The organism is Flavobacterium bizetiae, from assembly GCF_902804475.1.
GTDB classification, from domain to species: Bacteria; Bacteroidota; Bacteroidia; order Flavobacteriales; family Flavobacteriaceae; genus Flavobacterium; species Flavobacterium bizetiae.
In genome coordinates, this window is sequence record NZ_CADCSU010000040.1 from 1 (window position 1) to 102,327 (window position 102,327).

Here is a 102,327-nt window from a genome sequence, read left to right on the forward strand (position 1 = left end):
GCAAAATGGAATCTTGTCGGAAATCCGTATCCTTCTGCTCTGGATGCAGTTAAATTTATTCAGGAAAACACAAAAGGACCTAACCCAACTATTTTGGGGACATTGTATTTCTGGACACATAACACTTCACCTGACAATACAGATCCTACTAAACCTAATATTTATTATTATACCAGTAATGATTATGCTGTTTTTAATTTATCGGGAAGCGTAACAACGCGTGAGGCATTATCAGACCCAACAGCAGATCCAAACGACAATAAACCAACAGGAAGTATTGCCTCAGGTCAGGGATTTTTCTTAAGAACATTGACAAATACTCCCATTAAGTTTACCAATGAAATGAGAATAGCCGGAACGAATAATTCACAATTTTTCAAAACCAACAACACTACCGCGGTAAGAGATCGTTTATGGCTAGACTTTAAAAATGCCAAAGGAGCCTTCAAACAAATTTTAATTGGTTATTTTGATGAGGCCACCAACAGCTTCGATAATAATTATGATGCTACTACTTTAAATGGTAATCCTTATGTAGATTTTTATAGCATAAACGAATCCAAAAAGTTAACGATTCAGGGACGTGCTTTACCTTTTGAGAATAGTGATTTGATTCCGTTAGGATATAAATCAACCATCGATGGTGAGTTTACTATAGCCATAGACCGTGCAGAAGGAGCATTAAGCAAGCAAGCCATTTATCTTGAAGATAAGAAAACAGGTGCGATTCATAATTTAAATACCAGCGATTATAATTTTATTGCCGAAATAGGAACTTTTGCAGAACGTTTTGTATTACGTTACACCAACAAAACACTAGGAACCGGAGATTTTGAAAACATCGAAGACGGCATTTTAGTTTCGGTAAAAAACAAAACTATAGACGTTTTATCATCATTAGAAAACATTAAAGACGTTACCATTTTTGATATTACAGGAAAAACGCTTTACAGTAAAAATAAAGTTTCGAATACTGAATTACAAATTCAAAACCTGCCATTTAGCAATCAGGTTTTATTGGTAAAAGTGACTTTAGATAATGATTTTATAACAACCAGAAAGATCATATTTCAATAATATATAAAACATAAATTCAAAAAAAATCCATCAGCTTCGGTTGATGGATTTTTTGTTTTATAGAATGTTATTCTAAAAATACTAATTGGGTTTTTCGATTAAAACACTAACCGCATTTCCGCCAAAACCTACGGCATTTATTAAAATTCTATTGATCGATTTTGTCTGATTTTGTTTTGTCCCAAAGGGCACTTCAACGAAAGTGTCATGCTGAAACATTAACAATGCCAATTCTAAACTTAAAATTCCAGATGCTCCAAAGGTATGTCCAACTTTCCATTTATTAGTCGTTAATAAAGGTAGTTCTGATCCAAAAACTTTTTCGATGGCACGTAGTTCTGTTAAGTCTCCTTTTATAGTTCCGGGCGCATGCATTACTATGGCATCAACACTTTCAAAAGGAATATCTTTTAAAGCCATTTTCATCGATTTCTGAAAACAAGTTGCTTCTGCAGAAATAGAAATATTGTGCTCTAAAATCTCAGTGGCATATCCAATACCTATTACATATGCAATGGCATTTTCCTTCTCCCCTGCCTCTAGACAACAAACCCCTGCACCTTCGCCTAAAATCATAGTATTTTGAGTTTTCTCAAAATCAAATGCTAAGTTTGGCCACAAGTCTTCATCCTGATTAATTCTTGAATAGATCTTTAAAGCCCGCATTTGAGCAATCGTAAAATCAGTTAAAGGTGCTTCACTTCCTCCCACCAAAAACTTATCTGCCATTCCGGACTTCAGCCACGCAACCCCATTTAATAAAGCATGAAGCGCTGTAGAACACGTTATAGAATGCGAGATTTCGGGACCATTATTTTGCAAATCATGTGCAATCCACGAAGAGATGTTTCCTAAAGTAGTCGTTGGCGACGCTAAAGTTTGTGCTTTACCAGTATCTAGATATTCTTTGTAATGTTTTTCGAATAAATCTGTTGCACCGCGAGAGGAACCAATATTGATTCCGAAAATAGCATCTGAATTCCATCCTGCTTGTTCAACTGCTTTTCGTGATGCTGCTATCGCAAACAAAACCGAATCGTCAAGAAATTTATATTTAATGTCTGACTCTCTTAATTCCGCTATTATTTGTTTCGATTCAGGATCAAGAGAAGCCACCGAAGTTTCTTGCTGATCTAAAAACTGCTTAGAAAAACAATGCTGATTGTCAAGATATTTTTCCCAAACTCCTTCAGAAGTATTTCCTAAAGGCGAAATAGAAGAGAAAGCCGTTATAGATATTTTATTATTCAATGTTGTGGATTTTTAATCGCAAAGTTCGTAAAAAAACTAGAATATGAATTAAACCATATAAGCTATATAAGTTAACATAAACGTACGTTTATTAAATGAACTTATATAGCTTATATGGTTTACAAAAACTTATACCATTTCTATCGCTTCCTCGATTGTTTGATATACTTTACCAAGTTGTTCATCTGTCATAATATATGGAGGCAAGATGTACACAATATTTCCAACCGGACGCAAAACAACTCCTTTATCAATAAAGAAATTATAAAGCTTCGTTCGCATAGATCCGTAATAACTTTCTTCAGAATCTGATTTTATTTCAACCGCAAAAATAACGCCCAATGTTCTGGCAATAATTACTTTTGAATGCTTTTCGATTTTCTTCTGAAAGTTTAAATGACTAGCATTGATTCTTTCAATATTAGCCTGCATTTCATCGGTTTCTAGTAGATCAATACTTGCGAGAGCCGCAGCACAACCTGTTGGGTTTGCTGTAAAAGTATGTCCGTGAAATAGTGCTTTATTGATATCGTCATCATAAAAAGCATCAAAAACTTCTTGTGTAAAAGTGGTAATCGCCATTGGGATTGTCCCTCCGGTTAAAGCTTTAGAAAGACAAATCATATCTGGTTGTTCCGAAACATAATCCATCGCAAAGGTTTTTCCTGTTTTACCAAAACCTGTCATGACTTCATCGGCAATGGTCAACACTTTATTTTCTGAGCAAATCTGAATGAGTTTTGCCAAAGCTTCCGGTTCATACATTACCATTCCAGCTGCACCTTGTACCAAAGGTTCAAAAATAAATCCGGCACAATTATGGTTTTCAATTACATTTTTTAAGGCATCAAAACTTTCCTCTTCTTTTCCTTTTACCGGAACCGGAATGCGAACGACATCTATAAACATTCCCTGAAAAGCTTGCGTATAAAATGAGATTCCGCTTGCGGCCATTGCTGCAAAAGTATCTCCGTGAAAGGCATTTTCGAAAGCAATTATAGTGGTTCGCCTTTCATTTTTATTAAAGAAATATTGCAACGCCACTTTTATCGCTACTTCAACCGCCGTTGAGCCATTATCAGAAAAAAAGATTTTCTGCTGATTTTTAGGTAATATCTCAATCAGTTTTTCAGCTACTTTTATAGCGGGTTCGTGCGTAAAACCTCCAAACAAAACATGTTCTAAAGTGGTTAATTGTTTGTAAATCGCATCGGCAATAAATTTATTACTGTGCCCAAACGGATTCACCCACCAAGATGCAATCGCATCAATATATTCCTTTCCATTTTCGTCCCATAGCAAAGCGCCTTCACCTCTTGAAATTGCAATTGGAGCCTGAGCCGTTTTGTGTTGCGTATAAGGATGCCAAAGGTATTGGCTGTCTTTTTCTGTTAATGTCATCTGAATTTTAGATTTTAGATTCCTATAAAGCCAACAAATTCTCTTTAAATAGTTCCGCGTATTCTCTAATTACATTTTGGTCGAAATATGGTTCTTCATCAATTCTGCCAATGTATTTTATTCCGGTTTTATTTAGAATTATACTTTCGGTCGATTTATTTTCGCTTCCGCTAAAGATAATTCCCGCAACTTTAAAACCTCCGTTTTGTATTGCTTCAATGGTCAATAAAGTATGATTGATACTTCCTAAATAATGTCTTGAAACAACAATTATTTTATAATCAGGCTGAATTAAATCGATAATAGTTTCACTTTCATTTAACGGAACAAAAATCCCTCCGGCACCTTCAATCACCAAATGATTATCGGTTTTTGGTTCTTCAATTTTATTTAAATCAATTTTGATTCCGTCAATTTCTGCTGCTAAATGCGGACTTGCCGGCGTATTTAGTTTATATGCATTTTCGAAGATTTTAGATTTTAGATTGGAGATTTTAGATTTGATTTTATGACTATCTGAATTATCTAAATCTCCGGCCTGAATAGGTTTCCAATAATCCGCTTCTAAAGATTCAACAATAATAGAAGAAGCAATCGTTTTTCCAACATCGGTTGAAATTCCTGTTACAAATATTTTCATAATAAATAGACCACAGATAACACTGATTGAACACGTTAAAGCGGATTTTTTTAAATTAATTGCCAACAATCAAAAAGTAAACAATGGGTGTAAATCTGTTACATCGTTTTATCCATGAGCAATGATACAAAAATACCATTAAAAACAAAACCCATCATTACGATGGGTTTGATTGTTTTTATTCTTCTCTTAATTCGTCAATAACTTTTTTGATTTCTTTCGCATATTTTCCATAATAAAAACTCACCCACCACTCTGTCAAAACACCAATAAGCAACATAGTTATCATGAAAATTACCACTTTTAATACTAATTTTTCATTTTCAAAATTTCCATTTAAAATTTCGGTTGAGCCAGGAGTTCCAAAAATCAAATAACCAGCCAGATAAATCATGAAAAAAGGAGCTAGTGCAAACGTAAAAGTTTTATAAAGCTGCATATTAAGCCTAATATCATAATAGGTTTCATATAAACTGTCTTTCGTTGTTAATGCTGCTTTATCCAATCTCTTATAAAATAGAAAAAGCTTAGACAAATAGTAAATACTTATTGCCGCCACTATTCCGTATATAAAATAGTAAGGGCCTACGAATTTTGACGGAAATTCATGATATAGTGGCAAAAAACCTATAATAATCAAAGCCGCAATTTGTCCAAAAAGTTCTTTACGTAAATTTCTTCTAATTTTATCCAAGGGCATATTTGCCGATTGTATTTTTTCTAAATTATTCGGAACAACAACATTATCTGTCTTTTCGTTATTCCATGCGTTTTGTATATCGTTAAAATCCATATCCTTGATTTTTTATTATTTCTTTTAATTTTTCTTTTGCTCTGTTTAATTTCACTCTGGCATTCCCTTCAGATATTCCCAGATTTTCGCCTATTTCTTTATGAGAGAATCCTTCGAGCTGATAGAAAATAATGGCTTTGTCGATTTTCTCCAGTTTCTGAACAGCTTTATAAAAATGATCGATCTGACTTTCTTTTATATGTGAATCTCCTTCATCGTCTTTGATGTTTTCTGAGGCGATTTCGTATCTATCCACCTTTCGTTTTTCTTTCTTTAAGAAAACAATAGCCGTATTTACTGCGACGCGATACATCCAGGTCGAAAACTGACTTTCGTTTCTAAAAGAATCATACGATTTCCAGAGCTGACAAACAATCTCCTGAAACAAATCTTGCTGATCGTCGTGATTGTCCATGTACATTTTAGAAACCTTGTAAAGTATTCCTTTATGACTTTCAATCCTTTTTAAAAATTCTTGTTCTTTCTCTTTCAAAACGATTTTATTTCGTTACTGGTTTTACTTTATATCCCGCTTTTCTCAATAAATTAATTACTCCTTCTTCACCTGCTAAATGTCCTACGCCAACTGCCACAAACAAACTTTCCTTTTTCATCATCTCTGGCATTGCCTCAGCCCAATCTTTATTTCTATCATCAAGTATCCATTTTTTAGCATTTTTGCTCATCACCTTTTCGTTTGCAAGATCATTAAAAACATCCATTAGATTTTCAGCCTTATAATCTTCTACCATTTTCTTAGTTTCGGCTTTACTAAAATCTTCAACAGTTTCAATTAATTCTGAATCTGTGTAGGCATTTGCCAACATATTGACTTGCTTTTTTACCGTTTCGAAACCTCCAATACTCTTATTTTCTTTTTTAGACAAATCTATAAAATCTGATTCATATGATTTTATAGTTTCGCAATCAAATGTTTTCATAGAGATAAAACCCATAACAGCAGCTAACGTAAAACCGTCTAATTGCTTAATTTTTAAACCGGTATTTTTTTGTAAAACTGCATCTAGTTTCGATAATTGTTCCGATGTTAATTGCTTACTCAACGGTTCTGATGCAATACCGGATTTCTGCATTTCTGCCATTTCAATTGGATCAGACAAATTGATTTCCAGAATTAATTTATCAGATTTCTGAAATGCTTTTTTCGTTTTTTCTGCCATAAAATAATCGGTTGGGCAAATACCATGAATTGTTCCGTAAACATAAGTTGGTTTTGATAATCCGTTTCCTGACACTTCCCATAAAAGAGAATTTTCATGTTTTGGAGATTTTGTTTGTGCCTGAATTGTACCACTAAACATTAAAGCTATTGCTGCTACTGATGTAAATATTTTTTTCATTTTGTTGATTGATTAATTGATTGATGATTATTTGATTGACTCTTTTGATTTTGTTTGATTGATGATTGATTAATTATGATTTACTATATTTTTTTCTTTGCCATGAAGCCAATGAAGCAAAAAAGAGACAGATCATAATAAGCAGAAAGTCTTTGTTTGGATGATTAAGCATAAATTGATTCACTAATGCATAACCAAGTCCCGCTGAAGCCAAAAAGACAAATACATAATTGAATATTTTTTCGATAACTGAAGTTGAAGTTGCTTTCATAATAATTTGATTTTTAAGATTGTTGTTATTGATTGATTTGATGATTAAAACTCCTTTTAATATTTATTCCTTTTATTTTTATCCCACCAAATTACCATTGCCACAATAATTGCGACGATTAAAATGATACTTAATATTTTAATTAAAAAGTAACTTACTAAACCTAAAAAGAATCCTATTGAAGCTAAACGGATATTATTAAGAATATTTCCTGTTGAAGAATTTGATTTTGATTTCATAATTATTTTGGTTTATTTGATTACGACTCGTAAGTAATCAAACAATCAAAACGTTACAAAAAAAATTAAAGTTTTTCAGGAAATGAGCAAACACAGGTATTAAGAGCCGTGTTTTTTTTTAAAATAGACTTATAAAATTGCCCACAGATTAAAACGGATCAAACTGATTCTCACAGATTTTTTATATTAGATTTTCTATTATTTGTGTAAACTAATCTTTTAAAATCCGGAGTTTCTCCAAAATTCAGAATTAATCCTACTTCGATTTGAGTTGCTTTTAAATAATTCATTAACTGAGCAACATGCGAATTTATAAGATGTTCGCATGCTTTTAGTTCAACAATTATGGTATCTTCAACTAGCAGATCAGCATAAAACTCTCCAACTAATTGATTTTTAAAATATACTTTTATTTGTTTCTGAGCTTCAACTTTATATCCTTGTGCTATTAATTCAAAATACATTGAATTTTGATATACTTTCTCAAGAAACCCATAACCCAGCTGATTGTAAACATCATAAAATACCTGAAGAATTGGTTTAGATATTTCTTTGTGTAACAAATCAGCCATAATAATCTGTGTAAACCCGTAAAATCGGTTTATCTGTGGACTAAAATACGAAATTTCCTAACAATTCTAAAACCTGATTAATTTCTTCTTCTGAGTTATAGCTATGAATACAAAAACGAAGACGCTCCTGCCCTTCCGGAACGGTTGGCGAAAGTATAGCTTTTATATCAAAACCTTTATCTTGTAATTGTTGTGCTAATCGTTTTACGTTTTCGTTACCCGGAACAATGGCTGATTGTATGGCAGATTTGCTTCGCACAAACATTGGCTTTAAGCCTAATAAATTCTTTTGCTGATTGAATACTACAATATTCTGACGTAATTTTTCGATTATTGCTTTTTCAATTTCTAATTGCTGATAAGCGACTAAAATTGTCGCAACTGAATGTGGAGATAATCCGGTTGTATAAATAAAACTTCGGGCAAAGTTTATTAAATATTCTTTAAGTTCTGTACTTCCTAAAATTACTGAACCGTGGCAACCCAAACCTTTTCCGAAAGTCATAATTCGGGCAAAAATTCTATTATGTAAATTAAGATACTGGATCAAACCTTCGCCTTTTTCACCAAAAACGCCTAAAGTATGCGCTTCATCAACTATTAAATAACATTTGTACTTTTCTGAAAGTTCAACCAATTCCTCTAAATTCGGACTATCGCCATCCATAGAGAAAACTGTTTCAGTAACAATATAGATATTGGTATCAGGAAATTTTTGAATTAATCGTTCTAAATCTTCAAAATCATTATGGTTGAATTTATAAGATTTAGCATTCGACATTATAATTCCGTCGCGAATAGAAGCATGACTTAATTCATCATACAAAATAACATCATTTCGCTGCGGTACAGCGCTAAAAAAACCAACATTGGCATCGTAACCCGAATTAAAGATTAAAGCCGATTCAACGTCATGAAATTGAGCAATAAACTTTTCTGCTATTTGATATAACGAATGATTACCAGAAATTAATCGGGATCCCGTTGCGCCGTTTTGAATCATTTCATTTTCGACTAAATAATGATGCGCTAATTTGAAAATCGTTTCAGATCTGGAAAATCCGATATAATCATTAGAAGAAAAATCGACACGATTATTAAAACCAGGCAATTGTCGCAAAGAATTATTTTGCTTACGATCGTCTAACTTTTGAATCAGGTTTGCTGGTAATTTCATAAAAGCAAAGTTATGAAATTGAAGTTGATATTATATAACAGCGGGAGTTTGATCGCCCGCTGTTATTAATCTAATTTTTAAACTGCACTTATAAAAGGCGATTGTTGACTAAATTTTGATTCTGTCATTTCCCGAATCATAAATTGCGCAATAGCTATTGCACTAATTTTATCTCCCAAACAATCTTCAACATTTACTACAATCTCAGAACTTAGATCTGTAAACTCTATAAACGGAACACGAACCTGAGTCCAATTAATATCACTTTCAACCAACAAATCATAAGCCTTTTGGCGGTCTTCCTGAATAATCGAGAAATTAGCTTTCATCCAATCTGTTGCCATTTGGGTTTTCTCGCTTTTTTTATCGAATGGAGTATCGATATTAAGTCCCGCCAATAACAAATAGCGTTCAATTCCGTAATTACTCATTACCTGCAAAATGTTTTGAGTAGCTGCACTTGCAACCAAAGGCTCATCTTTACGTTGCCCAATTGTACTTAGAACTGCATCGCAATCTTTTAGCAATGATTGTATAGATTTCAACTCAAGCGCATCGCCTTTGATTATTTCGATTTGACTACTTTGAATAGAAAAGCTTTCCGGATTTCTTAACAAAAGTTTTATGCTAAATCCTTCTTTTAATAACTGGTTTACAAGATAATTTCCAGTTCTTCCACCACCGCCCAACACGGCAACTTTTTTTATATTTTTCATATATTCTTTATAAAATTTGACATAAATAAATGCGTCTTATCAGGTTGATAAAACGAAATAATAAAAGCTTACTGAGCCTTTATAACTGATCAATATTTTATAAAGAGATTCTAATAGTACAAATATAACACAAAAAAAGCCATTCAGTTGAGTGAATGACTTTTTCATTTATTTCGCAATTGTTAAGTATACTGTTCTTATGTAATAGAACAAAAACACTATTTATTGCAAATTTCTATTTGCACTAGAAAATTGTATAAGTAACAGTAGTAGTTGTGGTACTTTTAATAGTGTAATTTGTACCAGCTGGTAATCCACGCTTAACAATATCACGTTCTATAGGAATAAGTGGCGACTCGCAACAACTATTCCACGGAATTGTATATGTAGCACCAAATACAGCATTTACTACTTTAGCTTGTTTTTGATTATTTTTTAAAGGCTTAATAACAGCATTAGAAGCTGAAGTCAATGACATTGTACCAAAACCTAACGCTACTAAAAGCATTACTGAAAAGACTTTTTTCATAATTTTAAACAGATTAATTGATTTTATAAGTTACAGTAGTACTGGTAGTACTTAAAACAGTGTAATTAGTTGGCGGAAGTCCACGTTTAATAAGATCTCGTTCAACCGCACTAAGTGGCGACTCACAGCAAATTCCTAACCACGGTGCCGTGTAAGTTGCACCAAATACAACATTTGCAACTTCAACTTTTTGTTGATTTTTTATTGAAGAATTAGCAACATCATTAGAACTTGTGCTTAATGACATTGTTCCAAAACCTAATGCTATTACTAGCATTCCTAAAAAAGCTTTTTTCATAATAAAATGTTTAAGTGTTAATATACTTACAAATATATCAGGTATATGAAAAAATCCTTACACATTTTTCGCTCTTTTTTTGTTTATTTTGTTAATTTTCTGACATTTAAATTAAATTGGCTTCGAAAAAATTAAAGAATAATAGAAAATTAACTTAAAGAAAAGCACTTTCGCAAACCTATTCTTGCTGCAAAAAGCGCATAAAAAAAGCCAGACATCACTGTCTGGCTTTTTTTCAATTATTTTGAAATTGTCTTAGTCAACTAAAACAATTACTTTATTGTCTTTCATCTCGATTGTTCCTGATTCAATCTCTAATGTATAAGTCTGGTCGTTTACTCTCGTAAATTTACCTGCTACTTCTTTAGAAAAATTAAAACTTGGTGCTGCAATCTTTACAGTTCCTTTTTCAAGAATAGAAACAATAGGAGCGTGATTATTCAATATTTGAAAGCTTCCATCAACTCCAGGCAATGTAACAGATGTTACTTCTCCTGAAAATAATTTTGCCTCTGGTGATACTATTTCTAAAATCATCTTTTTTTAGTTATGAGTTATAAGTTATGAGTTATAAGTGAGTTGGTACTCATAATTTATAACTCATAATTCATAATTATATTAAGCTTCAGCCAACATTTTTTCTCCAGCTTCGATAGCATCCTGGATAGAACCTTTCAAGTTGAAAGCTGCTTCTGGAAGATGATCTAACTCACCGTCGATAATCATGTTGAATCCTTTGATAGTATCTTTAATATCTACCAATACTCCAGGAATACCAGTAAATTGTTCTGCTACGTGGAAAGGCTGAGATAAGAAACGTTGAACACGACGTGCTCTTGATACTGATAATTTATCTTCTTCAGATAATTCTTCCATACCTAAGATCGCAATAATATCTTGCAATTGTTTGTATTTTTGAAGAATTTCTTTTACTCTTTGTGCACAATCGTAGTGCTCATTTCCTAAGATTTGAGGAGTTAAAATTCTTGAAGTAGAATCTAACGGGTCAACCGCTGGATAAATACCTAACTCAGCAATTTTACGAGACAATACAGTTGTTGCATCTAAGTGAGCAAATGTTGTTGCCGGTGCCGGGTCAGTTAAGTCATCCGCAGGAACGTAAACCGCTTGTACAGATGTAATAGATCCTTTGTTTGTAGATGTAATACGCTCTTGCATAGCTCCCATCTCTGTTGCCAGAGTTGGTTGGTATCCTACTGCAGAAGGCATACGTCCTAAAAGTGCTGATACCTCAGAACCTGCTTGTGTAAAACGGAAGATGTTATCAACGAAAAACAATACGTCTTTACCTTGATCAGTTCCAGCTCCATCACGGAAATACTCAGCGATAGATAATCCTGAAAGTGCTACACGAGCACGAGCTCCAGGAGGCTCATTCATTTGTCCGAAAACGAAAGTAGCTTTAGACTCTCTCATTCCTGGCATATCTACTTTAGATAAATCCCATCCTCCATTTTCCATAGAGTGCATGAAATCATCACCGTATTTAATAATTCCTGACTCTAACATCTCACGAAGTAAGTCATTTCCTTCACGTGTTCTTTCTCCTACTCCTGCGAATACTGAAAGTCCACCGTGACCTTTTGCGATATTGTTGATCAACTCCTGAATCAATACGGTTTTACCAACACCTGCACCACCAAACAATCCAATTTTACCTCCTTTTGCGTAAGGTTCGATCAAATCGATTACTTTGATACCTGTGAATAAAACTTCAGATGAAGTTGACAGATCTTCAAATTTAGGAGCTTGTCTGTGAATAGACAAACCGTTTTCTCCTGTTTTTGGCAAGTTTCCTAAACCATCAATTGCATCTCCAATTACATTGAATAATCTTCCATATACGTCTGGACCGATTGGCATTTGGATTGGATTTCCAGTTCCAACTACCTCATATCCTCTTGACAAACCATCTGTAGAGTCCATAGAAATGGTACGCACAGTGTTTTCACCGATGTGAGATTGTACTTCTAGAACTAACAATGTTCCGTCTTTTTTAGTGATTTCTAGTGAATCATAAATTTTTGGAAGTTCAACATCCTTACCGTTGAAAACTACGTCAACTACTGGTCCAATGATTTGAGCAACTTTTCCTATTACTTTTGACATTACTTATGTATTTATTAAATAGCTATTTAGGTTTATCGAAAATACCCTCTTTTTCAAAGCGCAAAGATAATTTTTTAAAATATAAAATCAATATTTTTTTTATAAAAAATACCATGATTTTGTTTGATTCATAAATCTAAGGCTTCAAATATCTAAAAAAGCATTTTTTAACAAAATAAAAAAAGCCACTACATCTTGACAATGAGTGGCTTTTTAGTTAAAATTTAATCTTATTGAATCGTTAACGGATATTGAATTGGATACGTTCCTAAATCTACATGACGCAATGTCGAACCATATTTTGCATTAATGGCATCTATAAAAATATTAGCAATCAAACCGTAACCTCTTGGACTAGGATGTACACCATCCAGAGAGAAGGCGCCTCCAACTGCATATGAAGAAGTCATTGTAAAGTTCCCGAAGCGAATTCCTCCACTAGACAACTTTGTCATCACACCTCTTGTATCTACCAATGCTAATCCTTTTGCATCTGCAGCAGCAGCAATTATTGTATTATAAGTATCTGTAGCCACTCTAATTTCAGCAATTTCAGTCGGAATTAATATATGCTTATCTTGTAATGGAAATGAGATTCCAAATGCATTTAATGGATAAGGAGGAGCAATTCCTAAACCAGACTCATCTGCTTTTGGCGCTTTACCAATAGCATTCTTTGTAGTTAACAATATCAGATCTGTAGATTTGGCCTGTCTGGCTTGCCCAAAGATCGCTCCGTAAAAAGCAGCTGTTTGCGCCCCTAATGATGGTGTAAATATTGTTGCCAACTGAGTAGCCAGATTAGGCAACGTCTCATCTTTCATCAGTAGTGGACTTGTAGAAGTTTCAGACAACAAATTAATTCTGTCTCCTGCACCAAGAGCCGTTAAAGCGGCTTTTAGCGGACCATATAATTGCGCATTAAGCAATTTAATCGTGGCCAGACCAGCTACCTCATTTTCTAAACCAATTGATTTCGCTGTAAGCGGATTGTAAGGTACTGTTGTAAAGTGTGGCAACGTTGTAATGTATGGCAAATTAGCCACTACTCCTTTTGCACCATTAGAAGTCAAAGTGTTAACGAGCGTATTGTAGGCAAAATTAAAAGTTGCAGTTGGTGTAATATCATCTCCTAAAACCGGATCCTGAGAAGTAGGCACACCACCATTTGTAGCATAACCTAAAACATCGTTACCCCCTATAAACAAAGAGAAGAACGTAGGAGCCTGAGCCATGGCATCAGCCAGAATACTTGTAGTAGGTGAAGAAGAAAAACGCGCAAAATAAGGATTTGCTGTAGCCGGAGTTGCAAAAACACCTGCAAGATTTCCGTATCCAGGCGCTAACAAATGAAAACTTTTTGCCCCAGGAACTCCCATATTATTAAAAGTTCCTGTTAAACGTGCTGTTATAGCCGTTCCGGAGACTCCAGGAATATTTACAGGACTTCTTGTAACTGGATCAAAAACAAACCTTGTTGGAAATTTAGGAATTTGCACACCACCAGAAGAAAATCCGCCAGTATTGTCTAACATAAAAGGAGTTGTAAAAGCACCACCACCAGCGGCCGCAAATTGTTGCGACAATATATTAGTATAAGCATTACTCTGCCCTTTTGCAAACAACGCTCCATCACTGTAACCCGCAGCAAAAGAATCTCCAAGTGCTACATATTTAGTAAAAACCGCTGTTCCCGGAACAACAGGAACTTCTGCCGGCTCATCATTACTATCATCATTATTACACGCTACAACGATTAAAGAAACCAGTAGTAGCCATTTTATATTTTTTTTCATGTTGTTAACTTTTAAAATTATTAGCTCTTTCTTAATTCATAAGTCTTAAAAAGAAAGAAAAACATTTCGACCGAATCATCATTTTCATTTAAGGATTAATCACCCATGAAGCAAACCACATTTGACCAATCATACCCGCACCCACTACCTGAAGATAATCTTTTCCAAAAAGATTCGTTGCCCCAACCTTGATAACAGATTTCAATTTTGGAATACCATAATTAATCTGAGCATCAAGAACTGTATTTTCCGGAATCATACCGTCTCCAAAAGAAGATTGCCATAAGTATTCTGTGTTCCATCTTACATTAATATTAAAACCTAGATTTTTAGCGACTTTAGCATTACCAAAAGATCCTTTAATTCTATGTTTTGGCGTATTAAATCCAGCAACAAAACTTGGATCTTCTTTCTGATCAAAATTAAATTGAGCATAATTATAATTAACTCCTAATTCAAAATCTTTATATACTTTTTTAGACAAACCAATTCCAGCACCAAATGATGTGATCTGAGCAGTAGTATTAGTATAAATTTGATAAACTCTTCTGTCTCCAAAAGCAAGGGCAGCATATCCTAACTGAACATTAGGATCTGCAGAATTAGTTCCCACTACCCCATAGTAAGGTGTAATAACTCTTGAAGTATTCATAAAGTCATTATAAATATTGTAATATGCATTGATATCAATAGACAAATCATTTTGTACTACTGTACGATATCCTACCTCAAAAGCATGCACTTGTTCCGGTTTTACCAAACTAGGATTGGCAACTTTAAGATCAGCAGGATTTGCAGAAGCAGCAAATGCCTGAACAGAAGTTAATGTATATGAATTTTCATAAGCACTACGTCCTGACAAATTAACCGTTGGCCCTACGTTAGCACCCGGTATAGCCTGACCAGCAAGACTCACAGGTTGTGTTTCCTGAAAACGATCTAAGTTATCCGGTGCAGACCCAACTAATGCAAAAGGACCTAAATCTAAACCAATATATTGATCCTGAGTTGTTGGATTACGGAAACCTGTTTGATAAGATGCTCTGAAATTATGTCTTTTTGATTCTCCCGCAGCATATACAAAAGATACTCTTGGCGAAACATTTCCATCAAAATTCTGACTTTTGTCATAACGAACAGATCCTGTAAATTTCAATCTGTCATCCAGCCATTTTTTTTGCAATTGAACATAAGCTCCATATTCTTTATATTCTATTGGACCATCATAATCCGTAAATATGGTTCCTTCTGAATCCATGATATATTTTCTCCAAGAACCTCCTACCTGAATTTCAGCAAATTTAACAACATCTCTCAAGTTGTAGTTTAAATCTGAATGATATAATTTTGAGTGATCAATAAATTTAGCCCCCTGAGTTAAATCAGGATTAGAAATAACCGTTGCAAGTGCACTATTGAATTGCGCAGAACCCGGCTCAAATCTTGCTGATCTTGGCGCGCTTGGATTTTGCGGATCAATATTTGGTACTAATGGTAAATTTGGAGAAACATTATAGTCAGCAAAATTTCTCGCATAGTTAGAAGCGTCAGTTGCATTAAGACCAAGTACTGCCGAAGACAATTGATAAGCAGTTCCGTAATCTGTAAACCAGTTTTTATCTGATTTTGCTAATCTGTTAACATTCCATCCGGCAAATCTCATATCATAAGAATTTCCAGCATCCTCACTTGTAAAATAAACCCTTCCAAAAAAGTTTTTCCCTTTTATTTCAAATTTCCCTTGTTGCATCAAGAAATCTTTCAAAGCATATCTGTTTGCTCCCTGATAAATTGTACTTCCTGTACCAATTTTATATTGTAATATAATTTCAGTATCGTCCGCCCAAGGCTTAATATGAGCACTAAAGTCAGCTTTCATACTCTTAACCTTATTATCAGTCAAATCCTGTTCACGATATCCAGTTCTACTCACCTGCCCAACATTTGGAATAAAGGTTGTAATCTCATCTCCATAGATATTTAAACCATCATAATTAGGATTATTAGCATGCCCAACAGAGCCGCCAGTCATACTTCTTGTATCAGCCGCGATCCACTCCGAAGCTTCCATATAAGTGAAATTCGCTTTCATCGCAAAATGCTTGGTAAATGCTTTGGCTGCCCTGATTCCAAAATCATTATAATCATTAGTTCCGGCAGCATTTTGATTTGTTTGCCCGTATTTGTAGTAAACGCTTATTCCTTCATTAGTAAAAGGACTTTTACTACTCATAAACATAATACCGTTAAAAGCATTCGCACCATACAATGCAGAAGATGCCCCAGGCAAAAGCTCAACACTAGCCACATCAATATCAGAAATACCAATTAAGTTACCTAGCACAAAATTCAACGCTGGTGACGAATTATCCATCCCGTCAACTAACTGCATAAAACGCGTATTTGCCACCGTAGCAAAACCACGCGTATTTATCGATTTAAAAGAAATACTACTGGTATTAAAGTTAACCTCTTTTAAATTTTCTAAACCATCATAAAAAGTAGGTGCTGTTGTATTTTTAATTTCCTGAAGCCCCATTCTTTCAATAGTAACCGGAGATTCAATTACACGCTCAGGAGTTCTTGAAGCCGAAACCACAATTTCATCTAATTTTGTTTCTTCATCTCTTAAAACCACATTGATTTTTTGGCTTAACGAAGTAACATTAATTGTTTTACTCTCGAATCCAACTGCCGAAACCTTAATGGTAAAAGGCAGCTTAGCGGAAGTATTTAATTTAAATGAGCCATCAAAATCGGTAGATGTTCCTGTAGAACTTCCTACTAAATTGATATTGGCACCAGGAATAGATTGTTTGTTACTATCAGTAACAGAACCAGTAATTGTATTCTGCGCAAAGGATATTCCGCTGAAAAACAACATAATTAGCAAATACACTCTCATTTGGATTTGTTTTTGGTTAGTTTATATAGCCAAAATACAAATATTTTTGATATTAATAAAAAAATGTTAAAAAAAATAAATATTCTATATAAATTTCGTTACAATTTTAACTATTTATCAATTACATTTCTTCAATTAAAATCAAAAATTAAACTCAATAAACGCAAAATACTATGCATACATATTATTTTTAATTAAAAAAATAAGGATTTAATAAAAATTAAGCATAAAGAAAAAACATATGGCAATAAAAAAAAGCGAGATATAAATCTCGCTTTTTTAACATATAAATATTTTAATCTAATTACTCTACAGTAACTGATTTTGCTAAGTTACGTGGCTGATCTACATTACAACCTCTCATTACAGCAATGTAGTATGAAAGCAACTGCAAAGGTATTGTTGTAATTAACGGAGATAGCGCATCTGAAGTCTCAGGAATCTCAATAACATAATCAGCTAACTCACGAACCTGAGTATCACCTTTAGTTACTACAGCGATAATTTTACCGCTTCTTGATTTAATCTCCTGAATATTACTCACAATTTTATCATAGTGACCTTGTTTTGGCGCAATCACGATAACCGGCATATGCTCATCAATCAAAGCAATAGGACCGTGTTTCATCTCTGCAGCAGGATAACCTTCTGCATGAATATAAGAGATCTCTTTAAGTTTAAGAGCTCCTTCTAATGCAACCGGGAAATTATATCCACGACCTAAATACAAACAATTTGGTGCATCTTTAAAAGCTGCAGCAATCTCTTTTGCTCTGTCGTTCGTTTCTAATGCCTCAGCTACTTTTTCAGGGATTATCTCTAATTCTTGTAAGTAGGTATGGAAATCAGTATTTGATAAAGTTCCTTTAGCTTTACCTAATCGCAATGCGATCATAGTTAAAACTGTAATTTGAGTTGTAAAAGCTTTTGTTGAAGCTACTCCAATTTCAGGACCTGCGTGTGTATAAGCACCAGCATGACTTTCTCTTGAAATAGAAGATCCAACTACATTACAAACTCCAAAAACAAAAGCGCCGTTTTCTTTTGCTAATTTAATAGCCGCCATTGTATCTGCCGTTTCTCCAGATTGAGAAATCGCAATCACAACGTCGTTTTTGTTTATAATAGGATTTCTATATCTGAATTCAGAAGCATATTCTACTTCAACAGGAATACGCGTAAATTCCTCAAAGATATATTCAGCGACTAAACCCGCATGCCATGAAGTACCACAAGCAACAATAATTATTCTGTCGGCATTAAGAAATTTTTCCAAATTATCTTCAACACCAGCCATTTGAACAATTCCTTCATTCGCATGAAGTCTTCCTCTGTAAGTATCTTTTATAACACTTGGCTGCTCGTAGATTTCTTTAAGCATGAAGTGATCATAACCTCCTTTTTCGATCTGCTCCAAATTCATTTGAAGTTCCTGAATATAAGGATCTACCAAAGAGTCATCTTTAATTTTTCTAACTTTAAGAGGCTTATGCAATCTAATGTTTGCCATTTCACCATCTTCAAGATAAATTGCATTCGAAGTATATTCGATAAAAGGCGAAGCATCAGAAGCAATAAAATATTCTCCTTCACCAACACCAATTGCCAAAGGACTACCTAATCTTGCTGCAACAATTTCGTTTGGATTTTTTTTATCAAAAACAGCAATCGCATACGCTCCTACCACTTGATTTAAAGCAATCTGAACTGCTTTACCCAACTTAATTCCTTCTTTTTTCTGAACTTCTTCAATTAAATTAACTAAAACTTCAGTATCTGTATCAGACTTAAATGTATACCCTCTTTTGATTAATTCTTCTTTAAGCGGCGCATAATTCTCAATGATTCCATTGTGAATAATCACCAACTCTCCTGAATTAGAAAGGTGAGGATGTGAGTTTACATCGTTTGGTACACCATGTGTAGCCCAACGTGTATGCCCAATTCCTATAGTTCCGTTTGTAGTAAAATTATCTTTTGCTTTAGCTTCAAGATCTAAAACTTTACCTTTTGTTTTACAAACTTTTATACCTGTTTCAGCATCATATAGCATGACACCCGCACTATCATATCCTCTGTACTCGAGCCGCTTTAATCCTTTTATAACAATAGGATAGGCATCTCTATGACCGATATATCCAACAATTCCACACATATATATTTATTAATTTGGTTTCGTGTAGTAAATTTGCAGCTGAAGTCTTTTTGCATAGTTAGGATCTGTTGATGGAATATTTCCTCCAAACAATACCGTTCCTAACGGACTCATAATCGAAGCTCTTGGAACTTCAGAGAAATAGTCATTTGGATTAGCCGGATCAATTAAAATTCTATTTTTTAATTTACCTGAAGTTATTGTGTTTATATCTCCTGTAACTACCAAACCTAATTTCACATTTTTTACAGCTGCATCTTTTATTAAATTACGAACATGGCTCGTTAATCTAATTTTGTACGTTGTACCTCTCTTTGTAGTAGCATCTAAATTAATTATACCACTATACACCGTTTTATTATAAGTACCATCAGTAGACCCATCTGTAGCATAATCTACAATTGGTATATTATTCACCAAATCATACAAATAGATTCTTTTTGGCTCCCAAATTCCCGCCATTTTATCAGAATCAATAGAGAAAACAAGATTAGCCTCATTAGCTAGCCAGTTTTTATACTTCACATTATATCTGATTTCATCTAACTGATCTGAAACACCATTAGGCTTATTCTGCAAATTGCCCTGATCATCATAACTTATTAAATCGGTCTTACTAAACAATTCAATTACAGCAAGCGAACCCTGACCTCCTCTTAAATAAAGTCTTTCATCTCCAACAGTTTTATTAGGATTAGTTACTGCAGTAGTATAAGCAGGATTTTTAACATCATTATACAAATTTGCAGCAGCCCCGCTTAGATTAATAATCAAGGTTTTATCCTCCATTGTATCTTCAGGATCTGTAGTTATAGCTGTTTTTGCTTTATACCTGATCGTGATTTTAGCATTATCATTTGCTTTGAAGAAATTCAACAAAGCCAAATTAGTCGGAAGACTACCAGATTTTTCTACTTTAAAATACAAACCTCTAAAATACTCCTGAAAAATAGTCGGAGAAGAAAGTTTTGATGCCGGAGCGTTAAGAATTTTATCCTGGAAAAACTGTTTATTTAATTTTAAACGCATTTCCGGAGCAGTGTACGTATAAGTATATGTTTTTACAGTAGCATTAGCATCTACTACAGTTGAATCTTTTTTCTGTTGAAGATTACTAAAAAAGAACGCCTCATTTTGTGATACATCAGCAGCATCATTTAGTGGCTTACCTGTACTTGGATTAGGTATTTTATGCGAAAAAAAATCAGCATCCTGATCTGTATAATACAATTGAGCAAATTGAGAACCACTATCAAAATACGAAGAACGCATCTGAACACCAGACTCATAAACACTCAACTTAAGTTTACCATTTGCCTTATCTCCATATATAGAGTCTAACGCATAAAAACTTCCCCCTTTAGGATCTGCTCCAGTTGCATGACTAAAATAAGGAACACTTAAAACCACACTTTGTATTACAGGAGACTCACCAATAGTTGGTGCATTTGATTCTAAAGCAACCTGGCTAACAAAATTTGCCGTAGTGGTTCCAAAAACTCCGTTATCATAAATACCCAAACCATTAAGTGGCAATCCGTTTGACTGAACTGGAGTTACTTCCTGATTATACGCTACAACGGGATATTCTGTATGTTCAAGACCAAAATGGTCATCACCAATTAACCCCTCACCAATCGCATTAAAATCTTTATCGCAAGAATATAAAAGGACAACAGTTGCTACTAATAGAATTTTCTTAATAAAAGAAGTATTATACATGTTTAATAATAATGTTAAAATTTAAAGACCCATTGTTTTATAGAAATTTGTATACGCTTCAGCGAATGCATCTTTCGTGGCGAAAGGTAAAAAAGGTTTTCCTGAAGATTCTATAAATTTTGTTAAACTTGGGGATACGTTTTCAGATGCTATAATTACAGCATCAGAGTGTAATATACTAGCCTTTAAGACATTTTCGTAATTAGGCGTTTCTAAATCAGAGATTGCCTCATGCGGCACACCATCAAATTTCACCTTATTAATCATTTCTAAATCCAGATTTTCATCAAAAGACTGGCCGTAAACAGAAGTGACAATTTTGGTTTCAGAAAATAAAGCTTCATTTTTATAATAGTGCTTCATATAAATAGGTAGCATCGCTGCCAACCAACCGTGCACGTGAATGATATCCGGAACCCAATTTAGCTTTTTCACCGTTTCAACAACTCCTTTAGCAAAAAATATTGCTCTTTCGTCATTATCAGGATACAAAACGCCTTCTTCGTCAGCAAAGGTTGCTTTACGTTTAAAATATTCATCGTTGTCAATAAAATAAACATGAATTCTCTCTTTTGGAATCGAAGCCACCTTGATAATCAATGGCATATCTAAGTCATTCACTACCAAATTCATTCCTGAAAGTCTAATAACTTCATGTAACTGGTGTCTTCTTTCGTTGATATTTCCATATCTTGGCATGAAAATTCTTATCTGACCTCCTTGATCGTTGATCATTTTTGGAACGTCATAAGACATTAAAGAAACCTCATTTTCAGCCAAATAAGGCACGACTTCAGATGATACATATAATATCCTCTTATCTTTCATAATAGTATTTTACTTAATTTTTGGTAATAAAAACGTTGCAAAATTACAAAAATTTATGCAGTTTATAACTAATATATTATGTTTGCACTAAATTTTAATAATACTGCCATGCATATTTTCTACGGTAAAGTAGCTTTGATAGCCTATTTAAAAACTATCAAAACCGCAAATTCAACCATCGGATTTGTACCAACAATGGGCGCTTTACACCAAGGTCATCTGGCGTTAATGCAAAGATCAATAAAAGAAAACGACGACACCGTTGTAAGTATTTTCGTTAACCCAACGCAATTTAACAATCCTGAAGATCTTGAAAAATATCCAAGAACACTTGAAGAAGACGTAAAAAAAATGCGAAATTTAAGTGACAAAATGATTCTTTATGCTCCATCTGTAGATGATATTTACGAAGGACACACCATATCGCAATCTTTTGACTTTGACGGATTAGAAAATCAAATGGAAGGCAAGTTCAGACCAGGACATTTTAATGGTGTTGGAACGATAGTAAAACGTTTGTTCGAAATTGTAACTCCAACCAATGCTTATTTTGGAGAAAAAGACTTTCAGCAATTGCAGATTGTTAAAAAAATGGTCGAAAAAACGCATTTACCTGTAAATGTTGTGGGTTGTCCTATTTTCAGAGAAGACAATCAACTGGCGATGAGCTCAAGAAACGAGCGATTAACTCCTGAAGAAAGAAAAGAAGCTTCTATAATTTATAAAGTTCTGACAGAAGCCAGAGAAATATTTCAAACCGGTACTCCGGAAGAAACCATTCAATTTGTCGAAAATTCTTTCAAAGACAATGAGCGTTTTGAATTAGAATATTTCGTAATTGCTGACGAATCTACATTATTACCTATCGATCATAAAAGTAAAGACAAAAACTACCGTGCATTTATAGCGGTATTTGTTAATTCTATAAGGTTGATTGACACCATTTCATTAAATTAATTTACCTTTGCAGCATGCAAATTCAAGTTATAAAATCAAAAATTCATCGAGTTAAAGTAACCGGTGCCGATTTAAATTATATTGGCAGTATTACTATTGATGAAACCTTACTCGAGGCTTCAAACATTATTGAAGGTGAGAAAGTATCTATTGTAAATATCAATAATGGCGAACGCTTTGAAACTTACGCTATAAAGGGAGAGAAAAATTCAGGCGAAATTACCCTGAACGGACCTGCTGCCAGAAAAGTTCAAAAAGACGACATCATTATCATTATATCCTATGCAACCTTGGAATTTGAAGAGGCAAAAACCTTCAAACCATGGATCATTTTCCCTAATGAAAACGATAATTCGCTAACTTAAGCTTTCCTTTTACACCTTAATAATACCACTGTTTGTCAAAATTATTTTTGAACAAAGAAGATTTCTTTTGCTTAAATCAAAAAGATTTAAGCCCGTAAGTTCATTGCTTTATTTTAAATTCCTACAGTAACAAAAAAGCAAATAAAGTATTATATTGCTACACTATTTCAATACTTTTTAATTCACTGAAATGCCCCAAATCATGAAAAAAGTTTACTTACTGCTTACCTTAATTTCCTTTTCTGTCTTTTCGCAGAAAACATTCGACAACATCAAATCTGCAAAACTTGGTGCAGAAAGAAGAATCACCATTGGACTTCCTGAATCGTACGAAGCCAATCCCGACAAAAAATATCCTGTTTTATACTTATTAGATGGCGATTATTTGTTTGATCCTTTTTCAGGAGCTTTAAGTTATGGTTCTTATTGGGGAGATTTACCTGAAGTTATTATTATTGGTGTTCATCAAAATAAAAATGACGAACGCGAAGACGACACAACTGTCGATCAAAGCACCGGGCTTCCATTTGAAAAAGGAGCCGACTTTTTTGAATTTATCGGAGCTGAGTTAGTACCCTATATCGAAAAAAAATACCGTACATCGCCTTTTAAAATTATTGCAGGACATGATGTAACGGCAAGTTTTATTAATTTCTATTTGTATAAAGAAAAACCTCTTTTTAATGCGTACATTTCTTTTAGCCCTGAATTGGCCAATAAAATGGAAGTTAGAATACCAGAGAAACTTGCTAAACTAACAGAACCTTTATTTTATTATTTATCTGCAGCAGACGGAGACAATAAAAAAATTAAAGAGCCTATAGAAAAATTAGACAGTAATATTAAAATCGCAAATAATCCGTTAGTAAATTACAAATACGATTTGTTTAAAGGCACAACACATTATACGCAGGTTTTACACGCGATACCAAGTGCTTTATATCAAATATTTGAAGTTTACAGACCAATCAACTCTGCTGAATACAATAATAAAATTGCAATTCTTGAAACCGGTTATGCTGATTATCTGGAAAACAAATACAATGTAATGTCTAAAGTTCTGGGAGTTCAGATTCCGGTAAGAATGAGCGACTTTAAAGTTATCGAAACTTTAATTTTGAAAAAGAATGCTTATGATGAATTAGGCAAAATGGCCGAAATTGGAAATGTAAATTATCCAAAAGCCATGTTAGGAGAATACGAATTAGGATTGATGTATGAAAAAATGGGAGATCCTAAAAGAGCTTCAAAAAAATATCAAAATGCTTCGCAAATGGAGCCAATTGGCGATTTAAACAAAGATTTGATGTACGAGAAAATCGACCAAATGAAAACACTAGAAAAAACAGGAAAATAATGTCTAAAGTTAAAACTTCATTTTTTTGCCAGAATTGCGGCACCCAATATGCCAAATGGCAAGGACAATGCAACGCCTGCAAAGAATGGAATACTATTGCAGAAGAAATTATTCAAAAGCAGGAAAAAGTGGCCTGGAAAAGCGAACCAACACCAACTGGTAAAGCGCCGCGTCCACTTAAAATTAATGAAATTGATTCGACTCAGGAAATCCGTATGGACACTACTGATGGCGAATTGAACCGTGTTTTGGGTGGTGGAATTGTTCCGGGATCTCTAACACTTTTGGGTGGTGAACCGGGAATTGGAAAAAGTACACTTTTACTTCAAATCTCATTAAAATTACCTTATAAAACTTTATATGTTTCCGGTGAAGAAAGCCAGAAACAAATAAAAATGCGTGCCGAAAGAATCACGCCAGCCAGCGAAAATTGTTATATCCTTACGGAAACAAAAACACAGAATATCTTTAAACAAATTGAAGCGATTCAGCCTGAAATTGTCATTATCGACTCGATTCAGACTTTGCATACAGATTATATAGAGTCAACCGCCGGAAGTATTTCTCAGATTAGAGAAACTACCGCTGAATTGATCAAGTTTGCGAAAGAAACTAATATTCCGGTTATTTTAATTGGACATATTACGAAAGATGGAAACATCGCCGGACCAAAAATCCTGGAACATATGGTTGATACCGTTTTGCAGTTTGAAGGCGATCGAAATCACGTATATAGAATTTTACGTTCGCTAAAAAACCGTTTTGGTTCTACGGCTGAATTAGGAATTTACGAAATGTTAGGAAGCGGATTAAGAGAAGTTTCTAATCCGTCAGAAATATTGATTTCGCACAAAGACGAAGAAATGTCAGGAACTGCAATTGCTACAACTATGGAAGGCATGCGTCCGTTAATGATCGAAATACAATCGTTGGTAAGTACTGCAGTTTACGGAACTCCGCAACGAAGCACAACGGGTTACAATGCCAAAAGATTAAATATGATTTTGGCTGTTTTAGAAAAAAGAGCTGGATTTCGTTTAGGCGCAAAAGATGTCTTTTTGAATGTAACAGGAGGGATTTCTGTTGATGATCCTGCAATTGACCTGGCCGTTGTTGCCGCCATTTTATCATCAAACGAAGATATTCCGGTAACAAAAGGTTTCTGTTTTGCCGGTGAAGTTGGACTTTCGGGAGAAATTCGTCCCGTAAATCGTGTAGATCAGAGAATTCAGGAAGCCGAGAAATTAGGGTTTACGACTATCTTTGTGTCTAAATACAATAAAATTGCTTTAAAAAACACCGGAATCAAGATTGAGCTTGTTGCCAAAATTGAAGATGTGGCAGGTATTCTTTTTGGATAAAACCACACTATTATATTAAAAAAATCTCGCTCACGAACATCAATTTAATGAATGTACATGAGCGAGATTTTTTTATAAAGTAACTTCTACTATCTTAAAACTCTAAAACTTCCTTCTGTAACAGTAAATGTCTGTTCTCCTGAAGTTCCCGTAAAAGTAAATGTACCTTCAATTATTTTATCATCAACAGCGGTAATATTTATTTTTCCAGATTTAGCATTCGCATTCTTTATTGCAGGCATAAAACTAAAAGACGCTTGATAAGTAGTCTCCATATTTGATAAATCATATACAATGTCATGACTCCCTTTAGTAACATTCAAAGGCGTCCATAATGAGATTTTTTTGTACGTGTTATCAATTCCCGTACTTCCCATAATATTCATGTTTAACGAAGACATAACGCCAGGCTCAAAATTGTATACTGTCCCATTGTAGGTGAATTTGATAAATTCTTCCTGACTTTCCGGAGTTTCTTCATCATCAGAATCATTACTACTACATGACGCTAACACCATTGCACAAATAGCAAAAGACAAGAACATAATTTTTTTAAAAATTTTCATTGGTTTGATTTTAGTATTATTTAATGAGCAAATATATATTGTGTAAATTGTAAAACTTTACGGCTTTTCTCAATTTGGACGCGAAACCATAAATTTCTTCTATTATTAAAAAAAGCAAAAAACACAATAACAACAGAATCAAATCTTTAGAACATTATAAAAAATTTACAAGTAAAACTTTATAAGCTGATAAATTTAAATTTAAATTTACACTAGATTTGAAAAGCGAAAAATTTCGAATACCAATCTCCATTTATGAAATTTCCAAAACAAAAAATATATAAAGCACTCTTAATACTTGTCATAGTATTAGTAGTGCTTTTTTTAGGCTTTTACTTTTTTCGTGATTCGCTGTTAAAACAAGCTATCGCGAAGGTAAAAACTAAAATGAATACAGAATACAACAGTACATTTTCTGTAAAATCGGCTACGTTTGATGGTTTGTCGGGCATTAAACTAACCGATGTTATTCTTGTTCCTAAAAATGCGGACACACTTTGCCACATTCAAAAAATAGAAACCAGCATCAGCTTATCGAATTTATTAATTGGAGATGTACAAATTGGAACTTTAAAAGTCAATAACGGTTATATTCAATTAGTCAAAAAAGGAAATGTCCGCAATTTTGATGCTTTTTTAAAGAAAGACAAAGCCGATACCGATAAAAACGAAAAACGTAAGTACGCTACTTTTGCCTATCGTATTATTTCAAAATTACTCAATCTGGTTCCGACAGATATGAAATTAGAAAATCTAAATTTCAAGATTGATGATAATGGCAAAAAAACGTCTGTCGCGGTCAATAAACTGGTTTTAGACAACAAACAACTCGAAACCAACCTTCATGTTCAGAGCAAAGATTTTGATCAGCGCTGGAACATAAAAGGATTTGCTGACCCGAGAAATAAAAAAGCCGATATTCGTTTCTTTAATTTAGATACCGGAGCCATTCGCGTTCCGTATTTAGACGAACGTTATAATCTAAAGGCAAGTTTTGATTCGATTCGATTAAACGTTCAAAACATCGAAAAAGACGGTAGCGAATTGCATATTGACGGCTATACTTCTATCACCAACTTAAAAATCAACCATCCAAAAATTGCGAGTAAAGATGTTGTCATTAAAAATGCACGTTTTGATTATCGCTTTTTATTAGGAGATGATTTTATTTCGATCGACAGCACTTCGACCATCCAGCTGAACAAGATAAAAGTAAAGCCTTATATCTCCTACAGCACCGAAAAAGACACAATTTATACTTTGAAAGTTGATATCCCAAAAATGAAAGCGCAGGACTTTATCGTTTCATTGCCTGACGGATTGTTTACGCATTTTCAGGGAATGGAAGCCACGGGAAATTTCGATTATAAATTAGATTTCAAATTCAATAAGAACAAACCAAATACGCTGGTTTTTGATAGTAAACTGAATAAGGAAGATTTAAAAATTACCAAATACGGAGAAGCCGATCTAAACAAATTAAATGGTGAATTTGTCTATCGCGCCATTATTCAGAATGTATTGCAACGCCCGGTTTTAGTAGGAAACGCAAATCCTAATTATACGCCGTTAGATCAGATTTCGCCTTACTTACGCAAATGCGTTTTAACTACGGAAGATCCTTCATTCTTCTCGCATCGCGGATTTATCAATGAAGCTTTTAAACAATCTATTCTAAAGAATATCAGAACCAAAAAATTCTCTCGCGGTGCCAGTACTATTAGCATGCAATTGATTAAGAATGTTTTCTTAACCAGAGAAAAAACGCTTTCGCGTAAGCTTGAAGAAATTCTATTGGTTTATATTTTGGAGAACAATCGAGTGGTAAGCAAAGAAAGAATGTTGGAGGTTTATTTCAACATTATAGAATGGGGACCAAATGTTTACGGAATTGGCGAAGCCAGTCATTTCTATTTCCAAAAAAGTCCTTCGGCTTTAAATGTGGATGAATGCTTGTATCTGGCGACTATTATCCCGAAACCAAGAAAATTCATGTATCAGTTTAATGATCAGGGAAATTTGAAAGACTTTGCAGTACAAAATCAGAAGTTTTTAAAGAATTTAATGTTTCGTCGTGGTCTTTTAATTCCTGAAGATACAATAGGTCAACAGCCAGTTTATATCTCCGGTAATGCACGTTCTTTAATCAGAATAAAAGCTCCGGATTCGACTGCCGTTAAAAATGATTCCTTATCAATGGAAGAGGAATTTGATTTATAGTTCTAACTTAACCGCAAAGTCAATATTGTCCTCCTGACGCAGGAAGGATCACACAAGATGCTCCGCAACGAAAACACAATCTTTGTCGAGTTTCGTGTGTGATCCTTCCTGCGTCAGGATGACATAAAATGAGAAGAAAATCTTTGTGGCTTAAAGTCTTCGTGGTAAAAAAATGGCACGCGGATTTGACGGATTCACTTCGTGAAAGCGCGGATTAGCACGGTTTTTTGTTTCACGCAGATTGGAACAGATTTACTTTTAGATTTTTATTAAAATTAATCTGCGCATATCTGTTTAAATCATTTTAAATCTGCGTTAAAAATAATTCAGTAAATTCGCGACAAAAACCTTATTTAAAATTCTTTAGAAATTCTTCTTTATAAGTAGGCGAAACTTCGATTTCTGCTCCGTCGTTTAGCGTTACGATTCCGCCTTTATTATACGATTTCACGCAATTCATATTAATGATATGCGATTTATGAACCCGCATAAAAGGCAAAGGCAAAATCTCCGAGAAGTGTTTTAAAAATCGGCAAACCATTTTCTTATTTCCGTTATTGAGATACAAATCGGTGAAATTTCCATTTCCGCGCAAGCGAACAATTTCTTCCATTTTTACCACTTCAAAACCTTCCAGCGTTGGTAATATTACCTGTTGTTTTTCCGGTTTTGATTCATGAAAATTCTCGACTATAATTTTATTTCGGTTAAAGATTTCATGATTCATAATTTGATGTTGCACTTTGTTTACCGCAACAATCAATTCCTCGATACTAATGGGTTTTAGTAAATAATAGGCTGCACTTTGGTTTAAAGCTTTTAGCGAATATTCAGAAAAAGCGGTTACAAATATGGTCTCAAACTGCAGATCTTTACACGCTTCAAGAACATCAAAAGCGTTCCCGAAAGGCATTTCGACATCCAGAAAAACCAATTGTGGCTGAATTTCATGCAATAACGGAACGGCTTCTTTTATATTCTGCGCCTCACCTACCACTTCAACCTGCGGACAATATTTACTCAAGTAGTTCTTGAGCACTTCGCGCGCCGCCAATTCGTCCTCGACAATTACACTTTTTATCTTCTGAAATGTCATCATATTTTATCAATTAACGGGAAAACAATCTGAACAATTGTTCCGGATTCCGGCAATGCTTTTTCTTTAATTTCAAAAGTAATATTCTTTTTATACAACTCGTTCAGTAGGCCAATTCGTTCGTTGGTATTATTAAGTCCACGCGATTCATGTACTTTCTGGTTGATTGTTTTCAGTTCCTGACTTTTGGTTAAACCAATTCCGTTATCATCAATAATTACTACAATTTTGTCTGCAATAAGTTTAAAGTGAAGCTTTAAAAAACCTTTCTTATCAAGATAACGCAAACCGTGCCAAATAGCATTTTCTAAGTGTGGCTGAATAATCATATTGGGCACTAAAACACTTTCGGCATCAAGATGATCATCTACCGTAATTTCAAAATCGAATTTATCCTGAAAACGCAAATGCTCGAGATCAAGGTATTTTTTTAATTGTTCTACTTCTTTATCCAGTGAGATAAAATCTTTATTGGAGTTTTCCATCATATCCCGCATCAGGGTCGAATAAGATGTCAGATATTTATTGGCTTCGAGTTCTTTGTTTTCAGAAATAAACTGATTCACACTATTCAGACTATTAAAGATAAAATGCGGATTCATTTCGCGTCGTAACGATTGCAAAGCGATTTCTTTATTCTTGGTTTTAATGGCGTACAAGGCTTTTACAATAAAACCGAATAAAAGCAAAAGCAATAAAATTGATCCTAACAGAAAATAATTGAAGGTGTTTTTCTTTGTAATTAATTCATCTTTTAATGATTTTTCTTTTTCAAGCTGACGAATTTTTCCCTCTGTAACGTGAAAGGTTTTCGCGTTGATCAAAGTCGTATCAGACTGAATTAACTCGTCAAAGTTTTGAAAGAATTGCTCATAAAGCGCCATACTTTCTTTTTCATTTCCATTCGATTTGTAATATTTTGCTAATGCTGCTAAAGTATTTTTGGCTTCCGCCGAATTTCCTTTTTTAGACGCTAAATTATAAGCTTCTTTTAATGAAACTAAGGCTTTATTAGGTTCCTCTTTTTTAAAATAAAGTGTTGCCAGCGATTGCAATTGTTTGATCTGAGTATTAAAATCATTTTTGGTTACGGCTTCTGCCAATAGTTTTTCGTTGATCCCAATTGCTTTTTCAAACTGATTGTCTGAGGCGTACACATTCGCAATTTCATTCTTAATTTTAATTATAGATTCCGGTTTGTCTTTTGCGTAAGCGAGTGCATTTTTATAACTTTCTATTGCAACACTTTTATCTTTTTGCTTTAGTGAGTTTTCTGCTTTCTGTACATAAGCTTCAGCAACCTCTTCGGCTTTATTTTCTTTTTTAAGCAATTCAATATTCGAGTCAACATAAACGGCCTGAGATACCGGAGCTGCTTGTGTTTTTAATCGGTTGGCATCGTTTAAATTGATTTTTTCTTCCCTTACATCTTTTGAAATTGCTCCCGCTGCTTCATAATTTTTAATTGCAGAATTAAAGTTTTTCTGGTTTTCCTGCACTTTTGCAATACTTCTGGTAACTCGGGTTTTATCCTCAACTCGTTTTAGTTTGGTATAACTCGTGAGCGCTTTTTTAAAATATTCCTCGGCTTTTGCATTGTCGCCTTTGTTCAAAAATTCATTGGCCAACTGTTCGTAATTCTCGGCAATTTTTCCTTCATCATTTTTATCCAAAGAATTAGATAAATCTTCGGCTGCTTTACTAATTTTTACCTGTTTGCTTTTTTCGCTTTTCGGCATAGGAATAGCCTGTGCTATTATTCGTTGTGGAAATAATAGCAATAAAAAAAACAGACTAAAAACAATTATCAAATGACGTTTCACAAATACATTATTTTGAAAGTGTAAAGTAACCTAATTTCAAATTCCTATCCTATATCGTTCACCAAGTCAAACGACCTGTTTACCCATTCTGTCAAAAATACGTTTTTTCGATCAATACATTTGATTATCAATTTAAAAAGTATAATCATGAAAAAACTATTCTTTACATTCTTAACGCTATTATTTTCTTCCTTTATAATGGCACAAGCTTCCGGAAATATCAATTATCAGCATCAGCAATCTTATAACAACAATACGATTGATATAAATTTCTCTTCAAACACCGATATTATTGTAAGCGTAAAAGGGCTTGCAAATATTAAGGCAGATGCTTATACGGCAATCTTTAGCATTACTCAAACTGGTAAAACAACTAAAGAGGTAGATGAATTAATGGACCAAAGGATTACACAGTCATTAAACGAAATCAAACTTAAAAAAGGAGTTGAAACTTTTGTTGACATGATTTCTTTTGTTCCGGTTTACGAATACGAAACAGAAAAAAAAGTATTCAATCGAAAGACTTACAATGAAGTTCCCGCAGGATTTGAACTGAAGAAAAACATTCATATAAAATTCGCTGATCCTGCTCAGCTTAATGAATTTATTTCCATTTTATCCAATTATGAAATATACGATTTGGTACGGGTTGATTATTTTTCAACTGAACTGGAAACGGCTAAAAAAGAAATGATGACTAAAGCAAAACTTTTAGTTCAGGAAAAAGTAAAAAACTATCAGGAACTGCTGGGAGAAACATTTATCAATGCTGAGAAAAAAATCACCGACGATTACCTTGTAAGCTTGCCTGTAGAAATGTATAAATCATACGAGGCTTACAATAGTTCTTCTTTAAGCTTAAAAAAGGCAGCAAACATAAATCAGTTGAACAAATCAATTACTCTTTATTATCAACCAATATTCAATAAAGAATTTGATTTTGTAATTAATCCCACTGTACTTGAACCTGTTATTCAAATACAATATCAGGTTAAAATAGCAATTACCAGAGAAAAGAAACCCTTTTCAAAAACAGATAAAGAATTTATTTTGGTTACTCCAAATGGTGATTTAAAAACCCTGAATATGAATACGGTGAGACAAAATTAATCTGACAGAAGTTTCACCAAGTGAAAGTACCGTTTCACCATTTGTCTAAAAAACGTGCTTTTTTAGTTTATAAGTTTGATCTGTAATCAACAATTAAAAACTCGAAATCATGAAATCAAATCTATTTATCTCAGCACTTTTGGCCGCTACAATTTCTTTGATGAGCTGCAATTCTTCGAATGCAAATTCTAAAAAGAATACCGAAATCGAAAAACCAATAGCAGCCGAAAATACCAAAATACAAGTGGCACTTTTACTAGACACATCAAGTAGTATGGATGGTTTGATCGATCAGGCAAAATCAAGACTTTGGAATATTGTAAATACGCTGACCACTCTAAAATATGACGGAAAAACGCCGGATATTGAAATTGCTTTGTATGAATACGGAAATGATGGATTATCGAAAAAATCAAATTATATCAGACAAATTGCACCGCTTTCGACAGATTTAGATCTGATTTCAGAAAAATTCTTTTCTCTAAGCACGAATGGAGGCAATGAATATTGCGGAGCTGTAATTCAGGATGCTACCAAAAAACTGAAATGGGCAAAAGACAATACTAATATGAAGCTCATTTATATTGCCGGAAACGAAGAATTTAATCAGGGCGGTATAAATTATAAAGAAGTGATTAGCGATGCCTTAAAAAACGGTATTTATGTGAATACTATTTATTGCGGAGACAAAACCCAGGGCATAAATGAACTATGGAAAAGTGGCGCTGAGCACGGAAAGGGAAAGTATTTTAATATCGATTCTAATGAATCTGTGCGATATATTGCTACGCCATATGATGCAGAAATTACAAAATGCAATGAAAAAATCAACAAAACCTATATTAGTTACGGAGCCAAAGGTTCAGCAAAAAAAATGAATCAGGAAACACAGGACAAAAATGCTCAAAGAGTTTCTGCTTCTAATTATGCTGAGCGCGCGGTAAGTAAATCAAAAGCGGTTTATAAAAACGAAAGCTGGGATTTGGTCGACAAGGTAAAAGATGATAAAACGGCTATTTCTAAAATTAAAAAAGAAGAATTACCGGCAGAACTTCAGAATAAATCTGAGGCTGAAATCAAAACAATTGTAGAGCAAAAAACGAAAGAAAGAGAAACTATCCAGAAAGAGATTGGCGAATTGGGTAAAAAACGTCAGCAATTTATTGACGCCGAAACTAAAAAAACCAAGAAACAAGATGATTTGGGTAATGCCATCAATACATCGATCGTGGGTTTTGCAAAAGTAAAGGGTTATACGGTTGAGAAATAAAACCAGTTCGTAAACATGAAAAAGAAACTATTCTTTTTGCTTTCGCTAGGGATAATCTGCCTGAGTTTTGCCTGCAGAAATAAAGACGAAAAGCTGGAAATCATTAAAAAATCGAAACCGGTTTACTCCTACGAAGAGAAACTAAAAAGTGAGATAACAGAGATCAGGAGTTTTTTGGGGAAGACTTCTAAATACAATTCTGATGTTGTTTTCTTATTAGATATGAAGATTGAATCTGGAAAAAACCGGTTTTTTATTTATGATTTAAAACAGAAAAAAGTACTTGATAAAGGTTTGGTTGGGCACGGGTCGGGTTCTGAAACCGGAATTTACGGGAAGCTAAAATTTAGCAATGTAAAAAATTCAAATTGTAGTTCTTTGGGCAAATATGCTATTGGCGGTTCCTATTCGGGAAGATTTGGAAAAGCTTATAAGTTATACGGTTTAGACCAAACAAATAGTAATGCTTTCGACCGAAATATTGTACTTCATAAATATGCAGATGTTCCGTTTGAAGAGCAGCTAAACCCAATTTGTAACAGTTTAGGATGTCCGATGGTAAATGAAAAGTTTTTTAAAATCATCGAAAAGAAAATTGATAATTCTAAAAAGAAAATCATTCTGGTAATTTATTATTAAGTCAAACCAACCTTTATGCAATTTTTGTTATCTATACTTTTATAATAACACTTTAAATTATACTCTGATGATTAAAAAACAAGTAACATCGCTATTATTATTGTTAGGCATTTTTGCCTTTGCACAAAAACCAATTTTTACAACTGCAAAAGTAAAAGCGGCAACAGTATATTTTAATGCTGCCGAAATTTCCCAAACAGCAACTGCAAATTTACCCGCAGGAACGAGCGAAATTATAATAAAAAATGTCGCAGTAAATCTAAATGAAAGTTCAATACAAATAGGATCTCCATCTACAGTTACAGTTCTTTCGGTTCAGTTTATCAATAATTATATTTCAGAATATGATGCTGATACAAAATCTCCTGAATTAAAACGAGTTAGAGATAGTATTGTAATCGTACAAAAAGAAATCCAGAAAGTAAATAATACTATCAACTCTGAAAATAAAACAATACAGCTTTTAGATAAAAATCAGCAAATTTCAGGCGTAAATTCAGGTTTGAATGTAACTGAATTAATAAAAATGGTGGACTATTACAAAAACAAGCAAATCGAGATTGCCAATAACATTAACAGTCTTTCAGAAAAACAACAAAAACTGAATGATTTACTTTATAAATTGCAAAGCAAGCTTGAAATCAATACTAATAAGGAAGAAAAAACGTCATCAGGCAAATTAATTATTCAGATTATGAATGATGTTGCAGGGATAGTTCCGTTGGATATTTCTTATTTAACAAATAATGCTTCCTGGACTCCTTTTTATGATTTACGCGCCGAAAATGTTACGTCTCCAATCAATATGATGTACAAAGCACAAGTTGTTCAGAATACCGGAATTGACTGGAAAAAAGTAAAACTTACTTTGTCAAGTGGTACGCCGAACCAAAATAACCAGGCACCAATGTTAAGCTCATGGTTTTTGAGAGATAATGCTATTCAAAATGGCTACGGAATGCAAAGAAATAAAATGAATCAGTTGCAAGGACGAGTTGCGGGACTTACTGTACAAAGCGACGATTTGAAGGAAGTTGTTGTAAGTGCGGCACCTATAATGAAAAAATCATCTGTTTCAGATTATACAACTGTCGAAGAAAACCAATTGAATGTTTCGTTTGATATTGATATTCCTTACGATATTTTATCAAACGGAAAAGTTCATAGCGTTTCTTTAAAAGAAATAAAATTACCTGCATCTTATAAATATTATGCTGCACCAAGAGTAGAAAACGAAGCTTTCCTATTGGCAGAAATTGCAGATTACAGTAAATACAATTTATTAAGAGGCGAGGCTAATATTATTTTTGAAGGCATGTATGTTGGTAAAACTTTTATTGAGCCGAATCAAACTAGTGACACTTTGAATCTGAGTATGGGACGTGATAAAAAGGTTTCGATAAAAAGAGAAAAAGTGGCGGATAAATCAGGAACTAAATTTTTATCGACCAAAAAAGAACAGACTTTTACTTTTGATATTACAGTAAGAAACAATAAAAAGGAAGCAGTTGAATTGCTATTGAAGGATCAGTATCCATTAAGTACCAATAAAGAAATTGAGGTAGAATTACTGCAAAGTGACGGTGCAAAAGTAAATACTGAAACCGGAATATTAACCTGGCAATTACAACTGAAACCAAATGAAAACAAGAAATTCAGAATTAGTTACAGAGTTAAATATCCTAAAGATCAGAATTTAAATTTATAATTAGGAATAGAATTCAAACACAAATTCCACCAATTTTCACGGATTACTCTGTGTTAATTGGTGGAATTTATTTTTATTTAAAACCCTTTTGTCAAGGTTTCACTGAAGTTTATTTTATAATTAAGGCGCAGGATCTGGAATAATCGCCTGAACAGCTGCAATCTCAGTTAAAATTTCTTTTGATAAGAATACATCTACCGTGTCGATATTTTCTTTTAGTTGTTCCATTGTGGTTGCACCAATAATAGCACTTGTTAAAAACGGTTGTTGCAAAACAAATCCCATGGCAAGTTCTGTTAATGTCAGGCCATGCTTTTTAGCAATTTCCTGATACAATCTTGTGGCTTGCGTACATTGATCGCTATTGTAACGTGTATATTGTGGGAAAAGATTGATTCTCGCATTTGGATGTGCTTCTCCGGTTAAAAATTTACCCGTTAAAACTCCAAAAGCTAAAGGCGAATACGCCAATAAACCGACATTTTCATATTTAGAAATTTCGGCAGAACCTACTTCAAAAAGGCGATTTAATAAATTATAGGGATTTTGAACGGTTTTGATTCTTGGCAGGTTTTGATATTTGCTTTCTTCCAGAAAACGCATCATTCCCCAGGCGTTTTCGTTAGAAACACCAATGTGTTTTATTTTCCCTTCTTTGATTAATCCGTCAAAAGTTTCAAGGGTTTCTCTAAAATTATCTTCCCATTCCGCATCATGATTTTTAAAACCGCGTTGTCCGAAATAATTAGTTGGTCGTTCCGGCCAATGCATTTGGTACAAATCGATATAATCTGTCTGAAGACGTTTTAAGCTATTTTCTAAAGCGTATTTTATACTTTCCGGAGAGAAATCGACTTTCTCACGCATGTAGGTAAAATTAGGGTTTGGACCTGCAATTTTAGAGGCCAAAACTACTTTTTCGCGATTTCCGGTTTTTTTAAACCATGTTCCTATAATTTTCTCGGTACTTCCGTAAGTGGCTTCATTTGCTGGAACAGAATACATCTCTGCAGTATCAAAAAAGTTAACGCCTCTTTCAAGTGCATAATCCATTTGTTGATGTCCTTCTGCTTCGGTATTTTGCTGCCCGAAAGTCATTGTTCCGAGATTTATTTTACTAACTTTTATGTCGGTGTTGGGTAGTGTCGTGTATTTCATTTTTTTTGAGTTGCTAAGTTTCTAAGGAACTAAGATTCTAAGTTTACAGCTTTTGAATTATAAAACTCAAAGATACGACGGGATTTTTCAAATGAAAATTGTACAAAAGTTAAAAAAATAATAAGACTTTATACAACTCCACGAGTAATAGATCTCTACAATATAGATGTCACCCCGCTGGGGCTTCTCTGAAAAAAAATGGTTTTTTTCTATAAATATGTTGTCCCGATGGGACTTAAATTGAATTCAATTTAGATTTTAAAATCGTAATTAAATATCCAATATAGCTCCAGAGGAGCGATATATTTATAGCAACCATTAAAACCCGGCAATAAAGCTCCAGCGGAGCGGTATATTTATCTAATATAAATGTTACCCCGATAGGACTTAAATTGAATTCAATTTGGATTTTACAAAAAAAGGCTCAAAGTAAAACTTTGAGCCTTTTAATAAAAAACTTAGAACCTTAGCACCTCAGTGTCTTAGCAACTTAGTTTATACTATTCAACATTTCAGCGATTTCATCTAATCTTGGTGTTAGGATGATTTCGATTCTACGGTTTTTGGCTTTTCCTTCCGGAGTTGCATTGCTTGCAAGTGGAGAAAATTCGCTACGGCCTGCTGCTGTTAGTTTTTGTTTGTTGATTTTAGCGTTTTCGCTTAAGATATTTACAATTGCTGTCGCTCTTTTGGTCGATAAATCCCAGTTGTTTGCAGTTGGTCCTGAACCTGCATACGGATCATCATCTGTGTGACCTTCGATAAGAACTGAAAGATCCGGATTGTCTCCTAATACTTTTCCTAATTCTACAACGGCTTTTCTACCTTCGGTTCCAACGGCCCAGCTTCCTGAGTTAAAAAGTAATTTGTTCTCCATAGAAACATATACTTTTCCGTTTTTTTGTTCTACTGTAAGACCTTTACCTTCGAAACCGTTTAGGGCTTTAGATAAAGTTTCTTTTAGTTTTTTCATTGCCTCTTCTTTGGCTGCAATCATGGCTTCAAGTTCGTTTAATCGGCTTGCTGTTTTATCCAGGCTTGCTTGCTCTTCGGCTAGTTTTTTTGATTTTGCTTCTAGTTGTGCTAACAATTCACGGTTTTTAGCCATGTTTTTCTCTAATGCATCGTTGCTGTTTTTCTCTAATGCATTGTATGAATCCTGCAAAACTTTGAATTTATTTTGTGCAGCTGCAAGATCTGCTTTTTGTTTGGCAAGATCGTCTTTTGTAGCACTAAGATCTTTTGTTAATTTATCGCGTTCTAATTCCAGTTCATTTTTTGCTTTTTGTAAATCGGCGTTTTGATCTGCGATTGAACGGTTTTCTTTTTTAAGATCTGAATATTTTGTTTCAAGATCGTTGTAAATTTTCTTGGATACGCATGAAGTCATAGACATTGCTACAACTAGTAATCCGATGGAGGCCTTTTTAATCATATTACTTTTTGGTTTTTATTTTTGGGGCGCATTAATAATTCAGAATTTCTTGTTTAACGGTGAGCCCTAGCCCTGATGGGAGCGGCATCCTTTTGTGGCGGGGTTCGCCACAAAAGATATAGTGGACAGCAGGAAATAGCTCCTTAAAATTAAATTTTCAATCCCGAAGCCTCAGGATAAAATCCAAATTCCAAAATAGCTAGATAATACTTGTACTAAAACCCGCTATTCTCTCAACAAGAACAATACCAAAGTTTACTCGATTTCGACTAAAACCGGGCAATGATCTGAATGTACGGCATCCGGAAGTATTACGGCGCGTTTTAATCGATGCTGCAAAGAGTCGCTTACCAAATTGTAATCGATACGCCAGCCTTTGTTGTTTCCTCTGGCTCCGGCGCGGTAACTCCACCATGAATAATGATGCGGATCTTTATTGAAATGACGGAAACTGTCGACAAAACCAGATTTCATAAATGCGTCAAGCCAGGCGCGTTCTGCGGGTAAGAATCCTGAAACCGTTTTGTTACGAACAGGATCGTGAATATCTATGGCTTCGTGGCAAATATTATAATCGCCACAAATGATTAAATTAGGTATTGTTAGCTTTAGCTCGTTAACATAGGTTTGAAAGTCATCCATAAACATAAATTTATGGTCTAAACGTTCGATATTGGTTCCTGACGGAAGGTATAAACTCATTACTGAACAATCGTCGAAATCGGCACGAAGGTTACGTCCTTCGAAATCCATATGTTGAATTCCGGTTCCGTACACCACATTATTGGGTTTTATTTTAGATAAAATCGCCACTCCGCTATACCCTTTTTTGGTAGCGGGATAATAATATTGATATGGGTAACCTGCAGCAGTAATATCATTTACAGGAATTTGCTCTTCGGTGGCTTTTATTTCCTGAAGACAAATAACATCCGGATTAGCGTGTTGCAACCATTCGATGAAGCCTTTAGTTATTGCGGCACGTATTCCGTTTACATTATAAGAAATAATTTTCATTAGTGTTTTTTTTTGGATTTCAAATGTAATAAAAAAGTGGAAAGTTTATGTTGGAAACAACGAAAAGTAGACTTTTTTGTTATCTTTGTTCGCTGCTCTAATAAATTAAAAATAGTACATGGGTTTAGTTACCGCGAAAGAAGTTGCAAAGGCAATAAATGTTGAGAAGTACGGAGTTCTTGGTACTTTTTCAGGCTGGATTCTCATGAAGGTCCTTAAAATTTCTACCCTTAATAAAATTTACGATCATAATAAACATTTAGAAGACGTTGCGTTTTTGAACGGAGTATTGGATGAATTGCAAATTAAATTCGAAATTCCGGAAGAAGATTTAAAACGTTTGCCTAAAGATGGCGCTTATATTACCATTTCAAATCATCCGCTTGGAGGAATTGATGGTATTTTGCTATTGAAATTAATGCTCGAAAGAGAACCAAATTTCAAGATCATCGCTAACTTTTTATTACACCGCATTGTTCCGCTAAAAAAATACATCATGCCGGTGAATCCTTTTGAGAATCATAAGGATGCCAAATCGAGCGTAGTTGGAATTAAAGAGACTTTGCGTCATTTAAGTGACGGAAAACCGTTAGGAATTTTCCCTGCCGGGGAAGTTTCGACTTACAGAGACGGAAAATTAGTAGTAGACAAACCATGGGAAGAAGGCGCTCTAAAATTGATTAGAAAGGCTAAAGTTCCGGTTGTACCTATTTATTTTCATGCTAAAAACAGTAGATTGTTTTATTGGTTGTCTAAAATTGATGACACTTTAAGAACTGCAAAATTACCATCGGAATTGCTTACGCAAAAAGACCGTGTAATTAAGGTACGTATTGGTAAACCAATTTCTGTAAACGAGCAAAACGAAATTGAATCGTTTGAAGAATACTCTGAATTTTTAAGAAAGAAGACGTATATGCTGGCCAATCCTTTCGAAAAGGACCATAAATTATTGGACACAGCAAGTTTAAAAATACCAAAAGCGCCTAAAAAAATCGTAACGCCGGCAAGTGAATCAAAAATGATTGACGAAGTTAATGCGTTAAGAAACAGCGATTGCCGTTTATTACAAAGTAAAAATTACGAAGTATTTTTTGCAAGAGCGAAATCTATACCGAATATCCTGCACGAAATTGGCCGTTTGCGCGAAATCACTTTTCGTGAAGTGGGTGAAGGAACCAATGAATCTATCGACTTAGACCAGTTCGACCAGTATTATCACCATATGTTTTTATGGGATGAGGATACTAAGAAAATTGCTGGTGCTTATCGTATGGGATTGGGTTCTGAAATTTACCCTAAATACGGAATTGAAGGTTTCTATTTGAATGATTTATTTAGATTCGAACCTGAATTGCATGATATGATGCACAAATCGATCGAAATGGGTCGTGCGTTTATTATCAAAGAATATCAGCAAAAACCAATGCCTTTGTTCTTGTTGTGGAAAGGTATTATTCATACTACTTTACGTTATCCTGAGCATAAGTATTTGTTGGGTGGAGTAAGTATTAGTAATCAATTCTCTGATTTCTCTAAATCATTGATGATTGAGTTCATGAAGTCGAATTATTACGATCCGTATATCGCGCAATACATTCACCCAAAGAAAGCATATAAAGTAAAACTGAAAGATGCTGATAAAGATTTTATCTTTGATGAGGCGGAATCTGATTTAAACAAATTCGATAAAATTATTGACGAATTAGAACCAGGAAATTTACGTTTGCCTGTTTTAATTAAAAAATACATCAAGCAAAATGCACGTGTTGTCGCTTTTAACGTCGATCCTTTGTTTAACAATGCCGTAGATGGTTTAATGTACATTAGAATCGCAGATATTCCTGAAAGCACTATGAAACCTGTTATCGAAGAGTTTCAAATAGAATTGGAACGTAAATTATCTGAGAAGGAAGATTAGACATAAATCTTATATAAAATAAAAAAACTCATAAGCCTGAAACTTATGAGTTTTTTTTTATGTTTTAAAACCAAATCGATTGGTGTAATATATCATCAAAAGAATTATTTCTAACAAATAGAACTAATCGTATCAAATGATAAAAGGCGAGGAAATAAGCCATATTATAGGCCAATTTTCTATTGTATAAAAGTCCTGTAAAATATTCTTTTTTGGTTATAATTTCTGTGGTCAATATAATAATGGTCAACCAGCAAAATAAAATAACAAACGGTCCTAAAATATGATAACTAACACTTTTATAAATATCTCCCTGATAGAAATACACCAGTGATTTTGTTATACCACAACCAGGACAAGGAAATCCTGTAACCATTTTGAAAGGACAAAACGACTGATCTGTCTCTAAATGGTCGTTGTGATTGTTAAGCATCAAGAAAAACGGAATTATCAGTGTAATTGCTGCACCGATAATTCCGTAAACTTTACGCTTTACTCTGCTATTATTTGTATAATCTGTTGATATCACCTTGTACAATCATTGCTGCTGCCATAGGAAAGAAAAGTCCTAACACAATTAATAAAGTAGATTGATCTTTTTGAAGTTCACCTGTTTTTTCGTAAACTTTTGGCAATGCTTCTTTTCCTGCTAAGTAGTAAAAATAAATATTTACCGGCATACAACACCCTGCAAAAATTGCAATTGGCTGAGAAATAACTTCTTTTTTAGCTACAGCATTAAAAACCTCTGCAACTTTAATATTCCAATAAATTAAATATAAACCACAAGTTAAAAAGCCGAAAACCAATACCATTATTGGATCTACTTTAAATACCGGAATTTGTTCATTAAAATCATTAAACGTTTCTTTAAAATTATTTTCCATTTTTATTATTAAAAATTAATTGGTTAATTCCTACTCTTCGGATTTTCGGCTACTCCTTATTTAGAAACAATATTATTAAAAATTAATATTAAAAACTAATAATCGCCTGGAAATTGTACAGAAAAAACTCGTTATAAAACTCTAAAAATAATACAAGCCGCCTGGGTTCATTTTTACTGCACTTACTTAGAGTACACTGCCTTTATTTTATCGACAATTACCTGCGCCAAACGTTCGTGGCTCTCAAAAGTCCAACCCGCGATATGAGGCGTAAGCAAAACGTTTTTAGCTTCTAAAAGATACTGAAAAGCTTCGGGTGTGTTTTTATCCTGAAACAAGGTTTCAAAAGATAATTTCTCATACTCTAAAACATCCAGACCTGCTCCCAAAATCTTTTTTGACTTCATGGCTTCTACTAAATCTGCTGTAACAATATTTTTACCGCGCGAAGTATTTACAATCCAGAATGACTTTGCAAATGCATTTATAAAACTCGTGTTGACCATTTTGTCCGTTTCAGGAGTCCACGGAAGATGCAAACTCAAAACATCGGCTTTTTGCTGCAATTCCTGTAATGAAACTTGTCTGGCATTTTCGTCGCCAATATTCTCTAAAATATCATGAAAGATCACGTCTACTTCAAAACCACGAAGTTTTTTCGCGAAAGCTTTCCCCATATTTCCGTAACCAATAATCCCTACGGTTTTTCCGTCAAGTTCGTGACCGCGATTGCTTTCACGGTTCCAGTGTCCGGCTTTTATCTCGGCATCAGCCTGGTTTAGATTATTGAATAAAGATAAAATTACCCCCAATGAATGTTCTGCAACAGCGTTGCGATTACCTTCCGGAGCAGCAATTAAATGTATTCCCTTTGTTTCGGCATACTCACAATCGATACTTTCTAAACCCGCGCCAACTCTGGCAATAAACTGTAAATTGACCGCTTTATCTAAAAAAGTTTTATCGATTTTAAAACGGCTTCGAATTACGATTCCGTTATAATCCTGAATTTTATTTTCGATTTCTTCCTTAGAAGATTTAAAATCGGCGTGGTTTTCAAAACCCGCTTCTTCTAGTTGTTGCCAAAGAATTGGGTTATTACTGTCGATATGCAGAATTTTTATGCTCATTGTAGTTGTTTTTTATTGGAACAAAAATACGGCTAATTCTTTATATTTTTCTTCCATTACTGATGGAACAAAAATGTAAATCACCAAATCATATTCAAATCTTTTTTTATTAGTCTAAAAGATAAGTAAAGGAATAAAACGCATATGGTGAATCGTATTTTATCACTCCAGTCGTTAGTTGACCATTTGATTCTGCCATTCTAAACTCAGTAAGAGCAGGATAACCCGGTGTTTGAAACTGACGAATTAGACGTCCTTCTTTACTGATCACGAAAATTGCCACGCTTTGTTTTTCATCTCCATTAGATTTTTCCGTTAAGTACAACCAAAACACAAAATCTCCATTGACGCGCTTAAATCCTTCTGCACTATTGATGTACGGGACTTCGTAATTATCCGGGAATACAAATTGTATTTGCCATAAAGCTGAATTATTTGAATTCGTTTTTTCGAATATTATTTTATTCGAAAACATTCCTTTTTGCTTAAAGTTATACGTTTCCTTTTTTACTTCGTCTTTATAAAATGTAACGGTCGACCATGTTTCTTCTTTTGCAGGTTCAGCAACAGATTCCTGAGTTTCTGTTGCAGAAGTTTCTGTTTCGCTTTCCTCTTCATCACTTTCCTCAGGTGCCGATGGTCCGCGATAAACAGATTCATAAGGTTCTTTATCTGACTTGTCTGTAGTAACTTTTAAATCTGAGTTTACTGTAAATCTTTTATTTGTTGCATAATAGTAACCATCGGCACTGGTATTTTCTGTTCCTTCGATATACAAACCACCATCACTATTCAATTTTATTTTATCGATTTTGGTATCTGCATACTGCTCAAAAACATTCACCTTTATAAGCTTAAGATTAGTGTCCAGTACTGCAACAAAAGGCATTTGCTCTATTTCAGACTTTCCAACCTGACCATAAACAAAGATTTTACCTTTTAGATATTCAACATAAAAATTACCTGTTGGTATATATGAGATACCTTTTTCCTGAAAAGATTTTAGAAATAACGATTCCATTGATTTACTAACCGTTTCATAACCTGAGTAAGTATTATTAAATTTTAGTTTATCGATATGATATTCTTTCAGGTTATAGCGCATTCTTCCTTCGCCACTTTGTTCTTCAACGGACTGAGTTAAAGTTCGATCTTCTTTTTTGATAAATAATGTAAACCCGCCCCCATGATCTGTTTCAACCTGCGTGGTAAAAAGATCATATTTTGTTCTAGGTTTTAATGCCAGTTTTTGCTTTTTTACTTCTTTCCCTTCTTTATCAAGTATTAAAACATAAGCAGCAGTATTGTTACGATTTTCATCGCTTTCTTCGATAACGAAAAGCATATTTCCGTTGGATAACGCATGAACACCTTCAAGATATCCGGTTTTCATATCCCATTTATATTGCCATAATTCGGGCGAATTGTATTTTTTCGAAAAATGAATAACTGATTTAACTTTCAGTTTTTCATTGCCGGCGATCGGTTCATCCTTTTGATAGTTTTTGTCAATACTTACAGGAATGGGCCTTTTTTCAGAGATTTCTCCATCATTTTGAGTGTTTTCTTTTTTACAGGAAATTTGAATTAGAATGAAAAAAAGTATTAAAGCGCGGGAAAGACCTATTTTATAGTTCATTAAGGTGGTTTTGGTTATTAAGAAGCACGAAAATACTATTATTTTTTTTAAGTTTTTTCTTAAATCAACAACGATTATAAAGCTTGTAAAAAGCATCAAAATTTATTGTAAGATGTTGTAAAGTCAAATAGAAACGCGCTGAATTTTTTATTGGTGAGATTTTTTTTAACTTTGAATAAATACAAATAGAGAAAATTTCTCTTTTTTAAATCTTCAGACCCCCTCCACAATGAAACTAACCAAGACTTTTAAAGCCTTTTTTGAAAACGAAAAATCAGGAGGATTACTCTTACTATTTGTTACGATTATATCGCTATACCTTGCAAATTCTTCTTTTCAAGTACCTTATATTACCTTTTGGGAAAAAGATTTAGGCGGACATTCGATCACGCACTGGATCAATGACGGACTAATGACGATTTTCTTTTTATTGATTGGTCTGGAATTAGAGCGCGAAATATACCATGGCGAATTATCAAGCATAAAAAATGCTTCGTTGCCAATTATGGCTGCATTTGGCGGAATGCTGGTTCCTGCCGCTATTTTTCTGGCTTTAAATTTTGGAACTGCAACTCAAAACGGAGCAGGAATTCCTATGGCGACTGATATCGCATTTGCTATTGGGATATTATCTCTTTTAGGGAAAAGAGTTCCGGCATCTTTAAAAGTATTTTTAACAGCTTTAGCTGTGATTGATGACTTGGGCGCTATTATCGTTATTGCGATTTTTTATACTACAACAATTGCTTTTGTAAACCTTGCCATTGCTTTAGGAATATGGGGTTTATTGTTTATTTTGAATCGAATGAAAGTTCAAAATCTGATTCCTTATTTAATTGGAGGAGTTGTCATGTGGTATTTTATGCTTAATTCAGGGGTTCATGCTACCATTACGGGTGTTATTCTGGCATTTGTAATTCCGTTTGGAGATGGCGGAGAAAAATCATCTTCATATAAACTACAGCACTTTTTACACAAACCTGTTGCTTTTGTAATTTTACCGTTATTTGCTATTGCAAATACCTGCATTGCGATCGAGTCTGATTGGCATCAAGGGCTAAATCATCCTAATACATACGGTATTATTTTAGGATTAGTAATAGGAAAACCATTGGGGATTTTACTTTTTTCTTCGATTGGAGTTACTGCCGGATTGTGTGCTTTGCCTAAAAGTTTAAAATGGGCACATATTCTAGGCGCAGGAATGTTAGGCGGAATAGGTTTTACAATGTCTATTTTCATCACACTCTTGGCTTTTAAAGATCCTGAGGTTATTGTATTTTCTAAAATTGCCATTTTGATTGCATCGGTACTTTCCGGAATCTTTGGTTTTGTTTATTTAAAATTTATTCTGACACAAAACAAAAGCTCAAAATGATGAATTATATCGCTAAACTTACGGTTATATTGGTCGCAATTTTGCTCATTTCATCTTGCAAAAAATCAGAAGCTGTTGTTGAGAAAAATAATTCTGAAACAAGAACTCTTAATAAAACCAGCGCGGATAGTGAATCTATTGAAGGACTATACGAAACACAAGCGGAACCGGACAATAGTAACGAGTGTGTGATGTCTATCGAAATTATCAAAGAAAAAAAGGGTTATTCTTATTTTCTTAAAACGAAACTTCGCCAGTTAAAAGGCATCGCCAATCTTACCGCGAACGAATCCGGAGAAAAAATTCTTGTTTTAGAAGGTATCGAATGGGATGAATACGAGGGTGATATTAGCCGTGAAGAAGACAATGATTCTATCGCTGACTCTGAATCCAATTCTCAACAGCCAGATATTCCAGTAGGAATTGGTGCCAGTTATACTAAAGACACGCTTACGATTCAGAATTATGGAAATGCTATGAATTCGTATACTAAGCTTTCAGAATGTGGGAGGAAATATATACAGCTTATTAAGAAATAAATTCCAATTTTTTAAAATTCCAAATTCCAACTGAATCCTTTGGCAAATGAAGAGAATCCGTCATATTTTATTTTTTTTTATATCATTAATTATTCTGCTTATTGGAATCATATTTTATCAAATAAAAACATACGCATCACCCGCCTATTCAATTTGCGCAATTCCAGTGCCTGCATTTTGCGGAAATCCTGATTCAACAGAAAATGAAACAAAGGGAAAAGAGATTTTTAATTCAAATTGTGCAGCGTGTCATAAAAAAAACTCAAGATCTACCGGACCTGCATTGTATCAAGTTGATTCATTAGTAATGAAAAAATGGTTAACAAATAAAAGAAACAAGATTGACAGTACTAAAATTGAACAATTTGGAATTGATTATCATAGAATTAAATTTTCCAAAGTTTTAAATAAAAAAGATATAGGCGATTTAATTGAATATTGTCATAATTAATAAACTCCAATTATTCCACAACTAGATTTCTTTCAATCTTTGATGAGTTACTTGTGTGACTTCTCCTCCGTCGAAGTTACAAACTAAATCAATAACACTTTTAAACAAAAAATCCCAAACCCCAACAAGTTGGAATTTGGAATTTTATCCCGAAGCTTCGGGATTGTAATTTATTAAATTTTATCCTTTGATTTGTTTCAAAGAAGTTTTAATTCCTTTTATTAAAGATGAACTGAAACCATTGTGTTCCATTTCGTTCAAACCAACGATTGTACAGCCCTGAGGCGTCGTTACACGATCGATTAATTGTTCCGGATGTACTTTCTCCTCTAACAACATTTTAGCCGCTCCTTTTACGGTTTGTGCTGCGATGGCTAATGCAGTTTGAGAATCAAAACCTATTTCGATTCCGGCTTGCATCGAAGCGCGAATATATCTTAAAGCATAAGCTGTTCCGCATGCTCCAAGAACTGTTGCTGCATCCATTAACTTTTCGTCGATTACAGGTGCTGTTCCCAAATCCTGAAACAAGTCAACAATTGGCAATGCTTTTTCTCTGTCCTTTTCAGGGAAAGAAATACAGGTTGCCGATTCGCCAAACTGCGCTGCGATATTAGGCATAATACGCACTACCGGAAAAGTACCGTTTGTTTTTTCCTGAAGCACATCCAAAGATAAACCACTCACTGCCGAAGCAATAGTTTTTCCCGGAATTGCTGATAAAATTTCGGCAAAAACAGTATCAACCTGATAAGGCTTTATGGTTAAAATTACGACATCGGCCTCTTGAATATTATGTTTATTATCTGATGAAACCGTGATTCCGTATTCTGATAAATATTGAATACTCGCGATATTTCTTCTGGTAACGGTAACCTGATTATTTTTTGAGAATTTAGCAATTCCCAAGGCTATAGAAACCCCAAGATTTCCTCCTCCTATGATATGTACTTTCATTGCTTATTTATTGGCTGGTTAATAGCGAATTTTTCAGCCACAAATTACACAGATTTTACAGATCTTAAATCACTGCATTCTATTAATTTGTTGCAAAAACTTAGAAACCAAGAATCAATTTGGCTACTCCAAAGTAGAGCATAATTCCAAATACATCATTGGTTGTGGTAATAAACGGACCAGTTGCAATTGCGGGGTCAATTTTATTTTTATGTAAAAACAGCGGTACCAAAGTTCCTAATGTCGCAGCAAATAAGATTACTACAATCATCGAAATAGAAATCGCGATTCCCACTAAATATTGTTGGTACATTACAGAATGATACGCCAATAAAAGCAATGAAATAATAGTTCCTGAAATCATCGAAACGCTTATCTCTTTACTAAAATAACCTCTGCTAAATTCTTTTAATGTTCCGTTTGCCAAACCCTGCACCACAATTGCCGATGCCTGAACTCCAATATTTCCTGCAGTTGCAGAAAGTAACGGAACGAAAATAATTAAGGTTGAATATTTTTGAAAGGTAGCCTCGTTTCCTTTTAGAACAAATGATGCTACAATTTCGATTACCATTCCTATTAAAAGCCACGGCAAACGTGCTTTTGTAAGTTCAAGAACACTATCGTTTGATTCTACGTCTTGCGTAATACCCGCTGCTAATTGGTAATCCTTATCTGCTTCGTCCTTGATTACGTCTACGATATCATCGATGGTAATTCTTCCTACCAATCGTCCTAATTCATCTACCACCGGAATGGCCTCTAAATCGTATTTTTGCATGATACGTGCTACCTCAACATCTTCGGTATCTACGTTTACAAAGTTTAATTTTCGAATATAAATATCAGAGATCTGTGTTTTGGTCGAAGTGGTTAGTAAATCTTTTAATGACAATCTTCCTTTAAGGCGATTTTCATCATCAACTACATAAATAGAATGTACTCTGGAAACGTTTTCTGCCTGAATACGCATTTCTTTCACACAAGTTAATACATTCCAGTTTTCGTTGACTTTCACCAACTCTTTCCCCATCAAACCACCGGCAGAATTTTCGTCGTAACGCAACAAATCGACAATGTCTTTTGCGTGTTCAACGTCATTAAGTTCTGAGATTACCTCCGCTTTTATTTCTTGCGAAAGTTCACCAATAATATCCGCCGCGTCATTGGTTTCAAGCTCATCAAGCTCTTCTGCAATTTCTTTAGGCGAAAGTCGGCTTAAGATATTTTCACGCAAGTCATCCTCTAGTTCCAGAAGAATTTCTGCCGTTTTATCACTATCTAAAACCTTAAAAATATAAGTTGCCTCGTCGAAATCCAGCTCATCCAGGATTTCGGCGATATCAGCGTGGTGCAGGTCATTAAGTAAAACTTCAAGTTCTTTGTCGTTTTTGCTAACGATATGTTCCTCTAACTGGTGGATTAATTCTTTGCTAACTTTGAACTCCATCGGCTTCTATTTTTTGAGTCAGAACAATAAATTCGTCTACGCTAAGCTGCTCAGGACGTTTATCAAAGATAATGTCTAATCGCAATTCATCAGATAAATTTAATGTTTTCAAACTGTTACGTAATGTTTTTCGTCTTTGCTGAAAAGCCGTTTTTACTACTGTAAAAAACAACCTTTCTCCGCACGGAAGGCTATAATCTTCCTTTCGGGTCATTTTCATCACACCCGACTTGACCTTGGGCGGAGGAATAAAGACGTTTTCATCTACGGTAAACAGATACTCTGTATCATAGAAAGCCTGAGCCAGTACGGATAAAATTCCGTATGCTTTTGAGCCTTTTTTCTCGCATATTCTTTCAGCAACTTCTTTTTGAAACATCCCCGAAAATTCCGGAATCTGATGTTTGAATTCTAAAGTCCTGAAAACAATTTGCGTCGAAATATTATAAGGGAAATTTCCAATAATAGCGAATTGTTTATTTTCGTAAACCTCGTTTATATTGTATTTCAGGAAATCCTGAGAGATAATTTTATCTTTTAGTTTTGGATAATTTTCACCCAAATACACCACAGATTCCCCATCGATCTCGATCACGTGCGTGTTAATTGGTTTGTCAAGCAAATACTTAGTCAACACACCCATCCCCGGTCCTATCTCTAAAACCTCATCGTATCCTTTTAAACTTAAAGTATCTGCAATTGCTTTTGCGATGCTTTCGTCTTTCAGGAAATGTTGTCCTAAATGTTTTTTAGCTTTTACTTTTTCCATTTTTTTAGATTCTTAGATCCTTAGACCTCTTAGATTGTTAGATTTTCAAAATATCGAATAATCTATTTCTTATTTATTTCTCGAAGCTGTTGAACATCCAATAAATCTTTTGCTCTATTTGCTTTAATTTTACTTGTAATCAAATCTTCTAAAGACAAAACATTCCACTTTAAAAATGTTTTATCATTAACTGTGGTTTCCTCACTATCTCTATAAGCTTCATCAAAACTTTTATTTACTGAAAACTTGGTAATTAATTCTAAATCCAAATCTACAGGAGAAAATTTGATTGATATATTTTGTTGTTCTTGCTTTACATTTTCAGGAAAATCATCAATTTCATACCCCATTTCATTAAAAACCATCACTAGCTTTTTAAAATTTCCCTCTGTTGTTTCTATCCAAAAATCAACATCAGCTGAATGTCTTTGATATCCATGAAAATTAACAGCTCCTCCGCCAACCATTAACATCCGAACTTTATATTTGTTCGCTAAAGCTATAAACTGATCAATATTCTGATCCCACAATTTTGACATCTTATTTTGTTTTTATTACAATTATAAAATTGTCTTTGTTTTTATCCACTTTATTCTTCACGGGAAACCTGCTCATTCTTTCGCTTAAGCGTAAAAAACTATAAAATCTTTCCGTTTTAGACAACTTCAAAAAATCTTCTTGTTGTTGCTTATTACTTTCTTCTTTAGTTTGAAATCGAACTTCCATAATTTCTTTTTTTAGATTCTTAGATTTCCAGACTAAAAGTCTCTTTAATGATCTGAAATTAATTCTAACTCTGTTCTGAAAGAAAGCAATTTATCAGCAAATAATGCCAAAGCTTCCTGATGAAATTTTGGTTCATCTTCGATATAATATCTTTCTAAAGTTTCTTTGCTATCCGTAACATACTGAACGGAATAAGTGATACCTCCCATTTCTTCTTCAATCATAACTCGTACGATTCTTGCCGAAGAAAATTTTTGCGTTGCCAGAATTTCCGGTATGTGTTTTTCCTGCATCCACTTTAGCCATTGGTCTTTAACGCTTTCGTGTATATTGGTAGTAACGTTGTAAATAATCATTTTTTTCTAAGGTTCTGAGATGCTGAGATTCTAAGGTTCTGAGTTTTATTTACCAGACTCTTAAAAGCAAATCATCGTATTATTAATTCTTTGTTTATTTGTTAATTCGGTTAAACGGTTAAACAAATAACCAGTTAAACCAAACTACAAATTTTTATCTCCTCTTAACTCGCGGTATTTTTTTCTTGCATCAACAAAGTAAATACTATCCTGATGGTTAAAAATTACCTTTTCATATAAAGGTTTTGCCTTTTCTGTATCTTTCAACTCGTCGTTGTAAATTTCTGCCGAAAAAAACAGCGCTTCATCTACATAAATTCCGTCGCCATGATTGTCAATGATCTGTTGATATTGGCTTAAAGCCGAATTAAAATCTTTTTGACTTTCATATATTTTACCTAAACGCAACAATGTTACAGCTTCTATTTCCTGCCCTTTAAAGGTCTTTAGAATACTTTGAAACTGGGCAATTGCTTCCGGTTTCTTATTCTGATAAATCAAAAAGTCGCCTTTTGCAAATTGCTTCAATGCCGTTTGTGTCGAATCAGCAACCGTATTATCATTGATCAACAAAAAATATTCAAGAGCATCATTGGCGATCAATTGTGTATTGGCCGCTTTCAACTCTTTAAACTGTTTTAAAGCCCATTCGAAATCGCCTTTGTAATAACTCGTTTTCGCTGCTTTTAAACTTGCTTCGTGCGCCATAACATCATTCTTTAAATCCAATTGAATTTGCGAATAATAAATCAACGCCTGATTGAACTTTTCTTCTAAAAGCAAGATGTCTGCCAACTCCATCTTTGCATCTGCTTTTTGATAATCGTTCAAATTTAATTCTAACGCTTTTTTTATAATTGTCTTAGCTTCTTCAGTCTTTTTAAGATTAAAAGCCAGGAAATGCGCCTGAATAATTTGCAAAGATAAGGTAAAAGGAGTTATTTCATAGGTTGTAAGCAATTGTTGTAACTCTGCACTAATAATTGGATAATCTTTTTCCTGTGCTCTGTCGATTTTAATTTGCATTAAATACGAATTCGTCTGTACTAATAAATCTAAATCTTTAGTATTAAGCAATATAAAATTCAGGATTTCCTCAGCCGTTTCAGTATCATCTTCATTTAAGGCAAACTGACTTAAATTGACAATACTCGAAAGTGATTCCGGTTCGCGTTTGTAAATGGCTTTTTCCTGAATAAAGGCTTTTCCAAATTCTTTTTGCTGTACATAAAACCAACTTAGGTAATGATTCCAGAAAACGTCCTGATCTTTTTGAGTTCTTAAGATTAAAGCTTTTCGCATGGCATCTTTAAAAGCCGTATTATCCGTTTCACCGTTCATGAAACGCGATAATTGCGTTTGAATTAAATTGGCATTTTGCGGATTTTTATACGATTCTGTCAACAGAAGTTCGATCATCTGATCTGTTTTACCTAATTGCCCATACAACATCCCTATCTGGAAATTGAAATTGTAATTGGGCTGAATCTGCATTGCGGCCTGATACGATTTTAAGGCATATTCGAGCAATACTTTTTTCTCGAAAGAATTCGCAATTCCGTAAACATCATTCGGACTTGTTTTGATTTTTTCGATGGCCTGCTCGTAGTAATCTTTGGCTTTAGACTCGTTTTTCTGTAATTGAAAGTTATAGCCCAATTCTACTAAGAAAACACCTTGTTTGTATCGGTTATAACGTTCCTGAATGATTTTTTGTGCCAGATCAAATTGCTGCAATTGCTGATAACAATCTACCGTTCTTAAAAAATACTGAGTATTAGATGGTGAAGCTTTTAAAAGCTCTTCGTAACTGATTTTAGCTTTCTCGAAATCACCTTTATCGTAGTAATATTGCGCCAATTGCTCATTTTGTGCAAATGCAAAACCAGACCATAATAAAACGATATAAATAAAGATGTTTTTCATATTTCAGTCTTTTTTCAGTATTCAGTTTTCAGTCTCAGTTTTCAGTCCCGGTTTTCAGTATTCAGTCTCTCCCAATAACTATCGGGATCAGCCTCAGTAATCATCGTAATTCACTGTAAACTGTCACTGCGACTGAAAACTGCGACTAAAAACTGCGACTGTAAACTATACTTTCTTAGATTTCCAGATTATCAAAGCTACGCCAATTAATATAAACGGAATACTAAGTATTTGTCCCATATTAATGATCATATTATTCTCGAAGCTTTCCTGATTTTCTTTAAAAAATTCGATTATAAATCGGGCTACAAACATTAAAGTTAGGAAATATCCAAAAATTAATCCATCTGATTTTCTAATATTCTTTGATTTATAAAGATAAAGAACAATTCCGAAAATCAATAAATACGCAAATGCCTCATACAATTGCGTTGGATGCCTTGGGATCATATCGTCTCTTTCGAAAACAACACCCCAATTTCCGTTTGTTGGTTTTCCGTAGATTTCAGAATTCATAAAATTTCCAAATCTGATAAAAGCTCCTGTAACCGGAACTCCAATGGCCATTTTATCTAAAATCCATAAAAATTTAACTTTGTATTTTCTACAGTATAAGATCATTGCGATCAAAACCCCAATTGATCCTCCGTGACTTGCCAATCCCTGATAACCTACAAATTTGTAAACTCCCGCTACTTTCTGAATAGGCAAAAGAATCTCTATTGGGTGTTGCAAAAAATAAGCTGGTTCATAAAAAAAACAATGTCCTAATCTTGCGCCTAAAATGGTCCCAACAATTACATAAACCAGTAAACTATCGAGATTATCCAGCGAAAGATGTTCTTTTTTGTAAATACTTCTTACGATATAATACCCCAGTAAAAGCCCGCAAGCAAAAAGAGCTCCATAATATTTTAAAGGAAAACTATCTGTTATCATGAAAATAACCGGATCTACATTCCAATTTAAAATTCCGTTCATCTTGCTTTATTTTTTTGTTCAAGTTCCTAGCTAAAATTAAGAAACCTAACAGATTTTAAAAACCTGTTAGGTTGACTATAAGAACTATAAAAGTTATTTTAATTTATAATATCAAATCCGCAGTACGGACGTAAAACTTCCGGAATTACAATTCCTTCCGGAGTTTGGTAATTTTCTAATATTCCTGCCAAAACTCTTGGCAAAGCCAATGAACTTCCGTTAAGCGTGTGTGCCAATTGGTTTTTTCCGTCTTTGTCTTTGAAACGCAATTTCAAACGATTTGCCTGAAAAGTTTCGAAGTTAGAAACTGAACTAATCTCTAACCAACGATCCTGCGCTGTAGAAAACACTTCAAAATCATACGTCAAAGCCGATGTGAAACCCATATCGCCACCACATAAACGTAAAACGCGGTAAGGCAATTTCAGTTCTTTCAAAATATCTTTTACGTGTTCTACCATTCCGTCAAGTGCTTCATAAGACTTATCAGGATGTTCAACACGCACGATTTCTACTTTATCAAATTGGTGCAAACGGTTTAATCCGCGTACGTGTGCTCCGTAAGAACCTGCTTCACGACGGAAACATGGCGTATATGCCGTATATAAAACCGGTAATTCAGCTTCAGTTAAAAGAACATCGCGAAATAAATTCGTAACAGGAACCTCAGCCGTTGGAATCAAATATAAATCATCAATTGTTGAATGATACATTTGTCCTTCTTTGTCCGGTAATTGTCCTGTTCCGTAACCTGAAGCTTCGTTTACCAAATGCGGCACCTGAACTTCGTTATATCCTGCAGCAGTATTTTTATCTAAAAAGTAATTGATCAAAGCACGTTGCAAACGAGCCCCTTTTCCTTTATAAACCGGAAATCCTGCACCAGCAATTTTCACACCCAATTCAAAATCGATGATATCATATTTTTTTACCAATTCCCAGTGAGGTTGTGCACCTTCGTGAAGAACCGGAATATCACCTTCTTCAAAAACATTCAAATTGTCGTCCGGAGTTTTTCCTTCAGGAACAATATCAGCCGGAAGATTTGGTAATGTATATAATTTATCAGTCAATTCGGCTGCCAAAGCATCTGCTTTTTCACCTAGTTCTTTACTTTTTTCTTTTAATGAAACCGTTTTTTCTTTTAAGATTGCCGCTTTAGACTTCTCTCCCGCTTTCATTAATTCTCCAATATCTTTGGACAATTTATTAGATTCAGATAAAGTGTTGTCTAATTCTACTTGTGTAGCACGACGGTTTTCGTCTAATTGCACGACTTCTTCAACAACGCTTTTAGCATCGATATTTCGTTTTGCTAAAGCCTTGATTACTTTCTCTTGATTTTCTCTAATAAATGCGATTTGTAACATAGCTTGATTTTTATAACTATTGTATTTTTTTTATAATGGAAGCAAATTTAAGGAAATGTTTTATAAGATCACGACAAAGTTGATTCTAAAGTTATTTCGCGGGTTATTACGAAGAGATACACGAAGAATACACAGAGATTTTAAATATTTCTTCATGAAACTTCACATCTTCGAAAATAAAAAATCAGTAAATTGCCATTAAAAATTATCCTTATGCTTATCGACCATTTTATCGAAGATTTCTCTAAGACTTTCAGCGATCTTTCTACTTCAGAACCATGGAATATTACGAATGACCTTAAAAACACAATCGAAAAAATGATCCTCAATCTGGGTGATGATTACATCATTCAGGACAATATCGCCATTCATAAATCGGCCACGATCGAAAATAATGTTACGATAAAAAAACCGGCAATTATTGGCGAGAACTGCTACATTGGGGCAAATGCTTATTTTAGAGAAGGCGTTTATTTAGATCAATCGGTAAAAATTGGTCCGGGTTGCGAAATAAAAAACAGCATTATTTGTTCAGGCACAGCGATTGCCCATTTTAATTATATCGGAAACAGCATCATTGGCAGAAACATCAATTTTGAAGCAGGTTCGATTGCCGCAAATCATTACAACGAAAGAGCGAATAAAAAAATATCCGTGCTTTATGATAACAAGATTATCGAAACAAATTCAGATAAATTTGGTTCTTTGGTTGGGGATAATTCCAGAATTGGAGCCAATGCCGTATTGTCGCCAGGAACTATATTGGTTAAAAATTCTATTGTAAAAAGATTAGAATTAGTTGAACAAGTGGTTCCGGAATAGTGATATTCCACAGAGATCCAAGGAGATTTGGCAAAGATATTTCAGAATAGAATTAAACCCCAGCGGGGTGAAATTCTTTACGCATTAATATATTGACTATCTGTAGATTGAACACAAAACCAATACAATTTTCTATAAATATTTCGCTCCTCTGGAGCTATATCTTATTTATCTGTCGCTTCTATTCTTTTATCACTCTAAAAATTTCTGTTGAATTTCCTCCAACAACTTTTAGTACATAAAAACCAGATGCTAATGTCGAAACATCGATTTTTCCATCGGTGCTTTTTCCTTTTAAAACCGAAACCGATTCGAAACTAAAAACCTCATAATCAAAATTAAGATCAAAGTTCTCAACTGAAACAATTGTAGAAACAGGATTTGGAGAAATTACAGGCTTTTTAATATCTGGAATTTGAGGCTTAGTATTATTACAAGCACTTTCTATCAACGATGGCAAATCTGTTTCATCATAAACTAGAGAATATTTCAGTTCGTTAGCGCTACGGAACAATTCACACGCTTTTTTGTACTTGTGCTGATCGAGATAAATGATTCCGAGATTTTTCATCGCATACGAATTGTTTTTATCCACTTTCAATGCGTCTTTCAAATCTGTAATTCCTTTATCTGACTCTCCTAATTTATGATAAAGTAAACCTCGGGTCGTTTTTAGATTTCTCCCTCCATAAAATGCATTACGTTCTGTAATGGCTTTTTCGTTTTTAAAAGCAATTGTAATATTATCCATTGCTTTTTGATATTCGCCGGTATCACTATAAAATTCTGCAAGCGCCCATCTCGCATCGGCCATTTCAGGTTTTTGGGTTACAATTTTTTCTAAATAATAACTTGCCAAATCATACGCTTTTCGATCTTGCAAAAGAGTCGCAAAATTGTATAAAATATGCAAATCCTCAGGAGCATTTTTTATGGCTTTAAAATAATAATTAAAAGCAAAACTATCCATATCGAGCGAGGCATAGATACTCGCCAATCTGTCGTAAAGTTTGCCTCTGAATACATCTTTCTTTTCTGCCAAAGAATCTGAAAGCGCTTTGTTTTTAGGATCTTTATCTATAGAATATTCTACTTTTTTTAAATCTTCAAGTGCTAAGGTGGTATTTCCTAAACTAATACTTAAAACCCCGCGATTGTACAAATCATTCACTTTAACCGGATTGTAATTGGTTCTTTTATTAATATCCGTCAATAATTGAAGTGCTTTTTTAACCGATTCTTCCCTGTCTTTACCAAACGGCAATTTATGATCGGTTCTGCTTACTAATTTTCCGTGCGAATAATTCAATGTAACCAATTTTTCACCTTGCTTATTGTACTGATAAGAATCGCCATTTTTTAAACCTTTATCATAATAAAAAATCTCATTGAGTTTTCCGTTAGGATAAAAAGTTTTAGTACTGTCCGGTTTTTGATCTGGTCCGTACCAAATTTCTACAGAAACTGTATGATCATTATAAAAATAGCGGGAAACATCTTCCTTCTTTTCATCGTTTTTTTCCTGAGCGCATAACAAAACAGGCAAAAACAATAAAGCAAAAAATATCTTTTTATAACTAAAAATTGGTCGGGTCAAAGTGATAAGGATTAAATACGAATTCAAATTTCGTGTAAAATTACTTATGTTCAACCAATAATTCTTTCAATTCATTGGTTTTTAAATACGCCGCGAAACGTCCGGAAAGCAATAGAACTTCTCTTTCTTCGGGCGTAATTCTTAGTTTGGTTTCAACGTGCGAGGCATATTCGTATAACATTAAAACCTGTCGTGGCGACAAATCTTTGAACTTTTCTTTATTTAATGTTGCCACGATAACTTCGCCATCTTTATCTTTTGTAAACGAATCTTCACCAAACTTCGAGATTAGATCCAGTTTAAAACTACCATACAACTTTACCCAACTACTCGATTCGTCGTTCGTGTTTTTCAATTCGGTTACCAATTCTTCGTAATTCTCGTCCTTGTTCATCTTGATTAAATAATCCCGAATGGTGGTAAAACCAATAATCTGATAATTCGAAACCGGAATTTTATAACGTTCAAACGTGTTTTCTATATCTTTATCAAAAGTCATATATCTTGTTTGAACCGTATATAAAGAAGCCGTTTCGAACAACGAAATCAATCTTATTTTCGCATCGTTTATGTAGGGCGTTTTCTTTCCTTGTCCCAGGCAATCAATAAAAAGCGCCTTCTTGTTTTTATCATTCACCTTTGTGTCGTTATGAAGTAATTCGACCAAAGTTTTATAGCCCATATTGTCCGAAGCGCCGCCATCGACAATACACAATATCTTCTCTTGATTTTTCACGCCAAATTTCACTTTAGGCAAAACGCCCGGAAAAGCCGAACTTGCCGTTATAGCATACGTAAGCGGAAAATTATAACCATCGTTAACCTCATTTTCGTTTAAGGCAATCGAAGCTTTATTGGGCGCCAAAGACGAATTGAGATTAAGACCTCTAATAATATGCGGCATAAACGGAATCCGTTCGCCATTATTAAAAGCCGTTCCGTTCGCCACAAACATGGGCAAAGACGGAGTTGCGGTGCTATTTTTTGGAACAAAAAAATCCGACAACAACATTTGAGTTCCAAACTTATTTGTGTTATCGGGATTTAGCGCGTCGTATTGCAAAATATCCGAATCTATTCGCTGCGTCATCGATATTTTATCGCCTTTTTCGTTTCGGCTATTGTTTAAAAGAGAGAGAATATTAGCCGATTTATCGACATAATCCTTATAAGCATCGGCTTTAGAAAAGTAGAATTCGTTGAAAGAGCAATTATCATAAAACAATTTATTTTTAAGAATTGTTAAATAATAGCCTGCCGAGAAGCAACCTCCGGAAACCGTTGAGAAATAGTCGATTTCGTTCAAAAAATTACGCTGCGAATTGTCTTCATGAATTTCTTCTAAACCCAAAAGCACGCCCATACTAAAAAATTGCGCTCTCGAACCTCCGCCCGAAATCCCAATTCCCAACGCAATATTAGGATTCTGAAACTTCGTATCCCGTTCCTGAACCGACTTATAATCGTCTAATGCAACCGCGGGAATCGAACTATAATTAATTTCCGAAAAAAGGTTTATTTTATTCTGAGAATATCCCATCTGAAGAAAAAGAAAAAGCAATATCTGGCAGTATTTATATCTCATTTTTGGGCTTTTATAATCGCTAAATCACTAAGAGCTAAATTAATAAAGTTATTTCACAAACAAATACCAACACTTCACAAAGATTCCCTAAGTTTTCTTTAAAAAAATTTGAAATTAATCGCGTAATCCCGAAGCCATCTGGAGCAGAGTTCGTCTTCAAATTGTCAGGCTGAGCGAAGTCGAAGCCATTTTTTTAGCCACATATTAGAATGATTAAAATGATTTTTTAAAATCGGCTTAAATCTGGGTGAACAAAATAATCCACTAGAATTTATTAATCGCGCAAAAACGCAGAGTCGCAAAGAAAATAAAACTTCGCACCTCTGCGTCTTTGCGCGAAAATTTCGAGACATTCAATCAAAAACCTTAGTGCTCTTTGCGGTTAAAAAATCTCTGCAGTTAAACACATAAAAAATTAAGCCCTCTTTATCTCATGCCCCACATATTCCTCCAAAGCAGCAAACATATCATCTACCGAAAGCACTTCGAAATCAGGATGATTTTTCAGGAAATTAGCATTTAGCTTCACTAGATTTTCTTCCAATTCAAAAAAAGTATCATTGTTTAGCAAATCACGAGTCGGGTTTACACCTTCCAGTTTTCCGCTTACAAATTTATTCAGCTTTACGCTGCTCATTAATTTCACCTTTTTACTTTGTTGCTGAAACAATTCAAGATGTTTTTCGGCACCAATCAAAGCCAAACCTTCTTCAATAAGTTCGTTCAGTTCCTTATTCCAACCCGATTTATACACAAACTGACCAAAATTACCTTCGGCATATTGCGAATAGTAATAATCAAGATAATAACTCATCAAAGCATCTTCATGAATAAATTCGTCATCGACACCTTCCTCACGCATTAAATTAATCACCGAAATATTAGAGTGAATCACATCCTGAAGATTTTCACTATTCATTGCCGTTTCAGAAACTATTATTCTACCAAATTCCTCCATTTTGTTTTTGTTTTGAGATTGTCCTGCAAATTTCGGCGAAATAATAATAACAATGCGAATAATTTTTTGGGCGTTCCCTCCGGTCGGGCTATTCACTGCAAGTCCTCGCACTTCCTTCGTCAGGCTGTGGGCTTTTCGCTGCTATCCCTAACGCAAAAAGCATCAAAACAGCATTTGGCAAAGATTTTGTTTTACACATTCAAAATTTCAACTAACCAATTAAACCACAACAGCATGAAAGAAACCATATACAAAAGTTTATTACTATCTCTTTTAATAACCAATACCTGGGCAGTTATTACATTCTTCATCTATTTCTTTGAATCAGGATTATTTGTCAGTGTTGGAACTCTTTTAATTTTTATATCGAGTTGCTGGATTAGTGCCGGATTAGGTTTGTTAGCAATAGTACTTTCATTTTTAAAAATCTGGAAATCCAACCAATCAAAAGTTTTTACATTAGTTCTCACTGGTTGGTTTAATATTTTCTTTTCAATTTTGCTTATTACAACAACTTTTTTCGAAATAATTGTTCCTGAATCTTTTATTGATTCCTTTTTTATAATTAATCTCATTATTCCGGTGGTGATATATTTTAGAACAAAAAGATTATTTTAGCTTGACATTTTCTCTAACAAATACTTATGAATAAAATAAATTTTCTAATCCCATTATTAATACTTTGTTTATCAAGCTGTCAAAAAAGAGAGGATCATACCGAAAGTATAGAAGATATTGAGTTCTCGTATATCAGCGGACTTCGAATTCCTTACAACACAGTAACAATTAACATTGCAAGAAATAATAAAGACAGCAGTAATGTGTTTATTCAAAGCAGACCTTTATTTGACAGCCCAAAATGGGAATACAGTAAAATTGATAAAATAATAAAAATTGACAATTTAACTTTCGAAAAAATTATCCAAAAAATTAAATTACTTGACCATATAAACATAGATAAGGCTCATAAAATAGGTAATGACGGAAGTACGTGGAAAATTGAATACGGCTCAAAAGGAAAAAATAAAAGCTATACTTTTTGGTCTCCCACTTCTCAAACAAAAGAAAGAGGGTTAGATAATTTTGTACAATTATCTGAACAAATTTTGGATATTTCTAAACTCAAAAAAGAAGATGTTCTCGGAGATTATTAACTATTCAAAATGCAATTATTTCAATCCATATGTACCCGAAACCCAATATCATGTAATTTGCATTCATAATTAAAAGCTTTTAAAAATGGGCTGAAGGCCCCATAAACAAAAGCGTAGTGCAGCGCACTACGACTTAAATTACAAAGTAGCAATTGCTCTGAAAGAGCAAGAGAAAAATAGACAATAACGATTTTGGAGAAATCATAACAAATATACCCTTTGAAAACCAGGCTTTCGCCCTTTCAGGGCTAAGAACAACAATCATTCTTATTCATAGTGCTTTGCACCATGCTATTGCTTAGGCTCTTTCAGAGCAAGTTTAGAATATCTATAATTTACAATCCCTACTCAACACATTAATCAAAAACAAATCATCATGCCTCAAATTCATCACCTCAACTGTGTAAAAATTGTTTCACCCGTAAACGACAATGTGTGCGGACATTGCTTATTGATTCAGGAAAACGACAAACTTATTTTAATCGATACCGGAATTGGACTTTTAGACATTCTAAAACCAGAGGAAAGAATTGGTCAGCAACTTATAGATATGGTGGGTTATCATTTCGATGAAAATCAAACCGCAATCAGACAAATAGAAAAACTGGGACTTAATCCTAAAAACGTAACCGATTGTGTTATTTCGCATCTCGATAATGATCATATTGGCGGTTTGGCAGATTTTCCAAACGCAATTGTTCATGTTGGACTTGAAGAATGTGACGCCTATATTTCAGGAAATCCAAGGTATTTAAAAACACCATTATCACACCAGCCAACAATAAAAACTTACGAAAAATTAGATTTAAACTGGTTTGGGTTCGAAGCCAGAAAAGTTGATGTAGATATCGAAACTGAAATTTTTCTAATTCCGCTTTTCGGACATACTTTAGGACATTGCGGGGTTGCTTTAAAAACAGAAAACGGATGGATATTTTATATCGCAGATGCCTATTATATGCGAATAGAACTTACCGACAGCGATCATCCTGTAAATCAACTGGCCAAAATGAGAGCCGAAAACAATGATTTAAGATTAGAAACTTTAGATAAAATCAGAACTTTAATCAACGATCATCCGGAAATCGAAGTTTTTGGATATCATGATATCGAAGAATTTAACTTTTACAAGAATTAAAAAATTCAAGATTTTAACGCAACCATTTTCGAGAAGGTTCATCTGTTAACAAAGAGAATGCTTTATCCTATCGCAAAAACATTAAAATGCGAGAAAAAAGTAATTCTCTACTAACGTAAAAACCTTTAGTTTATGGATGACCTGCCAAAAAACCTTACCCTATTTTACGTCTCCGGCATATTCTCTCTTATAGTAGGAATAATTTATGCCATAATGCTCATCGACGGAAATTCTGCGCCAGACGGATTAATGGGAATTTATATTTTGTTTTGTTTGCTTCCGGTTATTATTCTCGTGATAATTGATCGATTTTTGGTTTCGAAATTCGGCAATCAAAAAGTAAATATTGTAGAGTTCTCTTTTCTGGGATTTATTATACTTTTATGGATTGTAAAAATGATTTTGAATTTATAATTATAATCTAAACGTAGTAGTATGGAAATTTTAAATACGGCAATAAAATTCGCATTATTAATCGCTTTAATTATCTCTCCTGTACTACTATTTAATAAGCTACATAAGCAAAATTTCAGATATTTCTTTGTCTACTATTTAATTTCGGCCGGGCTTATTACCTTCTTTCTCATTCTGATTCTTGCGTGGTGGTCACATTTTTCAACTGAACTTCTTCTTTCGCATTATGGATATTCTTCTGGTGATTTGAATGAAACAGATAGAATGAAAAATATTGCCATTGAAAATTTAGATACGGTAAAAAAACTACGAATAAGTAAAATGGGAATTGGCTGGCCACTTAAGGCTTTTATGTTTTATCCGTTTTATTTCCCTTATCTTATTTTGGTGTATTTGGGTATGTCTTTTTACAAGAAAAAATCAAATCAAAAAGTAAGCTTACAAAAAGTCTAAATTGAATTTTTAATCCGATTAATGAAAAAAAGCAGTGAATGTTCAGAATTTGAGAAAACCTTTTCATCTCTACAAAAAATGGGTGAAAGATTCTCAAACGCAAAAAACACTTTCGAATTATTAAAAGAATTAAATCAGGAAACTAACAAATTTCAATGTGATCTTCTAATTTCTGAAATCCATAAAATTCAATATCATTCGAATACAAATAGTTATTTTCTGTTCTATTTCCCGATAGTGAGTCATGTTTTATACCACAAACCTGAATACGAAAAAGACCTTTTAAAGTATTTGATACAACCCAACTTTGCCAACGGAATAACCGAAACCAATCTAATGATTGCGATGATTCATGGGGCAATGAAATTTAAACTTGACGAAGATGAATTTTATTTAACTAAAGAAAGTAAGTTTTGGGTTGTAAATGAACTTCCTAAACTAGAAAAGGAAATTCAGCGAGAAATAGACATTTGCTGGAAAGAACTTGAAGATTAGAACATTCGATTTACACAGCGCCGGATTCTTCACTATTTTTCTTTTCGTTCATTTTGGCCACTAAAGCTTTGAGACGTAATGCACGTTCTCTCTTTTCTTCCTGAAGTTTGGCCTTTTTCTTATTGAGCAATTTGGTATGCAAAGCCTTGTTTTTGGTATTTTTTTCAGGTCCTTTTGCCATGATTTATTTTTCTTTCATTACGTTTACAAAGATAAAGAACTAATTGTAAAGACGAACTGTTAGAAATTCAGGTTGAAAAAACCAACAAAACTTGGCTATGAAAATAAAAATCTTACTTATTTCATTTGTTTTATTACTTTCCTTAAGCTGCAAAAAAGAAGAAGCAGAAGTAAAATTTAAATATTTTGATTTTTCATTTAGTGATACTTTCGAAACATCTTTTTCAGTAAAATTCACTCCAAACGACAGTGTTTATATTAGAGAACACTGGAACGCACATGATGTTTGGGACAGCACAAATATTCCAAAAGGAAAAACAAATTATATTGCTTTAATAAGTCAAAAAGATAAAAATAAGCTGATTGATTTAATATCTAAAACACAATTAAAAAAATATAATTTCGAATATGTTGAGAATTATTCTGATGGAAGTTATTACACTATTTACATAGACAAAGATTCAATCAAAAAATCAATTAAAATACATAGCCGCAAAAATGATGTTCCAAAAGATTTAGATTCTTTAGCTAATTGGATTTATAACTGGAAAAAGAAAGTGAAATTAATTAAAAGCGATAAAAAGCTAACTTTTTTTAGTTCAAAATATATTCTTCCTCCACCTCCACCTCCCTTAAAAACTGATAAATAAATGAATCCAACCTTCTTCCCAACCCAAGAACAATTCAGAGCATGGTTAGAAAAGCATTACCAGAAAGAAACCGAACTTTTAGTAGGTTTCTATAAAGTGAATAGCAAAAAACCATCGATGTCCTGGTCAGAATCTGTCGATCAGGCGCTTTGTTTTGGTTGGATCGATGGCGTTCGAAGATCTATAGACGACGAAAGTTATTCGATACGATTTACGCCAAGAAAGAAATCAAGTATTTGGAGCGCGATCAACATTAAAAAAATCGAAGCACTCACCAAAGCCGGATTGATGAAAGAAGCCGGAATAAAGGCTTTCGAATTCAGGTCTGAAGAAAGATCTAAAATTTACTCACATGAAAATGAAGCTTATATTCTAGATCCCGCACTCGAAAAGCAATTTAAAGCTAATAAAACAGCTTGGGAATATTTCAACAATCAGGCACCATCGTACAAAAAGGTAATAATTCACGTAATTATGAGTGCCAAACAAGAAAAAACCAGAATTGCAAGATTAGAAAAAGCAATAAAATTTAGTGCCGAAGGAAAACGAATGCTGTAAAAGAAAAACGAATCTTTGTAACTGAGATCAAAAGACAAATGGTAACTTTATTCTATCGAAAAATTTCATCTAATAAACTATAATAATGAAAGATAGAACCGCATTAGAATACTATGTTTTAGATGTATTCTCTAATAAAAGTTACAAAGGAAATCCGTTGTCTGTTGTTTTTACAGATGGAAATCTCGAATTAGAAACGTATCATAATATCGCAAAGGAATTTGGTTATTCTGAAACTTCATTTATTTATTATTCTACGATACAAAAAGCGCTCAACGTTCGTTCTTTTACGCCAACGGGTTTTGAGGTTGATGGCGCAGGACATAATTTATTAGGAGCAGTTTGTGCGGCATTGTACCAAAAAATGCCCATATTCGATGAGCAAAACGAAACGAATCGTTTTGTAATCATGAAAGATAATCCAATACCACTAACCACAAGTTTTGATCCTGTTACTGAATATCCTGTGGTACAAATGCATCAAAAACCTGCTGTTGTTTTGCAGGAAGTTCCGGTTTCGACCATCGCAAAAGCACTTGGTTTGGCTATTGATGACTTAACGGTTGGAGAACTTTTGCCTACAATTGTTAAAACCGAAGTTGCGCATTTAATGGTTCCTATAAAAAACAGACGATTCTTGCACGATTGCATTCCTGATAACAAACGTTTAGTCGAAATCTCGAAAGAATATGGATTTGAAGGGTTTTATTGTTTTACCATTTTTAATGAAAAACACGAGAATATAGTCGAAGCCAGATTCTTTAATCCGTTAATTGGTATTGATGAAGATGCGGCCACAGGAACGGCTGCAGGACCTTTAATTGGCTTTTTGACAAAAAACAAATACACGAAACCCAACACCGAATATAAATTTCTGCAAGGCGTAAAACTAAGTCAGCCTTCGTTGATTGAAGTGATGAGCAGAGATAATGATATTTTGGTTGGCGGTTCTGCTGTTATTACTATGAAGGGTGAGCTTTATATATAATGCTAATCAAGAGCTAAAATGTGCCATTAGGCACTAAATGTTGGTAGAAAAACGGGAATAGGAATAAATTTAGCGTGCCGTAGGTACGCAATAGTTATTGTTTTGTTGCTTACCTACGGCACGCCAACGTATCGCGAACTAATTTTCTACCCATATTTAGTGTCTAAGGCACAAATTACAGATCTTTAATATTGGGTATTATATCTAACTAAAAAAAGCTGCATCGTCTGACGCAGCTTTTTTTATATTGAAATAAGAAATCGAAAATTCTTAGTTTGTTTTCATTGGTGGTAAATCGAATGCGATAGAATCGTGTTCGAAGTTGTTACGGTGTCCTCCATCGCAAAAAGGTTTGTTTGCAGATAATCCGCAACGGCAAAGTCCTAATGCAGCTCTTCCTTGTAATCCGTAAACTGTTCCTTCCGGATCCATGATTTCGAAATCTCCTTCAATCTTGATAGATCCGTTTTTATTGATGATTAATTTTGTCTTGCTCATAACTTGTTTTTGTTTTTTTTCAGGGCAAAGATTGCAAAATATTTTTTGAAGATTTTAGACAAAGGGCTAGTTTAAACTGGTTCTATTTTATGGGTTTTATGTTTTAGGTTTAATGGCACGCGGATGACGCGGATTTAAATGGATTGACGCGGATTTTCTTTGAAAATCTATGCATTTTGTCAGACTGAGCGTCGGGAGAAGTCCCGCAAAGTGATTCAGCATATGTGGCTTCGACTTCGCTCAGCCTGACAAACCGCGTATTTTTTAGCCCCGATAGAAGTGGAAATCCTTTTACTTTTTTCTTTAAAAAGTAAAAGATTGGAACGGATAGCGGGATTAGCTCCTGAAAAAACTACTAAGAGAAATCAACGCTTTGTAGAGTTTCTAGTGTGGTTGCTTCGTTCCTCGCAATGACAAACAATGAGAAAAAACTTTGCGACTCTGCGCCTTTGCGAGATTAATTCACATTCTTTAAAACAAAAACTCGGCGCTTTTTCTCTGCGAAACTCCGTGAAATAACAAAATCTCAATTCTATTGCTTATTTTTGCACTCAATAAAATTGAGTTATGATACAGAATCCAAAGAGATATACTATTACGGCGGCATTGCCTTACACCAACGGACCTATACATATTGGGCATTTGGCGGGGGTTTACGTGCCTGCAGATATTTATTCGAGATATTTACGTTTGCAAGGAAAAGACGTTGCGTTTATTTGCGGAAGTGATGAACACGGGGTTGCAATTTCGATGAAAGCCAAAAAAGAAGGAATTACACCACAAGAAGTTATTGATAAATATGACGGAATTATTAGAAAATCATTTGCTGATTTCGGGATTTCGTTTGATAATTATTCGAGAACTTCGGCTAAAATTCATCATGATACGGCTCAGGAATTCTTTAGAACATTGTATGATAATGGCGATTTTATTGAAGAAGTAACGGAGCAATTGTACGATGCAAAAGCGAATCAGTTTCTAGCTGATCGTTTTGTGGTTGGAACTTGCCCAAAATGTGGTAATGACGGAGCTTATGGCGATCAATGCGAAAATTGCGGATCGACTCTAAATGCTACGGATTTAATAAACCCAAAATCGACAATTACTGGAGAAACTCCTGTTTTGAAAGCAACAAAGCACTGGTTTTTACCGCTTGACCGATATACTGAATTCCTGACCGAATGGGTTTTGGTTGGACATAAAAACGACTGGAAACCTAATGTTTACGGACAAGTTAGATCTTGGGTTGATGGCGGATTGGAACCTCGTGCGGTAACGCGTGACCTTGATTGGGGAATTGATGTTCCGGTTGAAGGTGCTGAAGGAAAAAAATTATATGTTTGGTTTGATGCGCCTATTGGGTACATTTCATCAACAAAAGAATGGGCTTTACGCGAAGGAAAAGATTGGGAACCATACTGGAAAGATGAAGACACGAAGTTGGTTCACTTTATTGGGAAAGACAATATTGTTTTTCACTGTATTATTTTCCCGGCGATGCTTAAAGCCGAAGGAAGCTATATTTTGCCGGACAATGTTCCTGCAAATGAGTTTTTGAATTTGGAAGGAAACAAACTTTCGACTTCTAAAAACTGGGCGGTTTGGTTGCACGAATATTTAGAAGAATTTCCGGAGAAACAAGATGTTTTGCGTTATGCATTAACATCAAACGCTCCAGAAACTAAGGATAACGATTTTACATGGAAAGATTTCCAGGCGAGAAACAACAACGAATTGGTGGCGATTTTCGGGAATTTCATTAATCGTGTTGTGGTTTTAACCAATAAATATTACGACGGATTTATCCCGACTCCTAACGAATTATCTGAAGTTGACGAAAATACTTTGGCAGAATTAAAAGCGTATCCGGCCGTGATTTCAAGTTCGGTTGAGCGTTACAGATTCCGTGAAGCTTTGGGCGAATTGATGAATGTTGCTCGTTTAGGAAATAAATATCTTGCCGATGAAGAGCCTTGGAAAGTGATGAAAGACAATCCGGAGCGTGTAAAAACTCAAATGTATGTGGCGTTGCAAATTGCTGCTGCATTAAGCATTTTGGCAGAACCGTTCTTGCCTTTTACTGCTGCGAAATTGTCAAGAATCCTGAAAAATGAAGGTAAACTGAATTGGAATGATGTTACTGAAAATTCAGAATTGATTCCATCAGGGCACCAAATTGGTGAAGCTGAATTATTATTCGCAAAAATCGAAGACGAAGAAATACAAAAACAAATAGATAAATTGGAAGCTACAAAAACTGCTAATCTCGCGGAAAGCAAACAACTAGAACCTCAAAAAGAATTGATTCAATATGAGGATTTCGCTAAAATGGATTTACGCATAGGAACTATTATTGAAGCTGAAAAAATGCCAAAAGCAAACAAACTTCTGGTTCTTAAAATCGATACAGGAATTGACGTTCGCACGATTGTTTCCGGAATTGCCGAAAGCTTTTCGCCAGAAGAAATCATTGGAAAACGTGTTACGGTTTTGGCAAATTTAGCGCCAAGAGCTTTACGTGGTGTTGAAAGTCAAGGTATGATCTTAATGACAACAAATGCCGAAGGAAAATTAGTATTCGTAAATCCTGATACTGACGCTCCAAATGGTGAAACGATAAACTAACTTTTTTTAGTAAAAGGTTAGATGCGAAATGTTAAAACATGAGAAATTTCTCATATTTTTTCTTTTTGCCTGAATTTATAGTTGTACGTTTGTCGCGACTAAATATTTCAAACTTTAAATAAAAACTTATTAAAAGTTAACATAAGCGAACCCTCGCCATGGTGATGGAACAGGAAACTGTCCTAAATCTATTCTTTGAATATTTAGTCACACCTAAAGCGAGGGTTTCGTGCGTTTAAAATTTTCGATTATGACTAAAGAAAATGAAAAAACATCAGAACAAGCTGTAATGACAGCAATGGCAAAATTCCTTTCAGAACTTTGGTATGAAGAGGACTTTAGAGATCAACCGGAACATTTGTCCGAAATTTTCGAGACCATTCTCTTAAACGAAATGGGTGACGATCAGGATCTCCGAATCAAAATGGTGACTTCTATCAGAACTAGTAAATTGTTGGCCAACGCACTTGGTTCTTTTACAGACAAGGAAATTAACAATGCCTGCAAGAAAATCATGAATGCGTAATACCACACAAAAACAAGTTTAATCTAAATTTTTATTGTAGAATAATTTAAAATGTGCCGCTAGGCACAAATGATCGGTAGAAAAGATCAGGTTTAAAACTCCGTAGCGTGCCATAGGTACGCATCAAAAGGATTCCCAAGCGTACCTAAAGGCACGCTAAATCTATTGCAATTTCCTTTTTTTCTACCCATCATTTGTGCCTAACGGCACATTTTGATTCTTAATTTGCAGTTTTAAATAACTGCATTATTTTCCTTTACCATGATATCCTATGGAAACAGGGAATTTATTCAAATTAGGGATTTTGCAACATCTAAAACGGGGTTTTATTTTATGTTTCTTTTTTTTTGAAAAAGAAAAAATCAGATCTTCGCAAAAAAATCAGACTAAATAATGATCAAAAAATTATTCTTTGCCTCGCTATTTTTAAATAGTTTACTTTCTTTTTCGCAAGATATTGTAAGTTCTACTTCTGTTGAATTAAAAAAGAATCGTGACATTTTTCAGGTTGTAAATACTGAAAAAAAGGATGTTACTTTATTTGTTAGTGACAAAATAAAAGTAAAAGCCATTCATCTTAACGAAAACATGCAAATTGTTGATAGTATTTCTACCGAAAGACCAAATACTAAGACTTATGATAATATGATTGGTTATAATATCAGCAATAACAATACTAGATTATTCTGGTCGTCTGATAATTATCAGGACATTTATACGCAATTGTTTGATTTTAATACGCGTAAAGTCGAAACAAAACAATATTCTCTTGTATTAAAAGAAGAGAAAATTCTACAAAAATTCAGCGAAAATGAGAATTTCTATATTTTAACTTTTATCAGGAAAAGCAATAATTTGAAACTTCATATTTTTGACAAAGACGGAAACTATAATGCAAAAACAATTTCGCTTGAAGGATTTCACTTTGTAAAACGCACTTATGCAAAAACAGATTTAGATGGAGTATTAAGTGAAAATTTACTTCCTTTTGAACTTCCATATACACTAAAGTATATTACTCCTGAAAACCCAACTTCATTAACCGATGGAGCCAAAAAGAGAAAATGTTACTTTAATAAAAACCAAATTATCATAACTCTGGATACTAATGTTGACTTTACTCAGGTTTTTACTATTGATCTAAACACGTTTACTGCTACAGAAAAAATGATAAAACAACGTTTTATACCAGGAGATCGTACATCTTTAAATTCTAACTCTTTCTATTTTGAGAATAAACTATATCAGATAAAAACTTCATCAGATCTTTTATATTTTAACATAAAAGATTTGGATGACAATATCTTAAAAGAACATTTTGCTAATATTACCAAACCAATCGAATTCAAGAATTCTGAAATATATCAGGAAGGTGGAGATTTCTTTGGAGGAAAAAGAACCTTAGAAACCTCAGCGCAGTTTATTAGAAAAGTAAACAATTTAAATACAGGTCTTTCTTGCTATCATATTGGCGAAAATACTCTAATTACTTTTGGAGGTGTTTCTTCAACTCAGCAATCAGGCGGACAAGCGGCTTTAGGACAATTTGGCTTCATTGGAGCTTTGATTTCAGCAGCAGTATACAATCCAACAATGGAAAACTTCAACTCCTATACTAATAGAAAAGTTGTGAAAATTGAAGGTTTATTTGACAAAGAGGGAAATAATATAAAAGGCGAATTACAACCTTTGGCATTTGATAAAATAAGAACGTTTTTTGACAAGAATACTGATGTTTCATCACAAACCTTATTTAAGATTAGTAATTTTTATTATTTGGGTTATTATGATAATAAAACCAAAGAATATATCATTAGAAAATTTGCTGATTAAAATCTTAAATTCCCGAGTTACCCCAATGGAAACTCGGGAATTTTTTATCGAATATAAAGCAAAGATTATAATTCTCTGCTCAACAACATAATTCCGCCTTTTATGATAGTCATAAACTGGCACGACTCTTTATTTATTTAGACACTACAAGAACATCAATTTTAATTCAAATTAGTTTTCTTTCATAAAAAGTAAGATATTAGCGCCTAAAGTTATTCGAAAAATCGAAATTATGGAGCTATTAGATAGTTTACCCACGTTACTTAAATCTTTTTGGTATATCGCTATTCCAACAAGTATCATTTTTATTATTCAAACCATTATTACCTTTTCGGGGCTTGATGTCGCTGATGGTTTCGACACTGATTTTCATGGTGATATGCACGACGGAGGTTCAGACTTTCAGCTTTTTTCATTACGAAATCTGATCAATTTTTTGTTAGGTTTTAGCTGGACAGGAATTTCTTTTTATACCACAATTGGCGATCAGCCTATATTGCTTATCGTTGCTTCCTTTATCGTTGGGGCTTTGTTTGTGGTTTTATTTTTTCTGGTCATCAAACAAGTACAAAAATTAGCCGAAGACAATTCGTTTAAAATCACCAATACCTTAAATAAAACTGCCGAAGTTTATTTGACCATTCCCGAAAACAAAAAAGGAAAAGGCAAAATTATGATTAGTGTAAACGGTGCATTTCACGAATTAGAAGCCATGACCGAAAATGAAAGAATCCCTTCAGGAGCAGTAGTTAAGGTGATAAAAATAGAAAATAATAATATTTTAATAGTAGAATCCATTTAACATAACCAAGCATGAATCCAATTATTTTAATTGCAGTTGCGGCAATCGTTTTATTCGTAACAATTTCGGCATTAATATCAAGGTACAAACGTTGTCCTTCTGATAAAATCTTAGTCATTTACGGTCGTACCGGTGGCACATCAGCAAAATGTGTGCACGGAGGTGGTGCTTTTATCTGGCCGGTAATTCAGGATTACGCTTTTTTAGATTTAAAACCGCTTTCGATCGAGGCTAACTTAACAAATGCATTAAGCCGCCAGAACATTAGAGTCGATGTTCCATGTCGATTTACGATCGCCATTTCTACAGAAACAGATAGTATGAACACAGCTGCTGAAAGACTTTTAGGCTTATCATCAGAACAAATTCAGGAACTGGCAAAAGATATTTTATTTGGACAATTGCGTTTGGTTATTGCAACCATGACTATTGAAGAAATCAATTCTGACCGTGACAAGTTTTTGGACAATATTTCGAAAAACGTTGATAGCGAGTTGAAGAAAATTGGTTTAAAACTAATCAACGTAAACGTTACCGATATTAAAGATGAATCTGGTTATATCGAAGCTTTAGGAAAAGAAGCTGCTGCAAAAGCAATCAACGAAGCAAAAATTAGTGTTGCTGAGCAGGAAAAAATTGGAGAAACCGGAAAGGCTCTTGCTGACAGAGAAAAAGACACTCAAATTGCCGAAACGCACAGAGACAGAGACGTAAAAATTGCTATTACGCAAAAAGACAGAGAAATTAGTATTGCAACTGCTTCTAAAGATGAAACAATTGGAAAGGCAGAAGCTGCAAGAGATACAAGGGTAAAAACTTCTGAGGCGAATGCGATTGCTATTCAGGGAGAAAATGAGGCAAAGATTGCGATTGCAAATTCTGAAGCTTTACGTAGAGAAAAAGAAGCAGAATCGTTGCGTATAGCAATAACAGCAGAGAAAGTACAACAAGCAAAAGCATTAGAAGAATCGTATGTTGCTGAGCAAAAAGCCGAGTTAGCCCGTTCTGAAAGAGAACGTTCTACGCAAATTGCCAACATCGTAATTCCTGCCGAAATTGCGAAACAAAGAGCCATCATTGAAGCTCAGGCCGCTGCCGAAACTATAAGAGAAAATGCAAAAGGAGAAGCTGATGCGATTTTTGCAAAAATGGAAGCAGAAGCAAAAGGTCTTCTTGAAATATTAACAAAACAAGCCGAAGGTTATAAAGAAGTTGTGGCTGCGGCTGGTGGCGACCCAAGTAAAGCTTTCCAATTATTATTATTAGAAAAACTTCCTGAATTGGTTAAAACTCAGGTTGAAGCTGTTAAAAACATCAAAATTGATAAAATTACAGTTTGGGATTCTGGTAATGGTCAGGGCGATAACGGGAATTCATCGACAGCAAACTTTGTTTCAGGAATGATGAAAACGGTTCCCCCATTGAATGATTTATTCAATATGGCCGGTCTTAATTTACCGTCTTATTTAAAAGGAGAAGATGCTCCGGAAGTTCCTCCAACAATTGAAGTAGTAGAAAAAGAAGAATAACAATCTGCTTATTTTGTATATTATATAAATTGCGTGAACTTTGCTTCACGCAATTTTGCTTTAAAAAAGAATTAAAATACACTTACGAGATTTACCTCAGTAAGTTCGAAACGCATTAAAATGAAAATTACCAAACCAAGATTAGCCTTAATCTGCGGAATACTTTGTATTTCGATTTTCCCAATATTGGTTAAACTCAAACTAACGTCGGGATTGATCTCCGCTTTTTATCGCATGGCTATTGCTCTGGCTCTACTTTTGCCTTATGTGCTTATTACCGGAAACTTCAAACTCCCAAAGACTAAATACGTCTTGTTGGCGGCCCTTTGTGGTCTTTTATTTGCTTCTGATGTAACGGTTTGGAATATTGCTATTCAGGATTCAAGTGCCACTCAGGCTTCTTTACTAACCAATCTGTCTCCAGTTTGGGTAGGGATTGGTTCTTTTTTCTTTTTGAAATCAAAACCAACCACTAATTTCTGGATTGGCACGGTAGTTTCCTTATTCGGAATGATCACTTTAGTTGGTTTTAGCTTTTTTCTGGAACTAGACTTTAATCAGGCTTTTTTGTTTGCCGTTTTATCGGGAATCCTCTATTCGATTTATCTTCTGGTGAGTAAAAATGTACTTTCTCATGTTGATGTTTTATCGTTTATGACTATTAATCTAATCGCCTCAAGTATTTATTTAGGAATTCTTTGTTACGCATTAGACGAACCTTTTACCGGATTCTCAGATACGGGTTGGTTTGTATTAGTTCTTCAGGCGGTAATGTGTCAGTTGTGTGCCTGGCTTTCGATTAGTTATGCCACACAACATATGCGCGCTACAAGAGTTTCGTTAAGTTTATTGAGTCAGGCAGTAATTACATCCATATTAGCTTGGTTGTTTTTAGAAGAACAAATAACTTTACAAATGGTTTTTGGCGGAATCATTTTGCTATTCGGAATCAGGATTACGTTTTATGATAAGACAATCTCTTTGAAGAAACTGTTTAATAAGGGATAAGGTTGAAAAATGGCACGCGGATGAAGCGGGTTTAAACAGATTAACGCAGATTTATTTTTAATCATTCTAATCCCTTAATCTGTGGCAAAAAAATTAGTGCTAATTCGTGAAATTCGTGGCAAAAAAGCTCCACTTAGATTGGGCAGATTGAGCAGATTTTTTTAAAATCATTATAATCCTTTAATCTGTGGCAAAAAAATTAATGCCAATTCGTGAAATTAGTGGCGAAAAGCTCCACGCAGATTCTGCAGATCATAAAATCATTTAATTTGTGGTAAAAGAACCTGAAACAAAAAAAAACTTGAAACAAAAAAAACACATGCTACATAAAAACAAAATACCCAATTTAAAAGTAATCGCATTTGATGCTGATGATACTTTGTTTGTCAACGAACCTTACTTTGAGGAAACAGAACATAAATTTTGTGCTTTGATGGAAGATTATCTTTCGCATCAGGGAATTTCGCAGGAATTATTTAAAATCGAAATTGCCAATTTACCTTTATACGGTTACGGAATCAAAGGTTATATACTTTCGATGATTGAAGCTGCGATGAATATTTCGAACAATACAATTCCGATTGAGGCGATCGCAAAAATCATTCAGTACGGAAAAGAATTACTTGAAAAACCAATCGAACTTCTGGATGGAGTCGAAGAAACTTTACAAGCTTTACACGGAAAATACAAATTGGTTGTTGCTACAAAAGGCGATCTAAAAGACCAACACAGCAAATTACATCGTTCTGGTCTAGGACATTATTTTCATCATATCGAAGTAATGTCAGACAAACAAGAAATTGATTATGAAAAACTATTAGGCCGTTTAGACATTCAGGCACACGAATTTCTAATGATCGGAAATTCATTAAAATCTGATGTTTTACCGGTTTTAGGTCTTGGAGGATATGCCGTTCATATTCCGTTTCATACCACTTGGGAACACGAAAAAATTAGTCATAAAGTAGAACACGAACATTTTAGTTCGTTCGAAAAAATTACTGAAGTACTTCAGAACTTATCATAATGAAAACACTATTAGATTTAGAAAACTGGAACAGAAAAGAACATTTCCAGCATTTCAGACAAATGGAAGAGCCTTTTTTTGGCGCAACTGTAGAAATTGATTGTACCAAAGCCTATCAAACTGCCAAAAGCCTTAAAGCTTCTTTCTTCATTTATTATTTACACAAAACATTGGTTGCCGTAAACTCAATCGAGAATTTTAAATATCGAATTGCCGATGACCAGATTTATATTAACGATCGTGTTGATGCATCAGCAACAATTGGACGCGAAGACGGTACTTTCGGTTTTTCATTAATCGAATATAATCCGGACTTTAAAATATTCGAACAAAATGCTTTAGCAGAAATCGAACGCATTCAAAACACAACCGGATTATTTACAAGATCATTTGATGATGATAATCTGATCCATTTCTCGGCAATTCCGTGGTTGAATTTTACGTCACTTTCGCATGCACGCAGTTACACGTTTCCAGATAGTTGTCCTAAAATTTCCTTTGGAAAAATGATTACTTCAGAAACCGGAAAAAGAACTATTGCCATGTCAGTTCATGTTCATCATGCTTTGATGGATGGTTTGCATATGGGCCAATTTGTTGACTGTTTTCAGGGGTTAATGAATAATGACAAGTAATATTTAACCTTATTCTGTTGTTATAAAAACTTATATTGGAAAGTAATTCTTACAATAAATTGTTTGTTTGGGGAAAATTTAAAATCTCAAATAATAATGAAAAAAATTGTAATTATTCTAGCGTTTTCGCTAGGTTTCACTAGCCTACACGCACAAACTGAAAATACCTCAAATGACTATAATAAATGGTCGATTGAATTAGGCGGAGGAGTAAATAAACCTCAACGTCCTATGACATCTGGTTATTTTACAAGCACACCTAGTCCTTGGGTAGGTGATTTTGGAGTTCGTTATATGTTTAACAACAAATTTGGTTTGAAAGCTGATTTTGGTTACAACAGTTTTACAGCTAAAAATAACTCTATCGATTTTGATTCAAAATACTATAGAATCGATTTACAAGCTGTTGCTAATTTAGGCCGTATCATGAATTTCGAAACATGGACTAATACATTTGGTTTATTAGCACACGCTGGTTTTGGTGTGGCACAATTAGAAAACAAAGATTACCATGTAAAAGACAGAATGGGTAACTTTATTGCTGGTGTTACCGGACAAGTTAGATTATCTAACAGAGTGGCTTTAACTGGAGATTTCTCTACTATCTTAAATGCTGATCAAAACCTTAATTTTGATGGTACTTATATTGGTGAAAACAGAGGTTTCTCAGGTTTACTTTTCAACGGTACTATTGGTGTGAATGTTTATTTAGGTAAAAACACTAAACATGCTGACTGGACTGTACTTTCTGAAAATGTTGATCTTACAGCTTATGACAACAAACTTGCTGAACTTGAAGCTCAGATAAAAAACATTCCGTCAAAACAAGTTATCGTAGAAAAACCTGTTAACAACACGGTTGTTGAAAACAAAGATGTTATGAAAGAAATGATAAACGATAAATATTACAGCGTTTATTTTGATTTCAACAAATCAACTCCAATCGAAAACTCTACTGCTGCAATTGATGTTGTTTTAACTTATTTAAGAAAAAACCCATCTGCATCTTTAGATATCATTGGTTATGCTGATCAAGTAGGAAGATCTGAGTACAATGAAAAATTATCAAATACAAGAGCAACTAACGTTAAAACTATATTTGAAAAAGCTGGAATCGCATCTTCAAGATTAAATGTTGTTGCCGCTGGTGCTGACACATCAATCCAAAAAGATTCTGAAGAAGCAAGAAGATTGGCAAGAAGAGTTACTTTTAAAGTAAAATAATCTTTTACCACATAAAAAATCAAGTCCTAAAGAAAATATTCTTTAGGACTTTTTTTATACCTTTAAGGAAGATATCATGCAAATATTATTGGTAAAAATAAGCTTCTGTAACAAATACAAATTGCGGCAAAATACTAAACCTTAAGCTGAACTATTTTTCATGAATTAAGCATTGAAATCTACAAATAAAGAGATAAATTTGGAATGATTATTGTCGCTAAAAAACACATGAAAAAACTATTATTCTTCTTTCTGATACTCTACAAATCTTCACTATTAGGACAAACGGTATTGAACTCTTACCCATTAAACCTAAAAAAATATGATGATAGCAATCAGATTTTAAATGTTGAAAATTCAATTACACATGATGTTTTTGTTTTTGCAACAAATACAGAAAACATTACGATATTAAAATACAACACTGCTTTATTCTTAAAAGATGAATTCAGCATTCCGCGTACAGATCTTCAGGACAAATCAATAGTGGGATATAGTTTTAGCGAAGACGGAAACCCTACTTTGTATTGGGGAACAGAAGACCTGAAAACCATTTACGTAATCAAATATTACTTAGAAGGAAAAACGTATAAAGTTTTACGCTTTAATTTTCCTGTCTCTAGTCAAAGCATAATAACTACATTTCAGCAAAACAATTTATTTTATATTCTTTCTCAAGATGCTTCTCAACCTGCATTAGGAGTGTATGCTTTTAAAAACGGAATAGTTGAAGAAAAAATCTATGACTTTTCGCCGTTTACTTTCCAAAACAGAAAAACACAATTCTTAACTTTCAATCAGGTTTTGCGAGAAAATCCAATAGAGAAAATAGAATCAGACGAATACAGTACTTTGTCTAAGGCTTCAAAAAAGACCAAAGCATATATGTTAGACAACCATATTATTCTAACATTAGATTATAATCCTAATAAAACACAAGTTTTTGATCTCAACCTTGAAAATCATGATCTAACGGAAAAGATTTTCCCTCAATCAGCTACCCAGGATCAAAGAAAATTAAGCAATTCCTTTTTTTACAAAGATAAAATCTATCAAATCAACACCACTCAGGATGAACTTTTGTTTGATGTAAAAGATTTTAATTCCGGTGAAACAATAAAAAGCTTTAAAGTATCTAAAAATGATACGATCCGTTTTAAAAGTTCGCCATTGCTAATGCAGAGAGACAATGAAAAACCGAAAGAATTAAAGAAAACGAGTAAATTTCTACAACGTCTTTCTTACCTGGACGTAGGTTTATCTGTTTTTAAAAACAATCAAAACATTTTGGTTACTTTAGGAGGAAATCCGCGAATGGAACAAATGTATTATGCCATTAATGATCAAATGTACAGCTGGAATTACACACAAACTTTTCATTCAGAAAGTGTTTTCTTCGAAACTACTTTAAACAATCAATACGATTTTACACTAATACAGCAGCAACCGCTTGCCATGGATAATATTAACTATTTTCTGGATCAAAATAAAAAAGCAACTTTGCCCAATGTATTAAAATTTAAAGATTTCTATATTTTAGGCTATTACGACATTACGGCCAAACAATATATTATGCGTAAATTTACAGATGGATTTATTCCTAACGAACCCACAAATCCTATAATTGACAAGGCAACCTTTTCGAAATCTTTTCCGTTTGATAAACCTTAAATTATTGAAAATTAACGTAAATGTCATGTGTTTCAGGGTTTCAAAAAAACAGGAATAGATTATTTTTTTCTAACTTTACAAAAAAGTCATCATTATGTTATCGAAAAATATTGAAGCAGCTTTAAACAAGCAAATTCGCATAGAGGCAGAATCTTCGCAAACTTACCTTTCTATGGCTTGTTGGGCCGAAGTACACGGATTAGAGGGAATTGCACAGTTTATGTACACCCAATCAGATGAAGAACGCACACATATGCTTAAATTAGTTAAGTATATCAACGAACGCGGAGGTCACGCTCAGATTACCGATCTTAAAGCGCCAAAAACATCATATTCTACTTTTAAAGAAATGTTTGAAGCTCTTTATGACCATGAAATCTTTGTTTCAGAATCTATCAATGAATTGGTACATATTACTTTTTCAGAAAAAGATTATGCAACACATAATTTCTTACAATGGTACGTAGCAGAACAAATCGAGGAAGAAGCAACAGCTAAATCTATCTTAGATAAAATCAACTTAATTGGAGATGACAAAGGCGGACTTTACTTGTTCGACCGTGATATTCAGCAATTAACGGTGACAAGTTCTATCGCTATTAACCCTAAATAAAAAAGTTAAAGTTTATTTAGAACGCTTAAAAATAACTATTTTCTTTTATATTTGCTTCTGTTTTTAAATACGGAGGAAAATTGGGCAAGAAAGAAAAAGATAAGGACAAGAAAAAGGATAAGAAGAAAAAGAAAAACGCAGCTATCCTTGACAAGATTAAAAAGTTGGAAAACTGCAAATCCTCTTGTTGTGAGAAATACAAAAAAAGCGAAAAAAAGCGCTGCTCACGATGTCCTATGTTTGATTTATTCAAAAAAACTGCCTAACAAAATACATACAAAACCCACCCAATTTGGTGGGTTTTTAGTTTTAAAGTATCATTTGCTTTTGATTTTAATAATACTCCAAATTTAATTATGAAACACGACATTATAATACCCAAATCAAGTCTTGATTTTTTAACCCAACTTAAAGAAAACAATAACAAGCCATGGTTTGAAGAAAATAAGCCTCAATACTTAAAAGAACTCAGTCATATCGAAAACTTTGCAGGTGCTCTGCTTGAGGAATTGTCTAAAACGGATGTTTTAGAAACCTCTTCGGGCAAAAAAAGTGTCTACAGAATTTATCGCGATATTCGTTTTTCTAAAGACAAAACTCCTTTTAAAACTTTTTGGGGAGGCAGCTATACACGAGCCACAAGCGCAAGACGTGGTGGTTATTATTTTCATCTTGAAAAAGGAAATAGTTTTTTTGCCGGTGGCTTTTGGGGGCCAAATGCCGCGGACATGAAACGCATCAGAAGCGAATTTGCGCACGATGCTCAACCGATGAAGAAAATATTGCAATCGAAAACCTTTGTAAAAACTTTTGGCACTTTACAAGGTGAGCAACTTAAAACAGCACCAAAAGGTTACGATATAAATCACGAAGCAATAGATTTGCTTCGCTACAAACAGTTCCTGATTATTAAACGTTTTACAGATGACGAAGTATTAAGTCCGCTTTTTTTAGAACAGGCTTTAGAAACCTGCAAAAATATGAGACCTTTTTTCGACTATATGAGCGAAATACTTTCAACCGATATCAACGGTGCTTCGGTTTTATAATTACAATATAAAAATTTTAAACCCGACAGGTTTTAAAAACCTGTCGGGTTATATCAAATTTGGCTAAACATTATCTGCTAAGCAACAAAATTTCGTTTACAATAACTTCGGTAACAAATCTTTTCTCACCGTTTTTGTCATAACTTCTATGGGTTAGTTTTCCCTAAATCGCGACTTCTTTCCCTTTTACCACATACTTTTCGATAATCTCAGCCGTTTTACCCCAGGCTGTCACACGATGCCATTCTGTTTGTTCGACTTTTTCGCCTTTATCATTGGTGTATTTATCGTTTGTAGCAATCGTTAAATAGGCTAATTTTCTTCCACTGTCTAAAGTTCTAACTTCCGGATCACTTCCTGCGTTACCAATTAATTGTACTCTGTTTTTCATTGCATTCATGGCGTGTAATATTTAAATGTTCGTATATAAAGAATTCGTTTATCAAATTCAACATGGCAAAGATGCGACGACTTCAAAAAAATAATCGGTTATCAACTATTTACTTTCGGTTGTAACTATTTGTAAACGTTTGTAAATGGAAATATTTTTCCGTATATTTAACACAAATCATACTACAATGCAAACAAAAATCAATAAAGTCGAATTACGAAATTTAGAATTCGACGACTATCAGCAGCTAAAAAATTCGATGGTTGAATCGTATCCAGAAATGGCGAATTCATACTGGCGATCTAACGATATCAAAAAATTACTCTCAATATTTCCTGAAGGCCAACTTGTTATACTTGTTGACGGTATAGTTGTAGGATCAGCATTATCCCTAATTGTCGATGAGAAATTGGTAGACAAAAGACACAATTACAAACAAATCATTGGCGACTATACTTTCTCCACTCATAATCCTGATGGGGAAATTTTGTACGGTATAGACGTTTTTATCCACCCTAATTATCGCGGTTTACGTTTAGGCCGCCGTTTATATGATGCGCGTAAAGAACTTTGCGAGCAATTAAACTTAAAAGCCATTGTTTTTGCAGGAAGAATTCCAAACTATTCTCAACATGCAAAAAAGATGACGCCAAAAGTGTACATCGATAAAGTAAAACATAAAGAATTACATGATCCGGTACTTTCGTTTCAGTTGAGTAATGATTTTCACGTTTTAAGAATTATTAAAAATTACCTGGAAGGCGACGAAGAATCTAAAGAATTCGCTGTTCTTTTAGAATGGAATAATGTTTATTACGATGAAAGTCCAAAACTAATCAATCTTGAAAAAAGCGTGATTCGTTTAGGATTGGTACAATGGCAAATGCGTCAGTTGAATAATCTGGAAGAATTTTTTGAGCAATCAGAATTTTTTATCGACGTAGTTTCTGGTTACGGAGCTGATTTTGCTTTGTTTCCGGAACTTTTTATTGCGCCTTTAATGGCCGATTACAATCATTTATCTGAAGCTGAAGCCATTCGTGAACTTGCCCGATATTCTGATCCCATCAGAAAACGCTTTCAGGAATTCGCCATTTCTTATAACATAAATATCATTACCGGAAGCATGCCGCTTTTAGATAATGGAAATTTATACAATGTCGGGTTTTTATGCAAAAGAGATGGAACATCAGAAATGTACACCAAAATTCACGTGACACCAAACGAAGTGCAGCATTGGGGAATGAAAGGCGGATCGCATTTTAAGACTTTTGATACAGATTGTGGCAAAATTGGAATCCTGATTTGTTACGATGTTGAGTTTCCGGAACTTTCAAGAATTCTGGCCAACGAAGGAATGAATATATTATTTGTGCCGTTTTTAACCGATACTCAAAATGCTTACACTCGTGTAAAACATTGTTCGCAGGCGCGTGCAATCGAAAATGAGTGTTATGTAGCCATAGCAGGTTGCGTTGGAAATTTACCAAAAGTCAACAATATGGACATTCAATATGCGCAGGCATCTGTGTTTACACCATCGGATTTTGCTTTTCCTAGTAATGGTATAAAGGCCGAAGCGACTCCAAATACAGAGATGACATTGATTGTTGACGTCGATTTGAACTTGCTTAAAGAGCTTCACGAGCACGGAAGTGTAAGGATTTTAAAAGATCGCCGTACCGATTTATATGAAATTAAAAAGATTGAGTCATGAAAACATGTCTCGAATGTTCTGAAAAAATTGTAGGCCGCGAAGACAAAAAATTCTGTTCAGACAGCTGTAGAAATGCCTACAACAACAAAATAAACAAAGACAGTACTAATTTCATGCGTAATGTAAACAACAAATTACGAAAAAATTACCGTATTTTGTGTGAGTTAAATACTGATGGAAAATCTAAAGCAACAAGAGATAAAATGATCAATAAAGGTTTTGATTTCGAATTCTTTACCAATATCTTGCAGACCAAAACAGGAAATACCTACTATTTCCTGTATGATCAGGGATATCGATCTCTGGACAATGATTATTTTATGCTTGTTAAAAAAGAAATATAGTACGTAATGAAGAAAAACCCCACCTCAATTCTGGCCATCGTCTGCATTTTAGCAATTCTTGGCATCATATACGCCTCAATGATGCCGCAATGGATTTCGAAAGATGAAGAAGCCCTTGCTGACTTTTCTACCGAAAGAGCACTAAACCAAGTCGAAATTATTGCGCAAAAACCACATTACGTTGGTTCGACCAATCATGAACTCGTTGCCAATTATCTTAAACTTGAACTTAATCGAATTGGATTGGAAACCTCAATTCAGGAAGGTTTTACACTAAACGACAAAGGATTATTAGTAAAATCTAAAAATATTCTGGCCCGAATAAAAGGAACTGACAATTCAAAAGCACTTTTACTTTTATCACATTACGACAGCGCACCACATTCATTTTCTAAAGGTGCCAGCGACGATGCCTCTGGAGTAGCCACAATATTAGAAGGAATTCGCGCTTTTTTATACGCCAAACAGCCACATAAAAATGATATTATTATTCTTTTTTCTGATGCCGAAGAATTAGGTCTAAACGGAGCCGCTCTTTTTGTCAATAAACATCCATGGGCAAAAGACGTTGGATTGGTGATCAATTTTGAAGCAAGAGGTTCTTCCGGACCAAGTTATATGTTGATGGAAACCAACAAAGGAAATCAGGCACTTGTAAAAGAATTTGCAAATGCAAAAGCCCAATATCCGGTTTCAAATTCTTTGATGTACAGTATTTATAAAATGCTTCCAAACGATACCGATTTAACTGTTTTTAGAGAGCAGGGAAATATTCAGGGTTTCAATTTTGCCTTTATCGACGGACATTACAACTATCATACACAACAAGACGATGTTCAGCATTTAAGTAAAACCACACTAAAACATCAGGGAACTTACTTAATGCCTTTATTAGAGTATTTTTCGAATGTTAATCTAAACGAAACAAATTCTGCAGACGATGATGTTTATTTTAGTGTTCCGTTCTCTTTTATAAGTTATCCGTTTACATGGGTTTTCCCAATGACAATCATTGCTTTAGGATTACTAATTATTTTTATTTTTATAGGAAAAGCCAAACGCGTCATTACTTTCAGAGAAATTTTCAGAGGATTTGTTCCGCTTTTAGGCGCTATCACTATCTCAGGTTTAGTTACTTTTTTAGGATGGAAAATTCTACTTCAAATCTATCCGCAATATTCAGATTTACTTAACGGATTTACTTATAATGGCCATGCATACATTGGCGCTTTTATAACATTAAGTATCGCCATTTCTTTTGCTTTCTACCACCATTTTTCAGAAGCAAAAATCACAATGAATCATTTTGTGGCGCCTCTGTTACTTTGGATTATTATCAATGCCTTTTTAGCCAATAGCTTAACCGGCGCAGGTTTCCTTATTATTCCGGTTTATTTTGGAATTCTGCTATTCGGTATTTTTGTTATTACACAACATTATAGTTTAGGAGTAAATTTATTATTCAGTATTCCTGCACTGGCCATTATTGCGCCTTTTATCGTCATATTTCCTGTTGGTTTAGGTTTAAAGATTCTTTTTGGAAGCGCCATTTTAACCGTTTTACTTTTTGGATTGTTACTTCCTGTATTTGGAGATTTCTATAAAAAAGGTGCCTGGACCATGTTCTTTTTTGCCGTTTCGATCGGATTCTTTATTTATGCCGGTTACCATTCAGGTTACAAACAAGGTGAAGCCAAATCAAATAGTTTATTATATGTTTATAATGCCAATACCAATTCGGCCGTCTGGACTACTTACGATGTAAATTTAGACGAATGGACTAAGACTTATTTGGGAGAAAAAAATCAAAAAGCCGTTGGTTTAAATTCGTTGCCACTAGCCAGCAAATATAATTCAGGTTTTACTTATAGCGCCATTGCTCCTGTTATTGATGTGCCAAAACCAACAATTGCATTTTTAAAAGACAGCGTTGTAGGCAATAATAGATATTTAAAAATCAAAATTACACCGAATAGAAAAGTCAATCGTTACGATATTTATGCTAATCCAAAAATGACCTTTTTTAATTTTAAAGCTAATGGTGTCGCAACTTCAGGCGAAAAAGGAAATCGTCTGGAAAGAGATGGCGGAAAAATACTATGCTATTATGTTGTAGGAAATGAACCGCTTGTCATGGATTTCTATATTAATAAATCATCGGTTTTTGATATGGATTTAATTGAAAGTTCTTTCGATTTAATGACCAATCCGTTGTTTCAGATAAAACCCCGAAGCGACTGGATGATGCCAACTCCTTTTGTTTTAAATGATGCCGTTTTAATTCAGCAAAAAATAAAAAAATATACAGCGCCCGTAGCTCCTCTTGTACCTGAGACAGCGGTAAAAGATAGCACTGTTGTTGTAAAAGACAGTTTAAAACCAGTTGTAAAACCAGAATAAATTCATTTTTCGAATCTAACCATCATGAAGAAAACATTTCTGCTTTTTGTTATTTTGAGTTTTTTTAATGCTAATAGTCAAACTTTAGAAGAAAAAATAGCTGCAAAAGCTTGTTCGTGCCTCGAAAAAAGCAAAGAGATAAACGAAGAGATCTACAGAAATTGTTTGACCAATTCAATGGCAGAAGTAGTTTTGAAAGACAAAGATGCAAAAGTAAGAGAAGGAATTAATACTGTTGAAGGAATCAAAAGTTTGCTTCAAAAATCTGATGAGACGATTGCCAAAACCTGCTCTAAATTTTTACCAAAAGCAGCTGAAGACAAATCGGATATTTATTATAGCGATTCTAAAAACAAAGAAGCCCAAAACTCTTATACAGTTGCCAAAGATTTTATGCTGGCTAAAAATTATAAATTAGCGATCGAAGGTTTGCAATTGGCATTAAAACAAGATCCTAATTTTGTTCTGGCACTTGATGATATTGCAGTTTGCTACAGACAATTGGAGGATTACGATAATGCGATCAAATATTATAAAAAATCACTGGATATTTATCCCGAAGGCGAATATGCCTTAATGAATATTGGAGTGGTTTATTCGCTAAAATCAGATTATAAAACGGCTATAGAATACTACGAAAAGCTTATAAAATACCAACCCAACAATGCCGAAGGGTATTTTGGAGCAGGAAAAAATTACTTGCAAATAAACAATGATGAAAAAGCATTAAATGATATTTTTATAGCACACAGAATTTATAGCGCAGATAAATCAGAATATACCAAAGATACCGAAATGCTTATGGGTGCCATTTATCAAAAAATGGTCAAAGAAAACAAAGAAGACATCTTTAAAAAAATCGCGGCAGAAAATAATATTGCCATCGAATAGTGCTGATACAAATTATAAAAAAGGGCAAACTTTACGTCTAAAGTTTGCCCTTTTTCTTTAACAGGCGCATTCAATCTTTAAACCTGCTTTTACGCCGTTTGTGCCTTCGGTGGCATATCCGTCAAACTTCCACCACTCGATTCCGCCAATTAATTCTTTTACTTTAAAACCTAATTTTGCCATATTCAAAGCACCTCTTGTTGAGGCATTACAACCAATTCCGTCGCAGTACGTTACATACAAAACTTCTTTGTCCAGATGTTTGGTACTTTCAACCGTCATTTCGCGGTGCGGGATATTAATCGCGGTTGGGATATGTTCAGCTTCAAAGCCAAATGCTTTTCTCGCATCAATTACAATTACCTTTTCGCCATTACTCAATGCATCAAATAGATCAGAAGGATCCATTTCGAAGGCGAGTTTATTTTCGTAGTGTTTAATTTCTGCTTCCATTATTCTAGTTTTTAAGGTTTTGTTTTTTCAAAAGTAACTCAACATCATATCCTATAAAAACGAAAAGAATTCATCAACTTGATTACTTTTTTTCATAGAAAACGCATTCTAAAATTTTGTTCCTTTGTATTCTAATTCCCAAAAAATGGAAATCCGTCATTTACGTTTAATAAAAGCAATTGTTGAAGAAGGTAGCATCACTAAAGCCATTGATAAATTGCATTTGACGCAATCGGCCCTGAGCCACCAACTTAAAGAAGCCGAATACCAATTGGGAACTCCTGTTTTTTTGAGAACCAATAAAAAGCTGGTTTTAACCAAAGCCGGTGAGAAGATCTACGAATTGGCCAATGAAATTCTGGACAAACTTTCGCAAACCGAATCTCAAATTAAACAAATGGTATACGGAGAACATGGTGAAATAAGAATTAGTACCGAATGTTTTTCGAGTTATCACTGGTTGCCGCCGGTTTTAAAACAATTTCATCTTTTATATCCTAATGTCGAATTGAAAATTGTAACCGAAGCGACTCATATTCCGTTACAAAAATTATTAGAAAATACTATTGATATCGCGATTATTAGCGATCAGATCAAAGACAATAACATCAAATATATTGAGCTTTTTCAGGACGAAATGGTTATGGTGGTTTCTGAAAACCACGCCTGGGCGAATAAAAAATATGTTGTTGCGGAGGATTTCATTGATGAACATTTGCTGATTCACTCCCTTCCGATGGAAACGGTTACCGTTCATCAATTTCTTTTGGCTCCAGCCAAAGTCGCTCCCAAAAAGATTACCCCTCTCCCATTGACAGAAGCATCGTTAGAAATGGTTAAAGCCGATATGGGCGTCATGTCGATGGCAAAATGGGCATTGTTACCACATTTAAAAAATAATCCAATTAGAGCCATTAAAATTGGTAAAAACGGTTTAAAGAGGAAACACTTTATTGCCATTCGCGAAAATGAGCAATATCCTGATTACTTTTATCATTTTATCACCTTTCTACAAAACGAAATCAACCTGCAATGGAATATACAATAAGAAAATGCGAAGTATCAGACTTGCCAAAACTGGTCATTTTATGTCAAAAACATGCCGAATATGAAAAAGCTGATTATTCTCCGGAAGGAAAAGAAGAAGGATTGAAAAAAGTATTGTTTGGCGAGCATCCAAAATTAAACTGTTTTGTCGTTGTAACCGATAATGATATTGTGGGATATGTATCTTATACTTTTGATTTTTCGACCTGGAGCGCGGGTGATTTCCTGTATATGGATTGTCTTTATCTGGAAGAAAATGCAAGAAACTTTGGAATTGGCGCAGTCTTAATCAACAAACTAAAAGAAATTGCAAAAGAGAAAAACTGTGTTAACATGCAATGGCGAACGCCTCAGTTTAACGAAAGAGCAATAAAATTTTATAATAGAATTGGCGCAAAAGGAAAAGACAAAATCTGTTTCTTTTTAGATCTATAATACAAAGTGCTCAAAATTTAATTTCGCAAAGGCGCGAAGTCGCAAATAAAAAGACATAGTTTTAAATCTTTGTAACTCTGAACCTCTGTACCTTTGAACCTTCAAAAACAAAAAATGACTCAAATAAGCATATTAGGCTGCGGATGGCTAGGTTTACCTTTAGCTAAAAAACTAATCGAAAAAGGCTATTCCGTAAACGGATCAACGACTTCTGAAAATAAACTTTCAATTTTAGAAAATGCTGGAATAAACCCTTTTATTGTCATCCTGAGCGAAGTCGAAGGAGCACTAGAAAGCGAAAGTGTTTCAGAAAGTATCACTGATTTTCTAGCGAAATCTGAAATCTTAATTATTGACATTCCACCTAAATTGAGAGGAATCAATGCTTATTCTTCTGACTCGTCCAGAAAAATCTTTGTAGAAAAAATAGAAAATTTAATTCCGTTCATTGAAAAATCGACGGTAAAGAATGTTCTTTTTGTGAGCTCAACAGCGGTTTATGGTAATGAAAACGGAATTGTGACCGAAGAGACAAATGCAAATCCGGAAACTGAAAGTGGCAAACAATTACTTTTGGCAGAAGCTCTTTTACAAAAAAATCAAAACTTCGCAACTACAATTGTACGTTTTGGCGGATTAATTGGTGAAGATCGTCATCCCGTTAAGTTTTTAGCAGGAAAAGAAAACCTCGAAAATCCTGATGCACCAGTAAACTTAATTCATCAAAATGATTGTATTGGCATTATTGAAGAAATCATCAAACAATCAAAATGGAATGAGGTTTTTAATGCTGTAGCACCTTTTCATTCAAGTCGGGAGGAATATTATACACAGCAAGCAAAGAATCATAATTTAGTTTTACCAACGTTTAGTACTGAAAAATCGAATATTAAAAAGGTGATTTCAAGCGAAAAAATCACAAATAGTTTGAGTTACCAATTTAGGTTAGAAAATTATTAAAAGTCCACAATGTCAGGCTGAGCGAAGTCGAAGCCCACGTTTCATAAGCCTTCGACTTCGCTCAGGATGACAATCGGGTAAAAGAAAATCTCTGTGATAAAAAACAAAACTTAAATTACTTCTATTACTTATATAGTTTAAAAAACTTTGCGAACTTTGCGGTTAAATCAAAATCTATGGAAATAGTCTACATCAATTCGCCTTTAGGAATCACCAAAATTGTTGGAGATGAAGATGGCGTTGCTGTAATTTCCGTTTCAGATGTTGGTACAAACGAAGTTTCTCGGGAAATTCCAGCCGTTTTACAAGAAGCTGTTTCTCAATTAGAAGAGTATTTCAATAAAAAAAGAATTGATTTTACTTTCAAACTAAATCCAAAAGGAACTGAATTTCAGCAAAAAGTTTGGAAATCCTTATTAGAAATACCATACGGAAAAACGATAAGTTATATGGATCAAACCAAAAAGCTGGGAGATGTAAAAGCGATTCGCGCTGTGGCATCGGCAAATGGTAAAAATCCTCTTTGGATTGTCGTTCCCTGCCATCGTGTTATTGGCACCAATGGTTCTTTAACCGGATATGCTGGCGGTTTATCACGTAAAAAATGGCTGATCGAACACGAAAATCCAACTACACAACAAAGTTTATTTTAGTTCTTCGTTTGCCACGAATTTCACAAATTAGCACGAATTAAAATAGTTATAAATTGATAGACCATCATTAGTGAAAATTTGTGAAATTTGCGACAGCAAAACGGTATCGCACTATTTAAGTCATAAGCTATTTCTTATTTTAAATTCAATTTTGCGTACATTTATATTCATAAAGAATTAGTGAAAATTCGTGAAATTCGTTGCAAAACTATGATTGAAAAAATAAACCTCAATAACATTTTATTCCTGGATATAGAAACTGTTCCGGAAGAGGAGAATTTTAATTCCCTTGATGCCGAAATGCAATCACTTTGGGATCATAAAACACAATACCAAAGAAAAGACGAATATACTCCGGAAGAATTTTATGATCGCGCCGGAATTTGGGCCGAGTTTGGGAAGATTGTCTGCATTTCTGTTGGTTATTTTACCATCAAGGGAGATATCCGAAATTTTAGAGTGACTTCGTTTTTTGGTGATGAAAAAAAAATCCTAAAAGACTTTAATAATCTAATCAACAATCATTTTCATCAGCCGCAACATCTTTTGTGCGGACATAACGCTAAAGAATTTGATATACCGTTTATTGCCCGACGCATGATTATCAACCAGATTGCTATTCCGGATAAACTGAATTTGTTTGGGAAAAAACCTTGGGAAATTCCACATTTAGACACTTTAGAATTATGGAAGTTTGGTGATTACAAACACTTTACTTCTTTAAAATTATTAACTAAAATCCTTGGAGTTCCTTCTCCAAAAGGCGATATCGACGGAAGTCAGGTAGGTCATGTATTTTATGTAGAGAAAGATATTGACCGAATTGTAACTTATTGCGAAAAAGATACGATTGCCGTGGCTCAGATTTTCCTGCGTTTACGTCGTGAGGATTTATTGATTGATGATGAGATTATTCATGTATAGTTTTTCTAAGGCACTAAGCTACTGAGTTGCTAAGATACTAAGGTATTTTTCATGAACTGATATAACTTATATGGTTTAAATATTTTAAAGAATGACTCATCAGGAAATTTCCCATTATCGTCTTGTTTCGCAGAAACTCTATGAAACAAGTTTAAATTCTCCGGAAGAAATTGTACAGCATCTTGGTGCCATGCAGGCTCAGGATTATGCAATGGCAAAATGGGCAATTGGTTCACGTTGTGATGCTACTGAAGCAGCTATCGAAGAACTTATAAATTCGGCAAAAATTATCCGAACCCATATTTTGCGTCCGACCTGGCATTTTGTTTCGGCAGAAGATATTTACTGGATGTTGGAACTTTCTGCACCACAAGTGAAACGATTTACTGCTTCGGCAGCTAGGAAATATGGTTATGATCCTAAAAAATTAGATCAAACCAATACTGAGATCGAAAAAATGTTAAGCGGAAATAATCATTTGACCCGCGATGAAATCATGCAGGAACTTAACATAAAGAAAACTTCGAGCGATGATTTTTTGAGTGCTGCCATAATGATGAATGCAGAATTGGACGGTTTGGTTTGTAATGGCAAAATGAAAGGCAAACAAATCACTTATTCTTTACTCGAAGAAAGGGTTTCTAAACCAAAAACCAAACTATCAAAAGAGGAAGCTCTTGCTAAATTAGCGCTTCGGTATTTTGAAAGTCATGGCCCTGCAACACTTCTGGATTTTTCCTGGTGGTCTGGTTTTCCGCCAACTACCTGCAAATTGGTAATTAACGCAATTGAGTTGCAACTGGGTTCTGCAGAAATTGAGAGCCAAATTTACTGGTTTAAAAAAGATATTGCTTATGAAACCAACTTCCGCGAAAGCGTACATTTTCTTCCCGCTTTTGATGAGATTTTAATTTCGTATAAAACCAGAGAAGCTTCGATTTTATTAGAAAACCAACCTAAGACTTTCACCAATAATGGCATTTTTAAACCTATTATTTTAAAAAATTCAAAAGTTATTGGAACCTGGAAAAGGATTATCAAAAAGGATCACGCTAAAATAGAAACGCATTTTTTTAATGAAACCGACGTTTCTAAAAAGAAAATTTTGTTTGAAGGAATTAAAGCTTTTGAGCACTATCTTGAAACTAAAGTGATTATTGAATAACTTGTATTCGCTAATTTTTATATATCGCTCCTATGGAGCTAGCGGAAAGAATAATTGAGCATTTCTATATATATAACGCCCTTTCAGGGCTGAGAAAAACTCCGTTAGGAGTGTAATATTTATAGAAATTGAATAGTCAATTAATTTTAAAGCCCCATCGGGGCGATATATTATGATTATTTATTACAATAGAATCAAATACTTCTTCTATCATTAATAAAATCTTTGCGCATACAATCGCTAAATAATTATATTTACAAAAAAAATTAGCATTATGGTATTAAGTAGATTTTGGTTAGTGATTTTTATTTCCTCAATTGTCTTTATTGTGGTCAGTTTATTTACTGCCAACACTTATACTATCGATTCTGTAATAAACGGAAAGAAAGACGATCCTATTCTGGTGTCTGAAAAATACATTCATGAGCTTCCGGCTTTCATCAAAGACAGTATTCAAAAAGCGCCGGATCAGACTATGATTATCAATCACGATACTCTGAATGCTGATACAACTTATGTTTTTAAAAATAAAACGGTAAAAATCTTCAGCGGTTTACAAAAATCTGATGGTTTATTGCCTACCTGCAAGAGTACTTTGGTCGATTTAATTTTACCGCTTATTGCTTATCTGGCTTTTTTCTGCGGATTAATGGAGCTTTTAATTATTTCTGGAGCTTCAGGAAAATTAGCAAAAGTTTTAAGCCCGGTATTCGTAAAGGTTTTCCCGAGTATTCCTAAAAATCACCCTTCTATATCATACATGACGTTAAACTTTGCCGCGAATTTTCTGGGATTAGATTCGGCTGCAACTCCTTTTGGACTTAAAGCCATGGAGAGTTTGCAGGAAATAAATCCGGACAAAGACAAGGCGAGTGATGCCCAAATTATGTTCATGTGTCTTCATGCTTCGGGTTTAACTTTGATTGCTACATCAATTATAGGATATCGTGCGGCGGCTAATGCCACTAATCCTGCTGATGTTATGCTGCCATGTATCATTACATCGTTCATTGGTACTATTGCAGCGTTTTTGATTGTGGGAGTTAAACAAAAAATCAATTTTAAAAGCGCTTCTCTTGTTATTGTATTAATGGGATTAATTGCCGCAATTGTTGGTTTACTGATGTATGTAAATCATTTAGATTTAATTGGAAAAAACTACTTTACCTCTAACCTTTCGGGATTAATATTAATTGCCATTATTGCCTTTACATTGATTTTTTCATTTAAACACGAAAAGAAATTTACAGAAGCTAATACTACTGTTTTTGAAACCTTTGTAGTGGGTGCAAACAACGGAGTTAAAACCGGAGTTACTATTTTTCCTTATGTATTAGGAATGTTAGTGGCTATTTCATTATTCAGAAACAGCGGTTTATTCGAAATTATTAGTGATGCAATTGCATTTGTTTTTTCGAATATGGGAGTAAGCAAAGAAATTACAAATGCTTTACCTGTTGCCATGCTTCGCCCTTTTAGTTCTGCAGGATCTCGTGGTTTTTTAATTGATTCTATGAATACTTTTGGTGCCGATTCTTTGACAGCAAGATTAAGTAGCATTTTTCAGTGCAGCGCCGAAAGTACTTTTTATGTAATTGCAGTTTATTTTGGTTCTGTTAATATCAAAAATACCCGATATGCCCTGGGTACAATGCTTTTAGTAGATCTTATTTGTGTAATTACAGCGATTTTTGTGGCGACGTGGTTTTTCTAAACCAAACATTACGATTAGATTTATAATATAATGAATCAAAAAACCTACTATGTTTAAGAGATTTTTTAGCAAAAAAAGAGAAATTGAAATTCCGGAAGAAATCAAATCTCAGGAAGAAAACCAAAATGTTGAAGAAGTTATAATTGAAAAAGTTGAAACTGAAGCAACAGAAAATGAAGCAGTTGAAAATAAAGAATCAGAGAATGAAGAAACGAAATTCGAACCTAATAAAATTGATTGGTTAATAAACGATTCGATTCTGACTTTTATCCCTCGTGAATTGTACATGCATTATTGGGATAGCGCTACTGAAAAAAATCTGCAGGATCCTTCGTGGCAAAATCAAGGGGTCTTTTTCTGGAATAATAATGAACCTTTTGAGAGAAAATCTTTGCCCGAGTTTTTTGAAAACTACGAAAAGAAGCTATTTGTTTTTAATGAAGTTCCGGATTATATTTCGTTGGTATCTGCAAAAGCAATTCCGTGGTTTGGAATGCCCGGAGAAGGAGACAAATTCTGTCTTCGATACGATGAAACGCCAATAACAATAGAAGAAGCCCATAAACTGAACATCATAAATTATGTCAAAATTGTAGAATTAAATTATGACAATCTGGGAATTTTGAACGATCGCGACAATTATGCTTTTCTGTTCAATCCTAATGAAGTTCAATACCAAAATCAGCTTTTTTATTTAAATGGAGAAAAAATCTCGTTAGCCGAACTCTATCAAAAAAAGAAACTACTCGTTCTGGCTGTAGAATAAATAATACCGATTGCTAATTATGAAACCACAATTCCTTTTCATCCTATGTCTGTTGATTGGTTGCCAAAAACCAAAACCTGTAAATCAAATAGTTGACAAACTTCCTGAAACTAAAACAGAGGCCGTTGAGGCAAAAGATAATTTCCTGAAAACAGATACTATTTCTATTGCTGATTACGGAGAAACATCAAAAGACAATTATATTCTGGCGTATCTTTTAGAGCAAAAAGCAGATAAAGACAGTATCGTAACGGCAAAATATCAACTTGACTTTTATCAGAATAAAAATAAAACTACGACTTCAAAAATTACCATTAAAGGCGTTGACAAAGGATCTGAATGGTCTGCTATCTACGGATTAGGAACGGAAAGTGCCAAAAGTTCGCCTTTTATTCAAGTTAGTTTTGGATATCCGGCTTGCGGTTACAATCAAAGTCATTATTTATACCATTTAAAAAACAACGATATACAACTGGTTTACGACTGGTACACCATGTCTGATAGTGGTTGGGGAAGTTGGGTTGAATTCGAAAATCCTTCGGCGAAAGCCAATCCTGAATCATTCTACTGCAAGACCGTTTCTTTTGAACCTGATGATAACGACGAAAATATGGGAATCGCTAAACATTCGGATTCGATTGTTTTTCGCTTAAGCGGAAATCAGTGGAAAAAGCAATTACTTTCGGCAAAAGACAAGGTTTATTTCGAGAAAAAAATGAGTTTTGATGACTTTCACAAACCACAATAAACACCTTAAAACATCCCTTATTCAAATTCTTTCTTAGGTAAATAATTTCTAACTTTGTAAAAAACAAAGCAATGATTGATTTTATATACCAAGACCCTTATCCTATTTTAAAGGATGATACACAGTACCGCAAAATTACGTCTGATTTTGTGAAAGTAGAACAATTTGGAGAACGTGAAGTTTTGACCGTTGATCCAAAAGGTTTAGAATTATTGGCTGAAGAAGCCTTAACAGATGTTTCGTTCATGCTTAGAACGACGCATTTACAAAAATTGCGTAAGATTCTTGACGACCCTGAAGCGACAGACAATGACCGTTTTGTGGCTTACAATTTACTACAAAATGCTTCGGTTGCTGCCGAAGGTCAATTACCAAGCTGCCAGGATACCGGAACGGCGATTGTAATGGCCAAAAAAGGAGAAAGCATCTTTACTGGTGTTGATGATGCAGAATGGCTGAGCAAAGGAATTTTCAATACGTACCAAAAACGTAATTTACGTTATTCGCAAATTGTTCCGATTTCGATGTTTGAAGAAAAAAACTCAGGTTCGAATCTTCCGGCGCAAATTGATATTTATGCTAAAAAAGGAACTTCGTACGAGTTTTTATTTATGGCAAAAGGCGGAGGATCTGCTAATAAAACGTACTTATACCAACAAACAAAATCATTACTGAATGAAAAATCGATGGATGCTTTTGTTCGTGCAAAAATAAAAGATTTAGGAACTTCGGCTTGTCCGCCGTATCACCTGGCTTTAGTAATTGGAGGAACTTCTGCGGAAGCGAATCTAAGTGCTGTTAAAAAGGCATCAGCTGGATATTACGACAATCTTCCTACTTCAGGAAACATGGCTGGTCAGGCTTTTCGTGATATCGAATGGGAAGCTAAAGTGCAGCAAATTTGTCAGGAAAGCGAAATTGGCGCTCAGTTTGGCGGTAAATATTTCACGCACGATGTTCGTGTCATTCGTTTGCCTCGTCATGCGGCTTCTTGTCCGGTTGGATTAGGAGTTTCTTGTTCTGCTGACAGAAACATTAAAGGAAAAATTAATAAAGACGGAATTTTCGTTGAGCAATTAGAGGTTAATCCTAAACAATTTTTACCGGAAACAGCTCCGCATTTAGAAGCTCCTGTTGAAATTGACTTAGATCAGCCAATGGCAGATATTTTGGCTAAATTATCTCAATATCCTATCAAAACCCGTTTAAAACTAAACGGAACTGTGATTGTTGCCCGTGATATTGCTCACGCAAAAATCAAAGAATTGCTGGAAGCGGGTAAACCAATGCCGGAATACTTTAAAAATCACCCAGTGTATTATGCTGGGCCTGCTAAAACTCCGGAAGGAATGGCTTCAGGAAGTTTTGGACCAACAACGGCAGGACGTATGGATGTTTATGTTGATGAATTCCAGAAACATGGCGGAAGTATGATCATGCTGGCAAAAGGAAACCGTACCAAACAAGTAACAGATGCGTGTAACAAATATGGCGGATTCTACTTAGGTTCTATTGGTGGTCCGGCTGCAATTTTAGCACAAGACAATATCCTAAAAGTTGAAGTGGTTGATTTTGAAGAATTAGGAATGGAAGCGGTTCGTAAAATCACCGTGAAAGATTTCCCTGCTTTTATTATTACTGATGATAAAGGAAATGATTTCTTTGAGAATTTATAGATTTTAGTGGCTAAGGTACTATGGTGCTGAGTTATTAAGTTTTTTTTAAAATAATAAAACCGCCTATTTTAGGCGGTTTTATTATTTATTGACTTTGCGAACCTTGCGTAATTCTTTGCGAACTTTGCGGTTAAGCTTTTTACGCAACTTCTTTTTCGAAGGCTATAAAATGCGTTAATTGTCCTTTTAGGTTAAAAACCGGAGCTCCGTTAATTTTACATTTATAGGTTCTGCCGTCTTTTCTATAGTTTTCGATTGTTTTCTCAAAAGGAACCTGCAGTTTAATTGCTTCCCTGATTTCTTTTAGAACAGTTTTAGAAGTTTCGGGTCCCTGAAACATTTTGGGCGTTTTTCCCAATACTTCTTCTTCTTTGTATCCCGTCATTCGTTTGATTCCGTTTGAGGCAAAAACAATCTTTAAATCAAGATCTGTTACTACTACAACTTCGTCTTTAAGGCGTTGTTCTATTTGTAGATTTTCTTCATTCCAGGTAAATTGATTCGAAATTTTACTGACTTTTTTCAAATCAGAGAAAATAGCTTTCAGCTCATTCAAATATTCATAATGAAAATCCCATGCCAGGATAGGAACAGAATTACGATGGGAACCTTCATCAAAATTGTCTCTTTTCATTTTAAATAATTTATGGATAAAATCTTCTTACTCAAAGATAGAACGAAAATTCATCATAAAATAAATTTATTTTCTATTTAACGATTGTTTAATATCAGTTAGAACGTAAATTTTAATTGTACAACAACTGCTTTTTTTTCTTCGGTATTTAAATTATTCAGGGAAATTCCGAGCAATCGTACTGAATCTTTCATTTTTTCCTGATACAACAACTCTTCTACCGTTTCGAGAATCAGACTTTTATCTGAAATAAAATAGGGCAAAGTTTTACTGCGGGTTTGCTGGGTAAAGTCGCTGTATTTTATTTTAAGGGTAACTGTTTTACCTGAAATATTATATTTTTTTAATCGTCTTTCTAATGAAGTAGCAATTTTATCCAATTGCTCTAGCATAAAAATTTCAGATGTTAGATTGACATCAAATGTGTTTTCTGCCGCAACGGATTTGGTGATGCGATGCGATTTTACTTCGCTATTATGGATACCACGAACTACATTGTAATAAAAAGCACCTGACTTTCCGAAATGTTTTTCCAGAAATTCAACTGATTTGCTTTTCAGATCCGTTCCGGTAAAAATTCCCAATTGGTACATTTTCTCCGTAGTCACTTTTCCAACGCCATAAAACTTTCTGATGGGCAATTCTTCCAAAAAAGCTTCGACTTCATCAGGATTTACCGTTTTTTGTCCGTTAGGTTTATTGACATCGCTGGCAATTTTAGCTACAAATTTATTGATCGAAATTCCTGCGGAAGCCGAAATCCCTACTTCATTCAAAATTCGCAATCTGATTTCCTCCGCCAATAAACTCGCACTTGGATTTCCTTTTTTATTCTGGGTTACATCCAGATAAGCTTCATCGAGTGAAAGTGGTTCAACCAGATCTGTATAATCATGAAAAATGGCGTGAATTTTACTTGAAATCTCCTTGTATCGATCGAATCTGGGGCGTACAAAAATAATTTCGGGACAATATTTTTTGGCCAAAACACCACTTATAGCACTTCGAACACCAAATTTACGAGCTTCGTAACTGGCTGCCGAAACTACTCCTCTATTCTCTGATCCGCCAACGGCAACGGGTTTTCCGCGCAAAGCAGGATTATCCATCTGCTCTACCGAAGCATAAAAAGCATCCATATCAATATGGATAATTTTTCGATATGTTGGCATCTCTGACATTATGCAAATTTAAACACTAAAGCCATAAAAAGAACGCAGTTAATAGTTATAAATAGTATCAATTTTTAAAGATTAACAACTAAATGATCCTAAACAAATCATTTTATTTATTTTTGTGGTTACTACACGAAATATTTAAAAATGCGAACATTTGTTATAGGCGACATACACGGTGGATTACTTGCTCTTGAACAAGTGATTGAAAAAGCCCAGGTAACTACAAAAGATACTCTTATATTTTTAGGCGATTATGTTGATGGATGGAGCCAGTCGGCTGAAGTTATCGATTATCTTATTGACCTGAAAAGCAAACAAAACTGCATTTGCATTAGAGGAAATCATGATCAGCTTGCCTTAGACTGGCTTGAAAACCGACATGAAGATTTTGATGAAGAAATGTGGTATAAACATGGCGGACGTGCTACTGTAGAAGGATACGCGAAACTTTCTGAAGAGAAAAAGAAAACTCATATCGCTTTTCTGGAATCGTTACAGGATTATTATCTTGATGATGAAAACCGACTTTTTGTTCATGCCGGTTTTACGAACCTGAGTGGCGTAATGTGGGAATATTTTTCAAAATTATTTTACTGGGACAGAACGCTTTGGGAATCTGCACTTGCTTTAGATCCAAATCTAAAACCAGATGATTTATATTATCCAAAACGTTTTACCATCTACAAAGAAATATACATTGGCCATACTCCCGTTACCCGAATTGGGAAAACTGTTCCGGTAAATAAAGCCTGCGTTTGGAATGTTGATACCGGCGCTGCGTTTAAAGGTCCGTTGACGATTTTAGACGTGGATACCAAGGAATTCTGGCAAAGCGATCCGTTAAATGAATTGTATTCTGACGAAAAAGGTAGGAATTAGTTCATAAAAAACTATTTTTGCATTTTAAAATAATTAATATTTAAGTTTATGAAAAAGGTTATTACACTTTTGTTTTTAGTATCATTTGGATTTACACAAGCTCAACAGGCTTTTAAAGGAAAAGGAGATGTTAAAGTTAACGTTGGTGCTAACATACAAGATGGTGGTTCAGGAATTCAGGGATCTGTTGATTTTGGTTTAGGAGAAAATTTCTCTTTTGGTTTTGTAGCTAACTATTTATTAGGCGTAGATAATTTTAATGGTTTTTATAATAGTAGTGCTTATAATGATTACAAACCTGATTTTGGCGATCGTTTTGATGCTAAAGCAAGAATTAGCGCTAATTTAAGCAGCGTTATTGGTGTTGATCAATTAGATGTTTATCCAGGTTTAAGTTTAGGATTACATAATTTTGGTGGTCACGTTGGTGGTCGTTATTTCTTTACTGACGGATTTGGTGTTTTCACAGAACTTGGTTTCCCAATTGCAAAATATGGCAGCAACAATGGTGTATTTGATCATTTAAACAATCAGTTTACTTTTAGTTTAGGAGCTTCTTTTAATTTATAAGAAACCACTTAACCGCAAAGCACGCGGAATTTTACGCAAAGTTCGCAATGTATTTCTCGCAAAGTCGCAGAGACGCAAAGCTTTTTAAATAATAAAAACCGCCTGATTGGACGGTTTTTTTGTTCTAATGAATTCAAGTGTCATCCTGAGCGAAGTCGAAGGCTTGCCAATTGTAACGGGGCTTCGACTTCGCTCAGCCTGACAAAACAAAAAAACCGCTCAAATGAGTAAGAGTGGTCGGAAGAAATTCCGGCCACTTTATGTTTTAAATACTTTTGAAGGATCTCCGCCTGCGAAGACTATCATTATTGCAGTAATAAGTTCCCT

98 protein-coding genes and 2 pseudogenes are annotated in these 102,327 nt (G+C 34.2%); 52 read left to right on the top strand and 48 right to left on the bottom strand.

Annotation, left to right across the window (positions count from 1 at the left end; translation table 11 throughout):
* Positions 1 to 1,077: T9SS sorting signal type C domain-containing protein (locus FLACOL7796_RS03045; RefSeq protein ID WP_173969361.1), on the top strand; the 1,077-nt coding region annotated here is incomplete at its 5' end.
* An 81-nt stretch (positions 1,078 to 1,158) separates the two neighbouring features.
* On the opposite strand, the gene FLACOL7796_RS03050 is transcribed toward FLACOL7796_RS03045, so the two are convergent.
* The 20 genes from FLACOL7796_RS03050 to FLACOL7796_RS03145 all read right to left on the bottom strand — a co-directional run bounded on the left by FLACOL7796_RS03050 (position 1,159) and on the right by FLACOL7796_RS03145 (position 21,861).
* Complete coding sequence (locus tag FLACOL7796_RS03050) at positions 1,159 to 2,328, bottom strand: beta-ketoacyl synthase N-terminal-like domain-containing protein (protein ID WP_173969362.1); 1,170 nt, start codon at positions 2,326 to 2,328, stop codon at positions 1,159 to 1,161.
* Between the two features lie 129 nt (positions 2,329 to 2,457).
* Complete coding sequence (bioA, locus tag FLACOL7796_RS03055) at positions 2,458 to 3,729, bottom strand: adenosylmethionine--8-amino-7-oxononanoate transaminase (protein WP_173969363.1); 1,272 nt, start codon at positions 3,727 to 3,729, stop codon at positions 2,458 to 2,460.
* Between the two features lie 22 nt (positions 3,730 to 3,751).
* Complete coding sequence (bioD, locus tag FLACOL7796_RS03060; protein WP_173969364.1) at positions 3,752 to 4,369, bottom strand: dethiobiotin synthase; 618 nt, start codon at positions 4,367 to 4,369, stop codon at positions 3,752 to 3,754.
* Positions 4,370 to 4,547: 178 nt separating this feature from the next.
* Positions 4,548 to 5,162, bottom strand: coding sequence for a hypothetical protein (locus FLACOL7796_RS03065; protein WP_173969365.1), 615 nt, complete (start codon positions 5,160 to 5,162; stop codon positions 4,548 to 4,550).
* A complete protein-coding gene (locus FLACOL7796_RS03070; RefSeq protein WP_173969366.1) occupies positions 5,152 to 5,655 on the bottom strand; it encodes an RNA polymerase sigma factor in 504 nt (167 codons plus the stop codon). Before FLACOL7796_RS03070 ends, FLACOL7796_RS03065 begins: the two co-directional genes overlap by 11 nt.
* Positions 5,656 to 5,662: 7 nt before the next feature.
* Positions 5,663 to 6,523, bottom strand: coding sequence for a TraB/GumN family protein (locus tag FLACOL7796_RS03075; RefSeq protein ID WP_173969367.1), 861 nt, complete (start codon positions 6,521 to 6,523; stop codon positions 5,663 to 5,665).
* Between the two features lie 73 nt (positions 6,524 to 6,596).
* A complete protein-coding gene (locus tag FLACOL7796_RS03080) occupies positions 6,597 to 6,794 on the bottom strand; it encodes a hypothetical protein (RefSeq protein ID WP_173969368.1) in 198 nt (65 codons plus the stop codon).
* A 56-nt stretch (positions 6,795 to 6,850) separates the two neighbouring features.
* Positions 6,851 to 7,033 (bottom strand): hypothetical protein, encoded by a 183-nt coding sequence (locus FLACOL7796_RS03085; RefSeq protein WP_173969369.1) that lies wholly within the window; start codon positions 7,031 to 7,033, stop codon positions 6,851 to 6,853.
* A 170-nt stretch (positions 7,034 to 7,203) separates the two neighbouring features.
* Complete coding sequence (locus FLACOL7796_RS03090; RefSeq protein WP_173969370.1) at positions 7,204 to 7,605, bottom strand: GxxExxY protein; 402 nt, start codon at positions 7,603 to 7,605, stop codon at positions 7,204 to 7,206.
* Between the two features lie 40 nt (positions 7,606 to 7,645).
* Positions 7,646 to 8,782, bottom strand: coding sequence for an aminotransferase class I/II-fold pyridoxal phosphate-dependent enzyme (locus FLACOL7796_RS03095; RefSeq protein WP_173969371.1), 1,137 nt, complete (start codon positions 8,780 to 8,782; stop codon positions 7,646 to 7,648).
* Between the two features lie 77 nt (positions 8,783 to 8,859).
* On the bottom strand, positions 8,860 to 9,498 hold the full coding sequence (locus FLACOL7796_RS03100) for an NAD(P)-dependent oxidoreductase (RefSeq protein ID WP_173969372.1): 639 nt from the start codon (positions 9,496 to 9,498) through the stop codon (positions 8,860 to 8,862).
* Between the two features lie 244 nt (positions 9,499 to 9,742).
* Positions 9,743 to 10,027: a hypothetical protein gene (locus FLACOL7796_RS03105; RefSeq protein ID WP_173969373.1), complete on the bottom strand. Its 285-nt coding sequence runs from the start codon at positions 10,025 to 10,027 to the stop codon at positions 9,743 to 9,745.
* Between the two features lie 13 nt (positions 10,028 to 10,040).
* Complete coding sequence (locus FLACOL7796_RS03110; protein ID WP_173969374.1) at positions 10,041 to 10,304, bottom strand: hypothetical protein; 264 nt, start codon at positions 10,302 to 10,304, stop codon at positions 10,041 to 10,043.
* A gap of 276 nt (positions 10,305 to 10,580) precedes the next feature.
* Positions 10,581 to 10,862 carry a F0F1 ATP synthase subunit epsilon gene (locus tag FLACOL7796_RS03115; RefSeq protein ID WP_173969375.1) on the bottom strand — a complete coding sequence of 94 codons (282 nt, stop codon included), beginning with the start codon at positions 10,860 to 10,862 and terminating at the stop codon, positions 10,581 to 10,583.
* An 81-nt stretch (positions 10,863 to 10,943) separates the two neighbouring features.
* Complete coding sequence (atpD, locus tag FLACOL7796_RS03120) at positions 10,944 to 12,455, bottom strand: F0F1 ATP synthase subunit beta (RefSeq protein ID WP_047777068.1); 1,512 nt, start codon at positions 12,453 to 12,455, stop codon at positions 10,944 to 10,946.
* Between the two features lie 230 nt (positions 12,456 to 12,685).
* Complete coding sequence (locus tag FLACOL7796_RS03125) at positions 12,686 to 14,251, bottom strand: G-D-S-L family lipolytic protein (RefSeq protein ID WP_173969376.1); 1,566 nt, start codon at positions 14,249 to 14,251, stop codon at positions 12,686 to 12,688.
* Between the two features lie 88 nt (positions 14,252 to 14,339).
* On the bottom strand, positions 14,340 to 17,156 hold the full coding sequence (locus tag FLACOL7796_RS03130) for a TonB-dependent receptor domain-containing protein (protein WP_173969377.1): 2,817 nt from the start codon (positions 17,154 to 17,156) through the stop codon (positions 14,340 to 14,342).
* Positions 17,157 to 17,460: 304 nt separating this feature from the next.
* On the bottom strand, positions 17,461 to 19,311 hold the full coding sequence (gene glmS, locus FLACOL7796_RS03135; RefSeq protein WP_173969378.1) for a glutamine--fructose-6-phosphate transaminase (isomerizing): 1,851 nt from the start codon (positions 19,309 to 19,311) through the stop codon (positions 17,461 to 17,463).
* Positions 19,312 to 19,320: 9 nt separating this feature from the next.
* On the bottom strand, positions 19,321 to 21,033 hold the full coding sequence (locus tag FLACOL7796_RS03140) for a DUF4270 domain-containing protein (protein WP_173969379.1): 1,713 nt from the start codon (positions 21,031 to 21,033) through the stop codon (positions 19,321 to 19,323).
* A 21-nt stretch (positions 21,034 to 21,054) separates the two neighbouring features.
* On the bottom strand, positions 21,055 to 21,861 hold the full coding sequence (locus tag FLACOL7796_RS03145) for a glycogen/starch synthase (protein ID WP_173969380.1): 807 nt from the start codon (positions 21,859 to 21,861) through the stop codon (positions 21,055 to 21,057).
* 78 nt (positions 21,862 to 21,939) lie between these two features.
* Here FLACOL7796_RS03145 and panC point away from each other — a divergent pair, with 78 nt between their 5' ends.
* The 4 genes and pseudogenes from panC to radA all read left to right on the top strand — a co-directional run bounded on the left by panC (position 21,940) and on the right by radA (position 25,901).
* Positions 21,940 to 22,818, top strand: a complete 879-nt coding sequence (panC, locus tag FLACOL7796_RS03150; RefSeq protein ID WP_173969381.1) for a pantoate--beta-alanine ligase — start codon at positions 21,940 to 21,942, stop codon at positions 22,816 to 22,818.
* 14 nt (positions 22,819 to 22,832) lie between these two features.
* Positions 22,833 to 23,183: an aspartate 1-decarboxylase gene (gene panD / locus FLACOL7796_RS03155; protein ID WP_026727479.1), complete on the top strand. Its 351-nt coding sequence runs from the start codon at positions 22,833 to 22,835 to the stop codon at positions 23,181 to 23,183.
* A gap of 202 nt (positions 23,184 to 23,385) precedes the next feature.
* Positions 23,386 to 23,832 (top strand): annotated as a pseudogene (locus FLACOL7796_RS24880) (alpha/beta hydrolase); the annotation flags it as partial.
* A 707-nt stretch (positions 23,833 to 24,539) separates the two neighbouring features.
* Positions 24,540 to 25,901, top strand: coding sequence for a DNA repair protein RadA (gene radA / locus FLACOL7796_RS03165; RefSeq protein WP_173969383.1), 1,362 nt, complete (start codon positions 24,540 to 24,542; stop codon positions 25,899 to 25,901).
* Positions 25,902 to 25,990: 89 nt separating this feature from the next.
* Here the strand turns inward: radA and FLACOL7796_RS03170 are convergent, their stop codons facing one another.
* A complete protein-coding gene (locus tag FLACOL7796_RS03170) occupies positions 25,991 to 26,467 on the bottom strand; it encodes a DUF6252 family protein (RefSeq protein WP_173969384.1) in 477 nt (158 codons plus the stop codon).
* A gap of 255 nt (positions 26,468 to 26,722) precedes the next feature.
* Between FLACOL7796_RS03170 and FLACOL7796_RS03175 the strand changes: the two genes are divergently transcribed.
* Positions 26,723 to 28,687, top strand: a complete 1,965-nt coding sequence (locus FLACOL7796_RS03175) for a transglycosylase domain-containing protein (protein ID WP_173969385.1) — start codon at positions 26,723 to 26,725, stop codon at positions 28,685 to 28,687.
* A 349-nt stretch (positions 28,688 to 29,036) separates the two neighbouring features.
* Here the strand turns inward: FLACOL7796_RS03175 and FLACOL7796_RS03180 are convergent, their stop codons facing one another.
* Both FLACOL7796_RS03180 and FLACOL7796_RS03185 read right to left on the bottom strand, forming a co-directional pair.
* Positions 29,037 to 29,786 (bottom strand): LytR/AlgR family response regulator transcription factor, encoded by a 750-nt coding sequence (locus tag FLACOL7796_RS03180; protein WP_173969386.1) that lies wholly within the window; start codon positions 29,784 to 29,786, stop codon positions 29,037 to 29,039.
* On the bottom strand, positions 29,783 to 31,522 hold the full coding sequence (locus tag FLACOL7796_RS03185; RefSeq protein ID WP_232067275.1) for a tetratricopeptide repeat-containing sensor histidine kinase: 1,740 nt from the start codon (positions 31,520 to 31,522) through the stop codon (positions 29,783 to 29,785). The genes FLACOL7796_RS03180 and FLACOL7796_RS03185 overlap by 4 nt, the downstream gene beginning before the upstream one ends.
* A gap of 231 nt (positions 31,523 to 31,753) precedes the next feature.
* Between FLACOL7796_RS03185 and FLACOL7796_RS03190 the strand changes: the two genes are divergently transcribed.
* The 4 genes from FLACOL7796_RS03190 (at position 31,754) to FLACOL7796_RS03205 (ending at position 36,333) form a co-directional block, all read left to right on the top strand.
* Positions 31,754 to 32,716 (top strand): SIMPL domain-containing protein, encoded by a 963-nt coding sequence (locus tag FLACOL7796_RS03190; RefSeq protein ID WP_173969388.1) that lies wholly within the window; start codon positions 31,754 to 31,756, stop codon positions 32,714 to 32,716.
* 109 nt (positions 32,717 to 32,825) lie between these two features.
* Entirely contained in the window at positions 32,826 to 33,986 is a 1,161-nt protein-coding gene (locus FLACOL7796_RS03195; protein WP_173969389.1) for a vWA domain-containing protein, read from the top strand.
* A gap of 15 nt (positions 33,987 to 34,001) precedes the next feature.
* Entirely contained in the window at positions 34,002 to 34,625 is a 624-nt protein-coding gene (locus FLACOL7796_RS03200; protein WP_173969390.1) for a murein L,D-transpeptidase catalytic domain-containing protein, read from the top strand.
* A gap of 67 nt (positions 34,626 to 34,692) precedes the next feature.
* The gene (locus FLACOL7796_RS03205) at positions 34,693 to 36,333 is read left to right on the top strand and encodes a DUF4139 domain-containing protein (RefSeq protein ID WP_173969391.1); all 1,641 of its coding nucleotides are present in this window, start codon (positions 34,693 to 34,695) and stop codon (positions 36,331 to 36,333) included.
* Between the two features lie 120 nt (positions 36,334 to 36,453).
* Here FLACOL7796_RS03205 and FLACOL7796_RS03210 read toward each other — a convergent pair whose 3' ends face one another.
* The 3 genes from FLACOL7796_RS03210 to FLACOL7796_RS03220 form a co-directional block, all read right to left on the bottom strand.
* Entirely contained in the window at positions 36,454 to 37,491 is a 1,038-nt protein-coding gene (locus tag FLACOL7796_RS03210) for an aldo/keto reductase (RefSeq protein ID WP_173969392.1), read from the bottom strand.
* Positions 37,492 to 37,981: 490 nt separating this feature from the next.
* Positions 37,982 to 38,926, bottom strand: a complete 945-nt coding sequence (locus tag FLACOL7796_RS03215) for an OmpA family protein (RefSeq protein WP_173969393.1) — start codon at positions 38,924 to 38,926, stop codon at positions 37,982 to 37,984.
* 255 nt (positions 38,927 to 39,181) lie between these two features.
* A complete protein-coding gene (locus FLACOL7796_RS03220) occupies positions 39,182 to 39,943 on the bottom strand; it encodes an exodeoxyribonuclease III (protein ID WP_173969394.1) in 762 nt (253 codons plus the stop codon).
* 118 nt (positions 39,944 to 40,061) lie between these two features.
* Between FLACOL7796_RS03220 and FLACOL7796_RS03225 the strand changes: the two genes are divergently transcribed.
* Complete coding sequence (locus FLACOL7796_RS03225; RefSeq protein WP_173969395.1) at positions 40,062 to 41,864, top strand: GNAT family N-acyltransferase; 1,803 nt, start codon at positions 40,062 to 40,064, stop codon at positions 41,862 to 41,864.
* Between the two features lie 64 nt (positions 41,865 to 41,928).
* Here the strand turns inward: FLACOL7796_RS03225 and FLACOL7796_RS03230 are convergent, their stop codons facing one another.
* From FLACOL7796_RS03230 to FLACOL7796_RS03245, 4 genes are all read right to left on the bottom strand, one after another.
* Positions 41,929 to 42,393 (bottom strand): DUF2752 domain-containing protein, encoded by a 465-nt coding sequence (locus FLACOL7796_RS03230; protein WP_173969396.1) that lies wholly within the window; start codon positions 42,391 to 42,393, stop codon positions 41,929 to 41,931.
* Positions 42,368 to 42,751, bottom strand: coding sequence for a DUF4234 domain-containing protein (locus tag FLACOL7796_RS03235; protein WP_173969397.1), 384 nt, complete (start codon positions 42,749 to 42,751; stop codon positions 42,368 to 42,370). Before FLACOL7796_RS03235 ends, FLACOL7796_RS03230 begins: the two co-directional genes overlap by 26 nt.
* A gap of 182 nt (positions 42,752 to 42,933) precedes the next feature.
* Positions 42,934 to 43,881: a 2-hydroxyacid dehydrogenase gene (locus FLACOL7796_RS03240; protein ID WP_173969398.1), complete on the bottom strand. Its 948-nt coding sequence runs from the start codon at positions 43,879 to 43,881 to the stop codon at positions 42,934 to 42,936.
* A 109-nt stretch (positions 43,882 to 43,990) separates the two neighbouring features.
* The gene (locus FLACOL7796_RS03245) at positions 43,991 to 45,520 is read right to left on the bottom strand and encodes a hypothetical protein (RefSeq protein WP_173969399.1); all 1,530 of its coding nucleotides are present in this window, start codon (positions 45,518 to 45,520) and stop codon (positions 43,991 to 43,993) included.
* Between the two features lie 229 nt (positions 45,521 to 45,749).
* Between FLACOL7796_RS03245 and nhaA the strand changes: the two genes are divergently transcribed.
* From nhaA to FLACOL7796_RS03260, 3 genes are read left to right on the top strand one after another with little or no spacing between them, the layout of a single operon-like run.
* Complete coding sequence (nhaA, locus tag FLACOL7796_RS03250) at positions 45,750 to 46,898, top strand: Na+/H+ antiporter NhaA (RefSeq protein WP_173969400.1); 1,149 nt, start codon at positions 45,750 to 45,752, stop codon at positions 46,896 to 46,898.
* Complete coding sequence (locus FLACOL7796_RS03255; protein ID WP_232067276.1) at positions 46,895 to 47,437, top strand: hypothetical protein; 543 nt, start codon at positions 46,895 to 46,897, stop codon at positions 47,435 to 47,437. The genes nhaA and FLACOL7796_RS03255 overlap by 4 nt, the downstream gene beginning before the upstream one ends.
* Positions 47,438 to 47,483: 46 nt before the next feature.
* On the top strand, positions 47,484 to 47,888 hold the full coding sequence (locus FLACOL7796_RS03260) for a cytochrome c (RefSeq protein ID WP_173969401.1): 405 nt from the start codon (positions 47,484 to 47,486) through the stop codon (positions 47,886 to 47,888).
* A gap of 180 nt (positions 47,889 to 48,068) precedes the next feature.
* On the opposite strand, the gene proC is transcribed toward FLACOL7796_RS03260, so the two are convergent.
* The 9 genes from proC to serS all read right to left on the bottom strand — a co-directional run bounded on the left by proC (position 48,069) and on the right by serS (position 56,423).
* Entirely contained in the window at positions 48,069 to 48,845 is a 777-nt protein-coding gene (proC, locus tag FLACOL7796_RS03265; RefSeq protein ID WP_173969402.1) for a pyrroline-5-carboxylate reductase, read from the bottom strand.
* 100 nt (positions 48,846 to 48,945) lie between these two features.
* A complete protein-coding gene (gene mgtE, locus FLACOL7796_RS03270; RefSeq protein WP_055094223.1) occupies positions 48,946 to 50,295 on the bottom strand; it encodes a magnesium transporter in 1,350 nt (449 codons plus the stop codon).
* Positions 50,279 to 51,064 (bottom strand): 16S rRNA (adenine(1518)-N(6)/adenine(1519)-N(6))-dimethyltransferase RsmA, encoded by a 786-nt coding sequence (gene rsmA / locus FLACOL7796_RS03275; protein ID WP_173969403.1) that lies wholly within the window; start codon positions 51,062 to 51,064, stop codon positions 50,279 to 50,281. Before rsmA ends, mgtE begins: the two co-directional genes overlap by 17 nt.
* Before the next feature lie 62 nt (positions 51,065 to 51,126).
* Positions 51,127 to 51,603, bottom strand: coding sequence for a nucleotidyl transferase AbiEii/AbiGii toxin family protein (locus tag FLACOL7796_RS03280; protein WP_173969404.1), 477 nt, complete (start codon positions 51,601 to 51,603; stop codon positions 51,127 to 51,129).
* A 1-nt stretch (position 51,604) separates the two neighbouring features.
* On the bottom strand, positions 51,605 to 51,790 hold the full coding sequence (locus FLACOL7796_RS03285; protein WP_173969405.1) for a hypothetical protein: 186 nt from the start codon (positions 51,788 to 51,790) through the stop codon (positions 51,605 to 51,607).
* Positions 51,791 to 51,834: 44 nt separating this feature from the next.
* Complete coding sequence (locus FLACOL7796_RS03290; RefSeq protein WP_173969406.1) at positions 51,835 to 52,146, bottom strand: DUF4286 family protein; 312 nt, start codon at positions 52,144 to 52,146, stop codon at positions 51,835 to 51,837.
* Positions 52,147 to 52,290: 144 nt separating this feature from the next.
* Complete coding sequence (locus FLACOL7796_RS03295; protein WP_173969407.1) at positions 52,291 to 54,072, bottom strand: tetratricopeptide repeat protein; 1,782 nt, start codon at positions 54,070 to 54,072, stop codon at positions 52,291 to 52,293.
* A 165-nt stretch (positions 54,073 to 54,237) separates the two neighbouring features.
* Entirely contained in the window at positions 54,238 to 55,053 is an 816-nt protein-coding gene (lgt, locus tag FLACOL7796_RS03300) for a prolipoprotein diacylglyceryl transferase (RefSeq protein WP_173969408.1), read from the bottom strand.
* A gap of 98 nt (positions 55,054 to 55,151) precedes the next feature.
* Complete coding sequence (gene serS, locus FLACOL7796_RS03305; protein ID WP_173969409.1) at positions 55,152 to 56,423, bottom strand: serine--tRNA ligase; 1,272 nt, start codon at positions 56,421 to 56,423, stop codon at positions 55,152 to 55,154.
* Between the two features lie 213 nt (positions 56,424 to 56,636).
* On the opposite strand from serS, the gene FLACOL7796_RS03310 reads away from it, so the two are divergent.
* Positions 56,637 to 57,245, top strand: a complete 609-nt coding sequence (locus FLACOL7796_RS03310; protein WP_173969410.1) for a DapH/DapD/GlmU-related protein — start codon at positions 56,637 to 56,639, stop codon at positions 57,243 to 57,245.
* 181 nt (positions 57,246 to 57,426) lie between these two features.
* On the opposite strand, the gene FLACOL7796_RS03315 is transcribed toward FLACOL7796_RS03310, so the two are convergent.
* From FLACOL7796_RS03315 to FLACOL7796_RS03325, 3 genes are all read right to left on the bottom strand, one after another.
* On the bottom strand, positions 57,427 to 58,842 hold the full coding sequence (locus tag FLACOL7796_RS03315; RefSeq protein WP_173969411.1) for a tetratricopeptide repeat protein: 1,416 nt from the start codon (positions 58,840 to 58,842) through the stop codon (positions 57,427 to 57,429).
* Positions 58,843 to 58,882: 40 nt separating this feature from the next.
* Positions 58,883 to 60,427, bottom strand: a complete 1,545-nt coding sequence (locus FLACOL7796_RS03320) for a patatin-like phospholipase family protein (RefSeq protein ID WP_173969412.1) — start codon at positions 60,425 to 60,427, stop codon at positions 58,883 to 58,885.
* Between the two features lie 415 nt (positions 60,428 to 60,842).
* The gene (locus FLACOL7796_RS03325) at positions 60,843 to 61,385 is read right to left on the bottom strand and encodes a DMP19 family protein (RefSeq protein ID WP_173969413.1); all 543 of its coding nucleotides are present in this window, start codon (positions 61,383 to 61,385) and stop codon (positions 60,843 to 60,845) included.
* 234 nt (positions 61,386 to 61,619) lie between these two features.
* Here FLACOL7796_RS03325 and FLACOL7796_RS24625 point away from each other — a divergent pair, with 234 nt between their 5' ends.
* The 6 genes from FLACOL7796_RS24625 (at position 61,620) to FLACOL7796_RS03355 (ending at position 65,039) form a co-directional block, all read left to right on the top strand.
* Complete coding sequence (locus FLACOL7796_RS24625; RefSeq protein WP_232067277.1) at positions 61,620 to 62,003, top strand: hypothetical protein; 384 nt, start codon at positions 61,620 to 61,622, stop codon at positions 62,001 to 62,003.
* Positions 62,004 to 62,029: 26 nt separating this feature from the next.
* Positions 62,030 to 62,539, top strand: coding sequence for a hypothetical protein (locus FLACOL7796_RS03335; RefSeq protein WP_173969415.1), 510 nt, complete (start codon positions 62,030 to 62,032; stop codon positions 62,537 to 62,539).
* Positions 62,540 to 62,915: 376 nt separating this feature from the next.
* The gene (locus FLACOL7796_RS03340) at positions 62,916 to 63,677 is read left to right on the top strand and encodes an MBL fold metallo-hydrolase (protein ID WP_173969416.1); all 762 of its coding nucleotides are present in this window, start codon (positions 62,916 to 62,918) and stop codon (positions 63,675 to 63,677) included.
* A 132-nt stretch (positions 63,678 to 63,809) separates the two neighbouring features.
* Entirely contained in the window at positions 63,810 to 64,091 is a 282-nt protein-coding gene (locus tag FLACOL7796_RS03345) for a hypothetical protein (protein ID WP_173969417.1), read from the top strand.
* A gap of 21 nt (positions 64,092 to 64,112) precedes the next feature.
* Positions 64,113 to 64,544 carry a hypothetical protein gene (locus FLACOL7796_RS03350; RefSeq protein ID WP_173969418.1) on the top strand — a complete coding sequence of 144 codons (432 nt, stop codon included), beginning with the start codon at positions 64,113 to 64,115 and terminating at the stop codon, positions 64,542 to 64,544.
* Between the two features lie 78 nt (positions 64,545 to 64,622).
* Positions 64,623 to 65,039 (top strand): hypothetical protein, encoded by a 417-nt coding sequence (locus FLACOL7796_RS03355; protein ID WP_232067278.1) that lies wholly within the window; start codon positions 64,623 to 64,625, stop codon positions 65,037 to 65,039.
* 10 nt (positions 65,040 to 65,049) lie between these two features.
* Here the strand turns inward: FLACOL7796_RS03355 and FLACOL7796_RS03360 are convergent, their stop codons facing one another.
* Positions 65,050 to 65,220, bottom strand: a complete 171-nt coding sequence (locus FLACOL7796_RS03360; RefSeq protein ID WP_173969420.1) for a hypothetical protein — start codon at positions 65,218 to 65,220, stop codon at positions 65,050 to 65,052.
* 97 nt (positions 65,221 to 65,317) lie between these two features.
* Here FLACOL7796_RS03360 and FLACOL7796_RS03365 point away from each other — a divergent pair, with 97 nt between their 5' ends.
* The 3 genes from FLACOL7796_RS03365 to FLACOL7796_RS03375 all read left to right on the top strand — a co-directional run bounded on the left by FLACOL7796_RS03365 (position 65,318) and on the right by FLACOL7796_RS03375 (position 67,415).
* Positions 65,318 to 65,869, top strand: coding sequence for a hypothetical protein (locus FLACOL7796_RS03365; protein ID WP_173969421.1), 552 nt, complete (start codon positions 65,318 to 65,320; stop codon positions 65,867 to 65,869).
* Positions 65,870 to 66,427 (top strand): YdeI/OmpD-associated family protein, encoded by a 558-nt coding sequence (locus FLACOL7796_RS03370; RefSeq protein WP_173969422.1) that lies wholly within the window; start codon positions 65,870 to 65,872, stop codon positions 66,425 to 66,427.
* Positions 66,428 to 66,512: 85 nt separating this feature from the next.
* Entirely contained in the window at positions 66,513 to 67,415 is a 903-nt protein-coding gene (locus tag FLACOL7796_RS03375) for a PhzF family phenazine biosynthesis protein (protein WP_173969423.1), read from the top strand.
* Positions 67,416 to 67,685: 270 nt separating this feature from the next.
* Here the strand turns inward: FLACOL7796_RS03375 and FLACOL7796_RS03380 are convergent, their stop codons facing one another.
* Complete coding sequence (locus FLACOL7796_RS03380; RefSeq protein WP_047777006.1) at positions 67,686 to 67,913, bottom strand: CDGSH iron-sulfur domain-containing protein; 228 nt, start codon at positions 67,911 to 67,913, stop codon at positions 67,686 to 67,688.
* A 567-nt stretch (positions 67,914 to 68,480) separates the two neighbouring features.
* Here FLACOL7796_RS03380 and metG point away from each other — a divergent pair.
* From metG to FLACOL7796_RS03445, 12 genes are all read left to right on the top strand, one after another.
* Entirely contained in the window at positions 68,481 to 70,538 is a 2,058-nt protein-coding gene (gene metG / locus FLACOL7796_RS03385) for a methionine--tRNA ligase (protein ID WP_173969424.1), read from the top strand.
* Between the two features lie 250 nt (positions 70,539 to 70,788).
* Positions 70,789 to 71,064 carry a hypothetical protein gene (locus FLACOL7796_RS03390; RefSeq protein WP_173969425.1) on the top strand — a complete coding sequence of 92 codons (276 nt, stop codon included), beginning with the start codon at positions 70,789 to 70,791 and terminating at the stop codon, positions 71,062 to 71,064.
* 393 nt (positions 71,065 to 71,457) lie between these two features.
* The gene (locus tag FLACOL7796_RS03395) at positions 71,458 to 72,897 is read left to right on the top strand and encodes a hypothetical protein (protein ID WP_173969426.1); all 1,440 of its coding nucleotides are present in this window, start codon (positions 71,458 to 71,460) and stop codon (positions 72,895 to 72,897) included.
* A 232-nt stretch (positions 72,898 to 73,129) separates the two neighbouring features.
* A complete protein-coding gene (locus tag FLACOL7796_RS03400) occupies positions 73,130 to 73,699 on the top strand; it encodes an NfeD family protein (RefSeq protein ID WP_173969427.1) in 570 nt (189 codons plus the stop codon).
* 11 nt (positions 73,700 to 73,710) lie between these two features.
* Positions 73,711 to 75,228 carry a flotillin family protein gene (locus FLACOL7796_RS03405; protein ID WP_173969428.1) on the top strand — a complete coding sequence of 506 codons (1,518 nt, stop codon included), beginning with the start codon at positions 73,711 to 73,713 and terminating at the stop codon, positions 75,226 to 75,228.
* A 120-nt stretch (positions 75,229 to 75,348) separates the two neighbouring features.
* Positions 75,349 to 76,236 (top strand): DMT family transporter, encoded by an 888-nt coding sequence (locus tag FLACOL7796_RS03410; protein WP_173969429.1) that lies wholly within the window; start codon positions 75,349 to 75,351, stop codon positions 76,234 to 76,236.
* A 319-nt stretch (positions 76,237 to 76,555) separates the two neighbouring features.
* Complete coding sequence (locus FLACOL7796_RS03415; protein WP_173969430.1) at positions 76,556 to 77,263, top strand: HAD family hydrolase; 708 nt, start codon at positions 76,556 to 76,558, stop codon at positions 77,261 to 77,263.
* Positions 77,263 to 77,898: a chloramphenicol acetyltransferase gene (locus FLACOL7796_RS03420; RefSeq protein ID WP_173969431.1), complete on the top strand. Its 636-nt coding sequence runs from the start codon at positions 77,263 to 77,265 to the stop codon at positions 77,896 to 77,898. The genes FLACOL7796_RS03415 and FLACOL7796_RS03420 overlap by 1 nt, the downstream gene beginning before the upstream one ends.
* A 96-nt stretch (positions 77,899 to 77,994) precedes the next feature.
* Positions 77,995 to 79,122, top strand: a complete 1,128-nt coding sequence (locus FLACOL7796_RS03425; RefSeq protein ID WP_173969432.1) for an OmpA family protein — start codon at positions 77,995 to 77,997, stop codon at positions 79,120 to 79,122.
* Between the two features lie 228 nt (positions 79,123 to 79,350).
* Positions 79,351 to 80,793 (top strand): hypothetical protein, encoded by a 1,443-nt coding sequence (locus FLACOL7796_RS03430; RefSeq protein WP_173969433.1) that lies wholly within the window; start codon positions 79,351 to 79,353, stop codon positions 80,791 to 80,793.
* Positions 80,794 to 80,887: 94 nt separating this feature from the next.
* Positions 80,888 to 81,406 (top strand): ferritin, encoded by a 519-nt coding sequence (locus FLACOL7796_RS03435; protein WP_173969434.1) that lies wholly within the window; start codon positions 80,888 to 80,890, stop codon positions 81,404 to 81,406.
* A gap of 356 nt (positions 81,407 to 81,762) precedes the next feature.
* Positions 81,763 to 82,455 carry a DUF2461 domain-containing protein gene (locus FLACOL7796_RS03445; protein ID WP_173969436.1) on the top strand — a complete coding sequence of 231 codons (693 nt, stop codon included), beginning with the start codon at positions 81,763 to 81,765 and terminating at the stop codon, positions 82,453 to 82,455.
* A 70-nt stretch (positions 82,456 to 82,525) separates the two neighbouring features.
* On the opposite strand, the pseudogene FLACOL7796_RS03450 reads toward FLACOL7796_RS03445, so the two are convergent.
* Positions 82,526 to 82,855: pseudogene (locus FLACOL7796_RS03450) on the bottom strand (single-stranded DNA-binding protein).
* Positions 82,856 to 83,033: 178 nt separating this feature from the next.
* Here FLACOL7796_RS03450 and FLACOL7796_RS03455 point away from each other — a divergent pair.
* Genes FLACOL7796_RS03455 through FLACOL7796_RS03470 form a run of 4 tightly spaced genes read left to right on the top strand, consistent with a single transcriptional unit; the run spans position 83,034 to position 88,198 of the window.
* On the top strand, positions 83,034 to 84,563 hold the full coding sequence (locus FLACOL7796_RS03455) for a carbon-nitrogen hydrolase family protein (RefSeq protein ID WP_173969437.1): 1,530 nt from the start codon (positions 83,034 to 83,036) through the stop codon (positions 84,561 to 84,563).
* A complete protein-coding gene (locus tag FLACOL7796_RS03460; protein ID WP_065451907.1) occupies positions 84,560 to 84,907 on the top strand; it encodes a hypothetical protein in 348 nt (115 codons plus the stop codon). The genes FLACOL7796_RS03455 and FLACOL7796_RS03460 overlap by 4 nt, the downstream gene beginning before the upstream one ends.
* Before the next feature lie 6 nt (positions 84,908 to 84,913).
* Positions 84,914 to 87,307: a M28 family peptidase gene (locus FLACOL7796_RS03465; protein ID WP_173969438.1), complete on the top strand. Its 2,394-nt coding sequence runs from the start codon at positions 84,914 to 84,916 to the stop codon at positions 87,305 to 87,307.
* 24 nt (positions 87,308 to 87,331) lie between these two features.
* The gene (locus tag FLACOL7796_RS03470; RefSeq protein WP_173969439.1) at positions 87,332 to 88,198 is read left to right on the top strand and encodes a tetratricopeptide repeat protein; all 867 of its coding nucleotides are present in this window, start codon (positions 87,332 to 87,334) and stop codon (positions 88,196 to 88,198) included.
* A gap of 57 nt (positions 88,199 to 88,255) precedes the next feature.
* Here the strand turns inward: FLACOL7796_RS03470 and FLACOL7796_RS03475 are convergent, their stop codons facing one another.
* Complete coding sequence (locus tag FLACOL7796_RS03475) at positions 88,256 to 88,651, bottom strand: rhodanese-like domain-containing protein (protein ID WP_173969440.1); 396 nt, start codon at positions 88,649 to 88,651, stop codon at positions 88,256 to 88,258.
* A 145-nt stretch (positions 88,652 to 88,796) separates the two neighbouring features.
* On the opposite strand from FLACOL7796_RS03475, the gene FLACOL7796_RS03480 reads away from it, so the two are divergent.
* The 10 genes from FLACOL7796_RS03480 to FLACOL7796_RS03525 all read left to right on the top strand — a co-directional run bounded on the left by FLACOL7796_RS03480 (position 88,797) and on the right by FLACOL7796_RS03525 (position 98,739).
* Positions 88,797 to 89,699, top strand: a complete 903-nt coding sequence (locus FLACOL7796_RS03480) for a LysR family transcriptional regulator (RefSeq protein ID WP_173969441.1) — start codon at positions 88,797 to 88,799, stop codon at positions 89,697 to 89,699.
* Complete coding sequence (locus FLACOL7796_RS03485; protein ID WP_173969442.1) at positions 89,684 to 90,133, top strand: GNAT family N-acetyltransferase; 450 nt, start codon at positions 89,684 to 89,686, stop codon at positions 90,131 to 90,133. The genes FLACOL7796_RS03480 and FLACOL7796_RS03485 overlap by 16 nt, the downstream gene beginning before the upstream one ends.
* A 114-nt stretch (positions 90,134 to 90,247) precedes the next feature.
* Positions 90,248 to 91,093 (top strand): NAD-dependent epimerase/dehydratase family protein, encoded by an 846-nt coding sequence (locus tag FLACOL7796_RS03490; protein WP_173969443.1) that lies wholly within the window; start codon positions 90,248 to 90,250, stop codon positions 91,091 to 91,093.
* Positions 91,094 to 91,269: 176 nt separating this feature from the next.
* Positions 91,270 to 91,746 carry a methylated-DNA--[protein]-cysteine S-methyltransferase gene (locus FLACOL7796_RS03495; RefSeq protein WP_173969444.1) on the top strand — a complete coding sequence of 159 codons (477 nt, stop codon included), beginning with the start codon at positions 91,270 to 91,272 and terminating at the stop codon, positions 91,744 to 91,746.
* Between the two features lie 210 nt (positions 91,747 to 91,956).
* A complete protein-coding gene (locus FLACOL7796_RS03500) occupies positions 91,957 to 92,670 on the top strand; it encodes a 3'-5' exonuclease (RefSeq protein ID WP_173969445.1) in 714 nt (237 codons plus the stop codon).
* A 91-nt stretch (positions 92,671 to 92,761) separates the two neighbouring features.
* The gene (locus FLACOL7796_RS03505; RefSeq protein WP_173969446.1) at positions 92,762 to 93,835 is read left to right on the top strand and encodes a winged helix DNA-binding domain-containing protein; all 1,074 of its coding nucleotides are present in this window, start codon (positions 92,762 to 92,764) and stop codon (positions 93,833 to 93,835) included.
* Between the two features lie 274 nt (positions 93,836 to 94,109).
* Positions 94,110 to 95,549: a nucleoside recognition domain-containing protein gene (locus tag FLACOL7796_RS03510; protein WP_173969447.1), complete on the top strand. Its 1,440-nt coding sequence runs from the start codon at positions 94,110 to 94,112 to the stop codon at positions 95,547 to 95,549.
* A gap of 49 nt (positions 95,550 to 95,598) precedes the next feature.
* Positions 95,599 to 96,315, top strand: coding sequence for a hypothetical protein (locus FLACOL7796_RS03515; RefSeq protein ID WP_173969448.1), 717 nt, complete (start codon positions 95,599 to 95,601; stop codon positions 96,313 to 96,315).
* Positions 96,316 to 96,334: 19 nt separating this feature from the next.
* On the top strand, positions 96,335 to 97,063 hold the full coding sequence (locus FLACOL7796_RS03520; RefSeq protein WP_173969449.1) for a hypothetical protein: 729 nt from the start codon (positions 96,335 to 96,337) through the stop codon (positions 97,061 to 97,063).
* A 71-nt stretch (positions 97,064 to 97,134) separates the two neighbouring features.
* Complete coding sequence (locus tag FLACOL7796_RS03525) at positions 97,135 to 98,739, top strand: fumarate hydratase (protein ID WP_173969450.1); 1,605 nt, start codon at positions 97,135 to 97,137, stop codon at positions 98,737 to 98,739.
* 139 nt (positions 98,740 to 98,878) lie between these two features.
* Here the strand turns inward: FLACOL7796_RS03525 and FLACOL7796_RS03530 are convergent, their stop codons facing one another.
* Positions 98,879 to 99,373: a PAS domain-containing protein gene (locus tag FLACOL7796_RS03530; protein ID WP_173969451.1), complete on the bottom strand. Its 495-nt coding sequence runs from the start codon at positions 99,371 to 99,373 to the stop codon at positions 98,879 to 98,881.
* Between the two features lie 98 nt (positions 99,374 to 99,471).
* Positions 99,472 to 100,554, bottom strand: coding sequence for a DNA polymerase IV (dinB, locus tag FLACOL7796_RS03535; protein WP_173969452.1), 1,083 nt, complete (start codon positions 100,552 to 100,554; stop codon positions 99,472 to 99,474).
* A 141-nt stretch (positions 100,555 to 100,695) separates the two neighbouring features.
* Between dinB and FLACOL7796_RS03540 the strand changes: the two genes are divergently transcribed.
* Together FLACOL7796_RS03540 and FLACOL7796_RS03545 are read left to right on the top strand one after the other, a co-directional pair.
* Positions 100,696 to 101,430 (top strand): metallophosphoesterase family protein, encoded by a 735-nt coding sequence (locus tag FLACOL7796_RS03540; RefSeq protein WP_173969453.1) that lies wholly within the window; start codon positions 100,696 to 100,698, stop codon positions 101,428 to 101,430.
* Positions 101,431 to 101,478: 48 nt separating this feature from the next.
* Entirely contained in the window at positions 101,479 to 102,000 is a 522-nt protein-coding gene (locus FLACOL7796_RS03545; RefSeq protein ID WP_173969454.1) for a DUF6646 family protein, read from the top strand.
* The last annotated feature ends 327 nt before the right edge of the window (positions 102,001 to 102,327 follow it).

Bases quoted from the DNA above. Each gene is read 5' to 3' on its own strand.
- bioA (WP_173969363.1), bottom strand. From the start codon at position 3,729: ATGACATTAACAGAAAAAGACAGCCAATACCTTTGGCATCCTTATACG.
- bioD (WP_173969364.1), bottom strand. From the start codon at position 4,369: ATGAAAATATTTGTAACAGGAATTTCAACCGATGTTGGAAAAACGATT.
- FLACOL7796_RS03065 (WP_173969365.1), bottom strand. From the start codon at position 5,162: ATGGATTTTAACGATATACAAAACGCATGGAATAACGAAAAGACAGAT.
- FLACOL7796_RS03075 (WP_173969367.1), bottom strand. From the start codon at position 6,523: ATGAAAAAAATATTTACATCAGTAGCAGCAATAGCTTTAATGTTTAGT.
- FLACOL7796_RS03080 (WP_173969368.1), bottom strand. From the start codon at position 6,794: ATGAAAGCAACTTCAACTTCAGTTATCGAAAAAATATTCAATTATGTA.
- FLACOL7796_RS03085 (WP_173969369.1), bottom strand. From the start codon at position 7,033: ATGAAATCAAAATCAAATTCTTCAACAGGAAATATTCTTAATAATATC.
- FLACOL7796_RS03090 (WP_173969370.1), bottom strand. From the start codon at position 7,605: ATGGCTGATTTGTTACACAAAGAAATATCTAAACCAATTCTTCAGGTA.
- FLACOL7796_RS03095 (WP_173969371.1), bottom strand. From the start codon at position 8,782: ATGAAATTACCAGCAAACCTGATTCAAAAGTTAGACGATCGTAAGCAA.
- FLACOL7796_RS03100 (WP_173969372.1), bottom strand. From the start codon at position 9,498: ATGAAAAATATAAAAAAAGTTGCCGTGTTGGGCGGTGGTGGAAGAACT.
- FLACOL7796_RS03105 (WP_173969373.1), bottom strand. From the start codon at position 10,027: ATGAAAAAAGTCTTTTCAGTAATGCTTTTAGTAGCGTTAGGTTTTGGT.
- FLACOL7796_RS03110 (WP_173969374.1), bottom strand. From the start codon at position 10,304: ATGCTAGTAATAGCATTAGGTTTTGGAACAATGTCATTAAGCACAAGT.
- FLACOL7796_RS03115 (WP_173969375.1), bottom strand. From the start codon at position 10,862: ATGATTTTAGAAATAGTATCACCAGAGGCAAAATTATTTTCAGGAGAA.
- atpD (WP_047777068.1), bottom strand. From the start codon at position 12,455: ATGTCAAAAGTAATAGGAAAAGTTGCTCAAATCATTGGACCAGTAGTT.
- FLACOL7796_RS03125 (WP_173969376.1), bottom strand. From the start codon at position 14,251: ATGAAAAAAAATATAAAATGGCTACTACTGGTTTCTTTAATCGTTGTA.
- FLACOL7796_RS03130 (WP_173969377.1), bottom strand. From the start codon at position 17,156: ATGAGAGTGTATTTGCTAATTATGTTGTTTTTCAGCGGAATATCCTTT.
- glmS (WP_173969378.1), bottom strand. From the start codon at position 19,311: ATGTGTGGAATTGTTGGATATATCGGTCATAGAGATGCCTATCCTATT.
- FLACOL7796_RS03140 (WP_173969379.1), bottom strand. From the start codon at position 21,033: ATGTATAATACTTCTTTTATTAAGAAAATTCTATTAGTAGCAACTGTT.
- FLACOL7796_RS03145 (WP_173969380.1), bottom strand. From the start codon at position 21,861: ATGAAAGATAAGAGGATATTATATGTATCATCTGAAGTCGTGCCTTAT.
- panC (WP_173969381.1), top strand. From the start codon at position 21,940: ATGTTTGCACTAAATTTTAATAATACTGCCATGCATATTTTCTACGGT.
- panD (WP_026727479.1), top strand. From the start codon at position 22,833: ATGCAAATTCAAGTTATAAAATCAAAAATTCATCGAGTTAAAGTAACC.
- radA (WP_173969383.1), top strand. From the start codon at position 24,540: ATGTCTAAAGTTAAAACTTCATTTTTTTGCCAGAATTGCGGCACCCAA.
- FLACOL7796_RS03170 (WP_173969384.1), bottom strand. From the start codon at position 26,467: ATGAAAATTTTTAAAAAAATTATGTTCTTGTCTTTTGCTATTTGTGCA.
- FLACOL7796_RS03175 (WP_173969385.1), top strand. From the start codon at position 26,723: ATGAAATTTCCAAAACAAAAAATATATAAAGCACTCTTAATACTTGTC.
- FLACOL7796_RS03180 (WP_173969386.1), bottom strand. From the start codon at position 29,786: ATGATGACATTTCAGAAGATAAAAAGTGTAATTGTCGAGGACGAATTG.
- FLACOL7796_RS03185 (WP_232067275.1), bottom strand. From the start codon at position 31,522: ATGCCGAAAAGCGAAAAAAGCAAACAGGTAAAAATTAGTAAAGCAGCC.
- FLACOL7796_RS03190 (WP_173969388.1), top strand. From the start codon at position 31,754: ATGAAAAAACTATTCTTTACATTCTTAACGCTATTATTTTCTTCCTTT.
- FLACOL7796_RS03195 (WP_173969389.1), top strand. From the start codon at position 32,826: ATGAAATCAAATCTATTTATCTCAGCACTTTTGGCCGCTACAATTTCT.
- FLACOL7796_RS03200 (WP_173969390.1), top strand. From the start codon at position 34,002: ATGAAAAAGAAACTATTCTTTTTGCTTTCGCTAGGGATAATCTGCCTG.
- FLACOL7796_RS03205 (WP_173969391.1), top strand. From the start codon at position 34,693: ATGATTAAAAAACAAGTAACATCGCTATTATTATTGTTAGGCATTTTT.
- FLACOL7796_RS03210 (WP_173969392.1), bottom strand. From the start codon at position 37,491: ATGAAATACACGACACTACCCAACACCGACATAAAAGTTAGTAAAATA.
- FLACOL7796_RS03215 (WP_173969393.1), bottom strand. From the start codon at position 38,926: ATGATTAAAAAGGCCTCCATCGGATTACTAGTTGTAGCAATGTCTATG.
- FLACOL7796_RS03220 (WP_173969394.1), bottom strand. From the start codon at position 39,943: ATGAAAATTATTTCTTATAATGTAAACGGAATACGTGCCGCAATAACT.
- FLACOL7796_RS03225 (WP_173969395.1), top strand. From the start codon at position 40,062: ATGGGTTTAGTTACCGCGAAAGAAGTTGCAAAGGCAATAAATGTTGAG.
- FLACOL7796_RS03235 (WP_173969397.1), bottom strand. From the start codon at position 42,751: ATGGAAAATAATTTTAAAGAAACGTTTAATGATTTTAATGAACAAATT.
- FLACOL7796_RS03240 (WP_173969398.1), bottom strand. From the start codon at position 43,881: ATGAGCATAAAAATTCTGCATATCGACAGTAATAACCCAATTCTTTGG.
- FLACOL7796_RS03245 (WP_173969399.1), bottom strand. From the start codon at position 45,520: ATGAACTATAAAATAGGTCTTTCCCGCGCTTTAATACTTTTTTTCATT.
- nhaA (WP_173969400.1), top strand. From the start codon at position 45,750: ATGAAACTAACCAAGACTTTTAAAGCCTTTTTTGAAAACGAAAAATCA.
- FLACOL7796_RS03255 (WP_232067276.1), top strand. From the start codon at position 46,895: ATGATGAATTATATCGCTAAACTTACGGTTATATTGGTCGCAATTTTG.
- FLACOL7796_RS03260 (WP_173969401.1), top strand. From the start codon at position 47,484: ATGAAGAGAATCCGTCATATTTTATTTTTTTTTATATCATTAATTATT.
- proC (WP_173969402.1), bottom strand. From the start codon at position 48,845: ATGAAAGTACATATCATAGGAGGAGGAAATCTTGGGGTTTCTATAGCC.
- mgtE (WP_055094223.1), bottom strand. From the start codon at position 50,295: ATGGAGTTCAAAGTTAGCAAAGAATTAATCCACCAGTTAGAGGAACAT.
- rsmA (WP_173969403.1), bottom strand. From the start codon at position 51,064: ATGGAAAAAGTAAAAGCTAAAAAACATTTAGGACAACATTTCCTGAAA.
- FLACOL7796_RS03280 (WP_173969404.1), bottom strand. From the start codon at position 51,603: ATGTCAAAATTGTGGGATCAGAATATTGATCAGTTTATAGCTTTAGCG.
- FLACOL7796_RS03285 (WP_173969405.1), bottom strand. From the start codon at position 51,790: ATGGAAGTTCGATTTCAAACTAAAGAAGAAAGTAATAAGCAACAACAA.
- FLACOL7796_RS03290 (WP_173969406.1), bottom strand. From the start codon at position 52,146: ATGATTATTTACAACGTTACTACCAATATACACGAAAGCGTTAAAGAC.
- FLACOL7796_RS03295 (WP_173969407.1), bottom strand. From the start codon at position 54,072: ATGAAAAACATCTTTATTTATATCGTTTTATTATGGTCTGGTTTTGCA.
- lgt (WP_173969408.1), bottom strand. From the start codon at position 55,053: ATGAACGGAATTTTAAATTGGAATGTAGATCCGGTTATTTTCATGATA.
- serS (WP_173969409.1), bottom strand. From the start codon at position 56,423: ATGTTACAAATCGCATTTATTAGAGAAAATCAAGAGAAAGTAATCAAG.
- FLACOL7796_RS03310 (WP_173969410.1), top strand. From the start codon at position 56,637: ATGCTTATCGACCATTTTATCGAAGATTTCTCTAAGACTTTCAGCGAT.
- FLACOL7796_RS03320 (WP_173969412.1), bottom strand. From the start codon at position 60,427: ATGAGATATAAATACTGCCAGATATTGCTTTTTCTTTTTCTTCAGATG.
- FLACOL7796_RS03325 (WP_173969413.1), bottom strand. From the start codon at position 61,385: ATGGAGGAATTTGGTAGAATAATAGTTTCTGAAACGGCAATGAATAGT.
- FLACOL7796_RS24625 (WP_232067277.1), top strand. From the start codon at position 61,620: ATGAAAGAAACCATATACAAAAGTTTATTACTATCTCTTTTAATAACC.
- FLACOL7796_RS03335 (WP_173969415.1), top strand. From the start codon at position 62,030: ATGAATAAAATAAATTTTCTAATCCCATTATTAATACTTTGTTTATCA.
- FLACOL7796_RS03340 (WP_173969416.1), top strand. From the start codon at position 62,916: ATGCCTCAAATTCATCACCTCAACTGTGTAAAAATTGTTTCACCCGTA.
- FLACOL7796_RS03345 (WP_173969417.1), top strand. From the start codon at position 63,810: ATGGATGACCTGCCAAAAAACCTTACCCTATTTTACGTCTCCGGCATA.
- FLACOL7796_RS03350 (WP_173969418.1), top strand. From the start codon at position 64,113: ATGGAAATTTTAAATACGGCAATAAAATTCGCATTATTAATCGCTTTA.
- FLACOL7796_RS03355 (WP_232067278.1), top strand. From the start codon at position 64,623: ATGGGTGAAAGATTCTCAAACGCAAAAAACACTTTCGAATTATTAAAA.
- FLACOL7796_RS03360 (WP_173969420.1), bottom strand. From the start codon at position 65,220: ATGGCAAAAGGACCTGAAAAAAATACCAAAAACAAGGCTTTGCATACC.
- FLACOL7796_RS03365 (WP_173969421.1), top strand. From the start codon at position 65,318: ATGAAAATAAAAATCTTACTTATTTCATTTGTTTTATTACTTTCCTTA.
- FLACOL7796_RS03370 (WP_173969422.1), top strand. From the start codon at position 65,870: ATGAATCCAACCTTCTTCCCAACCCAAGAACAATTCAGAGCATGGTTA.
- FLACOL7796_RS03375 (WP_173969423.1), top strand. From the start codon at position 66,513: ATGAAAGATAGAACCGCATTAGAATACTATGTTTTAGATGTATTCTCT.
- FLACOL7796_RS03380 (WP_047777006.1), bottom strand. From the start codon at position 67,913: ATGAGCAAGACAAAATTAATCATCAATAAAAACGGATCTATCAAGATT.
- metG (WP_173969424.1), top strand. From the start codon at position 68,481: ATGATACAGAATCCAAAGAGATATACTATTACGGCGGCATTGCCTTAC.
- FLACOL7796_RS03390 (WP_173969425.1), top strand. From the start codon at position 70,789: ATGACTAAAGAAAATGAAAAAACATCAGAACAAGCTGTAATGACAGCA.
- FLACOL7796_RS03395 (WP_173969426.1), top strand. From the start codon at position 71,458: ATGATCAAAAAATTATTCTTTGCCTCGCTATTTTTAAATAGTTTACTT.
- FLACOL7796_RS03400 (WP_173969427.1), top strand. From the start codon at position 73,130: ATGGAGCTATTAGATAGTTTACCCACGTTACTTAAATCTTTTTGGTAT.
- FLACOL7796_RS03405 (WP_173969428.1), top strand. From the start codon at position 73,711: ATGAATCCAATTATTTTAATTGCAGTTGCGGCAATCGTTTTATTCGTA.
- FLACOL7796_RS03410 (WP_173969429.1), top strand. From the start codon at position 75,349: ATGAAAATTACCAAACCAAGATTAGCCTTAATCTGCGGAATACTTTGT.
- FLACOL7796_RS03415 (WP_173969430.1), top strand. From the start codon at position 76,556: ATGCTACATAAAAACAAAATACCCAATTTAAAAGTAATCGCATTTGAT.
- FLACOL7796_RS03420 (WP_173969431.1), top strand. From the start codon at position 77,263: ATGAAAACACTATTAGATTTAGAAAACTGGAACAGAAAAGAACATTTC.
- FLACOL7796_RS03425 (WP_173969432.1), top strand. From the start codon at position 77,995: ATGAAAAAAATTGTAATTATTCTAGCGTTTTCGCTAGGTTTCACTAGC.
- FLACOL7796_RS03430 (WP_173969433.1), top strand. From the start codon at position 79,351: ATGAAAAAACTATTATTCTTCTTTCTGATACTCTACAAATCTTCACTA.
- FLACOL7796_RS03435 (WP_173969434.1), top strand. From the start codon at position 80,888: ATGTTATCGAAAAATATTGAAGCAGCTTTAAACAAGCAAATTCGCATA.
- FLACOL7796_RS03445 (WP_173969436.1), top strand. From the start codon at position 81,763: ATGAAACACGACATTATAATACCCAAATCAAGTCTTGATTTTTTAACC.
- FLACOL7796_RS03455 (WP_173969437.1), top strand. From the start codon at position 83,034: ATGCAAACAAAAATCAATAAAGTCGAATTACGAAATTTAGAATTCGAC.
- FLACOL7796_RS03460 (WP_065451907.1), top strand. From the start codon at position 84,560: ATGAAAACATGTCTCGAATGTTCTGAAAAAATTGTAGGCCGCGAAGAC.
- FLACOL7796_RS03465 (WP_173969438.1), top strand. From the start codon at position 84,914: ATGAAGAAAAACCCCACCTCAATTCTGGCCATCGTCTGCATTTTAGCA.
- FLACOL7796_RS03470 (WP_173969439.1), top strand. From the start codon at position 87,332: ATGAAGAAAACATTTCTGCTTTTTGTTATTTTGAGTTTTTTTAATGCT.
- FLACOL7796_RS03475 (WP_173969440.1), bottom strand. From the start codon at position 88,651: ATGGAAGCAGAAATTAAACACTACGAAAATAAACTCGCCTTCGAAATG.
- FLACOL7796_RS03480 (WP_173969441.1), top strand. From the start codon at position 88,797: ATGGAAATCCGTCATTTACGTTTAATAAAAGCAATTGTTGAAGAAGGT.
- FLACOL7796_RS03485 (WP_173969442.1), top strand. From the start codon at position 89,684: ATGGAATATACAATAAGAAAATGCGAAGTATCAGACTTGCCAAAACTG.
- FLACOL7796_RS03490 (WP_173969443.1), top strand. From the start codon at position 90,248: ATGACTCAAATAAGCATATTAGGCTGCGGATGGCTAGGTTTACCTTTA.
- FLACOL7796_RS03495 (WP_173969444.1), top strand. From the start codon at position 91,270: ATGGAAATAGTCTACATCAATTCGCCTTTAGGAATCACCAAAATTGTT.
- FLACOL7796_RS03500 (WP_173969445.1), top strand. From the start codon at position 91,957: ATGATTGAAAAAATAAACCTCAATAACATTTTATTCCTGGATATAGAA.
- FLACOL7796_RS03505 (WP_173969446.1), top strand. From the start codon at position 92,762: ATGACTCATCAGGAAATTTCCCATTATCGTCTTGTTTCGCAGAAACTC.
- FLACOL7796_RS03510 (WP_173969447.1), top strand. From the start codon at position 94,110: ATGGTATTAAGTAGATTTTGGTTAGTGATTTTTATTTCCTCAATTGTC.
- FLACOL7796_RS03515 (WP_173969448.1), top strand. From the start codon at position 95,599: ATGTTTAAGAGATTTTTTAGCAAAAAAAGAGAAATTGAAATTCCGGAA.
- FLACOL7796_RS03520 (WP_173969449.1), top strand. From the start codon at position 96,335: ATGAAACCACAATTCCTTTTCATCCTATGTCTGTTGATTGGTTGCCAA.
- FLACOL7796_RS03525 (WP_173969450.1), top strand. From the start codon at position 97,135: ATGATTGATTTTATATACCAAGACCCTTATCCTATTTTAAAGGATGAT.
- FLACOL7796_RS03530 (WP_173969451.1), bottom strand. From the start codon at position 99,373: ATGAAAAGAGACAATTTTGATGAAGGTTCCCATCGTAATTCTGTTCCT.
- dinB (WP_173969452.1), bottom strand. From the start codon at position 100,554: ATGTCAGAGATGCCAACATATCGAAAAATTATCCATATTGATATGGAT.
- FLACOL7796_RS03540 (WP_173969453.1), top strand. From the start codon at position 100,696: ATGCGAACATTTGTTATAGGCGACATACACGGTGGATTACTTGCTCTT.
- FLACOL7796_RS03545 (WP_173969454.1), top strand. From the start codon at position 101,479: ATGAAAAAGGTTATTACACTTTTGTTTTTAGTATCATTTGGATTTACA.